112 protein-coding genes, 1 tRNA gene and 1 pseudogene (2 of these 114 only partly in view) are annotated in these 111,937 nt (G+C 67.9%); 40 read left to right on the top strand and 74 right to left on the bottom strand.

Features of this window, described 5'->3' with window-relative positions; translation table 11 throughout:
* Positions 1–939 carry the 5' portion of an acyl-CoA dehydrogenase family protein gene (locus tag BJ988_RS01020; RefSeq protein ID WP_179656271.1) on the bottom strand. Its footprint begins 219 nt before the window's first position, so only the first 939 of its 1,158 coding nucleotides appear in the window; its start codon is at positions 937–939; its stop codon lies beyond the left edge, outside the window.
* 119 nt (positions 940–1,058) lie between these two features.
* Between BJ988_RS01020 and BJ988_RS01015 the strand changes: the two genes are divergently transcribed.
* Together BJ988_RS01015 and BJ988_RS01010 are read left to right on the top strand one after the other, a co-directional pair.
* Positions 1,059–2,120 carry an acyl-CoA dehydrogenase family protein gene (locus BJ988_RS01015; protein ID WP_179656270.1) on the top strand — a complete coding sequence of 354 codons (1,062 nt, stop codon included), beginning with the start codon at positions 1,059–1,061 and terminating at the stop codon, positions 2,118–2,120.
* A 105-nt stretch (positions 2,121–2,225) separates the two neighbouring features.
* Entirely contained in the window at positions 2,226–3,008 is a 783-nt protein-coding gene (locus tag BJ988_RS01010; protein WP_179656269.1) for an SDR family NAD(P)-dependent oxidoreductase, read from the top strand.
* Between the two features lie 175 nt (positions 3,009–3,183).
* Here the strand turns inward: BJ988_RS01010 and BJ988_RS01005 are convergent, their stop codons facing one another.
* The 10 genes from BJ988_RS01005 to BJ988_RS00960 form a co-directional block, all read right to left on the bottom strand.
* Positions 3,184–4,698 (bottom strand): AMP-binding protein, encoded by a 1,515-nt coding sequence (locus BJ988_RS01005; protein WP_179656268.1) that lies wholly within the window; start codon positions 4,696–4,698, stop codon positions 3,184–3,186.
* Positions 4,699–4,702: 4 nt separating this feature from the next.
* Complete coding sequence (locus BJ988_RS01000) at positions 4,703–5,476, bottom strand: enoyl-CoA hydratase/isomerase family protein (RefSeq protein ID WP_179656267.1); 774 nt, start codon at positions 5,474–5,476, stop codon at positions 4,703–4,705.
* Positions 5,477–5,485: 9 nt separating this feature from the next.
* Entirely contained in the window at positions 5,486–6,985 is a 1,500-nt protein-coding gene (locus BJ988_RS00995) for a class I adenylate-forming enzyme family protein (RefSeq protein ID WP_179656266.1), read from the bottom strand.
* Between the two features lie 116 nt (positions 6,986–7,101).
* Positions 7,102–8,076 carry a zinc-binding dehydrogenase gene (locus BJ988_RS00990; protein WP_179656265.1) on the bottom strand — a complete coding sequence of 325 codons (975 nt, stop codon included), beginning with the start codon at positions 8,074–8,076 and terminating at the stop codon, positions 7,102–7,104.
* Positions 8,073–8,495 carry a MaoC/PaaZ C-terminal domain-containing protein gene (locus BJ988_RS00985; RefSeq protein ID WP_179656264.1) on the bottom strand — a complete coding sequence of 141 codons (423 nt, stop codon included), beginning with the start codon at positions 8,493–8,495 and terminating at the stop codon, positions 8,073–8,075. Before BJ988_RS00985 ends, BJ988_RS00990 begins: the two co-directional genes overlap by 4 nt.
* 1 nt (position 8,496) lies before the next feature.
* On the bottom strand, positions 8,497–8,922 hold the full coding sequence (locus BJ988_RS00980; RefSeq protein ID WP_179656263.1) for a hotdog family protein: 426 nt from the start codon (positions 8,920–8,922) through the stop codon (positions 8,497–8,499).
* Between the two features lie 54 nt (positions 8,923–8,976).
* Positions 8,977–9,282, bottom strand: a complete 306-nt coding sequence (locus tag BJ988_RS00975; RefSeq protein WP_179656262.1) for a hypothetical protein — start codon at positions 9,280–9,282, stop codon at positions 8,977–8,979.
* 38 nt (positions 9,283–9,320) lie between these two features.
* The gene (locus BJ988_RS00970; RefSeq protein ID WP_218860492.1) at positions 9,321–10,874 is read right to left on the bottom strand and encodes an AMP-binding protein; all 1,554 of its coding nucleotides are present in this window, start codon (positions 10,872–10,874) and stop codon (positions 9,321–9,323) included.
* Positions 10,871–12,364 carry a class I adenylate-forming enzyme family protein gene (locus tag BJ988_RS00965; RefSeq protein WP_179656261.1) on the bottom strand — a complete coding sequence of 498 codons (1,494 nt, stop codon included), beginning with the start codon at positions 12,362–12,364 and terminating at the stop codon, positions 10,871–10,873. The genes BJ988_RS00970 and BJ988_RS00965 overlap by 4 nt, the downstream gene beginning before the upstream one ends.
* A 1-nt stretch (position 12,365) precedes the next feature.
* Complete coding sequence (locus BJ988_RS00960; protein ID WP_179656260.1) at positions 12,366–13,130, bottom strand: crotonase/enoyl-CoA hydratase family protein; 765 nt, start codon at positions 13,128–13,130, stop codon at positions 12,366–12,368.
* 241 nt (positions 13,131–13,371) lie between these two features.
* Here BJ988_RS00960 and BJ988_RS00955 point away from each other — a divergent pair, with 241 nt between their 5' ends.
* Complete coding sequence (locus BJ988_RS00955) at positions 13,372–13,983, top strand: TetR/AcrR family transcriptional regulator (RefSeq protein WP_179656259.1); 612 nt, start codon at positions 13,372–13,374, stop codon at positions 13,981–13,983.
* Here the strand turns inward: BJ988_RS00955 and BJ988_RS00950 are convergent.
* The 5 genes and pseudogenes from BJ988_RS00950 to BJ988_RS31530 form a co-directional block, all read right to left on the bottom strand.
* On the bottom strand, positions 13,961–15,091 hold the full coding sequence (locus BJ988_RS00950) for a nitronate monooxygenase (protein WP_179656258.1): 1,131 nt from the start codon (positions 15,089–15,091) through the stop codon (positions 13,961–13,963). The genes BJ988_RS00955 and BJ988_RS00950 overlap by 23 nt on opposite strands.
* A 3-nt stretch (positions 15,092–15,094) precedes the next feature.
* On the bottom strand, positions 15,095–17,458 hold the full coding sequence (locus BJ988_RS00945) for an acetyl-CoA acetyltransferase (RefSeq protein ID WP_179656257.1): 2,364 nt from the start codon (positions 17,456–17,458) through the stop codon (positions 15,095–15,097).
* The gene (locus BJ988_RS00940) at positions 17,455–19,581 is read right to left on the bottom strand and encodes an acetate--CoA ligase family protein (RefSeq protein ID WP_179656256.1); all 2,127 of its coding nucleotides are present in this window, start codon (positions 19,579–19,581) and stop codon (positions 17,455–17,457) included. Before BJ988_RS00940 ends, BJ988_RS00945 begins: the two co-directional genes overlap by 4 nt.
* Before the next feature lie 28 nt (positions 19,582–19,609).
* On the bottom strand, positions 19,610–19,969 hold the full coding sequence (locus BJ988_RS31535) for an acyl-CoA dehydrogenase family protein (protein WP_425490910.1): 360 nt from the start codon (positions 19,967–19,969) through the stop codon (positions 19,610–19,612).
* Positions 19,970–20,138: 169 nt separating this feature from the next.
* Positions 20,139–21,236, bottom strand: a pseudogene (locus BJ988_RS31530) (acyl-CoA dehydrogenase family protein); the annotation flags it as partial.
* Between the two features lie 559 nt (positions 21,237–21,795).
* On the opposite strand from BJ988_RS31530, the gene BJ988_RS00930 reads away from it, so the two are divergent.
* Entirely contained in the window at positions 21,796–22,404 is a 609-nt protein-coding gene (locus BJ988_RS00930) for a TetR family transcriptional regulator (protein WP_179656254.1), read from the top strand.
* 51 nt (positions 22,405–22,455) lie between these two features.
* On the opposite strand, the gene BJ988_RS00925 is transcribed toward BJ988_RS00930, so the two are convergent.
* Positions 22,456–23,460 carry a phosphotransferase family protein gene (locus BJ988_RS00925; RefSeq protein WP_179656253.1) on the bottom strand — a complete coding sequence of 335 codons (1,005 nt, stop codon included), beginning with the start codon at positions 23,458–23,460 and terminating at the stop codon, positions 22,456–22,458.
* An 87-nt stretch (positions 23,461–23,547) separates the two neighbouring features.
* Between BJ988_RS00925 and BJ988_RS00920 the strand changes: the two genes are divergently transcribed.
* Genes BJ988_RS00920 through BJ988_RS00910 form a run of 3 tightly spaced genes read left to right on the top strand, consistent with a single transcriptional unit; the run spans position 23,548 to position 26,518 of the window.
* Positions 23,548–24,849, top strand: a complete 1,302-nt coding sequence (locus BJ988_RS00920; RefSeq protein ID WP_179656252.1) for an acyl-CoA dehydrogenase family protein — start codon at positions 23,548–23,550, stop codon at positions 24,847–24,849.
* Positions 24,846–25,604, top strand: a complete 759-nt coding sequence (locus BJ988_RS00915) for a glucose 1-dehydrogenase (protein ID WP_179656251.1) — start codon at positions 24,846–24,848, stop codon at positions 25,602–25,604. The genes BJ988_RS00920 and BJ988_RS00915 overlap by 4 nt, the downstream gene beginning before the upstream one ends.
* A 41-nt stretch (positions 25,605–25,645) precedes the next feature.
* A complete protein-coding gene (locus BJ988_RS00910) occupies positions 25,646–26,518 on the top strand; it encodes an acyl-CoA thioesterase (protein ID WP_179656250.1) in 873 nt (290 codons plus the stop codon).
* A gap of 67 nt (positions 26,519–26,585) precedes the next feature.
* Here the strand turns inward: BJ988_RS00910 and npdG are convergent, their stop codons facing one another.
* The 8 genes from npdG to BJ988_RS00870 all read right to left on the bottom strand — a co-directional run bounded on the left by npdG (position 26,586) and on the right by BJ988_RS00870 (position 32,812).
* Positions 26,586–27,251: an NADPH-dependent F420 reductase gene (gene npdG / locus BJ988_RS00905; RefSeq protein ID WP_179656249.1), complete on the bottom strand. Its 666-nt coding sequence runs from the start codon at positions 27,249–27,251 to the stop codon at positions 26,586–26,588.
* A complete protein-coding gene (locus tag BJ988_RS00900) occupies positions 27,248–28,300 on the bottom strand; it encodes an LLM class F420-dependent oxidoreductase (RefSeq protein ID WP_179656248.1) in 1,053 nt (350 codons plus the stop codon). The genes npdG and BJ988_RS00900 overlap by 4 nt, the downstream gene beginning before the upstream one ends.
* 120 nt (positions 28,301–28,420) lie before the next feature.
* Complete coding sequence (locus tag BJ988_RS00895; RefSeq protein WP_179656247.1) at positions 28,421–29,086, bottom strand: PaaI family thioesterase; 666 nt, start codon at positions 29,084–29,086, stop codon at positions 28,421–28,423.
* 38 nt (positions 29,087–29,124) lie between these two features.
* Positions 29,125–29,805, bottom strand: coding sequence for a PaaI family thioesterase (locus tag BJ988_RS31215; protein ID WP_343051376.1), 681 nt, complete (start codon positions 29,803–29,805; stop codon positions 29,125–29,127).
* Positions 29,802–30,023, bottom strand: a complete 222-nt coding sequence (locus BJ988_RS00885) for a hypothetical protein (RefSeq protein WP_179656246.1) — start codon at positions 30,021–30,023, stop codon at positions 29,802–29,804. The genes BJ988_RS31215 and BJ988_RS00885 overlap by 4 nt, the downstream gene beginning before the upstream one ends.
* 5 nt (positions 30,024–30,028) lie before the next feature.
* Entirely contained in the window at positions 30,029–30,466 is a 438-nt protein-coding gene (locus BJ988_RS00880; RefSeq protein WP_179656245.1) for a Zn-ribbon domain-containing OB-fold protein, read from the bottom strand.
* Entirely contained in the window at positions 30,463–31,671 is a 1,209-nt protein-coding gene (locus tag BJ988_RS00875; protein WP_179656244.1) for a thiolase C-terminal domain-containing protein, read from the bottom strand. Before BJ988_RS00875 ends, BJ988_RS00880 begins: the two co-directional genes overlap by 4 nt.
* Positions 31,672–31,675: 4 nt before the next feature.
* Positions 31,676–32,812: an amidohydrolase family protein gene (locus BJ988_RS00870; RefSeq protein WP_179656243.1), complete on the bottom strand. Its 1,137-nt coding sequence runs from the start codon at positions 32,810–32,812 to the stop codon at positions 31,676–31,678.
* 123 nt (positions 32,813–32,935) lie between these two features.
* Here BJ988_RS00870 and BJ988_RS00865 point away from each other — a divergent pair, with 123 nt between their 5' ends.
* Positions 32,936–33,580, top strand: coding sequence for a TetR/AcrR family transcriptional regulator (locus BJ988_RS00865; RefSeq protein WP_179656242.1), 645 nt, complete (start codon positions 32,936–32,938; stop codon positions 33,578–33,580).
* Between the two features lie 92 nt (positions 33,581–33,672).
* Here BJ988_RS00865 and BJ988_RS00860 read toward each other — a convergent pair whose 3' ends face one another.
* Positions 33,673–34,839, bottom strand: a complete 1,167-nt coding sequence (locus tag BJ988_RS00860) for a thiolase family protein (protein ID WP_179656241.1) — start codon at positions 34,837–34,839, stop codon at positions 33,673–33,675.
* Positions 34,840–34,866: 27 nt separating this feature from the next.
* Positions 34,867–35,874 (bottom strand): DUF2889 domain-containing protein, encoded by a 1,008-nt coding sequence (locus BJ988_RS00855; protein WP_343051375.1) that lies wholly within the window; start codon positions 35,872–35,874, stop codon positions 34,867–34,869.
* A 188-nt stretch (positions 35,875–36,062) separates the two neighbouring features.
* On the opposite strand from BJ988_RS00855, the gene BJ988_RS00850 reads away from it, so the two are divergent.
* Positions 36,063–36,890 carry a FadR/GntR family transcriptional regulator gene (locus tag BJ988_RS00850; protein WP_179656240.1) on the top strand — a complete coding sequence of 276 codons (828 nt, stop codon included), beginning with the start codon at positions 36,063–36,065 and terminating at the stop codon, positions 36,888–36,890.
* A gap of 100 nt (positions 36,891–36,990) precedes the next feature.
* Here BJ988_RS00850 and BJ988_RS00845 read toward each other — a convergent pair whose 3' ends face one another.
* The 3 genes from BJ988_RS00845 to BJ988_RS00835 all read right to left on the bottom strand — a co-directional run bounded on the left by BJ988_RS00845 (position 36,991) and on the right by BJ988_RS00835 (position 41,591).
* Positions 36,991–39,447 (bottom strand): CaiB/BaiF CoA-transferase family protein, encoded by a 2,457-nt coding sequence (locus BJ988_RS00845; protein ID WP_179656239.1) that lies wholly within the window; start codon positions 39,445–39,447, stop codon positions 36,991–36,993.
* Between the two features lie 155 nt (positions 39,448–39,602).
* On the bottom strand, positions 39,603–40,370 hold the full coding sequence (locus BJ988_RS00840; RefSeq protein ID WP_179656238.1) for a 3-hydroxyacyl-CoA dehydrogenase: 768 nt from the start codon (positions 40,368–40,370) through the stop codon (positions 39,603–39,605).
* Between the two features lie 42 nt (positions 40,371–40,412).
* The gene (locus BJ988_RS00835; RefSeq protein ID WP_179656237.1) at positions 40,413–41,591 is read right to left on the bottom strand and encodes a thiolase family protein; all 1,179 of its coding nucleotides are present in this window, start codon (positions 41,589–41,591) and stop codon (positions 40,413–40,415) included.
* Positions 41,592–41,761: 170 nt separating this feature from the next.
* On the opposite strand from BJ988_RS00835, the gene BJ988_RS00830 reads away from it, so the two are divergent.
* From BJ988_RS00830 to BJ988_RS00820, 3 genes are read left to right on the top strand one after another with little or no spacing between them, the layout of a single operon-like run.
* Complete coding sequence (locus BJ988_RS00830) at positions 41,762–42,799, top strand: enoyl-CoA hydratase-related protein (RefSeq protein WP_218860490.1); 1,038 nt, start codon at positions 41,762–41,764, stop codon at positions 42,797–42,799.
* Entirely contained in the window at positions 42,786–44,066 is a 1,281-nt protein-coding gene (locus BJ988_RS00825) for a CoA transferase (RefSeq protein ID WP_218860489.1), read from the top strand. The genes BJ988_RS00830 and BJ988_RS00825 overlap by 14 nt, the downstream gene beginning before the upstream one ends.
* Complete coding sequence (locus tag BJ988_RS00820) at positions 44,063–45,448, top strand: amidohydrolase family protein (RefSeq protein WP_179656235.1); 1,386 nt, start codon at positions 44,063–44,065, stop codon at positions 45,446–45,448. The genes BJ988_RS00825 and BJ988_RS00820 overlap by 4 nt, the downstream gene beginning before the upstream one ends.
* Positions 45,449–45,536: 88 nt before the next feature.
* On the opposite strand, the gene BJ988_RS00815 is transcribed toward BJ988_RS00820, so the two are convergent.
* From BJ988_RS00815 to BJ988_RS00795, 5 genes are read right to left on the bottom strand one after another with little or no spacing between them, the layout of a single operon-like run.
* Positions 45,537–46,310, bottom strand: a complete 774-nt coding sequence (locus tag BJ988_RS00815) for an enoyl-CoA hydratase/isomerase family protein (RefSeq protein WP_179656234.1) — start codon at positions 46,308–46,310, stop codon at positions 45,537–45,539.
* Between the two features lie 8 nt (positions 46,311–46,318).
* Positions 46,319–47,473, bottom strand: coding sequence for an acyl-CoA dehydrogenase family protein (locus BJ988_RS00810; protein ID WP_179656233.1), 1,155 nt, complete (start codon positions 47,471–47,473; stop codon positions 46,319–46,321).
* A gap of 19 nt (positions 47,474–47,492) precedes the next feature.
* Entirely contained in the window at positions 47,493–48,557 is a 1,065-nt protein-coding gene (locus BJ988_RS00805) for a phosphotransferase family protein (protein ID WP_218860487.1), read from the bottom strand.
* A complete protein-coding gene (locus BJ988_RS00800; RefSeq protein ID WP_179656232.1) occupies positions 48,554–49,744 on the bottom strand; it encodes an acyl-CoA dehydrogenase family protein in 1,191 nt (396 codons plus the stop codon). Before BJ988_RS00800 ends, BJ988_RS00805 begins: the two co-directional genes overlap by 4 nt.
* Before the next feature lie 11 nt (positions 49,745–49,755).
* Positions 49,756–50,865: an acyl-CoA dehydrogenase family protein gene (locus BJ988_RS00795; RefSeq protein ID WP_179656231.1), complete on the bottom strand. Its 1,110-nt coding sequence runs from the start codon at positions 50,863–50,865 to the stop codon at positions 49,756–49,758.
* A gap of 123 nt (positions 50,866–50,988) precedes the next feature.
* Between BJ988_RS00795 and BJ988_RS00790 the strand changes: the two genes are divergently transcribed.
* From BJ988_RS00790 to BJ988_RS00775, 4 genes are all read left to right on the top strand, one after another.
* Positions 50,989–52,131: an acyl-CoA dehydrogenase family protein gene (locus BJ988_RS00790; protein ID WP_179656230.1), complete on the top strand. Its 1,143-nt coding sequence runs from the start codon at positions 50,989–50,991 to the stop codon at positions 52,129–52,131.
* Between the two features lie 39 nt (positions 52,132–52,170).
* Positions 52,171–52,932, top strand: a complete 762-nt coding sequence (locus tag BJ988_RS00785; protein WP_179656229.1) for an SDR family NAD(P)-dependent oxidoreductase — start codon at positions 52,171–52,173, stop codon at positions 52,930–52,932.
* Positions 52,933–52,972: 40 nt separating this feature from the next.
* Positions 52,973–54,127 (top strand): acyl-CoA dehydrogenase family protein, encoded by a 1,155-nt coding sequence (locus BJ988_RS00780; protein ID WP_179656228.1) that lies wholly within the window; start codon positions 52,973–52,975, stop codon positions 54,125–54,127.
* Positions 54,128–54,196: 69 nt separating this feature from the next.
* On the top strand, positions 54,197–55,000 hold the full coding sequence (locus tag BJ988_RS00775; RefSeq protein WP_179656227.1) for a FadR/GntR family transcriptional regulator: 804 nt from the start codon (positions 54,197–54,199) through the stop codon (positions 54,998–55,000).
* 38 nt (positions 55,001–55,038) lie between these two features.
* Here BJ988_RS00775 and BJ988_RS31525 read toward each other — a convergent pair whose 3' ends face one another.
* The 16 genes from BJ988_RS31525 to BJ988_RS00700 all read right to left on the bottom strand — a co-directional run bounded on the left by BJ988_RS31525 (position 55,039) and on the right by BJ988_RS00700 (position 70,584).
* Positions 55,039–55,155 (bottom strand): DUF7156 family protein, encoded by a 117-nt coding sequence (locus BJ988_RS31525; RefSeq protein ID WP_425490778.1) that lies wholly within the window; start codon positions 55,153–55,155, stop codon positions 55,039–55,041.
* Between the two features lie 113 nt (positions 55,156–55,268).
* Entirely contained in the window at positions 55,269–55,787 is a 519-nt protein-coding gene (locus BJ988_RS00770; RefSeq protein ID WP_179656226.1) for a hypothetical protein, read from the bottom strand.
* Positions 55,784–56,407, bottom strand: coding sequence for a hypothetical protein (locus BJ988_RS00765; RefSeq protein ID WP_179656225.1), 624 nt, complete (start codon positions 56,405–56,407; stop codon positions 55,784–55,786). The genes BJ988_RS00770 and BJ988_RS00765 overlap by 4 nt, the downstream gene beginning before the upstream one ends.
* Entirely contained in the window at positions 56,404–57,747 is a 1,344-nt protein-coding gene (locus tag BJ988_RS00760) for an MCE family protein (protein WP_179656224.1), read from the bottom strand. The genes BJ988_RS00765 and BJ988_RS00760 overlap by 4 nt, the downstream gene beginning before the upstream one ends.
* Positions 57,744–59,024: an MCE family protein gene (locus tag BJ988_RS00755; RefSeq protein ID WP_179656223.1), complete on the bottom strand. Its 1,281-nt coding sequence runs from the start codon at positions 59,022–59,024 to the stop codon at positions 57,744–57,746. Before BJ988_RS00755 ends, BJ988_RS00760 begins: the two co-directional genes overlap by 4 nt.
* Positions 59,021–60,175, bottom strand: a complete 1,155-nt coding sequence (locus BJ988_RS00750; RefSeq protein WP_179656222.1) for an MCE family protein — start codon at positions 60,173–60,175, stop codon at positions 59,021–59,023. The genes BJ988_RS00755 and BJ988_RS00750 overlap by 4 nt, the downstream gene beginning before the upstream one ends.
* Positions 60,172–61,173, bottom strand: coding sequence for an MCE family protein (locus tag BJ988_RS00745; protein WP_179656221.1), 1,002 nt, complete (start codon positions 61,171–61,173; stop codon positions 60,172–60,174). The genes BJ988_RS00750 and BJ988_RS00745 overlap by 4 nt, the downstream gene beginning before the upstream one ends.
* Positions 61,161–62,186 (bottom strand): MCE family protein, encoded by a 1,026-nt coding sequence (locus BJ988_RS00740; protein ID WP_179656220.1) that lies wholly within the window; start codon positions 62,184–62,186, stop codon positions 61,161–61,163. The genes BJ988_RS00745 and BJ988_RS00740 overlap by 13 nt, the downstream gene beginning before the upstream one ends.
* On the bottom strand, positions 62,183–63,415 hold the full coding sequence (locus BJ988_RS00735) for an MCE family protein (RefSeq protein WP_179656219.1): 1,233 nt from the start codon (positions 63,413–63,415) through the stop codon (positions 62,183–62,185). The genes BJ988_RS00740 and BJ988_RS00735 overlap by 4 nt, the downstream gene beginning before the upstream one ends.
* A 3-nt stretch (positions 63,416–63,418) precedes the next feature.
* Positions 63,419–64,300 carry an MlaE family ABC transporter permease gene (locus BJ988_RS00730; RefSeq protein WP_179656218.1) on the bottom strand — a complete coding sequence of 294 codons (882 nt, stop codon included), beginning with the start codon at positions 64,298–64,300 and terminating at the stop codon, positions 63,419–63,421.
* A gap of 3 nt (positions 64,301–64,303) precedes the next feature.
* Positions 64,304–65,062: an MlaE family ABC transporter permease gene (locus BJ988_RS00725; protein ID WP_179656217.1), complete on the bottom strand. Its 759-nt coding sequence runs from the start codon at positions 65,060–65,062 to the stop codon at positions 64,304–64,306.
* Between the two features lie 153 nt (positions 65,063–65,215).
* A complete protein-coding gene (locus BJ988_RS00720) occupies positions 65,216–65,407 on the bottom strand; it encodes a ferredoxin (protein ID WP_179656216.1) in 192 nt (63 codons plus the stop codon).
* A gap of 4 nt (positions 65,408–65,411) precedes the next feature.
* Positions 65,412–66,605, bottom strand: a complete 1,194-nt coding sequence (locus BJ988_RS00715) for a cytochrome P450 (RefSeq protein ID WP_179656215.1) — start codon at positions 66,603–66,605, stop codon at positions 65,412–65,414.
* A gap of 15 nt (positions 66,606–66,620) precedes the next feature.
* On the bottom strand, positions 66,621–67,439 hold the full coding sequence (locus BJ988_RS00710) for a mycofactocin-coupled SDR family oxidoreductase (protein ID WP_179656214.1): 819 nt from the start codon (positions 67,437–67,439) through the stop codon (positions 66,621–66,623).
* A gap of 32 nt (positions 67,440–67,471) precedes the next feature.
* Complete coding sequence (locus BJ988_RS00705) at positions 67,472–68,923, bottom strand: aldehyde dehydrogenase family protein (protein ID WP_179656213.1); 1,452 nt, start codon at positions 68,921–68,923, stop codon at positions 67,472–67,474.
* A 113-nt stretch (positions 68,924–69,036) separates the two neighbouring features.
* Positions 69,037–70,584 (bottom strand): FAD-dependent oxidoreductase, encoded by a 1,548-nt coding sequence (locus BJ988_RS00700; protein WP_179656212.1) that lies wholly within the window; start codon positions 70,582–70,584, stop codon positions 69,037–69,039.
* A 91-nt stretch (positions 70,585–70,675) separates the two neighbouring features.
* On the opposite strand from BJ988_RS00700, the gene BJ988_RS00695 reads away from it, so the two are divergent.
* Together BJ988_RS00695 and mobF are read left to right on the top strand one after the other, a co-directional pair.
* Positions 70,676–71,290, top strand: coding sequence for a TetR/AcrR family transcriptional regulator (locus BJ988_RS00695; RefSeq protein WP_179656211.1), 615 nt, complete (start codon positions 70,676–70,678; stop codon positions 71,288–71,290).
* Between the two features lie 687 nt (positions 71,291–71,977).
* Positions 71,978–75,538 (top strand): MobF family relaxase, encoded by a 3,561-nt coding sequence (gene mobF, locus BJ988_RS00690; protein ID WP_218860485.1) that lies wholly within the window; start codon positions 71,978–71,980, stop codon positions 75,536–75,538.
* Between the two features lie 31 nt (positions 75,539–75,569).
* On the opposite strand, the gene BJ988_RS00685 is transcribed toward mobF, so the two are convergent.
* On the bottom strand, positions 75,570–76,487 hold the full coding sequence (locus BJ988_RS00685) for a hypothetical protein (RefSeq protein ID WP_179656209.1): 918 nt from the start codon (positions 76,485–76,487) through the stop codon (positions 75,570–75,572).
* 110 nt (positions 76,488–76,597) lie between these two features.
* On the opposite strand from BJ988_RS00685, the gene BJ988_RS00680 reads away from it, so the two are divergent.
* From BJ988_RS00680 to BJ988_RS00665, 4 genes are all read left to right on the top strand, one after another.
* On the top strand, positions 76,598–77,263 hold the full coding sequence (locus BJ988_RS00680; protein ID WP_179656208.1) for a helix-turn-helix domain-containing protein: 666 nt from the start codon (positions 76,598–76,600) through the stop codon (positions 77,261–77,263).
* 152 nt (positions 77,264–77,415) lie between these two features.
* Positions 77,416–77,748: a helix-turn-helix domain-containing protein gene (locus BJ988_RS00675; protein ID WP_218860483.1), complete on the top strand. Its 333-nt coding sequence runs from the start codon at positions 77,416–77,418 to the stop codon at positions 77,746–77,748.
* Between the two features lie 117 nt (positions 77,749–77,865).
* Complete coding sequence (locus tag BJ988_RS00670; RefSeq protein WP_179656207.1) at positions 77,866–78,117, top strand: type II toxin-antitoxin system Phd/YefM family antitoxin; 252 nt, start codon at positions 77,866–77,868, stop codon at positions 78,115–78,117.
* Positions 78,114–78,488, top strand: a complete 375-nt coding sequence (locus BJ988_RS00665) for a PIN domain-containing protein (RefSeq protein WP_179656206.1) — start codon at positions 78,114–78,116, stop codon at positions 78,486–78,488. The genes BJ988_RS00670 and BJ988_RS00665 overlap by 4 nt, the downstream gene beginning before the upstream one ends.
* A 48-nt stretch (positions 78,489–78,536) precedes the next feature.
* On the opposite strand, the gene BJ988_RS00660 is transcribed toward BJ988_RS00665, so the two are convergent.
* The 5 genes from BJ988_RS00660 to BJ988_RS00640 form a co-directional block, all read right to left on the bottom strand.
* A complete protein-coding gene (locus tag BJ988_RS00660; protein ID WP_179656205.1) occupies positions 78,537–79,745 on the bottom strand; it encodes a tyrosine-type recombinase/integrase in 1,209 nt (402 codons plus the stop codon).
* Between the two features lie 356 nt (positions 79,746–80,101).
* Positions 80,102–80,479, bottom strand: a complete 378-nt coding sequence (locus BJ988_RS00655) for a hypothetical protein (RefSeq protein WP_179656204.1) — start codon at positions 80,477–80,479, stop codon at positions 80,102–80,104.
* Between the two features lie 1,604 nt (positions 80,480–82,083).
* Positions 82,084–82,503 (bottom strand): hypothetical protein, encoded by a 420-nt coding sequence (locus tag BJ988_RS00650; RefSeq protein ID WP_179656203.1) that lies wholly within the window; start codon positions 82,501–82,503, stop codon positions 82,084–82,086.
* A gap of 29 nt (positions 82,504–82,532) precedes the next feature.
* Positions 82,533–82,928 carry a hypothetical protein gene (locus tag BJ988_RS00645; protein WP_179656202.1) on the bottom strand — a complete coding sequence of 132 codons (396 nt, stop codon included), beginning with the start codon at positions 82,926–82,928 and terminating at the stop codon, positions 82,533–82,535.
* Between the two features lie 130 nt (positions 82,929–83,058).
* Positions 83,059–84,045 carry an RHS repeat-associated core domain-containing protein gene (locus BJ988_RS00640; RefSeq protein WP_179656201.1) on the bottom strand — a complete coding sequence of 329 codons (987 nt, stop codon included), beginning with the start codon at positions 84,043–84,045 and terminating at the stop codon, positions 83,059–83,061.
* Between the two features lie 12 nt (positions 84,046–84,057).
* Between BJ988_RS00640 and BJ988_RS00635 the strand changes: the two genes are divergently transcribed.
* The 3 genes from BJ988_RS00635 to BJ988_RS00625 all read left to right on the top strand — a co-directional run bounded on the left by BJ988_RS00635 (position 84,058) and on the right by BJ988_RS00625 (position 85,577).
* Positions 84,058–84,792 carry a L,D-transpeptidase family protein gene (locus tag BJ988_RS00635; protein ID WP_179656200.1) on the top strand — a complete coding sequence of 245 codons (735 nt, stop codon included), beginning with the start codon at positions 84,058–84,060 and terminating at the stop codon, positions 84,790–84,792.
* A 162-nt stretch (positions 84,793–84,954) separates the two neighbouring features.
* The gene (locus BJ988_RS00630) at positions 84,955–85,206 is read left to right on the top strand and encodes a type II toxin-antitoxin system Phd/YefM family antitoxin (protein WP_179656199.1); all 252 of its coding nucleotides are present in this window, start codon (positions 84,955–84,957) and stop codon (positions 85,204–85,206) included.
* Complete coding sequence (locus BJ988_RS00625; RefSeq protein WP_179656198.1) at positions 85,203–85,577, top strand: PIN domain-containing protein; 375 nt, start codon at positions 85,203–85,205, stop codon at positions 85,575–85,577. The genes BJ988_RS00630 and BJ988_RS00625 overlap by 4 nt, the downstream gene beginning before the upstream one ends.
* Positions 85,578–85,696: 119 nt before the next feature.
* On the opposite strand, the gene BJ988_RS00620 is transcribed toward BJ988_RS00625, so the two are convergent.
* On the bottom strand, positions 85,697–86,908 hold the full coding sequence (locus tag BJ988_RS00620; protein ID WP_218860481.1) for an MFS transporter: 1,212 nt from the start codon (positions 86,906–86,908) through the stop codon (positions 85,697–85,699).
* Between BJ988_RS00620 and BJ988_RS30815 the strand changes: the two genes are divergently transcribed.
* Both BJ988_RS30815 and BJ988_RS00615 read left to right on the top strand, forming a co-directional pair.
* Entirely contained in the window at positions 86,898–87,029 is a 132-nt protein-coding gene (locus tag BJ988_RS30815; protein ID WP_281365680.1) for a hypothetical protein, read from the top strand. The genes BJ988_RS00620 and BJ988_RS30815 overlap by 11 nt on opposite strands.
* A 117-nt stretch (positions 87,030–87,146) precedes the next feature.
* Positions 87,147–87,878: a L,D-transpeptidase family protein gene (locus tag BJ988_RS00615; protein ID WP_343051373.1), complete on the top strand. Its 732-nt coding sequence runs from the start codon at positions 87,147–87,149 to the stop codon at positions 87,876–87,878.
* Between the two features lie 95 nt (positions 87,879–87,973).
* On the opposite strand, the gene BJ988_RS00610 is transcribed toward BJ988_RS00615, so the two are convergent.
* Entirely contained in the window at positions 87,974–88,555 is a 582-nt protein-coding gene (locus BJ988_RS00610) for a TetR family transcriptional regulator (RefSeq protein ID WP_179656196.1), read from the bottom strand.
* 16 nt (positions 88,556–88,571) lie between these two features.
* On the bottom strand, positions 88,572–89,243 hold the full coding sequence (locus BJ988_RS00605) for a biliverdin-producing heme oxygenase (protein WP_179656195.1): 672 nt from the start codon (positions 89,241–89,243) through the stop codon (positions 88,572–88,574).
* Between the two features lie 490 nt (positions 89,244–89,733).
* Here BJ988_RS00605 and BJ988_RS00600 point away from each other — a divergent pair, with 490 nt between their 5' ends.
* The 4 genes from BJ988_RS00600 to BJ988_RS00585 all read left to right on the top strand — a co-directional run bounded on the left by BJ988_RS00600 (position 89,734) and on the right by BJ988_RS00585 (position 94,019).
* Positions 89,734–90,996: a hypothetical protein gene (locus tag BJ988_RS00600; protein ID WP_179656194.1), complete on the top strand. Its 1,263-nt coding sequence runs from the start codon at positions 89,734–89,736 to the stop codon at positions 90,994–90,996.
* A 214-nt stretch (positions 90,997–91,210) separates the two neighbouring features.
* On the top strand, positions 91,211–92,074 hold the full coding sequence (locus tag BJ988_RS00595; RefSeq protein ID WP_179656193.1) for a GmrSD restriction endonuclease domain-containing protein: 864 nt from the start codon (positions 91,211–91,213) through the stop codon (positions 92,072–92,074).
* Between the two features lie 102 nt (positions 92,075–92,176).
* Positions 92,177–93,421 carry a hypothetical protein gene (locus BJ988_RS00590; protein ID WP_179656192.1) on the top strand — a complete coding sequence of 415 codons (1,245 nt, stop codon included), beginning with the start codon at positions 92,177–92,179 and terminating at the stop codon, positions 93,419–93,421.
* A complete protein-coding gene (locus BJ988_RS00585; protein WP_179656191.1) occupies positions 93,414–94,019 on the top strand; it encodes a sortase domain-containing protein in 606 nt (201 codons plus the stop codon). Before BJ988_RS00590 ends, BJ988_RS00585 begins: the two co-directional genes overlap by 8 nt.
* Here the strand turns inward: BJ988_RS00585 and BJ988_RS00580 are convergent.
* Together BJ988_RS00580 and BJ988_RS00575 are read right to left on the bottom strand one after the other, a co-directional pair.
* On the bottom strand, positions 94,016–94,342 hold the full coding sequence (locus BJ988_RS00580) for a GroES family chaperonin (RefSeq protein WP_425490775.1): 327 nt from the start codon (positions 94,340–94,342) through the stop codon (positions 94,016–94,018). The genes BJ988_RS00585 and BJ988_RS00580 overlap by 4 nt on opposite strands.
* A 26-nt stretch (positions 94,343–94,368) precedes the next feature.
* Positions 94,369–94,626, bottom strand: a complete 258-nt coding sequence (locus tag BJ988_RS00575) for a DUF3618 domain-containing protein (RefSeq protein ID WP_179656190.1) — start codon at positions 94,624–94,626, stop codon at positions 94,369–94,371.
* 93 nt (positions 94,627–94,719) lie between these two features.
* On the opposite strand from BJ988_RS00575, the gene bcp reads away from it, so the two are divergent.
* Positions 94,720–95,190, top strand: coding sequence for a thioredoxin-dependent thiol peroxidase (gene bcp / locus BJ988_RS00570; protein WP_179656189.1), 471 nt, complete (start codon positions 94,720–94,722; stop codon positions 95,188–95,190).
* Between the two features lie 9 nt (positions 95,191–95,199).
* Here the strand turns inward: bcp and BJ988_RS00565 are convergent, their stop codons facing one another.
* From BJ988_RS00565 to BJ988_RS00555, 3 genes are all read right to left on the bottom strand, one after another.
* Positions 95,200–95,601: a hypothetical protein gene (locus tag BJ988_RS00565; RefSeq protein WP_179656188.1), complete on the bottom strand. Its 402-nt coding sequence runs from the start codon at positions 95,599–95,601 to the stop codon at positions 95,200–95,202.
* A 112-nt stretch (positions 95,602–95,713) separates the two neighbouring features.
* Positions 95,714–95,795: transfer RNA gene (locus BJ988_RS00560), tRNA-Leu, on the bottom strand.
* A 50-nt stretch (positions 95,796–95,845) separates the two neighbouring features.
* Positions 95,846–96,280, bottom strand: a complete 435-nt coding sequence (locus BJ988_RS00555) for a DUF805 domain-containing protein (protein ID WP_343051372.1) — start codon at positions 96,278–96,280, stop codon at positions 95,846–95,848.
* A gap of 92 nt (positions 96,281–96,372) precedes the next feature.
* Between BJ988_RS00555 and BJ988_RS00550 the strand changes: the two genes are divergently transcribed.
* Positions 96,373–96,972: a Maf family protein gene (locus BJ988_RS00550; RefSeq protein WP_179656187.1), complete on the top strand. Its 600-nt coding sequence runs from the start codon at positions 96,373–96,375 to the stop codon at positions 96,970–96,972.
* Here BJ988_RS00550 and BJ988_RS00545 read toward each other — a convergent pair.
* The 6 genes from BJ988_RS00545 to BJ988_RS00520 form a co-directional block, all read right to left on the bottom strand.
* Positions 96,929–97,537 (bottom strand): GtrA family protein, encoded by a 609-nt coding sequence (locus BJ988_RS00545; RefSeq protein WP_179656186.1) that lies wholly within the window; start codon positions 97,535–97,537, stop codon positions 96,929–96,931. The two genes, BJ988_RS00550 and BJ988_RS00545, sit on opposite strands and share 44 nt — an antisense overlap.
* 80 nt (positions 97,538–97,617) lie before the next feature.
* Positions 97,618–98,796 carry an acyl-CoA dehydrogenase family protein gene (locus BJ988_RS00540; RefSeq protein WP_179656185.1) on the bottom strand — a complete coding sequence of 393 codons (1,179 nt, stop codon included), beginning with the start codon at positions 98,794–98,796 and terminating at the stop codon, positions 97,618–97,620.
* A gap of 55 nt (positions 98,797–98,851) precedes the next feature.
* Positions 98,852–99,742, bottom strand: a complete 891-nt coding sequence (locus BJ988_RS00535; protein WP_179656184.1) for a carbohydrate ABC transporter permease — start codon at positions 99,740–99,742, stop codon at positions 98,852–98,854.
* On the bottom strand, positions 99,739–100,761 hold the full coding sequence (locus BJ988_RS00530) for a carbohydrate ABC transporter permease (RefSeq protein ID WP_179656183.1): 1,023 nt from the start codon (positions 100,759–100,761) through the stop codon (positions 99,739–99,741). Before BJ988_RS00530 ends, BJ988_RS00535 begins: the two co-directional genes overlap by 4 nt.
* A gap of 26 nt (positions 100,762–100,787) precedes the next feature.
* Positions 100,788–102,200 (bottom strand): N-acetylglucosamine/diacetylchitobiose ABC transporter substrate-binding protein, encoded by a 1,413-nt coding sequence (gene ngcE / locus BJ988_RS00525; protein WP_179656182.1) that lies wholly within the window; start codon positions 102,198–102,200, stop codon positions 100,788–100,790.
* A 51-nt stretch (positions 102,201–102,251) separates the two neighbouring features.
* Complete coding sequence (locus BJ988_RS00520) at positions 102,252–103,046, bottom strand: sugar isomerase domain-containing protein (protein ID WP_218860479.1); 795 nt, start codon at positions 103,044–103,046, stop codon at positions 102,252–102,254.
* A gap of 112 nt (positions 103,047–103,158) precedes the next feature.
* On the opposite strand from BJ988_RS00520, the gene BJ988_RS00515 reads away from it, so the two are divergent.
* The 4 genes from BJ988_RS00515 (at position 103,159) to BJ988_RS00500 (ending at position 106,780) form a co-directional block, all read left to right on the top strand.
* A complete protein-coding gene (locus BJ988_RS00515) occupies positions 103,159–104,121 on the top strand; it encodes an N-acetylglucosamine kinase (RefSeq protein WP_179656181.1) in 963 nt (320 codons plus the stop codon).
* Positions 104,122–104,188: 67 nt separating this feature from the next.
* Positions 104,189–105,976: an acetyl/propionyl/methylcrotonyl-CoA carboxylase subunit alpha gene (locus BJ988_RS00510; RefSeq protein ID WP_179656180.1), complete on the top strand. Its 1,788-nt coding sequence runs from the start codon at positions 104,189–104,191 to the stop codon at positions 105,974–105,976.
* A gap of 145 nt (positions 105,977–106,121) precedes the next feature.
* On the top strand, positions 106,122–106,451 hold the full coding sequence (locus tag BJ988_RS00505) for a nucleotidyltransferase domain-containing protein (RefSeq protein WP_179656179.1): 330 nt from the start codon (positions 106,122–106,124) through the stop codon (positions 106,449–106,451).
* A complete protein-coding gene (locus tag BJ988_RS00500) occupies positions 106,448–106,780 on the top strand; it encodes a HepT-like ribonuclease domain-containing protein (protein WP_179656178.1) in 333 nt (110 codons plus the stop codon). The genes BJ988_RS00505 and BJ988_RS00500 overlap by 4 nt, the downstream gene beginning before the upstream one ends.
* 13 nt (positions 106,781–106,793) lie before the next feature.
* Here BJ988_RS00500 and BJ988_RS00495 read toward each other — a convergent pair whose 3' ends face one another.
* Positions 106,794–107,501: a TetR/AcrR family transcriptional regulator gene (locus BJ988_RS00495; RefSeq protein ID WP_179656177.1), complete on the bottom strand. Its 708-nt coding sequence runs from the start codon at positions 107,499–107,501 to the stop codon at positions 106,794–106,796.
* Positions 107,502–107,648: 147 nt separating this feature from the next.
* Between BJ988_RS00495 and BJ988_RS00490 the strand changes: the two genes are divergently transcribed.
* Positions 107,649–108,578 carry an NAD-dependent epimerase/dehydratase family protein gene (locus BJ988_RS00490; RefSeq protein WP_179656176.1) on the top strand — a complete coding sequence of 310 codons (930 nt, stop codon included), beginning with the start codon at positions 107,649–107,651 and terminating at the stop codon, positions 108,576–108,578.
* A 12-nt stretch (positions 108,579–108,590) separates the two neighbouring features.
* Here BJ988_RS00490 and BJ988_RS00485 read toward each other — a convergent pair whose 3' ends face one another.
* Positions 108,591–109,379, bottom strand: coding sequence for a 3-hydroxybutyrate dehydrogenase (locus tag BJ988_RS00485; RefSeq protein WP_343051370.1), 789 nt, complete (start codon positions 109,377–109,379; stop codon positions 108,591–108,593).
* Positions 109,376–110,764, bottom strand: a complete 1,389-nt coding sequence (locus tag BJ988_RS00480; RefSeq protein WP_179656175.1) for an MFS transporter — start codon at positions 110,762–110,764, stop codon at positions 109,376–109,378. Before BJ988_RS00480 ends, BJ988_RS00485 begins: the two co-directional genes overlap by 4 nt.
* A gap of 94 nt (positions 110,765–110,858) precedes the next feature.
* Between BJ988_RS00480 and BJ988_RS00475 the strand changes: the two genes are divergently transcribed.
* Together BJ988_RS00475 and BJ988_RS00470 are read left to right on the top strand one after the other, a co-directional pair.
* The gene (locus BJ988_RS00475) at positions 110,859–111,767 is read left to right on the top strand and encodes a LysR family transcriptional regulator (RefSeq protein ID WP_179656174.1); all 909 of its coding nucleotides are present in this window, start codon (positions 110,859–110,861) and stop codon (positions 111,765–111,767) included.
* A gap of 109 nt (positions 111,768–111,876) precedes the next feature.
* Positions 111,877–111,937, top strand: the 5' portion of a protein-coding gene (locus tag BJ988_RS00470; RefSeq protein WP_179656173.1) for a sensor histidine kinase. Its footprint extends 1,106 nt past the window's final position; the window shows 61 of its 1,167 coding nt (coding positions 1–61); it begins with the start codon at positions 111,877–111,879; the stop codon falls past the right edge of the window.

Below are 111,937 nucleotides of genomic sequence, written 5' to 3'. Positions count from 1 at the left end.
CAGCGGTGCATCAGAGGCGTCATCGGTGCCGGCGAGCATGTGAGACTGGACCGCCTTGCTCATCGCGTCGGTGACGTGCACGTGGACCGCGAGGCGACCCAGGCGATCCCGAGCTGCTTCTCCGGCGTCGCCGCTGGCCAGCTCAACGAGGTTCTGCAGCTGGGCCACGAGCTCTACCGATCCGGAGGCGACGCCACTGCGTTCGTGAGCGAGGGAGGAGTTGGCGATCCGCCAGCCGTTGTTGACCTCGCCGATCACCCTGTCCACCGGGATCCGGACGGAGTCGAGGAAGACCTCGTTGAAGTCCGACGAGCCGGTTATCTCCCGCAGTGGCCGCACGTCGACACCGGGAGTGCGCATGTCGAGCGCGAAGGCGGTGATGCCCTTGTGCTTCGGCGCGTCCGGGTCGGTGCGTGCCAGCAGGTAGCCGACATCTGCGAGCTGGCCGTTGGTGGTCCACACCTTCTGCCCGTCGATGACCCAATGGTCGCCGGCGAGGCGTGCTCTGGTCTTCAGCGAGGCCAGGTCGCTGCCGGCACCGGGTTCACTGAAGAGCTGGCACCAGATGTCCTCCGCGTTCCGGATGCGGGGCAGGAAGTGAGCCCTCTGCTCATCGGTCCCGAAGTCGATCAAGGCCGGCGCGGCGAGCTGGAAGGCACCGATCGGGGCCCAGGTGCGGGCCAGGGCGATCTCCTCGGCGACGACGAAGGCCTCTCGGGAGTCGTACGCTGCACCGCGGCCGCCGTGTTCCTCGGGCCAGTCGGCACCGAGGTAGCCCGCATCGAAAAGCGCGGCGGTGAAGCTCCGAATGGCCGGGACCAGATCGTCGGCCGGGGCGCGGACACCGGTGTGATGCTTGGTCCCGGGGCTGTGCTGCGCGATGAACGCGCGCAGCTCGGTCCGGAATGCCTCGAGGTGCTCGGCGGTCTCGATCCGCATCCTGGTCTCTCCTTGGTCACGCATGCCGCATCGGCGACGAAGTAGTTAGATCATTTGGCTAGTTCATTGATACCATACCCGAAGACGCGCCACCCCGGCCGGACGAAAGGCGATCCCTCGTGGACTTCGAGCTCACCGAGGAGCAGACCATGCTCCGCGACGTCACCCGCAGCATGCTGGCGGCAAACTGCCCCGCTGAGCTGGTGCGCACCCTTGCGGATGCCGGCCAGGACGTGGCCGACAAGCTCTGGCACCGGGGTGTGGAGCTCGGCTGGATGGGCCTCGCTGTCCCGGAGGACCAGGATGGCGCCGGCCAGGGCGTCGTCGAGCTGGCACTGGTGGCAGAGGAGCTCGGTGCCACGGTCGCACCCGGCCCCTTCATGGAGACCGCCGTGGTCGCGGCCGCCGTGGCCGCAGCCGACTTCGATGCCCGCGACGCGGTCGTAGCGTCTCTCCAGGAGGGCACCGCCCGTGCCGCCGTCGCCACCGGCGCCTTCACTGCCACCACCGAGGGCGATGAACTCGTCGTGGACGGTCGCGCCACCACCGTGCACTCCGCGGGTTCGGTCGACTGGCTGCTCGTAACCGCAGACCTAGACGGTTCGCCGGTCGCCGTACTCGTCGAGTCGGCGGCGGCCACCACGACTCGTCGTACGACTCTGGACCAGTCGCGCGGCTGGTACGACGTGCACTGCGACTCGGTCCGCATCCCCGCCTCACAGGTCGTGCTGCGGGGCGAGTCCGCTGTGCAGCACCTCCTCGACCAGATGTCCGTGCTGGTCGCGGCAGACGCCCTGGGTGTCGGCGAGCGGTTGCTCCGGATGACCATCGACTACACCGCCGCCCGCGAACAGTTCGGCGTCGCAATCGGCTCCTTCCAGGCCGTCAAGCACACGGTGGCCGATATGGCCAAGCTGCTCAAGGGCGTCCACGCTGCCACATATCTCGCCGCCATGGCGCTCGATGCCGACATCCCGCAGGCCTCACTCCACGCGTCCGTTGCCAAGGCGTTCGCCTCCGAGCAGGTCAGTGCGGTGGCCGGCGAAGCCCTGCAGCTGCACGGGGGCATCGGCTTCACCTGGGAGCACGACCTGCACCTCTACCTGCGCCGCGCCAAGGTCGACGAGGCGATCTTCGGCAACGCCGCCGCACACCACGAACGGGTGCTCGCGCTTTCCTGACTGTCTGTCCCGCAGCGACGCGTCGCTGGAACCTTCAAGCCAGACAAGGGCGTGGTGTCCGCGGCCCGTCACTTTGAATTCTTCACCTACCCACCTGGAGATCCGATGTCAGCGTCCGCAGCCAAACCAACGCAGGCCCCTCAGTTCGATGTCAGCGGCCGCGTAGCCATCGTCACCGGCGCCTCCAGTGGCCTCGGTCGCCAGTTCGCGCGGGTCCTGCACGCTGCCGGTGCTCGGGTCATAGCAGTGGCCCGCCGCGAGGATCGCCTCGCCGAGCTGGCCGCGGAGTGCCCCGGCGTGGTCCCGCACGTCCTCGATGTCACCGACGAGGACGGATGCAAGTCGCTGACCGACCGGGTCGTGGCCGACCACGGTAGCATCGACGTGCTGGTCAACAACGCTGGACTCGGCAGCAACGACACGGCCCTGGACGAGGATCTGGACAACTTCCGGTATGTGCTGGAGGTCAATTTGGTCTCCGTCTACAACCTGGCCCGCTTAGCCGCCCGGCCGATGGTCGAGGCAGGCCGGGGGTCGATCATCAACACCGCATCGATCTTCGGACTCCGCTCGTCCTACCCGCTGCCGAATGCGAACTACGCCGCATCCAAGGCCGGTGTCGTCAACCTGACCCGCGACCTTGCCGGGCAGTGGGGCCGCCACGGGGTGCGGGTCAACGCGATCGCACCGGGCTACTTCTCCTCGGAGATGGCCGATCCGCTCTTCGCCGACGAGCGGGGCCTGCAGCGCGTACTGCGCGGCACCCCCATGCGTCGCATCGGCGAGGAGCACGAGCTCGATGGGGCGCTGGTCTTCCTGGCCAGTGACGCCTCATCCTTCGTCACTGGCCACACCTTGGTCGTCGACGGCGGATGGTCGACGCACTGACGGCGCCCAGGGAGCTGCGCACTCCCTGCGTCGCCGTTGCCCCGATCAGCGGCGGCGCAGGGCGAGATGGCGCAGGGCCTGCGGCTCGAAGGCGTAGTCCGCCCCGTCGACGGTCGTCCCCGGCGCTACGGCTGTGTCGATCCGTTCGAGGACATCAGCCGACAGGCGGAGTGGATCAGACCTCGAATCGTGTGATGAGCTCCCGACGCAGGATCTTGCCGCTCGGAAGACGCGGGACGGCGCCGAACGTGAACGACCGCGGGACCTTGTAGCCGGCAATTCGCTCACGCAGGTATGCCTTGAGCAACTGCTCGAGCTCTGGCCCAGCCTGGACGCCGCCGGCGGGATCGACGACCGCGTGTACGGATTGGCCGAACTCTGCGTCCGGGATGCCCAGGACCGCGATATCGGCCACAGCTGGGTGCAGGGCAAGAACGTCCTCGATCTCCCGGGGATAGATGTTCACACCACCGGAGAGGATCAGGTCGGTGCGGCGGTCCGAGAGATAGAGGTAGCCCTCATCGTCGAGTCGACCCAGGTCGCCGAGGGTGTTCCAACCACGGTCGTTGAACGCAGAGGCGGTCTTGTCCTCGTCGTGGTGGTATGCGAACGGCCTGATGTCCGCGAACCAGACCGTGCCGATCTCCCCCGCGGGGAGCTCGTTTCCATCATCGTCGAGGACGTGTGGGGTCCCGAGCACCGCCTTGCCGACCGAACCCTTGTGGTCGAGCCAGTCGGACGAGCCGATCATGAAGAACCCGGTGCCCTCGCTCCCGGCATAGAACTCGACGAGCTTGGGCCCGAGCCATTCGATCATCTGTTCTTTGACGTCGACGGGGCAGGGCGCCGCTGCGTGGATCACCAGCCGCAGGGAGGAGACGTCGTACGCCGTCCGCACGGCCCCGGGCAGCTTCAGCATGCGCACGAACATGGTCGGGACGAACTGCCCGTGGGTTACTCCGTGTCGCGCGATCAGCTGCAGACAGAGCTCGGCGTCGAACTTGCCCATCATCACCACGGTTCCGCCGTTGCGGGTGGTGCCGAGGCTCCAGCCCAGCGGGGCGGCGTGGTAGAGCGGTCCGGGGCTCAGGTAGACCGTGCTGTCGTCGAACCCGAAGTTGTCGGCCATCATGTGGTCGATCTGGATCCCCGTCCCGAACGGCTCGTCGGGGAGGGACGGGAGGATGCCCTTGGGCCGGCCGGTCGTCCCGGATGAATACAGCATGTAGTAGCCCTCGGACTCGTTCTCCCTGGGCTCGGTGGACAACCCGTCGGTCAGGTCCAGCAGAGACTCGCCGCCCGCAGCCCGGCCGTCGATCGTGATCCGGTGCTCCAACGACACGGCCGCGGCGATGACACCGGCCAGCTCGGCCAAGTGCTCGGTGTGCAGCAGGACCCGGGCCCCACAGTTCTCGACGATGTACGCCGCCTCGTCCGCGGCGAGGTGCCAGTTGACCGGTGTGTAGAGCAGGCCGCTGCGCTGGGCCGCCCAGACCACGGGGAACAGGTCGAGCGTGTTCTCGGCGAGGATGGCCACATGATCGCCATGCCGCAGGCCGAGGCCTTCGAAGGCCCGGGCAATCCGGTTCGACGCCGCCTCCAGCTCCGTGAAGCTGAGCGTCTCGCCGGTGGAGCCGTCGATCACGGCCGGCTTGGCGCCATGGGTCCCGGCCAGGTCCGACAGGTGCATCAGGTCAGTCCTTCTCACGCTGGAAGCGGGCTGCGGCGTCGCTGAACGGTCGCAGGACCAGGCCGGTCAGAGCCGGCGCCCGGTCGGCGAGAGCCAGGGCTTCCGCACGGGAGCGCCCGTCTTGGAGGGCGAGGTACTCCATCGTGGTGCGGACGCCCCGCCGCGGCAGCGCGGCGATCCTCACGGCCCACTCCAGGCCGGCGGAGTCGAGCTCGCCGGTCGGGACGACCCGATTGACCAGGCCGATCCTCTCGGCCCGCTCGCCGTCCAGCTCGGTGCCGAGCAGGATCAGTTCGCGGGCACGGTCGGTGCCGACCAGTCGGGCGAGGCGGGCGGCCATCCCCCACTGCCCGATGCCGAGCCCGGTACGCAGCAGGTGCCAGTCGGAGAGTCGCGCGGTGTCGGCGGCGATTCGGAGGTGGCAGGCGAGGGCCAGTTCCAGACCACCCGTCGTGCAGACGCCGTCTATGAGGGCGATCGACGGCTTCGGCAGGTCCTCGATCGCGGTGACCAGCGCCGCAGCTCGGGCGTAGGGACCTGCCTTCGGATCGAGCGCCTCCTTGAGGTCCGCCCCGGCGCTGAAGCAGGGGCGGCCGTCCTGGCGGGGCGCACCGGTGAGCAGCCACACGTGCACCTCATCGTCATCTGCGATCCGCGCCACGGCGTCGTCGAGCTCCGCGAGCAGGGCCGCGCTGAGCGCATTGGCAGCTGTCGGCCGGTTCAGTCGGACGCGCACGACGTGCGCCGCGACGTCGTCGTACTCGAGGTGGCGGTACATCCCGGTCCGTCAGTGGGCGGGCTGCGCGGTATGGGTCTGGAACTGCCGCACGACGTTCCGGCGGACGAGCTTGCCCGTCTCGGTGCGGGGCAGCTCGGGCCAGAAGACGAACTCGTCGGGAGTCTTGCTGCTGCGCAGCGCGCTGCGCACGAACTCCCTGAGCTCATCTGATGTGGCGTTCATCCCGTCACGGAGCACGGCAGCCGCGACGATGCGCTGGCCCCACTCCTCATCAGGGACGCCGACCACGGCCACGTCCACGATCGCGGGGTGCCGCTGCAGGACCGACTCGATCTCAGCAGGTGCGATGTTCTCGGCGCCACGGATGATGGTGTCGTCGCTGCGCCCCCCGATGAAGAGGTAACCCTCATCATCGAGAAAGCCCTCGTCACGGGTGTCGAAGAAGCCGCGCTCGTCCAGCTGCTTCCCGATGCCGGCGTACTCTGCCGAGACCTGGTCCCCACGGAGGAAGATCCGACCCTTGTGGCCGGCCTGCTGGACGTCGCCCAGAGGGCCCCGGATCTCCAGTTCGATCCCAGGCAGTGCCCTGCCGACCGAACCGAGGCGAGCGCGCTCGAACGGATCCTGGCTGCGGTACGCCGCGCGATGGTCATCCGGACCGAGGACTGCGACGGTGGAACTAGTCTCGGTGAGACCGTAGGCGTTGACGAAGTCGAGCGTGGGCCACGTGTCCATGGCCCGCTCGATGACGGCGCCCGGCATGGGCGCGCCCCCGTAGGCGAGGCTCTGCAGCGAGGGGACCGACTTCTCCGCCTCGCTCTCCAGGATCCGCAGGAGCATCGTGGGCACGACGAGCGCGTTGGTGATCGCCTGGTCACGGACCAGCTCGAGCCACTCCACGGGGGTGAACTGCTCGAGGACGATGAACCGTCTGCCGGCGTAGAGGTTGGTGATCACGTTGGCGACGGCCGCGATGTGGTAGGGCGGGACGCTCATCAGGGCAGCGGAGGTCGCCTCGGCCGATGCGAACTCGACGCTGCCGAAGACGTACGAGACGAGGTTCTCGTGGCGGAGCAGGACGCCCTTGGGAGCAGAAGTCGTGCCACTGGTGTAGATGACCACGGCGGCGTCATCGCTGATGATGGGCTCGGACCCTGCGGCCGTAGGAGCGTCTGTGTCCGCGAGCCACGACTCCGGAGTCGTGACCGTGCGGCCCGCCGGGATGATCGAGTGGGCTCCCTCATGGGCGATCACGAACGCCTTGGGGTGGTTGGCGAGCAACTGGTCGAGCTGCTCCACCCCGAGGCGATAGTTGAGCGGGACGAGGGGGATCCCGGCGTAGGCCGCGGCGAACATGGCGACGGGGAAGGCCGGGCCGTTCACGGCCAGGTAGATGATCGAGTCGGCTTCGGCCTCCTGCGCCAGCTCAGCACCCCGAGCAGCTCGGTTCCGCAGCTGTGCTGCGGTGAGACCACTCTCGCGCCGGCCGACGACGACCCGGTCACCAAAGCCGTCGCAGGCCATGTCGAGCAGCATCGTCAGGTTCATCGGTTCCTCCTCGGGTGGCCACGTCTTCATGTGGCCGCTGTCACAAGGTTATCCCCAGTGGTTCGAATAGTACAATGATTGAACTCAAACGGTAGGCTGGCTCGAAACCCGCCGGGTCAGCCTCGGACGTCGATGACGGTCTTGCCGAGCGCCTTGCGCCTAGCGACGTCGGCGAGCGCCTTTGCTGTCTCCGTGAGGGGGCGGGTCCGCGAGACCTCCGGACGCATGCCCTCAGCAACCAGCCGCGCCAACTCCGCGTCGGCCGCTGCGAACGCCTCGGGCATCTGCTGGGACCAGGACCGCAGCTCCATGCCTCGCACCGTGACGTTCTTCAGCAGCACGAGGTTCAGTGGGATGCGCGGTACGTCCCCCGCGGCGAAACCGACGCTCACGAACCGGCCTCCCCATCGGATGGCCCGCAGCGCCTGCTCCGCGTACGCGCCCCCGACCGGGTCGACCACCAGGTCGGAGCCGCCGTCGGTGATCTCCTTGATGCGTCCCTTGAGGTCCTCGGTGGCGTAGTCGATGGACGCATCCGCCCCCAGGCGGACAGCGAGTTCAAGACGACGTGGGTCTGAGGCAGCTGCGAGCACCCGTGCCCCGAGTCGGTGCGCGATGTCGACCGTTGCCGATCCAACCCCTCCCGAGGCACCGAGCACGACGACCCACTCACCGACCCGCAGCCCTCCGGCAGTGACGAGGGAGTGGTACGCCGTGGAGTACGTCACCTGAAACACTGCTGCGTGCACGAGGTCCAGACCTTCCGGCACCACTCTCAGATCCGCGGGGGCCGCGGCGATCTGCTCGGCGAAGGCGCCGACCGCGCGGGTGCCCATGACCCGGTCGCCGGGCGACCAGTCGGTGACGCCGTCACCGACCTCGCGGACCACTCCGGCGAACTCGCTACCTGGGGTGAAGGGCACTGGCGTCGAGACCTGGTAGCGGTCGGCCACGGTCAGGACGTCAGGGAAGTTGAGCGCAGCGGCGTGAATGTCGACGACGACCTGGCCCGGCCGTGCCGTCAGGTCCGGCAGATCACGGAGCACGAGCGTCTCGGGCGCGCCGTGAGCCTCGCATCGGACGGCCCTCACAGAGCGGCCTGCCCGTCGGCCGTGAGGACGAACTCAGCATCCCCGTCGACCACGACATCTCCGTGTGCGTTGGTGAGCGCGAGGGTGAGCTCGGCGCGTGCCTCGCCCTCCTCCTCGAAGAGACGGGTGACCACCGCAGTCCCGGTCAGGACCTCACCGCGCTGAACAACCTTTCGAAACCTTGTCCGGAAGCGGCGGACCGACTCTTCACCCAGGTGCTCGCTGCAGAGTGCAGCGAGATAGCCCGCACCCAGCATCCCGACACTGAACGCAGCGGGATAGCCGGCCGATCGGGCGAGATCGTCATCGTAGTGCATCGGATTGAGGTCGCCGCTGGCGCCCTGGTAGGCCACGATGTCGGTCATCGTGATCGGGCCGAAGATACGGGCCGGCAGCTCAGTGCCCGGGGCCAGGCTCATGTCATGCCTCCGTGCCGATCGATGTCGGGTGCGTGGACGTGGTGACGCCGGCGAAGACACCCGACGTGTAGCGGCACTCTGCGCGGAGGATGCCGTCCGGGTCCCTGAACTCGACCGCGAAGCAGACTCGAGCCATCCGTCCGCGCCGGGTGGGCGTCTGCGTCACCTCTCGAAGGACCAAGCAGGTGTGCAGCTCGTCGCCGGCGCGCGGCAGCGGACCGTGGAAGATGTATTCCTGCTCCAGCGAGAGGAGGCTCTGCACATCGAAGACGATCCCGAGCCGGGACAGCTCCTCGGCGAGACGGGGATCCGCGAAGACACTGGCCAGGTCCTCCCAGAAGACCACGGTCGCCAGGAACGTGGGCGGCACCGGGGGGGCGCAGTGCGTCGACGTACGCCGGCCGATCAGCTGCGGTCGCCCGGGCATACTCCCGGATCTTGCCGCGCTCGATCGGCATCACGGCCATTGTCGGCCGGGCCGTCAGTCGGAGGAGGGCAGGGCCTTGGCCCCGGCCTGCTCGAGGAGTACGCCGTCGAGGGCTAGCGACGCGTCGCCGCCCTTGGTGACGAGGACTTCGATGACCTCGTCGGGGTCGACGTAGCGCTTGCCGAGCAGGCTCCCCTTCATATGCTCCGGGTCGGCCTCGACCGCCGGCGCGGTGCTGCCCTTGGCAATCAATGGGACGCCACCACAGGTCAGTGCGATGTCACCCGCGGGTGCCTTGGTGACGATGACGTTCGTGCTGTCCACCGCGCTGGCCAGGGCCAGTCCGACTCGCAGTTCCATGGTCAGGTCTCCTCTGTTCTCGTGCTGGTGTGGGTCGATCATGCGGTGAGCTCGCTGCGGAGCGCGAACTTCTGCACCTTGCCCGACGCTGTCCGTGGCAGGTCGGTGACAACCTTGACCACCTCGGGCGTCTTGTGCCGGGCGACGCCGGCCTCCCTGAAGTGTGCGTCTATCTCGTCAAGGTCGAGGGTCGTTCCCTCGCGCAGAACCACGAAGACGGCCACTCGCTCGCCGAAGCGATCGTCCGGGCTGCCGACCGCGGCGACTTCGCCGACCCTCGGATGCCGGGCCAGGGTGTCCTCGACCTCCTTCGACGAGATGTTCTCGCCGCCTCGGAGGATGATGTCCTTGAGCCGGTCCGTGACCGTCAGGTAGCCGTCGGCGTCGAGCCGGCCGATGTCACCCGTCCTGTACCAGCCGTCGGCAGTGAACGCCGCTGCGTCCAGCGTCGAGTCACGGTAGCCCCGGAAAACCTCCGCGCCACGGGTGACGATCTCGCCGTCGACTCCGGGGGGCACGTCGAGGCCGTCCCCGTCCAGGATGCGCACCTCGTTGCCCTCCACGACAAGCCCGTCGGTGAAGGCCCGCTTCTGCAGCGGCGTTCCGACGCCGCCGCTCGAGATCGTCGGGTGCTCGGTGGAGCCGTAGGCCCGGTAGGCCACCACACCGGCAGCATCGGCCCGCTCAACCAGGGAGGCCGGCACGCTCGCGCCACCGACGAGAAACTCGGTCAGGTGGGACAGGTCGGCGTCGCCGCGATCGCGAGCGTCGAGGAACGCGGCAAGGTGCACTGGCGCGCCGGAGGTGGCGGTGACGGCGTACTGGTCAGCGAGCTCGATCGCCCGCTCACCGTTCCAGACGTCCATGGTGACCGTTGGCGTGCCGTGCAGGAGCGCGCGCAGCAGTCCGATCAGGCCAGCAACGTGGCCCGACGGGAAGACCGCCAGGTGCGAGGTGCCGGGTCCGGCCCCCGCCAGCACGTTGGGGGCGTGGAGCTCGACCATGATCGACCGGTGCGTGTGCTGTACGCCCTTCGGATCTGCGGTGGTGCCGGAGGTGTAGACCATGGTGGCGAGCTGGTCGGGGTCGACGTCGGGACTGCGGTAGTCGACCGGGTCGCCGAGTACCTCGGCCCACGTGCTCGCTCCTCGGGGAGCCCGGTCCCCCACCACCACGACATTCTCGAGCGCCGGGGTGGCCCCGAGCGCAGGGTCACCGAGGAGGTCGTCGGCCGAGCGGGCGCGCCAGCTCTCGGGCAGGGCGAGCACCTTGGCGCCGGAGTCGCGAAGGATGAACCCGACCTCGCGGGCGCCGTACGTCGAGACGATCGGCAGCGAAGCGGCGCCGACCAGGGCTGCTGCTGCCTGCAGCACCGCGCCCTCGCGCCAGTTGGGCAGCTGGAGAGCTATGACATCGCCGGGCCCGACCCCACGTGCGTGCAGGCCGACGGCCAGTGCCTGCGCCTCGGCCAGGAGCTCGCCGAGTGTGCCCTCCCACGGACGGACGTCACTGATCACGGTGAACCGACAGTCGGCGAACGTCTTCGCCGAGGCGCGAAGCGCCTCGCCGAGGGTTGCCGGAACGGCGTTCACACCGCCGCACCCTTTCGCTGTGCCTCGATCAGCGCCAGCGTCTCGACCCGGCTCACCTTGGACGACGGCGTGCGGGGCAGGGCGTCCAGCACGGCGACGTAGACCGGGATCTCGTAGGGGGTGAGGATCGTGCGACAGTGGTTCCGCAGATCCTCGGAGCCGACTGGACCCGACGAGGCCTCGAGCTCGACAGCTGCCACGGGGACTGCGCCGAGGCGATCGTCGGGGAGCGGGGCCACCGTGGCCTCGCGGACGGATGGGTGCTGCTCGAGCGCGGCCTTGACCTGTTCGGGGTGAACCTTGAATCCGCCCCGGATGATGGCGTCATCAGCTCGGCCGTGGATCCACAGGAAGCCCTCGGAGTCGACCGACGCCAGGTCGGAGGTCCGCTGCCAGGCGTTGGGCCCGACAGGGGACTGGGCCGTTCTGATCTGCAGCAGGCCGGGCTCTCCGGAGGCTGCCTCGTTGCCGTCGTCGTCAGTCACCTTGAGCTCGACCCCGGGCATGGCCCTACCGGCGCTCCCGGCCTTGCGCGACCACCATTTCATATGGAGGTCACGGGACCACGTCGCGACTGCGCCAGCGAACTCTGTTGCGCCGTACGTCGGCAGCACACGCACCTGGTAGCGATCGATGAACGCGTCGATCAGCTCGGGCGGGCAGTAGGTCGTCCCGCTGGTGACCACCTCGAGACTGTCGAGACGCTCGGGGGGTACGCCTGCGTCAAGGATTGCCCGAAGGGAGGCAGGGACCAGGCCGGCCGCGCGCGGCCGGTGCTTCTCGATCGCGCGCACCCAAGTCTCAAGATCGAACTTCGGCATGATGACGATCCGGCGTCCGGCATAGAGAGGTGCCAACGCGCCCCAGAATCCGCCGATGTGCACCAATGGGGTGCAGACCACCGTGACACCACTGCGAAAGAGCCGCTCCTGTGAGGGAGATGGGACGCTCGTGCCCAGCGCAGTGTCGAACTGGCTCTCGCGGAGCTGCACCCGCTTGGGCGGACCTGTCGTACCGGACGTGAGCATCTCGATGACCACGCCGTGATTGCGGTCCTCCTCCCGCGTCGCGACGCGCCCACCCCCGTGGACCACGGTGACACCCGACGAGGAGAGTGCGAGCACCAGTGCGTCACCGGCGGCGGCGAGCACGCCTTCGCGGGCAAGCGCCTCCGGAGAGCCGACAAGGACCGGCACCCGGCTCGCGGCGAGGTCCGCCGACAGTCGCTGGGGTGGCTGGAGTCCACTCAGGGTGACGATGCAGTGGTCCCTGGCGATCAGGCCTATGAGAGACGCCACGTGCTCGGGGCGGTTCTCAAGAATCACGCCGACCCGGAGGGCGTCTCCGCCGAGGCGTTCGAGTAAGGCCTGAAGACTGTCGGCGACGTCGCGGAGCTGGCTCCAGGTGAACCACTGGAGGTCGTGCTCGATGGCCTGCGTCGCTGCCGGAGCCTCGGTGAGGAGCTGACGGAATCGTTCTCGACTGCCCATATCAGCGTCCGGTCCAGACTGGCGGACGCTTCTCGGCGAATGCGGTTGCACCCTCGCGGGCGTCGTCGGAGTCGAAGACCGGGGTCATCAGCTCCTCCTGGCGCTTCCAGCCTTCCTCGAGGGTCCAGTCGCCGGCCGAGCGGGCGATCTGCTTGGTCACCGCGACCGCGAGCGGGCCGTTCGCGGCGATGGTGCGAGCAAGGTCGATGGCCGCATCGAGCGCGCCGCCCTCGCCGACGACCCGGTTGACCAGGCCCAGCTCCGCCGCCCGCGCAGCGGTGATCGGGTCCCCCGTCAACAAGAGCTCCAAGGCGATCGGGAGCGGGACGCGTCCGGGCAACAGCATGGCCGCACCGGCGCCGGCGACCAGCGCGCGCTTCACCTCGGGAACACCGAACTTCGCCGTCTCGGCGGCCACGACCATGTCGCACGCGAGCAGGATCTCGAAGCCCCCGGCGAGAGCCCAGCCCTCGACCGCGGCGATGAATGGCTTGCGGGGCGGACGCAACGTCAGGCCTGCGAGTCCACGCCCCTCGACGACGGGAGTCTCGCCTCGCAGGAAGCCCTTGAGGTCCATGCCGGCACAGAAACTGCCGCCTGCGCCGGTGAGGACACCGACCCGCAGGTCGTCACTGCCGTCGAGCTCGTCGACCGCCTCCGCAATGGCCTTGGCGACGGTCTCGGTGACGGCGTTCTTCGCTTCGGGCCGGTTCATCGTGATGATGAGCACTCCGTCACGACGCTCGAGAAGGACCTCGCCTGTCATCTGTGCCTCCGTGGTTCCAGCTGCCAACGGCCTGGCCGTCGCAGAAGTCGATTCAACGGGTGACCATGGGTACCCGAGGTTCTGTGGTGGCAATGCTAACACAGATATAGATAACTGATTGAACTAAGAGAGCGAATCCGGGTGCGAATGGACATGCGTCCCTCTCCCCTTGGGCCGCCCTCGGACGTCCTTCCTGAACCACGTTCTGATTCATCAGCACCCCGTTCTGTACACTCCGGCTATGACCGAGGATCTCGTGAGCTCTGCCGTCGATCGCAGCCTTCGCAACCGCAGGAGCGCCGCAGAGGTCGAGGTGGCAAGGCTTCTCGAGACTGGCCGCGACCTGCTGGGCGCCGGCACGAACCCCAAGGTCGGTGAGATCGTCAAGGCAGCGAAGGTGTCCAACGAGGCCTTCTATCGCTACTTCGGCAGCAAGGACCGCTTCGTGGCCGCCGTGGTCGAGGACGGCTGCCGGCGCATGGTGGCCCACGTCGAGCACAAGCTCTCCGGCCACGCGGACCCGGCACAACAGCTCCACGTCGTCATCGACACGATGCTCAAGCAGGCAGGACCGCGGGTGGGTAGATCGACGCGCAACATCCTTGCACTCTCCCGCGCGAGCAACGGTGCGCGGGAGCAGGTCACCTTCGAGGAGACACTCGCCTCAGTCTTCGAGCCGGTCCTGGTCGATCTCGGCTCGTCCGATCCCCGCCGGGACGCCCGGGCGTCCGCGAGCGCCGTGATAGGCGTCCTCCAGGACCTGCTCTGGAACGAGCAGGCACCCACGACTGGCGACACAGACCACCTGGCGCGGTTTCTGCTTGCAGCAGTCAGCCGTCCAGCGACGTCTTGAGCCGTTCCACGGCGTCGAGGTAGTCCTCGGCCATCTCGAGTACGACGTCGCGTGAGGACTTCTGCCGGTTCATCAGACCGACGCCCTGGCCGACCCAGTAGGTGGCCAGCGCCTGCGCCCCCTCGTCACCGCGCTCGGCGAGCGCATCGATGCGTCGCAGGCTCGGCTCACTGATGTAGGACTGCATCGGCATCGGCAGGGGCGACGGGGCACCTTCGGCAGCCCAGGCCTCGGTCCAGGCAGACTTCAATTGGCGGGAGAGTTTCCCGGTGCGGCCCTTCGACCGGACCGTGTCTCGAGACGATGCCGCGAGCATCTTCTGGACCGTGTGGGGCGCTGTCTCCGCCTCCGGGGTTGTCAACCAGACCGATCCGGTCCAGGCGCCGGCCGCACCGAGCGCGACAGCGGCGGCCATCTGCCGACCGGTGACGATTCCTCCGGCCGCAAGGACCGGAACGCTCGATCCTTCGGCGCGCAACGCATCGGCGACCTCGGGCACCAGCACCATGGTGCTCACCTCCCCGCAGTGCCCACCGGCCTCGGTGCCCTGGGCAATGATCACGTCGACGCCTGCACGAACCTGCTTGAGGGCGTGCTCCTTGGCGCCGACGAGGGCCGCGATCGGCACCCCCTCGGACTTGGCGCGGTCGATCATGTATTGCGGGGGAACCCCCAGCGCGTTGGCGATCAGCTTGATCGGATGCCTGAAGCACACGTCGAGCAGCTGTTCGCCCTTGTCGTCGCTCAGGGCTTGTCCCAGGATCCCGGCCACTTCGTCATGCGCCGCCTCGATCCCGTGCTCGGTGAGCACCCCAGCCACGAATGTCTTGTGCTGTTCCGGGATCCGGGCAAGCAGCTGGTCACCGCTCAGGCGCTCGCCCTTGCCCTCAAACTTGTCGGCCACGACGATGTCGGCGCCGTACGGCCTGCCATGAACCTGATCGTCGATCCAGGCGAGCTCGGCCTCGAGCTCGTCGGCCGTGTGCGAGGAAGCACCGAGGACGCCGAAGCCACCAGCGTTGGTGACTGCTGCGACGACGTCGCGGCAGTGGCTGAACGCAAGCAGCGGGATCTCGATGCCGAGCAGCTCGCAGATGTCGGTCTTCATGTGCTACCTGTTCTTCCATTGGGGAGCGCGCTTCTGGGCGAAGGCAGTGATGCCCTCGATGGAGTCCTCGCTCATCAGCAGGTCGTCGACCGCCGCGGACCTGCGGTTCACCGCATCGACGACGTCGGAGATGCCCGAGGTCTCGGCCATCAGCGCGATCGACGTACGCACGGACGTGGGCGAGCTCTCCAGGATCTCCGCTGCGAGCTCACGAGCAGCAGGAAGCGCCCCACCTGCCGGGGCCACCCTGTTCACCAGCCCGACCCGGTGTGCCTCGTCGGCACCCATCCGCCGGCCGGTGAGGATCAGTTCGTTGGCCAGCTTCGGCGCGATGGCGCGTGGCAGCCGCACCGCACCTCCGGCCCCGGCGACCAGTCCCACCTTGACCTCGGTGAGGGCGAACTGAGCAGCCTCGTCAGCAACGACGAGATGGCAGGCCAACGCGATCTCGAAGCCCCCGCCCATGGCGAAGCCGTTCACGGCGGCGATGACCGGTTTGGGAAGGTCCGCGCGGTGAGTCAGTCCACCGAAGCCGTTCTTCGGCATGTAGCGGGGCTTCCCCGACGCCGAGTAGGACAAGTCGTTGCCGGTGCTGAACGCGCGCTCTCCGGCGCCGGTGATGATCGCGACCCAGAGATCGGGATCCGCGAAATAGGCATCAAAGACCTCGTCCAGCTCATCGTTGGCAGGTGGGGTCAACGAGTTTCGCTTCTCAGGCCGGTTGATGGTGATCTCGAGAAGATGTCCATCACGGCGCACGAGGACCGACTCATAGTCGTCTCGGAACGCGGTGGGCCGGATAGGCAGGATCTCCTCGAGACGCTCCTTGGAGACGCTCACCCGATTCCCGGGCCCCGTTGACCTGACGAACACCGGCTGGCCCACCGGCTGTTCGGTGGCCAGCAGGTCGAGAAAGGCGTGGTCACCATCGACACCCATCGCCACGAACCGCTCGCCGGTCGCATCGAGGCGTCCGATGACGATGCCGGCGCGAGAGTCCTTACCGTGGCGCACGGTGAAGCTTTCGATCGTGGCCGGGCCGTCTGCCTGCTCGACCACGGGCACGGAGGGCACGGCGTCAAGCTCGCGCTGCAGCGCCGCACTCCGGCCGGATCGCCAGGCCACCGGAGTTGTCGAGTAGACCCCGACGGAGTATTTGCTGAGTGATCCGCCGTTCGCGCCGACGAATCCGAAGGTCCCGGCATCGTCCCGCAACCTTTGCACGGTCTCGGCGATGGCATGCATCGCGTAGTTGTTGCCGGCTCCTCCGAAGAAGGGCAGCCCGCCGGTCACGGTGAATCCGCGCGGGTCGTCGTGCGCCAGGCCGAGGCCCTCGACCACATTGGAGACCGCGATGGGGAAGCAGCTGTAGAGATCGAAGCACGCGACATCCTCGGCGTAGATGCCGGCCATCTCCAGGGCGGCTGACGCGGCACGGACGGCGCTGGGGCTGACGCCAAGGTCTGGGCGTTCCATGATCTCGCGCTCGAAGGCGTCGGCATGCCCGTGCAGGAAGACCCACTTCTCCTGGGGGATGCCGAGGCGTTCCGCTGTGGCGACAGAGGTGACCAGCGCGGCAGCGCCTTGGTTGACCTGGTCGCGGGAGACCACGAACCGAGGATAGGGATCGGCGATCATCCGGTTCCGCTCGGTGACCGTCACCAATTCCTCCGCCGAGCGCTCGACCGGCGCGGCAGCGTACGGATTCTTGGCTGCCACCCGGGTGAACGGTTCGAAGAGTCGGCCCATCGAGGCGGAGTACTCCGACCGGCTCTGACCCAGGCGAGCCCGGCGCGCATTCTCCAGCACCGCGTACGTGCTGGGTGCGTCGACCATGCCGTGCTGGGCGCGGTGCCGGCTGGAGACACCCTTGAGCCCCAGCCCACGGTCTTCGAGCTGACCGCCGACGGCCTCGGTGAAGTCCGGCTTCTCCTCGGCGCGTGCATGGTGGCGAACGGTGGAGATCGCCTCCGAGCCGAACAGGAGCGCGGCTTCGCTGCGGCCGGCGGCAATCTCGCCGGCGAGCTCGGTCAGCAGGTGTTGAGGCCCCTGTCCACCGGCGACCTCGAGGATTGCTCGGCGCGGTTCGGCGCCGATCTGTCCGGCGACGGACCGTGGATAGTTGTCGGAGCGACCGAGCGGTGCTTGGGCTCCGGGGGAGGAGATCTCGAACTGGCGGATCCCGCCCACCGTATCGATGACGTCCGCGACGATGGACGCGTCGACCCCGGTGTCGGCCAAGGCAGCGCGCGCGGCCTTCACCGCGAGGCCGACCCCGGAGAGCGCCTCGTAGCCGGGGGCATCGATTCGCTCCGCGGCCTGGCCGACGCCGACGAGCACGGGGGTGTCAGGGGGCAGCGTGCTCATTTGGTCCTCCACTCGACGACGGCGTCGAGGGCCTCGATGAGGTCTCCTTCAACCCGAAGGGGGTTGATCTCCAGCGACGTGAGGTCGTCACCGAGGGCAAGCGCCAGATCGCCGATCCGGCTGATCACGGTCGCCAACACGTCGAGGTCGGCAGGCACGCCACCGCGTACGCCGTCCAGCACGGCCGAAGCCCGCAGGCCGCGCAGCATCCGCTTCGCCTTGTCCGGTGTGACCGGCAACGGGGAGAGCGCGGAGTCGTCGAGGACCTCGACCAGGACTCCCCCGATCGCGACGGCGAGGATCGGACCCCACTGCGGATCGCGCACGACTCCGACGAGCAGCTCTGGAGCCGGCCTGCGCATCGGTGAGACCAGCACGCCGTCCACCTTGGCGTCGGGCACGGACTCCGCCGCCGCGATGACCGCGTCGTACGCCTCTCGCACAGCGTCGTGTCCGCTGACACCGAGCCGAACGCCACCGATGTCACTCTTGTGGAGGATGTCGGGAGAGACGATCTTGAGCGCCACGGCCCCCCCGAGCTCCTCGGCCGCGGTCGTGGCCCGGTCTGCAGTGGTCGCCAGTACGGCAGGCACGACGGGGATCCCGGCCGACTCGAGCAGCCTCCTGGCCTCCGCCTCGGACCAGTTGCCGGTCCGGGACTCTGTCGCTGCCAACGCGAGCGGGGCGTTCTCGTGCTCCTCGGACGCAGCCAGCTCTCGCAGTCGTTCGGACCATCGACCGATCGCGCCGAGCGCGATCATGGACTGGCTCAGTCCCGGGATCACGTAGGGAACCCCGACCTCCTCCATCACGGTGCGGACCGTCGCGTTGCTCGGCACCATGACCTGGTTGACCCAGACCACCGGACACTCGGCGAGCTCGACGCCCGCCCCGATGGCGCGGGCCATCGGCATGCCACGCCATGGGAGCGTGTCCGTTGCGGTCGGCAGGGGGCAGACGACCGCGACGACGCCGATGTCGGGATCCTTGGACATCGACACGATGGCGGTGGTGAACATGTCCGGCTTGATCACGGCCGCGCCGGTGACGTCGAGCGGGTTCTGGACCAGCCCGAAGGCCGAGGCGATCTCGCCGATGGACTCCATGGCCGCGTCGCCGAGAGGAGGGATGGAGACGCCGTGGTCCGCGGCCCGGTCGGCCAGGATGTCGCAGGCGCCGCCGGAGAAGGACACGATGCCGACTCCGGACGTCGGGAGGGGACCGAGGTGGGCCGCTGCACCGGCGGTGATCATCATGTCCTCGATGGTGTCGACCCGAATGATGCCGAGCTTCTCGAAGATGGCATCCACGACCTTGTCGTCACCCACGAGGGCGCCGGTGTGGGCGGCCGCGCTCCTCGCGGACAGGTCGCTGGCGCCGACCTTCAGGACGATGATCGCCTTGCCGGCGCGGGCCGCCCGCAATGCTGCGCGACGGAAGGTCTCGGGGTCGCGAACGGCCTCCAGGAAAAGCGCGATCGCCTTCGTGGTCTCATCGTCGACGAGGAAGTCGATGACGTGGGCGGCGTTGATCATCGCCTCGTTGCCGAGCGTGACCATGTAGGAGAGTCCGACGCCCGAGGTCGTCGCGAACTCGGACATCGCCGCCGCACTCGCACCGCTCTGCGACAGCAGGGCGACAGGACCCGCCGGCTGCACAGGAACGGGCCCGGGCATCACGGAGACGCCGTCGACGAAGTTCACGAAGCCGAGCATGTTCGGCCCGAGGAGGGCCACGTCCAACGACTCCGCGTGCGCGACGAGCTCGGCCTGGGCAGCCGTTCCCTCCTCACCCGTCTCGCCATAGCCGGAGGAGAGGACTACGGAATTGCGTACGCCGGCGGCCGCAGATTCGGTGAGCGCGTCGAGCGTTGCCGCCTGAGGCACCATCATGTGCGCCAGGTCCACCGGCTCCCCGATGGCCTGGCAGGACGTGTAGGTCGCTTGCCCGTGCGTCTCAGCGCCGCGGGCATTGACCAGGAAGGTCCGGTCCCCGAAACCGAAGTTGGTCAGGTTCGTGTAGGTGCCCAACGAGAAGTTCGACTTGTTGGAAGCGCCCACCAGCGCGACATTGCGCGGGCGGAACAGAGAGCGCAGCCGCTCCGGTGTGATCTCGACGTTCATGGTCTCTCCTGGGAGTTCGGTGGTGGCTTCACTTGGGAAGGCCGAGCGCGCGGGCGATGAGCCCCCGTTGGATGTCGTTGGTGCCGCCACCGACGACGTACATGATCGAGGTACGCAGCAGCCGCTCGACGTCCCCTGCGCCCGGCACCCCGGGGTTGGAGCCGTCGAACAGGGCGATCGGGCCCAGCAGGTCGAGCAGCGACTCGCTCCAGGTCTCGGCGAGCTCGCCGCCGAAGACCCCGGCCATCGGGCCGGCCAGGGGGTTTGCCCGCGCGTTCGCCCCCGAACCGATCGCGGAGGCCACCAGCGCACGGGGCAGCCTGCAGGTTGGCGACCATGCTCCGCAACGACGTCCGGCCCGCGGAGCCCCGAGGGCCGACGAGGCCATCAAGGTCGGCGCGCAGCGAGACCAACAGGTCGTCGAGCTGCCGGTGCAACTGGGTGGCGATGCCGCCCATCGAGATCCGTTCGCCGACAAGGGCGTTGGTGATCACCTTCCAGCCACCGTTCTCGTCTCCGACGCGTGCCGAGTCCGGAACGCGTACGTCATCGAGCAAGACGGCGCACGAGACCTCACCGGAGAGCGAGGTCATCTGTTGCACCGTGATGCCGGGTGTGTCCATCGGAACCAGGAACATCGTGATCCCGGCGTGACGGGGCTTCGCCTCGGGGTCGGTGCGGGTGGCCAGCCAGATGTACTTGGCGGTGTGTGCGTTCGTGGTCCAGATCTTCTGACCGTTGATCACCCAGTCGTCCCCGGACCGGACGGCACGGGTGGCCACCGAAGCCAGGTCCGAACCAACCTCGGGCTCGCTGTAGCCGAGGCAGTACTTCAGCTTGTCGGCTCGGATGATCGGGAAGAACCGCTCCTTCTGCTCCTCGGTGCCATGCAGCAGGATCGAGTTGCCCAAGAGCATCACCGAGGAGAGTGTCCACTTGACCGGCACCCGGTTGTAGGCGATCTCGTCGTGCAGCACCACCTGCTCGGTCAAGGACGCACTGCGGCCGCCGTACGCCTCCGGCCACCCCACGCCGAACCAGCCCCGACCAGCGAAGTCGGCGATCGCCTCCGTTTCGTCGAAGTCGTCACGCCCACGCGGCCCGCGCAGGTCGTCGATGGCCCGGGTGACCTCGGCGCGGAAGCTCTCGCCCACCTCGTCGAGGGTGAAGTCGGGCAGGCCTGCCCCTCCCTCGAGCAGACGGTCGACGGTGGTGCCGGAACCAGGTTCGAAGGCCGGGATCCTGGCGATGTCGGCGTGCACTCGGCGGAACAGCCACGGTCCTTCGTGCTCCTCGAAGTAGCCGACGGCGGCCAAAGTGTGGTGGGCACCGAACTGGATGCGCCGTGCAGCAGCCGTGGTGAAGTCGGTGGCCAGCTCGGTACTGAGCGTCCAGTCCGCGGTGCCCGCGAGGCACGCTTCGCCCGCCCTCTCGATCAGCAGCTCCGCCGCCGTCACGTCGATGTGGCAGCTCGCGGTGCGCTGCTGGACGGCCTGGAAGCTGCCGATCTGCTTGCCGAACTGGACCCTGTTCTTCGAGTGCTCGATGGCCAGCTCATGGGTGCGCCGTGCCGCAGCGAGGGCGCGCGTCGCGAGGCCGAGGCGGACCAGGACCAGTGCCGCCTCGATCTCCTCGGGTCCGACGGTCGAGGACATCTCCACCGGTCCTAGGGCGACCGCGGACCACGTCGGCCTGGCCAGCCCCGGCGTCGGCGCGCTGGAGGTCACCGGCCTGAGGTCGACGCTGCCGTCGGCGGCATCGACCACGAGCACATGGGTCAGCGCGTCGGCGAACTCGACGTGCGACGCCTGGTCGCCGACGCCAGCAGGCGCCACGGCGACTCGCAGGTCACCCGACGCCACCCCCGGGCCCAGATCAGGGACCAACCTGGCCGCGACGAATCCATCACCCACCGGCAACGGACAAGCGACCCGACCGAGCTGGCGCTGCAAAGCCAGGACAGCGTCCACCGAACCGTCCAGGTCGAACCAGCCCTGGGCCGCTGCTTCTTTCCAGAGCTGTCGAGCGTCCGGCGTCTTCGCGGTTCCCGGGGTGGTCGCGTCACCCCACAACTTGGCGAGCAACCCGGCGACGCCGGTCTCGAAGGCGACAAGGTCCTGCTTGTCCACGGTGAACCTCCATATCAACGAATAAGTTCACTATATGCTCGCATTGAGACTGAGTGTCAAGGGAGAAATCGAGTATCATCTACCCATGGAGACAGCGACGACCCGCAGCACCAACATCCGAGAGCGCGCAAAGGACGCTGCCCGGCAGGAGATCGCACGGGTGGCCCTCCGGCTCTTCACCGACCACGGGTTCGAGGGCACCACCGCGGACCAGATCGCCGCAGCTGCGGGCATCTCACGCAGCACCTTCTTCCGCTACTTTGCGACCAAGGACGAAGTCATCCTCGGCCAGTTCGAACAGAAGGGCCACGAGTTGGTCGCGGAGGTCCGCGCCCGCCCCTCCTCCGAATCTGCGTGGCAGGCGCTGCACCAGGGCTTCCTCGAGGTTGTCCGGCGAGGCTCGTCCGACATCGGCTCCGACGGCACCACATTCCGACTGGCACAGCTGCAGGTCTACAACGGCGCCCTGCGGGCGGCCGGCCTCAATCAGCGCGCCCAGTGGCGGTCACTGCTCGCTCCCGAGATCGCCAGCCGGCTCGGAGCCTCCTTCGATGACGACCCGCGACCGGCAGCTCTCGCCGCAGCCGCGATCGGCTGCCTGGAGACGGCAGTCGTCATGTGGGGCAGGTCCGGGGGGCGGGCCGACCTCGAGCACCTGCTCGACATGGCCATGTCCGAGCTGGGCCGGCCCTGACGAGGCTCGACCGCCCCGGCGGACCGCCGCAGTCCAGACTCCGGAGTGGCGTCAGGAGATTGCCGCGATCGACTCGGTGACGAGACGAGGAACCGCCTCGACCATCCGGGCCATGGGCGGCGGAAGCTCGCCGGCGGGTATCGCACGCTTGAGTAGGAGAGCCGTTGCGGCAGCCTCCTTGTACTTCGTGAGCGCGTCGAACCAGTCCATGTCGGGCAGCCGATGGCCAGCGTGCGCCTCGTAGGCGGCTATCAGGTCCTTCTTGCCCGGCATGCCTGCGGGCGGTCCAGGCTCCGCCGCCGGGTGCGCTCCTTCGTCGGTGAAGAAGGTGAGCCAGGTGACGTCGGTTCTCGGATCGCCGAGCGCCCAGATCTCCCAGTCGATGATCGCAGTGACCCGGCCCTCGAGGCAGAGCACGTTGCCGAGCCGGTAGTCACCGTGCACGATCACCGGCGCGAGCCCCGCAGGCGCGGTGTCGTAGAGAAGTTGGGCCCCGCGCTCGAACTCCCCCTGGAACTCCGCGGGCACGGTGGTGAATGCCTTGTGCCAGCGCTGGATCTCATCGGCGATGGTGATCGCGACCTCGCCGCCCAGGCCCACGGCCGATGGCTCGACCGTGTGCAGAGCGGCCAGGGCGCGGGCCGCGTCGTACGCACGCGCTTCGACGATTTTCGGTGACGGACGGGTGGCGTGCCGCTCCAGGGTGGGTTCGACACACTCCCCCGGCACCAGGTCCATGGCGAAGAACGGCGGAGCCTCGAGCGAGTCCGCCTCGACCTCGACGAGCGAGCGGGTGATCAGGACCTGTGGCGCGGACTCGAGCGCGCGCATCAAACGGGACTGCCGCAGGACGTCACGATTGCGCACGGGAGGAAGGCCCGGCGGGGCCATCTTCACCACCACCCGCTCGTGCTCCGCACCGGCCAACTCGGCAATGAACGTCAGGCTCGACGAGCCGCCGGTCAGAGGCTCGAGGCCCACCACTGATGCGGTCGGCGACCAGCCCGCGACTGCCTTCTCCAGTCGCAGTCGCAGTCCAGCAAGCAACTCGTCCATGGGCACCTCTTCAGAATCATGTATTGAAATATGCAGAATTTCGTTCTAGATTGCAGGAATCCGATCCGCCCTGTCAAGGAGTGCAAGATGTGGGACTTCTCCACCGAAACGGATTTCCAGGCCAAGCTCGACTGGATGGAGCGATTCGTACGCGAGGAGTGCGAGCCGCTCGACCTGCTCTTCCCGCACGGCGGCGATCCGTACGATGTGAACAACAAAGCCTCTCGTGCGATCCTCGCGCCACTCCAGGAGCAGGTGAAGGCGCAGGGGCTCTGGGCCTGCCACCTCGGCCCGGAGCTCGGCGGCCCCGGATACGGACAGCTCGCCCTCGGCCTGATGAACGAGATCATCGGCCGCTCCTATTGGGCCCCCACCGTCTTCGGGACCGCCGCGCCCGACACGGGAAACGCCGAGATCCTGGCGATGTACGGGACCGACGAACAGAAGCAGCGCTACCTCCAGCCCCTGCTCGACGGCACGATCGTTTCCTGCTTCTCCATGACTGAGCCCCAGGCCGGCTCGGACCCGAAGGAGTTCATCTGTAGCGCCCGGCGCGACGGCGACTCCTGGGTGATCGACGGCGAGAAGTGGTTCTCCTCCAACGCCCGCTACGCGTCGTTCTTCATAGTCATGGCCGTCACCGACCCCAACGCAGCTCCCTACGAGCGGATGTCGATGATCGTCGTGCCGGCTGAGACGCCAGGAATCGAGATCATCCGCAACGTGTCCGTGCTGGGCGAGCGCGACGACCTGGACGAGGGCATCCACGGCTACGTCCGCTACCACCAGGTCCGGGTCCCGTTCGACGCAATGCTGGGCGGCCCCGGCGAGGGCTTCAAGGTCGCCCAGTCCCGCCTCGGCGGCGGGCGGGTGCACCATGCGATGCGCACCGTCGGGGTCTGCCGACGGGCCTTCGACATGATGAACGAGCGCGCCCTGTCGCGAACCACCCAGGGCGAGACGCTGGCGAAGAAGCAGTCCGTGCAGCAGGTCATCGCCGACTCGTGGATCCAGCTCGAACAGTTCCGCCTGCTCGTGCTCCAGACCGCTTGGAAGATCGACCACCTGCCGCACGGTGCCGCGCGCACCGACATCGCCATGTGCAAGGTCCAGATGAGCCGGGTGATGCACGACATCATCCAGCGCACGCTCCACATGCACGGGTCGCTGGGCACCACGCTCGAGACGCCCTTGGCGCACTGGTGGGCCTCGGTCCCCCAGCTCGCACTGGCCGACGGCCCGACCGAGGTGCACCAGATGACGGTCGCCAAGCAGGTGCTTCGCGGCTACAAGCCTGCCGAGGGTCTGTTTCCCAGCGAGCACGTCCCCACCCGACTCTCGGCAGCTCGCGAGAAGCACTCCGCCGCCCTGCAGGAGTTCGGTCTGTGAGCACCACGGAGCCAGCACACCCATTCGACCTCACCGGCAAGGTCGCCCTGGTCACTGGCGGCTCGCGCGGCCTGGGCCGGGAGATGGCCCTTGCGTTCGCACGGGCCGGGGCCGACGTAGTCATCACGAGCCGGAAGGTCGGGGCCTGCGAGGCTGTCGCCGAAGAGGTCGAAGGGATCGGTCGCCGCGCTCTGGCGGTCGGTTGTCACGTCGGCCACTGGGCCGGCATCGACGCCCTGGTGGAGACGGCGTACGCCGCATTCGGCCAGATCGACGTGCTCGTGAACAACGCCGGGATGTCACCCCTCGCGCCCTCGTCGGCAGAGACCTCCGAGGAGCTGTTCGACAAGGTCGTCGGGGTCAACTTCAAGGGCCCCTTCCGGCTCTCCGCGCTGGTCGGTCAGCGCATCGTTGCCGGCAACGGTGGTTCGATCATCAACGTGTCGTCGTCCGGCGCGCTCCACCCCGACCCGCTCTTCGGCACGTACGCCGCGTCCAAGGCCGCACTGAACGCGTTGACCACGGCGTTCTCCAAGGAGTTTGGCCCGACGGTGCGTGTGAACACCATCTCCGCCGGACCGTTCCTCACCGACATCGCGGACGCCTGGCCCGCCGAGGCCCGAGAGCGGACCAACAGCTCCATCGGCCGACCCGGTCAACCCGAGGAGGTCGTCACGACAGCGCTCTACCTGGCCAGTCCGGCCTCGTCCTACACCACCGACGCCCTGATCCGGGTCGACGGCGGGCTGCACTGATGAACATTGCCAATACAGTTAACTGTTAATACTGTTTACCCATGACCCTCGACGACACCCTGCCGCGGCTGACCGTGGCCCAGCGGATCAGCCCCGAACGACTTGGGGAGCGCGAGTTCCGGGGTCCTGCGCATCCGGGTCCCAGCACCCGATCCTTCGGTGGCGAGGTCGCCGCCCAGGCCATCCATGCGGCCGCGCTCACCGTCCCCGAGGACCGGAGCATCCATACGGCGCACACGTGGTTCCTCCTCCCCGGCGACACCTCCCTTCCGGTCGACTACAGGGTTAGGGACGTGAGGGACGGCGGGTCGTTCACGACACGCTCGGTCGATGCGGCCCAGGGCGATCGCGTCATCTTCACCATGACCGCCTCGTTCCAGAAGCCGGAGGCGGGGCTGGAGCACCAGGTCGGAGAGGTTCGCTCACCAGCACCTGAGGAGCTCTCACTGCCGGCGGAGATGCTCCCTCCCGGGGAGAACCTGGCCTGGATCCAGAACCTGGAAGAGATGTCCGGCTTCGAGTTCCGATTTCCCGAGCTCCCGACGAGGAGCCGCGCCGCCGGAGGCGTCGTGGGCGACCCGCGACAACGAGCCTGGTTACGGAGCAGAGAGGCGATCCCCGACGACGACCTGTCCCAGGTCGCCGGGCTCGCCTTCGCCTCCGACATGCTCCTGCTCTCGACGTCCCTCGGGCCACACCGGAGGACCCTCCAGAAGGGCATGCAGTTCGCCACGGTGAACCACATCATCTGGTTCCACCGGCCGATGCGAGTGGACGAATGGTTCCTCTACGACATGACCAGCCGCTGGGCCGGCTCGGCGCGTGCGCTCTGCTACGGCGAGATCTTCGACCGCTCCGGTCGACTCTGCGCATCCACAGCACAGGAGGGCCTGCTGCGCCTCCGTCGCACCTGAGCCAGCCACGCATGCCGACGCGCACCTGGTCCGGGAGGAACCGGCCAGGTGCGCGACTGCGTGTCGCTCAGATGTCGGCTACCCGCACTCCTGCGTGCGCCTTGTAGCGGCGGTTCATGCTGATCAGGTTCGCAGTCAGCGCCTCGACCTGATGGGCATTGCGACGACGCCCGGCGTATACACCGCGAACGCCCGGGATCGTATCGGCGAGCGCCTGGACCAGGTCGGTCGCCTCACGTTCGTCCCCGAGCACGAGAACGTCGGTGTCGACACTCTCTTCATCGGGCGCGTCGAGCAGGACGGCACTGACGGTGTGGAATGCGCCCACGACCGTGCTCTCCGGCAATAGCTCTGCCGCCTGCTGGGTCGCCGACCCCTCCTCGACGTGGAGCGGATAGGCGCCCTGCTTGTCGAAGCCGAGGGGATTCACGCAGTCGACGACGACCTTTCCGGCCAGGTCCGGCGCCAACTCCTTGAGCATCTCGGCATGCCCACCCCAGGGCACGACGACCAGCACGACGTCACCCGCCGCGGCCGCGCGAGCATTGTCCGTACCCGTGACGGCTCCTCCGGTGACCGAGGCAAGCTTCGCCGCCGCAGCCTGCGCCTTGTCAGCCGTGCGGCTGCCGATCACGACTCGCAGCCCTGCCGCGGCGAAGCGCCTGGCCAGACCACCGCCCTGCGGGCCGGTGCCGCCGAGAACGGTGATGGTGAGTCCGGTGAGAGTGCTCATGACGCGAACTCCTTGAGGAGAGCGACGTCCTTCACGCGGCCCTCGTGGGTCGCAGCGAGAGGCGTGGCATTGAGCGTCGTCGCACCGCTCTCGGCGAACGCCGCGACACGCTCAGCGACGTGACCCGGCGCTCCGATGAGGGCTACGCCGTGCACCAGTTCAGGAGGCACCGCACCGGCAGCCTCGGCCCTCTTGCCCGACAGGAAGAGGTCTTGGATCGTCGCGGCCGCATCGCCGAACCCGTAACGCGCGGCCAGGTCGTTGTAGAAGTTCTTTCCCTTCGCGCCCATGCCGCCGATATAGAGGGCAAGGTGGTCCCGCACCTGCTGCTCTCCGGCAGCGATGACGTCGGCGTCCTCACTGATCAGGACCTTGGTGTCGACCAGGATCTGCAGCGGCGGAAGGTCGGCGGGCCGCTTCGCGGCACCCGCTGCGAGAGCCTCTCCGAACGCGGCCCCGGCAGCTTCCGGTAGATAGAATATGGGTTCCCATCCCTCACAGATCTCGGCCGCGAGCTCGACGTTCTTGGGGCCGAGTGCGGCGAGCACGATCGGGATGCTCGAGCGCACCGGAAGGTTGATCAGCTTCAGCGGCTTGCCCAGACCGGTGCCGCCCTGCTCCTTGGTCAACGGCAGGTCGTAGTGCTTGCCGTGGTGCTCGACCTTCTCGCGGCGCCACACCTGTCGGCAGATGTCGACGACCTCGCGGGTGCGACCGAGCGGGGCGTCGTACTTGACGCCGTGGAAACCCTCCACGACCTGGGGGCCGGAGGCACCGATGCCCAGGACGAAGCGGCCGTCCGAGACATAGTCGATGCCGGCTGCGGTCATCGCTAGGAGGGAGGGCGTGCGTGAGTAGATGTTGAGGATGCTGGTGGCGATCTCGAGGGTCGAGGTCCTCGCAGCCACGAAGCCGAGCTGACTCACCGAGTCGAAGGTGTAGGCCTCGGGGAGGAGCACGATGTCGAGCCCTACGGCCTCGAACTCACGTAGCTCCTCGACTGTCTCGTTGAATCCTCCGGAGTATGCCATCGGCATGCCGATCTTCATGGTCCGTCCTTCCCTGCCACGGCCTCCCGCAGCGATTCGATTCCATGAAGTTAATCATATAGACAATTGAACTGTTTCTGGTGAGAGTGAGAGTTGCCTCACGCGACTGTACGAACAGGCTCAGGCCTGGCCGGGGCGCAGCTCGATGACCAGTTCCTCCGCCTCCACACAGACCCGGTCGCCATCCCGGAGCTCGGCCCGAAGGACCCGCTTGCGGCCCTCCTCGGAGACGAACCATCCCCGGAGCTCCAGCTCGACTCCAACCGGAGTTACGGATCGATAGTCGACATGGGTGTAGGCAGCGCGAGCGAAGGTGCGGCCACCCAGGATCGCCAACTGGCCCATGAAGTCCTCGAAGACCAGGGCCAAGGATCCGCCGTGCACGGCACCGTTGCGACCGAGGTGATAGCGCCCGAAGGTGATGGCGGCACGCGCAGTGTCCGCCGTCGCCTCATGAACGACGTACGTCGGGCAGAGGGTCTGCCCACGAGACGGCAGGTCGCTGCGTCGGGCGAAGACCTGGTCGTCTTCGGAGACCGAGTGGTTCGCGAGCTGCCCACTCAGCGAATCCAGGTCGGCGGCGAGCGTGCGGTTGCCCGCTTCGTCGAGCCGGGCCGCGGCGAGCAGGTCGAGGAAGCGGTTCACGGAGCCCAGCAGCTCGCGATATCCATCGCGGGCTCCGTCCGGCTCGATCCATCCGGGGACCGGGTTCGGCACCGGAGGCGACGGGACCAGACCGAGCGTGTGATCGGTGTGCGGGGCAGGGCGGACCACATCGAGGGTCATGACGGGAATCTCCGTGGATCTGTCGGGCCAGTCGAGAATCAGGGCTGGCCGGGGTTGAGTGCGACGAAGAGGCCCTCGGCCTCCGCGCAGAGGGTGTCGCCGTCCTTCAGCTCGGCGCGCACGACGCGCTTGCGGCCCTCCTCGGAGACGAACCAGCCGCGCACCGACAGTTGCCGGCCGACGGGCGTGATGGCACGGAAATCGGTGTGGAGATACGCCGTACGGCACGGGCTGCGCCCCGCGGAGTTGGCCAAGCGGCCGAGCACCTCGTCGAAGAGCAGCGGGATGGCACCGCCGTGGACGGCACCGTTGCCACCGAGGTAATAGCGGCCGTACGTGACGGTGCCCCAGACCCCGTCTCGGTCGCCGCCCTCGATGGCGAAGTTGGGCGACATAGTCTGCCCGCGCCCTGGCAGGTCGGTCCGGTGGGCGAAGACCTGTTCCCGCTCGGAGACGCTCATCGGCGCCAGGCGTGCGCGCCACGCGGCGAGGTCCCCGGCCAGCTCGGCGACGGTCGCGTTATCCGGCTTGGCCGCGGCGACGTGGTCCAGGAACGAGCGGAGGTTGGCCACCATGTCGCCGTAGGGATCGTCCTCGGGTGCGGCCGGCAGGGTCCAAGAGTCCACCTGCGGAAACCCACCCGGCTCCGCCGAGCCCAGCCCGAGGGTCGGGTCATCGATCGGAGACGGGACGGGATGCTTCTCGTTCACAGATGTCACGCAGGCACGCTGCCGGTGTGAATCCGAGCCGCATGCAGGCCTTCCTCGGTCGAGGAGGCCTCGATGTCCCACTGACCGCAGGAGCACCAGCAGCGGTAGACGCCATGCTCATCAGGGATGATCGCCTGTCCGTCGCAGTAGCCACCGGTGTTCGCAATCGACTGCAGGAACTCCAGCGGCTTCTCGTGCAGCGAGTTGTCCTCGTCATGGTCGGACATGTCGGTCACTCCTTTCCAGATGCCCGGAAGACGGGCAGCAGCCAGTCGTCGGAGATGGGGTGGAAGTCCACGGTGAGGGACATTCCGATCTCCACCTCGTCCGGGTCGATGTCGATGATGTTGCTGATCAGTCGTGCCCCTGGCGCGTCAGGCAGGTCCACGACCGCCGACACCAGGGTGATGTCCGGGAGGCCCGGGAACCCGTGGACTACCGCGAAGCTGTAGAGCGTCGCAGCGCCGGAGAGCTCCGGCCAGGCGATCGAGTCCGACTGGCACTCGGGGCAGAACGGAGTCGGTGGCATCCGGAAGGCGCCACAGACCGCGCACTGGGCGGCCGTGAGTCGCCGCTCCTTGGCCGCCTGCCAGAACGGCTCGGTGACCGGGTTGGTGGTGATATGGACTGTCTCGGACGGCAGCGCCGTGGCGAGGGTCTTCGTGCTCATGAGTCACGCCCCAGGATCAGTGCGCTGACGGGAAGGCTGGCCGGGCCGCCGGTGACGAGCGCGAGCTCGGCGTCGTTGACCTGGTTGATCGCGGTGCCGCGCATCTGCTCGACTCCCTCGAGGATGTGGGTCATTCCGATGATGTAGGCCTCGGAGAGCTGGCCACCATGGGTGTTGACCGGAATGTTTCCGGCCTTGCGGTCTGCCGAGTAGCGAATGGCTCCACTCTCCACGAACCCGCCACCCTCGCCCTTCTCGCAGAACCCGTAGTCCTCGATCTGCATGAGGACCATCGGGGTGAAGTGGTCATAGAGCAGGGCCACGTCGATGTCCTGGGCCGTCACGCCGGCCTGCTTGTAGAGGCGGTCCGCGATCGGCTTGTTGCCCGAGGATGCAAAGGTCTCGTCCGGCATCCCGAACCAGGCGAAGGCTCGACCCCAGTCACGGGTGCCACCGTGGGACACCGCGACAACCGGAACCGGCTTCTGCTTCAGGTCCCTGGCCCGGTCCATGCTGGTGGTGATCACCGCGACCGCACCGTCGGTCTCCTGGCAGAAGTCGTAGAGACACAGTGGCTCGGCGATCATCCGCGCGTTGAAGTAGTCCTCGAGGGTCAACGGCTTCTTCATCCGGGCCTTGGGCCGGTTCAGCGCGTTGTTCCGGCTGGAGATCGCGATCTCCGCGAATGCCTCGCGCCGGGTGCCGTACTGGTGCATGTGACGACGCGCGAGCACCGACATCAGGTGTCCCGGTCCGGCCAGCCCGGAGGGTTGGAGGAACGAGTTGATCGGGTCCGGCGCCACAGCCGAGAAGACCGTGCCCAGACGCTGCTTGGCCTGCTGCAGCGCCATCACGGACACCACCACGGTGGCGTCACCGGCCACGATGGCCGCACGGGCGAGACCGATCGACCCCGCAGAGCCGCCGCCACCGGAGGTGAGCGACGCGGTGAAGGTGACCTCGGGGATGCCGAGCGTCTCCATGAAGTCTGCGGTGTCCATCTTGTCGCCGTAGCCGGCGCCCGCGCCGGAGTAGTAGGCGAAGCCGTCGATCTCCTTGACGTTGATGCCGGCGTCCTCGCAGGCCGCGAGGATTGCCTCGCACGCGAGCTGGGTGGTCGTCTTGGGGACCGACTCACCCCGTTTGTAATAGGGAGTGGCGCCGACGCCGACGATGGCGACGTCGCGCAGGCCGTTGGATGCCACGCGCTCAGCCCTGGATCGCGTCGGTGGACTCGGGAACCGGCGGCACGTGCGGGAAGAGCTCGTAGAAGGCGCCCTGGGTGATGCGGTGCGTGGTCTCCGGCGAGGCGCCGGCGAAGAGGCCCTCGAGGGTCTTCTGGGTGTGCCCGAAGGTGCCCTCCATGTGGGGGTAGTCCGAGCCGAACATGACGTTCTTGTAGCCCATCGCGTCGTGCGCCGCAACGGCGGTCTCGTCATGCTGGAAGGAGGCATAGACCTGGGACATCAGGATCTCCTTCGGGTCCCGCTTGAGCTTGGGGCGCACGGCCATGTGGTGCTGGCGGTAGCCCTCGAGCAGGCGGTCACCGAGGAACGGGATCCAGGTGGCGCCGCCCTCGGAGATGAGGATGTTCAGGTCCGGGTGGCGGTCGAGCGCGCCTCCGCCGACCAGCTTCATCGCGGCACGCTGCCCGGAGAACGTGGTCTCTGTGTAGTTCATGACGGCGCCGCCGGGGCCGCGGTAGACCACGCCGGCCCCACCCGAGGTCATGTCAACGGGGTCGGTCCCGATGTGGAAGGCGGGGATGATCTTGGCCTTGTCGCAGATGTCCCAGAACGGCTCCCAGTCGTCGCGGTGCCAGTCCGGTGCCGACGGGTGCGGTGTGGTCGGCAGGAAGACGGTCTTGAATCCGTTCTCGGCCAGCCACTCGATCTCGGAGACGGCGTCCTCCACGCGAAGAGTAGAGACCTGGCCGGTGACGATGTAGCGGTCGGAGACGGGCACGAGCTCCTCGAGCGCGTACTCGTTGCTGGCCCGCATGCAGGCCTTGAGCAGCTCAGGCGTGCGGAACGTCGAGGCCCACATGCCCAGGCTCGGGAAGATGACCTCGCCCCAGACGCCTTCCTTATCGAGGTCCGCCAGCCGGGCGCGCGGGTCGCGGACGCCTTGCGGCTTGTGGCTCTCTTCGACGAACTGGACCGCGGCCGACGAGGGCAGCTTGCGGCGGAAGGTCTGGCCATCGACGCTGACCGTCTCCCACTCGCCGTCAGGGTCCTTCTGCGAGATCGGGGTCAGGTCGGCGAGCTTCTTGGGAAGCCGGGAGCTCCACACGTCCTCGGGCTCGAGGAAGTGCGAGTCACCGGAGTTGGTCCACATCTTGGTCATGGTCGTCTCCAACAGATCGGGGCTGCTGTGCGGCAGGTCGGTGGTCGCCCAGCGATATAGATGATTCCACTAACTGATTCAGATGTCTAGGATTTTTAATGGGGATCCATTATCTTTCTATTCATGGCCAGTACCCCAGCACCCACCAAGCGTCGACACTCTGCCGGCGAGGCCACCCGGGTCCTCCTCATCGAGGTTGCAGAGAGGCTGTTCGCGACTCGCGGGCTCGAGGGCGTCACGATCGCGCAGATCCAGCTGGCGGCCGGTCAGTCCAACTCCTCGGTGATCGGCTATCACTTCGGCTCCAGGGACGGGCTGATCCAAGCGATCCTGGAGCACCGCCAGCCTGGGCTGGCGGCCCAGCGAGAACGCCTTCTTGCCGAGCTCCTGCCTGAGGGTGGCGAGCTCGACGTCCGCGGGGCGGTGTGGCTCATGGTCCGCCCTTTCGCAACCAGCATCCGGGAGGGCGAGATGTTCGTGCCCCTCCTTGCCCGGCTCAGCGACGACCCTGACCAGCGCCAGCGCCTCGGCAAGGCCGGACCGAGCGGCATCTCCTCGCTGGACGGCGTCGAGCAGTACGTCGAGTCCGCACTCAGCGATCTTCCCGACCGGGTCCGCCGCGGGCGCGTCTTCATGCTCTACAACAGTGTCCTCAACCTGCTCGGTGAGCGTGCCCGCAGCTTCCACGACGTGACCGAGGCACAGCTCGAGATCTACGTCGACGGCTGGGTGGGGCTGCTCGAGGCCCCGGTCAGCAGCATCGACTGATGGGCCCGGCCCGGGACGCCCGGCCGCGATGAGTGATGCCCGGGCACCCGCCTGTTCGTACGACGGGTCCCGGGCATCCAGGTGCAGGAGGGTCAGACGGCCTCGATGACCACGGCGCCACCCTGACCGGCGGCGGCACACATCGACGCCACGGCGATGCCGCCGCCCCGGCGGTGAAGCTCATGGGCCAAGGTGGCCAGCATCCGACCGCCGGACGCGGCGATGGGGTGACCGAGCGAGCAGCCGCTGCCCCACGGGTTGACCTTGGCCTCATCGATGCCGAGCTGCTTCACGGCCGCGACCGGGACCGAGGCGAACGCCTCGTTGATCTCCCACAGGTCGACATCTGCGACGTCGATGCCGGCTCGCTTGAGCACCAGCGGGATGGCGTCGACGCCACCAAGGCCGGTGAGGTGGGGCTGCACTCCGACCGCGCCCCAGGCGCGGATACGCGCGAGCGGGGTCAGTCCGCGCTCGCGGGCTCGCTCGTCGCTGACGATGGCCAGCGCGGATGCCGCATCGTTGACACCGGACGCGTTGCCGGCGGTGATGGAGAAACCGTCGATCTCGGGGTGCAGCGGGCCAAGGCCGGCAAGCTTCTCGGGCGTGGAGCTGCGGCGCGGGTGCTCGTCGACCGAGAAGTCGAACGAGTTGCCGTCGAGGGTGACCGGGACAGGGACGATCTCATCTACGAACTGGCCGGCATCGATCGCGGCCACTGCCCGCTGGTGGGAGCGGAACGCCCACGCGTCCATCTCCTCGCGGGTGATGTCGACCTCGTTGGCGACGTTCCAACCGACTGAGAGGGTCACATCGTCATTGGCCCCGTCGTAGTAGGGGAAGGACGGACGCATGCCCACGACCGGCTCCTCCTGGCCCGGGACCCGTGACGTGACTGTCGGATTCATCGAGTAGGAGTGCGTACCGCCGGCGATGACCGCGGAGTCCATGCCCGCTCGGATCGAGGCCGCGGCATTGCCGACCGCGGTCAGGCTGCCGGCACAGTGTCGGTTGACCGACTGCCCGGGCACGCGGGGCATTCCACTGGCCAGCGCGGCCCAGCGGGCGATGTCTCCGCCTCCGGCGAGCGACTCCGCGAGAATCACGTCATCGAAGGCGTCCGACTCGAGTCCCGAGCGCGCCGCGGCCTCGCGGACCACGATCGCGGCGAGCTCCTCGGGTGAAGTATCGCGCAGGCTGCCCTTGTAGGACGTGGCGATCGGTGTGCGTACTGCACTGACGATGAGTGCTTCTGTCATAACTTCTCTCCGTTGGTGTGGTCGTGCTCAGTTGCTGATGGCTTCGAGGCTGTCGACAAGGACGCGCACGTCGGCCAGGGCGCGAAGCGCGTCGTTGAGATGAGTGCACCCAGCGGTTCCCTTGAGCAGGTCGAGGACCGCTGGACGGAGCTCACGTAGCGGAAGCCCGATGAGGACATCGACATTGCGCACTGCGAGCGGGCACTCGAGGTACGGCAGGACCTGCGCCACAGGGGTGACCGCCCGGAGCGTCCGTGTAGCCAGGTCGATCTCGGCCGTGAGGGTGTACTCGTGGACCGCTTGCCGACCGCCCTCGGGAAGGGTGCTCGAGTCCTGGAAGAAGGAGTCGACGAGGACGGTGCCAGCCTCGACGGTGACGTCGATCCGGCGCGAGCGGCGCATCGACACCTCGGTCTGCTCGGTCACCTCATGCCAACCGAGTGGATCGTCGATGGAGTCGATCTCCGCGACCCCACGGGTTCGGTGGGTCCATCGGGAAGTGCCGTCCGGCGCCAACCCGCTCGAACCCGGCTGGAATCCGGTGCAGATTCCGGTCATCACCCTCAGGTTGCGTCGCCCTGGCGGCCCGAGCAGCTTGTCGATCGGCACCCACTTGGAGAAGGCGAAGCCGGAGACCAGGACGGCCCCTGGGATGTCGTCGAGGAGCAGGTGCAGCGGAGTTGCCGCGTCCACCTCGTCGGGCTCCGTCTCGGCCAGCACAGCCCGGTATCCACTGCCCGTCGGAGCTCCGACCAACCCGAGGAGATCCGGCTTCCGAGGCGGCCCCGCGATCTCGGCAATCCGACGGTCGGGCCCCACGAGGAGTCGCATGGACTCCTCTGCAAGCACGGTGGCCGCGCCATCGGCATCCGTGAGAAGGTCACGAGCCCGGCCGTGCTGGACTAGGTCGCCGCCCAAGCCTCCCGACCAGGTGCTGTCGATCGTGCTGGTACGCCGGATCGAGCCCGGGCGACGTGGCGGAGCCGAGAGCGCCGGCCCCCTGGCCGCCAGCTCATCCGGGACTTCGATGGTCACAGGACTACCCCGTCGGCCAGGGCAGGCCGACAGCTCGTCGCCAGCAGACCCATTGCCACCACCTTCACCCGCATTGATTCAGTTTAATGATCTTACTCTTGGTTGCCAAAATGCGCACCATGACACACTTCACACTCCCGGCACGCGGCACAAGCGCTTGAAACAGTTAACGCGGTAACATGATTTGCATGTCTGAACCGAAGGCCTCGACCAATGGCACCGTGGCTGCGCCCATCGCCCGCGTCGGCACCGTCATGCGTGCCCCCAAGACGGCAGAACTGATCGCGACCCATCTGCGCAACCGCATCGTCAAGGGTGAGCTCAAGCCGGGCCAGACACTGCCGGCCGAGGTGCATCTGATGGAGCAGTTCGGCGTCTCCCGTCCGACGCTGCGCGAAGCCTTCCGCATTCTGGAGGCGGAATCCCTCATCGGCGTACGCCGTGGTTCCCGCGGCGGCGCCCAGGTCCTCGAGCCAGACCCGGGCATCGCCGCCCGCCACGTCGGTCTCCTCCTGCAGCTGCAGGGAGCGACCATCAAGGACGTCTACGACGCGCGGATGGCGACCGAGCCGGTGTGCGCCGGCCTCCTAGCCAAGTCCCGGACCAAGCAAGACCTCGCCGACCTGCGTGCGGCCGTCGACCACGTGAACCAGATCGTCGAGGCCGGCCCAGAGGCTTTCCCGGACGCTTCGCGCTGGTCCCAGGCGACCTACCACTTCCATGAGCTGATCCTGCAGCGGTGCGGCAACGTCACCTTGGGCATCCAGGGCGCGGTGCTCGCCGACATCGCCGCCACGCACTTCAGGATCAACATCGCCGCGGACCTGACCAGCCGTTCCTGGGAGAAGGCGCGATTCCAGAAGACCGCCCGCTCCTACTCCAAGCTCGTCGATCTGGTCGAGGCGAAGGACGCCGACGGGGCAGCCGCCCACTGGCGCACACACATGGAGGTGGCCGCGAAGTACCTCTTCATGTACGACGGCCATGACAAGAAGGTCGTCGAGCTCTTCGAGTGAGCGGTCGGCGGACCGACCACAGAGGCCACCTGAAGTGAGGGGCGCCGGGACTCGCACGATACGAGCCCCGGCGCCCCTCACGGCGTACGGACGGAGCGGATCAGACTCCGACCACCTTGCGCTCGATCAGGTCGACCACGCGCTCCTCGGCATAGCCGATCTCGGCCAGGATCGCCTTGGTGTGCTGACCGATGGTGCAGCCCGCCAGCGCCTGGACCTGGGAACGTGAGAAGGCAGTCAACGGGGCCGTACGGCGGTGCTCGTCGAAGATCGGGCTGACCGCCTCGACGGAGTAGCCGGCCTCGAAGAACTCGTCGTCCTGGATGACCCACTCACAGTTCTCCTCGGCAACGAGGACGCAGCCGACATCGGCCGCAGTGAGGTCGGTCTCCCAGTCCCGTTTCGCGCCCTTGGCGAAGACGCCGGCCAGCACTTCGGCCAGGTCCGAGTCGTTCTCCACACGCAGCTCAGGCGTGGAGAAGCGCTCGTCGGCACCGAGGTCGACATGGGAAGCGAGCCCCTTGACCAGGTCGTCCCACTCGTCGGCCTCAGGGGCGGCAAGGAACACCCAGCCGTCGTTGGACTGGTAGAGGCGGTAGAGCGCGTTCAGACCGTAGAAGTCAGGATCCGGGTGTGGCGTCTCGCCCTTGCCCTCGTAGTCGGCGTTGTAGGTGATCAACGCCTGGTGCGCGGTTCCGAGCATGGTCGCCACCATGCCGTCCATAGCTACGCCGCGGGCCCGAGCCAGGATGCCGAGCAGAAGCGACGTGCCGACACCGAGCGCCGCAGCACCGTCGGCCTGGACGGCGGGGCAAGCACCCGCCGCGTGCAGCATCCGGCCACTCCTGTGCAGGTCGTCGATGTCCGTGGGGCTGTGCGGGAGGCCACCAGCGTCGGTCGCCGAGATGCCTGACGCGGCGCCGATGGACGGCGCATAGGCAGCCCGGGTCGAGTAGGGACCCTCGACGCCATAGCCCGGTGCGCTGAGGTAGACCAGATCGGGGTTGAGCTGCTTGAGGGTGGCCTCGTCGACCTTGTTCCGCTCTGCCGCGCCGGCACGGAAGCACTGGAGGACCACATCGGCACTCTTGACCACCTCGTGCACGATCGCGAGTCCGTCCTCGCTGCCGAGGTCGACAGCGAGGGACTCCTTGCCCTGCAGCACCCTGGCTCCGCCCGCCTCAGGGAAGGCGACGAGGTTGCGGATCTGGTCGCCCTGGAGGGTCTCGATCTTGATCACACGCGCGCCGAGATCGGTGAGCAGGGTCGCACCGAACGGCCCGGCGAACATCACGCCGAACTCCACAATGGTGATGCCCTCGAGCGGCAGGCCGTCGGGCCTCGCCCCGGCCGGACTCACGGCGTCCACGATCTTCGCGGCCAGCGCGGTGAGCTCGTCGGCGTGCTCGCCGACCCGCGGAGCGGGCAGGAACCGAGCAAGGGGTCCGTCGGCCGTGTGGAGCAGGCTGGAGGGCTGGCGCACCGGTCCGAGCTCCGGGTCCTCGACCACGACCACACGCTTGTCGTGCACGACCTGCGGGTGGTCGAACGAACCGGTGGGGCTGCGGTAGGTCTCGGCGCTCACGTCTCCGTTGGTCTCGAACGTGTGCTGCCACTCCTCGAGCGTGCGCTCGGACACCTTGGCGAGCATCTTGTCCCACCACTCGGTGCGCAGCTCCTTGGTGGGCAGCATCGGGAAGCCTTCCCACTTCGGGTCGGCCAGGTCGGCGGCTACACCCAGCTCGACGAGCCAGGCCTGCATCAGACGAGGCGCGGTCTGGGCGAACTGCAGCCAGGTGCCGTCCTTGGTGGCGGCGATCAGGAGTGCATAGATGAGGTACGCCTGCGGATAGCCCTCGTCGTCGTAGGCGGTGTCCATCGGCTGGTAGGCACCCGGGTAGCGGTGCAGTACCAGCTCGTAGAACTGGTTGTAGGTGTCGTACGCCGCCACTCCGCGGACCAGGTTCGACTCGACAGCCTGGCCGAGGCCACTGCTCTCGCGCTCGAGGAGTGCGGCGAGGATCCCCTGGATTGCTCCCTGGGACGCGCCGAAGGAGGCGTACGGGGTGGTGACGTAGGCCGGGCCGGGTCGCAGCTTGAGCTGACGCTTGGAGTGCATGAGCCCGGACCGCGCGTTGATCAGAGCCTCGTAGCCCTTGTAGTGGCGGAAAGGGCCCTCCATCCCCCATCCGGTGACCATCGCGGCCACGAGGCGGGGGAACTTCTCGGCGAGCGCATCAGGGGTGAAGCCGATCCGTTCGGCCGTCGTGGGGCGCATGGTGCTGACCAGCACGTCTGCCTGCGCCAGGAGGCCGCGGAGGGTGTTCAGGTCGCCCTCGTCGTTCTCGATGTCGAGGGTGATGCTGCGTCGGGTGCGAAGCAGTGCCGGCCAGCCCGGGTCGCGCCGCATCGGGTTGCCACCGGGTGGCTCGACCATGATCACGTCGGCGCCGGCATCAGCGAGGAACTGACTGGTCTGGCACCCCGGCAGGGTGGTCGAGACGTCGACTACGACGAGCCCGGCGAGCGGGCCCCTGCCTACGGACTGGCTGGTCATCGGGGTTCCTTCCAAACACTGGTGGATGTCGGTACGCATGGTGTGGCGTGCATCACAATAATAGAATCATATAACTTATTAAGGCAATGACTCTTCCGAAAAACCGAGGCCGGGCGGCCATCGCGAGCGGCCGCCCGGCCGTCACGCACGGTGGATCAGCGCGGAGCCATGCGGATGGCACCGTCGAGGCGGATCACCTCGCCGTTGATCATCGGGTTTTCCGCGATGTGGCCGACCAGGGCGCCGAACTCGTCCGGGCTGCCCAGCCTCGCCGGGTGCGGCACCTGGGCGCCGAGCGAGTCGATGTACTCCTGCGAGAGAGTCTCGAACAGTGGCGTCAGGAAGAGGCCCGGAGCCACGGTGACCACGCGAATCTTGTGCTGGGCCAGGTCGCGCGCGATCGGCAGGGTCATGCCGACGACTCCACCCTTGGAGGCGGAGTACGCCGTCTGACCGACCTGCCCCTCGTAGGCCGCGACGGATGCCGTGTTGACGATGACACCGCGCTCCTCACCGTCGGCGTCCGTGTGGGCGACCATCGCCGCAGCGGCGAGTCGGATCACATTGAACGTGCCGACCAGGTTCACGTCGATGATCTTGCGGAAGTCCGCCAGCGGGAAGGGACTGCCGTCCTTGCCGACCACGCGGATCGCGTTGCCGATCCCGGCACAGTTCACGGTGACGGCGAGCTGGCCGAGGCCGGTGGCAACGTCGAGCGCGGCCTGCACCTGCGCCTCGTCCTGAACGTCGGCCGGCGCGAAGGTGGCCCTGGAGCCGAGGTCGGCCACGACCTTCTCCCCTGCTGACGAGGGCAGGTCGACGATGACCACGGAGGCGCCGGCATCGTGCAGCCGTTTGACGGTGGCCAGACCGAGTCCAGAGGCACCGCCAGTGACGAGGGCTACCTTGCCGTTGAGGTTCATGATGTTCCTTTTCTGTAGAGGGTGAGGTCGGGTCACGCGTGGTCAGAGGCGCTCGATGATCGTGGCGTTGGCCATGCCACCGCCCTCGCACATCGTCTGGAGGCCGTAGCGGCCACCGGTGTCCTCGAGGTGGTTGAGCAGGGTGGCCATCAGGCGCAGGCCCGAGCCGCCGAGCGGATGGCCCAGGGCGATCGCCCCGCCGCGGGGGTTCAGCTTCTCCGGATCGGCGTTGAACTCTGCCTGCCAAGCGAGGGGAACGGGCGCAAATGCCTCATTCACCTCGTAGGCGTCGATCTGGTCGATGTTCAGGCCTGAGCGCCGCAATGCCTTCTGCGTCGCCGGAATGACACCGGTCAGCATCAGCAGTGGATCACTGCCGCTCACCGAGAACGTGTGGAACCGGGCTCGGGGAGTCAGACCCAGCTCGGCTGCCTTCTCCTCACTCATGATCAGTGCGGCCGAGGCACCATCGGTCAGCGGCGAGGAGTTGCCCGGAGTGATCATCCAGTCGATCTCGGGGAAGCGCGCTGTGAACGCCGGGTCCACGAAGGAGGGGTTCAGTCCAGCCAGACCCTCGGGCGTCGTGGCCGCCCGGACGGTCTCGTCGCTGATGTGGCTGCGCCCGTCGCCGAGGTCGACCGGGATGATCTCCCGGGCGAAGCCACCCGCAGCCGCGGTGGCGGCGGCGCGCTGGTGAGACCGTGCGGAGTACTCGTCGAGCGTCTCGCGACCCAGCTTCCACCGACTGGCGATCAGCTCGGCGCCCACCCCCTGGTGGGCCAGCCCCTCGGGATAGCGGTCGGCCAGCGGCGCATAGCCGTCGCCGCCGACGGCGCTGGCGCCCATCGGGACCCGGCTCATCGACTCGACGCCGCAAGCGACCGCAATGTCGTAGGCGCCGGCAATCACGCCCTGGGCCGCGAAGTGCGCCGCCTGCTGGCTCGAACCGCACTGCCGGTCGACCGTGGTGCCGGGGACGCTCTCGGGGAAACCAGCGGTGAGAAGAGCGGTGCGGGCGATATTGAACGCCTGGTCGCCGACCTGGCCGACACACCCCGCGATCACGTCGTCGACGATCGCCGGGTCGAGGTCGTTGCGCTCGACGAGGGCGGACAATGTCCGCGCGAGCAGACCCCCGGGATGGACTCCCGACAGCGCCCCGCCCGGCTTCCCCTTGCCTGATCCGGTGCGGACGATGTCGACGATCACGGCGTTGGTCATGTGCTTCCCCTGTCAGGACGGGCGGGTGACATATCGGTGTATCAGTTATCTGATTATGCGCTTACTATGACATGGTGCACGAGCCCGGACAAGAGGAGCCATGCCAGAGCATCGGGCGCGATCTACGGGACGTCATCGAGGAACGCGCCTTCGCTGCTACGTTGCGGAGCGTGGAGACGTTCGGACTCGAAGAGCTGCTCGACGGCGCCGGCGATCTCGAGCTCGACCCCGCAGGGCGCCCGGTGCGGCCGCTCGTCGTCGTGGATCTCGACGGCGCCGACTGGTCGCTTGCGAGACGCGTGGCGGAGCGACTGACGGCCGCGCGTACGCCGGTCCTGCTCGGTCACGCGACGGCGCCCCTGCCCGTCGCAGCAGCGCCGGTCCTCGATGCCCTCACCACGACTCTCGCCCCCGACGCGCCCGGTCGGTCCTGGCACGCGGGCTCGCCGGGCGATCTGGACCGGATGGCGGAGACTGTTGCCTCGGCTCCGTTGGCCGCGATCACCTTTGCCGGCGTGCTTGGCGCGACCTCCCGGGCCGAGGTGGCGGACGGGCTCGTGGTCGAGTCGCTGGCCTACTCCACCCTGCTTGCGGGCCCCGAGTTCCGGACCTGGCGGGCGACGACGCCGGTCGGCGCCTTACCACCGGACGGCGACGAGCCGGTGCTGGTCTCCCGCACCGACGATCACCTCTCAGTGGTCCTGAACCGGCCGCAGCGCCACAACGCATTCGGCCGCGGCGTACGCGACGCACTGCTCGATGCCCTCGCGATCGCGGCGCACGATGAGTCGTTGCACGAGGTCGTGCTGACCGGGAACGGGCCGTCGTTCTGCAGTGGAGGCGACCTCGCCGAGTTCGGCTCGACCCCCGACGTTGCAGCAGCCCACCTGGTCCGGCTGCAGCAGAGCGCGGGCCTGACCATTCACAGGCTGCGAGCACGACTGGGCACCCGGATGCGGGTCGAGCTGCACGGTGCCTGTATCGGCGCCGGGATAGAGGTGCCTGCCTTCGCCGGCAGGATCGAGGCACTTGACGGGACATGGTTCCAGCTCCCCGAGCTCGGCATGGGACTGATCCCGGGGGCCGGTGGAACCGTGTCGATCACCCGTCGGGTCGGGCGCTGGCGCACGGCCCACATGGCACTGACGAACCGGCCGCTCGACCTCGACACCGCCCTGGCCTGGGGGCTCGTCGATGCCCGCGCCTGAGGCACCGCGCGACGACGCCCGGCCCGCGACCGCCGAGCCGACCGCAGCCGCGCGGGCCGAAGCCCTGCGCGACTGGGCGGCCTCCGGTGCGATGGCGTTGACAGGTAGTACCGACGGTCCACCGACGGCGGCGCCGGGGCGCGCGGCGTCGTTCGTCCGGGAGTCACTGGGCCGCGTGGCAGAGCTCGCCGAGTCACGCTCGGGCGGGCGACCCACGCTCCCCGACGTACGCCTGCTCGGGGAGCGTGCCGCGATCGCAGGGTTCACCCGCAACGCTCCGTGGTCCTGCGGCGGGGCCTTCCGGACGATGCGAACGACTGACGGCTGGCTGGGGCTCTCCTTGGCGCGCACCGACGACCTGTCACTGGTGCCGGCACTCGTCGAGGGTGACGTCGCCGGGGATCCGTGGCTCGCGCTCACCGCCTGGGCAAGCCTGCTTCCGACCGAGCAGGCCGCTGATCGCGCACAGCTCCTCGGTTTGGCCACCGCCTCGTCGTTGCCCGGGCCCACGCGTGAACCGGTGCTCGTCACCGAGGGCGGGTCACGGCGTAAGCCGTCGGATCGTCCGCGCATCCTCGACCTGACCTCGCTGTGGGCCGGCCCGCTGTGTGCGCATCTGCTGGCGGCCGGCGGCGCCGAGATGGTCAAGGTGGAGAGCACGCGCCGGCCCGAAGGGGCTCGCCGCGGGCCGCCCCGGTTCTTCGACCTGCTGCACGCCGGGCACCGGATGGTCGCCCTCGACTTCGGTGACCCGGCAGATGTGGCCCGGCTGCGGGAGCTGGTGCGCTCTGCTGACCTGGTCGTCGAGGCATCCCGTCCCCGCGCTCTGCGCCAGCTCGGAATCGATGCCGCCGAGGTGGTCGCGGACGGAACATCATGGCTCTCGATCACCGCCCACGGACGGCACGCCGAGCTGATCGGCTTCGGCGACGATGTAGCGGTCGGCGCAGGCTTGGCGGTCCGCGTCGATGACGCCGTCGTACCGTGTGGCGACGCGCTCGCGGATCCGCTGGCCGGCGTCGCTGCCGCAGTGGCTGCCGAGGAGGCCCTCGCCTCCCCCACGGCCCGTCTCGTCGACGTCTCCATGCACCATGTGGCCGCCTCGGTCGCCGACGGGGAGCCGGCGCCTCACGTCGTACGCCGTGAGGGTGCGATGTGGTGGGTCGACTGTGATGCCGGATCGTTTCCTGTGGCGGAGCCCGTGGCCCGGGTATCGGTGGATGCCGCTGGCGTGCTCGGCGCCGACAACGTCGAGGTCCTCCGATGAGCCTTCTGCTGCGTGACGTCGAGGTCGCGGGCAAGCGGGTCGACGTACGCACTCTTGATGGCCGGATAGATGCCATAGGGCCAGTCCTCGACGACCGCGGAGCCGAGATCGTGGACGGCTGCGGCGGCGCCCTTCTGCCGGGTCTCACTGATCACCATCTCCACCTGCTGGCGATGGCCGCCGACCTTGGATCCGTACGGTGCACACCGTCCGCGGTGAGGGATGAAGACGGCCTCGCGGAGGCACTGGGCGCTGCTCACGGCGACGCGCACGGATGGGTACGCGGTGTCGGCTATCACGAGGATGTGGCAGGGCCGCTCGACGCCGAGGTGCTCGACCAGGTCCATGCTGATCGTCCGGTGCGGATCCAGCATGCGAGCGGTGCGGTGTGGTTCCTCAACTCGGCTGCGCTCAGCTCCCTCGACCTTGCCTCGGCTGATCACCCGGGCATCGAGCGCGGTCCCACAGGAGACCCGATCGGTCGACTGTGGCGTGCTGACGACTGGCTGCGTAGCCGCCTCCCCGCTTCGCCGCCCGTGTCGCTGCGCGAGACCGGTCGCCGTCTGGCCACTCTCGGGATCACCTCGGTCACCGACGCCACCCCACGCCTCGACCGAAGCCACCTCGACCTGATCCGGACCGCGCTGTCCTCGGGTGACCTCTCGCAGCACGTGACCCTGCTGGGGGCACCGCTGGACACGGATCTGCGGGAGTCTCGTCTGGCCGCCGGCCCGTGGAAGATCGTCCTCGCCGACTCCGGGTTGCCCGAGCTCGACCAGCTGGTCGCCGAGATCCGTGCCGCCCACGTCGCTTCCCGCCCGGTCGCCGCGCACAGTGTCACGACAGCCTCGCTGCTCCTGTTCTTGGCCGCGCTGGACGAGGCCGGACGCCTCCCCGGTGACCGGGTCGAGCACGCGGCCGTCGTGCCTCCCGAGGTCGTGCCGATGCTCGCCGAGCGCGGCCTGCGCGTGGTGACGCAGCCCGGGTTCCTGGCCGACCGTGGCGACCGGTTCGCAGCCGGGACACCTGCCGACGAGCACGGCGATCTCTACCGTTGCCACTCCCTGCTCGACGTCGGCATCCCCGTCGCGCTCTCCAGCGATGCACCCTACGGACCGGTGGATCCGTGGCAGGTGATCGCCGCGGCAGCCCATCGACGTACTCCGGACGGGGAGGCCCTCGGCCCTGACGAGACGATCACGCCCGCCGCCGCGCTCGCGGCTTACCTTGCCCCGGCCGACGATCCGGGCGGTACGCCGCAGCAGATCGAGGTCGGCGGTGCCGCCGACCTGGTGCTCTTGGACCGTCCGCTCGCGACGGCGCTGCAGAGCCCTAGCGCTGAACACGTACGCGCGGTGTTCATCGCGGGTCGCCGGATCTGACAGACGCGCTCGAGCCAGCCGGCAACACGGAAGGCTCTCCCCGCCTCTCCAATGGTTCACTCAACGCTCGATCAGAGCGGCGCCAAGGTCAGTCGTGAACGAAGCTCGGTCTACGCCTGTCGAGGAACGCCGTGACACCCTCCCGGGCGTCCTTGGTCCCGGCGCGGATGCGGATGCTGCGCGCCTCGCGTCGCAGGGCCCACTCCGGAGCCGGCCCCGCGGCCTCACGGACGAGCTGCTTGGTCGCGGCCTGGGAGCCGGCGGGGAGCGACAGCAGCCGGGTGACGACCCTGTCGACACCGCCGCTGAGCTCGGTGTCGGCGACCACCCGCGTCACCAGCCCGGCCTCGTAGGCCTCCTGCGCGGTGAGTGAGTCGCCCAGCAAGGAGATGCGCAGCGTGGTGTGCAGCCCCAGCGTGTTGACCAAGAGGCTGCTGCCGCCGTCCACGCTCAGTCCGACATTGCCGTATCCAAGGCTGAACCGCGCCGACTCGACCGCCACGACGACGTCAGCGGCGGCGGCGAGTGGGAACCCGGCTCCGGCGGCAGGGCCCTGCACCGCGCACACGACCACGGCCTCTGAACGCTGCAGCGCGCTGATCACGCGGTGCAGGGAATTGGCGAGCCTTTCGATGTATGCCGCCATGTCATTTGCGCCGGCGAACCCAGCCAAGTCCCCGCCGACGGAGAAGAACCGCCCCTCGGCAGCGAGCAGGATGACCCGTGCGCGATCGCTCTCGGCGCGGTGTACGGCCTCGAGGAGCTCGGCGACCGCCTCGGGGTGGATGCAGTTGCCGTGGTCGGGGTCGGCGAGCGTGATCCGAGCCAGACCAGCGTCGTACGCATATGTCACGAAGGTCATCGGGCGGCTCAGCTCAGGATCCTACGGGCGATGGCGAACTTGTGAACCTCGGTCGGGCCGTCGTAGAGGCGGAAGGCGCGCAGGTCGCGGAAGATCATCCCGACCGGGGTCTCATCGGAGATGCCGATGCCGCCGAGCACCTGGACACATCTGTCGGCGACCTTGTAGAGCTCCTCGGAGACCGAGGATTTCACCATGGAGGACTCGTGGCGGCCTCGCTCACCGCGGTCGAGGGTCCAGCAGGCCCACCAGATCATCAGTCGGGCTTGCTGCAGAGCGATCTCGTTGTCGGCGAGCATGAAGCCGACACCCTGGTGCTCGCCGATCGGCTTGCCGAATGCCGTACGCCGCTTGGCGTAGTCCACCGCGATCGACTGGGCCCGCGAGGCAGCGCCCAGCCACCTCATGCAGTGGGTCAACCGGGCCGGGGCCAGCCGTAGCTGGGCATAGCGCATCGCCTGGCCCGGCTCCCCGAGAACAGCGGAGGCCGGGAGGCGCAGGTCCTCGAAGAGCACGACGCTGTGGCCACCGACATAATTGCGGTCCATGGTGTCCATGACCCGCTCGATCACGATGCCGGGGGTGTCACCCGTGCACAGGAACAGCGTCGGGCCGACGTCGACGAGGTCGGCCATGATGATCCACGTCTGGGCGCCCTCAGCGCCGGTGATCAGCCACTTGCGGCCGTTGATCACGTAGTCGACCCCGTCGAGGACCGCGGTGGTGGAGAGCAGCGCGGGGTCCGAGCCGGCCCCGTCGGGCTCGGACATCGCGAACGCCGAGCGGGTGTGGCCCTCGATCATCGGCACCAGGTGCTGCTCGATCTGCTCGGGAGTGCAGATCTTGGAGAGCAGAAAGATGTTGCCCTCATCAGGCGCGTTGCAGTTCATCGCCACCGGGCCGAGCGTCGACCAGCCGGCGGCCTCGAAGATCACCGCCTGCTCCAGGTGGGTGAAACCATGCCCGCCATACTCGACCGGGGCCTGCGGGGTGAGCAGACCCTCCTTGCGGGCCAGTTCGACCAGCTCGTCCCGCAGGTCCTCGGTCGGGCCGTGCACGGTCAGCCGCGGGTCCTTCTCATAAGGCACGATCTTCTCGGTCACGAATGCCCGGACCCGCTCTGCCAGCTCGGCGGTCTCCTTGGGGATCTCGAAGTCGATCACTATTTCCTCTCCTAGGCCCTCAGGCGTTGATGATGTGCTGTGCCCGCTCGAAGAGGCGGACAGCGGCGTGGTGAAGTCGGTCGCCGGTCTCGACGGGCGCCAGCCCGGCGCAGGCGCGGGCGTGCGTGCCCTCCAGGATGATCCCTGCCTTGAAGCAGGCCAGCACGATGTACCAGTCGATCCGGGACAGGTCGCGGTCGGCGCGGCCCCCCTTCGCGGTCTCGGCATATGCCGCGATCAGCTCCTGGTGCGTGGCGATGTCTCCCGCCTCCATCAGGCAGCCACCGAAGTCGCGGCTGGCATCGCCCAGATCCCAGGTCGCCAGTAGCCAGCCGAGGTCGAGTAGGGGGTCGCCGATGGTCGACATCTCCCAGTCGACGACGGCGACGACCTCGGGCCCGGCGCGCGAGAACATCACGTTGGATGCGTGCAGGTCGCCGTGCAGGATTCCCGGGGTCCAGGTGACGGGTCGATACTCGTCGAGCCAGCCCGCGACGCCGTCGACGTCACCAATGGCAGGACCGGGGTAGCCGTCGAGAGCGTCGAAGGAGGCTAGCTCGGAGCGCCACCGGGGCACCTGCCGCTCCAGGAAACTGTCGGGCCTACCGTAGTCCGCCAGACCGACCGCGACGTGGTCGACGGCGGCCAAGGTCGCGGCGGCCCGGGCGAGCTCGAGGCCCATCTGGTGGCGTACGCCCGCACCGTTCGCGTGCAGCTCGGGCAGCCCCTGGCCCGCGCAGAAGCCGTCGATCGGCTCCATCAGGTAGAAGACGGCGTCGCCGAGCACGCCAGGGTCCTCGCAGGCCGCGATCAAGCGGGGGTGCGGGACGTCGGTGCCGGCCATGGCGCGCAGGGCACGGGTCTCACGGGTGATCACCTTGTTGCTGGCCGGCCGCAGGCGCAGCGGGCCACGGCGCAGCACGTAGCCCGCGCCGTCTCGGGTGAACCGGACCATCACGTTCTGAGTGCCTCCGCTGATGGCGACGATGTCGGCGATCGGACCTGAGCCGATCCCTGCACCGTCCATCCAGCGCGCGACCGCCGCCAGATCGACGCCCTCGACGGGCGATGTCACGGCGCTCATCGCGGCGGCATCGCCGGGTCGTACGGCATCTTCAGCACCTGCTCGGCGACGGTGTTGCGCTGGATCTCCGCAGTGCCTGCGCCGATCGTCGAGGCGCGGGTCATCAGGAATCCCTGCAGCCACCGGCCGCGTTGGACGGCCTGGTCCGATGCCTTCAAGACAATCCCGTCGGGGCCGAGCATGTCGACGGCGAACTCGTGCAGATCCTGCTCGAAGGCGGTGATCATCAGCCGGGAGACCGAGGAGGTGGCGCCCGGCTCGCCCTTGGTGAGGATGCCGGAGATGATCCGCTCGGCGTTGTAGCGGATCAGCCGGACCCGGATCTCGAAGTCGGTCAGCCGATCGCGCACCAGCGGGTCGACGGTGAGGCCGCGTTCACGGGCGAGGTCGACGAGCTCGGACAGGATCCGGCGGTAGGTGGCGGCCTGATTCATCGCGCCGGCGGCGCGTTCATGACCCAGCGAGGTCCGCACCAGCGGCCAGCCCTCGTTCTCCTCGCCGATCCGGTCGGTGACCGGGACGCGTACGTCATCGAAGAACATCTCGGCGAAGACCGCGCCCCCGGCCAGGTCCTTGAGCGGGCGAACGGTCACGCCAGGGGCGTGCCGGTCGATGATCAGGTACGTGATGCCCTTCTGTCGCGACTTCGGGGTGCCGGTTCGTACGAGGGTGAAGAAAACGTCGGCGATCACGCCGGCCGAGCACCACACCTTCTGTCCGTTGACGACGTACTCCTCGCCCTCGCGACGGGCGGTGGTACGCAGCGCCGGCAGGTCTGAGCCGGCCTCCGGCTCGGAGTAACCCTGGCACCAGACCAGGTCCCCGCGGAGCATCGGGCGCAGCCAGCGCTCCTTCTGCTCAGGGGTGCCGTACTTGATGATGGTCGGCGCGACGATGCCCAGGCCGGTGCCGAGCGGGCCGGGGACCCTGGCGCGGGCGATCTCCTCCTGGTAGATCACCTGGCGCGCGAAGGGCAGGTCCATGCCGCCGTACTCGCGGGGCCAGGACGGGCCGGCGTAGCCGTGGTCGACCAGGGTGGCGTGCCAGGCCTTCGTCCAGGCGACCTTCTCGCCCGGGTCCTTCGGTCGCGGGCCTGGTGAGCTGTCGGCGAGGAAGTCGCGCAGCCGGGCGCGGAACTCCTCGTCGGTCTCGGCGTCGAGCGCGTGCTTCTCGGAGGTGACGGTCATCGTGTCCTTCCTCAGATCCCGGCCAGGTCCGCGACGCGGGCACGGTGTCGGGCGGGGGTGCCGAGCAGCAGCTCGGAGGTCTTGGCGCGCTTGAGATGGAAGTGCGCGTCGTGCTCCCAGGTGAAGCCGATGCCGCCGTGGAGCTGGATGTTCTCCTTGGCGGCGTGGGTGTAGGTGGTCGCACACCAGGCGGCGGCCAGAGCTGCCGCAACCGGGCCCTCCGGGTCGTCCTGGGTGAGGAGCGAGGCCGCGGAGAAGGCGGCATTGCGGGCGGACTCGACCTCGGTGAGCAGGTCGGCACAGCGGTGCTTGATCGCCTGGAAGGAGCCGATCGGGCGGCCGAACTGAACCCGGATCTTCGTGTACTCCACCGCCATGTCCAAGGTGGCGGCCGCTCCCCCGGTCTGCTCGGCGGCCAGAGCCACGGCGACGAGGTCGGCGACGCGGGCCAGGACGGCGGTGGCGTCGTCCTCGATGCGTACGGCCAGGGCGTTGTCGAGGTTCACAGTGGCGACCTGGCGGGTCGGGTCGAGCTGGGCGAGCGGCTCACGGCGTACGCCCTCGGCATCGCCCTTGACGGTGAAGAGGGCGAGCTCCTCGCCCGCCCTGGCAGCGACGATGATCATGTCGGCGCCCACGCCATCGATGACGAAGCGCTTGGTGCCGGTGATCTTCCAGTCCTCGCCGGCCGAGGTCGCCACCGAGGTGACTCCGGCCGGGTCGATCTCGCCGGTCTCGTCAGCGACAGCAAGAGTCGCGATGACGGCACCTTCGGCGATGCCGGGAAGCCATGCGCTGCGGGCCTCGTTGTCGCTGCACGTGGTCAGCGTCTGGCCGGCCAGGGCGACCGTGGCGAGATAGGGCGCCACCGTGAGCGCACGACCCAACTCCTCCAGCACGATACCGAGCTCGACCGGTCCGTACCCGGCCCCGCCGTACTCCTCCGGGATCGCGATGCCCTGCAGCATCAGCTGGTCGGCCATCTGGTGCCACACCGCGTCGTCACGGTTGGCACCGGATTCGGCCAGCTTCCGCACCTGGGTCAGTGACGACTTCTCCGCGAGGAACCTGCGGGTGATCTCCCGCAGTTCCTCATGCTCCTCGGTCAGCCCGGTGATCATCGGGACTCCTTTCCTGCTGGGCGCAGCGCATCCTGGCAAAGGACACACTACCGCATAATCGGTTAACTGATTACACTGAAAGTCCTGGTATGCTCGGCTCACCCGCTAGGAAGTAGGCAGTAGATGGCACGCACGGTGTTCACCGAGGAGCACGAAGAGTTCCGGTCCCTCGTCAAGGAGTTCCTCGCCCGCGAGGTCGAACCCCACGCCGAGGACTGGGAGGCGGCCGGGATCGTCGACAAGTCGGTCTATAAAGCTGCCGCCCAAGCGGGCGTGCTCGGCTTCTCGGTCCCCGAGGCGTACGGCGGGATGGGCATCGACGACTTCCGCTACAACGCGATCGTGGCCGAGGAGCTCGCCCGCGGACGCGGCGGCGGGGTCGCGCTGACGCTGCTCAACGACATCGTCGCGCCCTATCTGCTGCGCTTGACCACCGAGGGTCAGCGTCAGCGCTGGCTGACCGCGCTGGCTGCTGGCGACATGACCTTTGCGATCGCGATGAGCGAGCCCGGAGCGGGCTCGGACCTGGCCGGCATCCGTACCTCGGCGGTACGCGAGGGCGATGAGTGGGTCATCAGCGGCCAGAAGACCTTCATCTCCAACGGGATCCTCTCCGATGCCGTGATCGTGGTCTGTCGCACCGATCCTGAGGCCGGGCACAAGGGCTTCAGCCTGATCGTGGTCGAGGACGGCACCCCCGGTTTCGAGCGCGGCCGCAAGCTGAAGAAGATGGGCCACCATGCCCAGGACACCGCCGAGCTGTTCTTCTCCGAGTGTCGCGTGCCGGCCGGGAACCTGCTCGGCACGGAGGGCCGTGGCTTCTTCCACCTGATGGAGAACCTGCCCTCCGAGCGGCTCTCGATCGCGGTCTCCGCCATCGCCGCAGCCGAGAAGACGTTCGCCGAGACGATGACGTACGCCAAGGAGCGTGAGGCCTTCGGGCAGCCGATCGGCTCCTTCCAGGCCAACCGGTTCACGATTGCCGAGATGGCCACCGAGCTCGACATCGCCCGGATCTACGTCGACTCCTGCATCGACCGCGTCGTCGATGGGACGTTGACCGCGGTCGACGCCGCGAAGGCCAAGTGGTGGTGCACCGAGCTGCACAAGAAGGTCGTCGACCAGTGCCTGCAGCTGCACGGCGGCTACGGCTACATGCTCGAGTACCCCGTCGCCCGCGCATACCAGGACGTCCGGATCTCCACGATCCTCGGTGGCACCACCGAGATCATGAAGGAGATCATCGGCCGAGACCTGGGCTTCTGACCTTTCCCCACCCCCGATAGACAGAGACGAGACAGACATATGGAGATCCAGGGCAAGTACGCCGTCGTGGTCGGTGGCGCCTCCGGCATGGGGCGCGCCAGCGCCGAGATGCTCGCCGCGCATGGCGCGAAGGTCGCGATCCTCGACCGTCCCGGCGGTGAGGGCGAGAAGGTCGCAGCAGAGATCGGCGGGTCGTTCTTCGAGGGCGACATCACCGACCACACCGGCATCGAGGAGACCCTCGCCGCGGCGGTGTCCGAACTGGGCGGGCTGCACATCGCGGTCAACACCGCCGGTGGCGGTATCGCCAAGCGCACCCTGTCCAAGAGCGGCCCGCACGACCTGGCCGCCTTCACTGACGTGGTCAACCTCAACCTGATCTCCACCTTCAACCTCAACCGGCTGCAGGCCTGGCACATGAGCCAGGGAGAAGCCGACGAGGACGGCGAGCGCGGCGTGCTCGTCAACACCGCCTCGATCGCCGCCTTCGAAGGCCAGATCGGGCAGGTGGCGTACTCTGCCGCGAAGGCCGGCATCGCCGGAATGGCGCTGACCATGGCCCGCGACCTGGGCTCGGTCGGCGTGCGCGTACTGGCGATCGCACCCTCGCTCTTCGAGACCGGTGCGGTCAAGGGGCTCCCTGCGGACATGATCCCGCCGCTGGTGGAGGGCAACGCCTTCCCCAAGCGAATGGGGAGGCCCGAGGAGTACGCCAAGCTCGCGTGCTCGATCGTCGAGAACGGCATGCTCAACGGCCAGTGCCTGCGTCTGGACGCCGGCATGCGCTTCGCCCCTCGCTGAGCCTCACCCTCCCCATCAGTCACGAGCACAAGGAGCGATCATGGAGCGCGGCCTGTACACCGAGGACCACGAGCAGTACCGCGCGATGGTGCGCGAGTTCGTCGCCCGGGAGGTCACCCCGCACCTCGATGAGTGGGACGAGCAGCAGTCGACGGGCCGCGAGGTCTGGCTCGCAGCGGGCAAGCAGGGAGTCATCGGCCTCACGACCCCCGAGCAGTACGGCGGCCCAGGGCTCGACGACTGGCGCTATCGCAACGTCGTCTACGAGGAGCTCTTCCGTGCCGGAGCCGCATCCCTGGCCTCCAGCTTCAGCCTGCAGGACGACATCCTCATCCCGTACGTCACCGCGATGGGCGACGACGAACAGAAGCAACGCTGGCTGCCGGGCATGGCGTCCGGCGAGACCATCATGGCCGTCGCGATGACCGAGCCGGGCACCGGGAGCGACCTCAAGGGCGTACGCACCCACGCCCAGAAGGTGCCGGGTGGCTGGCGGCTCAACGGCGCCAAGACGTTCATCTCCAGCGGACAGCAGGCCGATCTGGTGTGCGTGGTGACCAGAACGGACGCGGCTGGCGGCACCGACGCCTTCTCGCTCCTGGTGGTAGAGGCGGGCATGAGCGGGTTCGAGCGCGGCCGCAATCTGAAGAAAGTCGGGCTGTGGGCACAGGACACCTCCGAGCTCTCGTTCACCGACGTGTTCGTCCCCGACGAGAACCTGCTCGGCACCGAAGGCGGCGGGTTTCGCCACCTGATGGGGCACCTCCCCCTCGAGCGGCTCTCGATCGCCGCCGGCGCCGTCGCCTCGACCACCGCCGCGCTCGACTGGACGATCACCTATGTCAAGGAGCGGCACGCGTTCGGCCAGCCACTCGCGGGCTTCCAGAACACCCAGTTCGTGCTGGCCGACATGGCCACCGAGCTCGAGGCCGCCGAGTCGCTGCTCGACCGCTGCATCCTGGCCTACAACAGCGGCAGCTTCACCGCCGTCGACGCCGCCAAGGTCAAGCTGTTCACGACCGAGGTGCAGGCGCGGGTGGTCGACAAGTGTGTCCAGCTCCACGGCGGATACGGCTACATGATCGAGTACCCGATCGCCAAGGCCTACCTCGACGCGCGCGTCCAGCGGATCTACGGGGGCACCAACGAGATCCAGCGCCAGATCATCGGCCGCGCGCTCACCGGGATGCGGTGACCCTCGGAGGAGGCCCTTGCGCGGCCGGCGGCCGCGCCGGCAGCAGGCCAGAGGAATAGGATGGGTGACATGAGCGAACTGGTTCGTGGCGTGGCTCAGGTCGGCACCGTGCTCCGGGCTCCGAAGACGGCCGAGCTGATCGCGACCCATCTGCGCCGTCAGATCGTCAAGGGTGACTTGAAGCCTGGCGAGACGCTCCCGTCCGAGGTCAACCTGATGGAGCAGTTCGGCGTCTCTCGGCCGACGCTGCGTGAGGCGTTCCGCATCCTTGAGGTGGAGTCGCTCATCGGGGTCCGACGGGGGTCGCGCGGAGGAGCCCAGGTGCTCGAGCCGGACCCGATGGTGGCGGCTCGGCACGTGGGGTTTCTGCTGCAGATCCAGGGCACCACCGTCCAGGACGTGTACGAGGCCAGGACTCTGACCGAGCCGCTGTGCGCCGCGATGCTCGCCCGGGTGCGGACCGACGATGACCTCGACGCCCTCCGGGCAGTGGTCGATGCGCTCCGCAACCTTGTCGCCGCGGGATTCGAGAAGGTTCCGGACATCGCCGAGTGGTCGCGCACGACCTACCGTTTCCACGAGGCGATCCTGCAGCGCTGCGGCAACAAGACCCTCGCCGTCCAAGGCTCGGTCCTGGCCGACATCGTCGACGCGCATCTGCAGCAGGCGCTCGCCAAGGGCCTCGGCGAGCGCGACAACGTGCCGGAGCGCTACCAGAAGACGCTGCGCTCCTACGCCAGGCTGATCGACCTTGTCGATGCCCGGGACAGCGACGGCGCCGAGAAGCACTGGCGCAAGCACATGGAGGTCGCCGCAGGGTATCTCTTCCTCCACGACAAGAAGAACACCCCCATCGTCGACCTCTTCGGCTGACCCGATCTGCTCGACGAGGTGCTGCAGGGACTGCGCGACTACCTGAACAGATAGACAACGGTGCCGCGGCCCACGATGAAGGCGACGCGCAGCGCCAGCAGCCACACCGACTCACGGACCAGTCCCTCGCGGTCCTCCGGAGGCAGCGCGCTCACGGGACGAACACGCTCTCGGAGCCGGTGAGCATTCGCATCGCGAGCAGCGGCACGACGAGAAGGAGGGCGGTCCTGGAGCGCGGGCGTGACTGGCGGCTCGCAATGGAGCAGGCTCATACCGCGTCCAACCCGGAGATCTTCCAGTCGTCCCCGACCTGCTTCATTGTGACCTTCAGGCGGCTGCCTGACAGGCGTGGGTCGGTGGCCTCGGTGCTGGTGGTGGTGAGGTTGACGAAGACCAGCAGCGTGACCGAGTCGTCGCGCAGTCGGTCGACGCCGATCCCGGTCACATCGGCCTTCGTGGTCACCTTGCCCTTGGTCGCGGCCGGACCGACCACGTCGTTGACCAGCCGCCGGTAGTCATACGCGAACGTGCCGGTGACCAGGTTCTTCTCGGTCTCCAGGTCGGAGACGACGGTGTCGGGCTTGTACGACAGCAGGGCGGGCACAGTCTTGCGAGCCGCCGTCGTCGCGGCCTCGGTGGACTCGGTGCGGTTCGCGGCTCGATGGTCGCGCACGAGCAGCACCGCGAGCCCGACGGCGAGGACCAAGGCGAGAAGGAGGAGTACGCCACGGACCAGCCGAGCGGAGATGCGGAACCTGGGCAGGGTGAGTGCCTCCGGGGTGCTCATGCGACGAACTCCATCCCCGAGGTGAGCCAGTCCCCGTCGACCAGGCTCAGGTTGACCCGGATCCGGTAGGTCCTGGGCACTGGCTTCTTCGAGTCGGCGTTGGTGACTTCCGCCACCGACGCGACCAGGACGGTCGCCCGGCGGCCGTCGAGCCGCTCCAGACCCGAGCCGCCGATCGAGCCGGTGGCCTGGATCTTCTGCTCCTTCACCACGGTGGCGAAGGTGTTCAGGATTCCCTCGAACTGCCGCCGGAACTCGCCTGTGGTGTGCGAGCGCAGCGTCGCCAGCTGGTCGTCGATCCGGCGCTGGTCCAGCGTGGTCAGCTCGAGCACCTGGGCCTCGGCCGCCGTCACCGCGGCGCGACCCGCAGCGGCCTCGTCCTCGCGCTGTTCGGTCGTACGCCAGGTCAGCGCCGCCGCCATCGCCAGGGCGAGGACCAGCGCCACCAGCCCGATGTCGAGCAGCCGTCGGCGCCAGCCACGAGGTTCATCGGTGGCATCCTCGGCTGTCTCCTCAACCGGCTCCTCGAACCGGTCGTTCGAGCCGTCGTCGGACGGGGCGGGGTTGGTTTCCTCGTGCGTCTCGTTCTCATCCTGGTCGGTGGTGATCTTGGTGGTCATGGCGCTCCTGCCAGTTGGGTGAGCAGTTCCTGCCAGCTCGCCGGGACCAGCCCGGCGGCCAGGTCGTCGACGAGGAAGAAGTCGCCGCTGGGCGCGAGCAGCTGCCCGCTCTCGGGGTCGTAGGAGGCGGCGCCCTCCCCCGCGACCGGTTCGGCCCTCCGCTGGAAGACCAGGCCGCAGCCGGCGGCGGTCGCGGAGTAGCGGTTCGGATCGTTCGGGCACGGGTTGTTCCGGGCGCCCCTGACTACCCGTTGGTCATCGTGCGGCACCTTGCAGTAGCCGTCTCTCAGCGGTGCGGGCGAGGTGTCCTTGGGGGAGCGGTGCTTCCCCGCGTCGGCAAACCCGGTCGTACAGACCGGAGGGCTGTTCACCCCGGTCTTGAAGCTCAGGTTGGCCTCGGGAAGCTCGTCGTCGAGTCTGTCGGCCGGGCCGTTGGAGTAGTGCGCCTCGATGGCGCCCGGCAGCACGATAAGCAGGTGTCGGATGCCGGGCAGGTACGTCTTCAGCACCGGCGCGGTCAGGCTCAGGTCGGTGAGCAGCTGGGGCAGCGGCAGCCTCAGGTCTCTGGCCAGCGCGTCGACCTGCTGAGCCGCCGGAGCGCCGTGCGTGATCACGCCGGAGAGCTCCTTGTCGTGCTCGGCCAGGGTCCCGCTGACCTTGTCGAGGTCACCGGCGTACGACCGGATCTGACCCTCGACCTGCTTCTGGGTGCCGAGTACCTGCTGCAGGGACTCCAGCAGGCCGGTCGTGGCCGCGAGATCGTCACCGGCCGCGGCCTGCAACTCCATCCCCGAGTCCAGCAGCCGGCCGAGATCGTCTCCCCTGCCGGAGAAGGCCGTCCCGGCCTCGTCCACGGTCGTGCGCAGCGAGTCCTGTGGCACCGACTGCAGCGTGGCGTTCACGCTCTCCAGCAGGTTGGCGGTCGTCACCGGCACCGTTGCCCGCTCGGCGGGCACGATGTCCCCCTCGCCCCACGCGGCTGTCGCGTCGGCACCGCGACTCGGGACGAAGTCCACATACTGCTCCCCGATCGCGGACGCGCTCCGCACCTCGACCGAGACCTTGCGCGGGATGGTGACGTCGTCGTCGATCGAGAGGTACGCGACCACCCCTCCGTCACGCAGCGAGAGCGACCTGACGGTGCCGACCTCCTGGCCGCGGTAGGTGACCGCGGCCTTCGGGTAGAGACCGCCGCTGCCGGGCAGCTCGACCCCGAGCTCGTAGCGTCCCCAGCCGAGCTGTTGTGGAAGCCGGATGTACTGCCCGGCCATCACCCCGACGCCCAGGATGGAGACGATGAGGAAGGCGACTATCTGTCGCCGGGTGAACCGCGAGATCATGAGGTGCCCCCTCCCAGCAACCCGTCCAGCAGCCCGCCCCCACCGGTCTTCGGTGAAGGAGACGGCGACGAGCCGCTGCCAGACTTCTTGGGAGGCTTCGTTCCGGACCCGAGGTCGACGCCCGAGCCGGATCCCAGCTTCTCGAGCAGGTCCTGGAGGTCCTCCACCGCCGGGTCGAGTGCGGGCGGCGGATTCGGATCGACCGGGCCGGTGAGCGGGTCCTCTGCCTGCGCGGATGTGCCCGCCGGGAGCGAGCCGAGGACGGCGGAGTAGAGGCCGTCCAGCGGCGTACCACCGAGCCAGTCGCGCTCGATGGTGTCCAAGGTGAGGTCGACGGTGGCGAAGAAGTTGATGTAGTCGCCACGGAAGACGATCTGCGAGGCGTCGATCGGGAACGGAAAGCTGATATCGCCCAGCGCCTGGGTGAGGTTCTTGCCCGAGTCGGCCAGCCGACCCAGGGTCGGGCGCAGGTCGGCGAGGTTGGCCTCCAGGTCGCTGTGGGTGCGGTCGATCACCTCGGTCGCCGTGGCGCTGAAGGAGGCGACCGCTTCCAGCGCCCGGGTCAGGTCGTCGCGCTCGCGGCGGAGCACCTCGACCCCCTTCGGGAGCGTCGTCAGCGCCTGGTCGACCTTCGCGGTCTGGTCGTTGAAGGTCGCGGCAAGCCTGTCGAGAGCCGCCACGGCCGCCACGATGTCCTGCTTCTGGTCCTCCAGGGTCCCGACGAAGGTGTCGAGCCGTTCGACGAGCGAGCGTACGTCGCCCTCCCGGCCGCCCAGCGCTGCGTTCAGCTCGCGGGTGATCGTGTGGATCTGCTCCAGGCCACCGCCGGTGAGCACCGCACCGAGCGCTGAGAGCACTTCCTCGGTCTCCGGATAGCGGCCGGTCCGCCCGAGCGGGATCACGTCACCGTCGGCGAGCAGCCGGCTCTTGGGAAGGCCGGCCGTGTCGAGCTGGAGATACTCGGCTCCGAGCAGGCTCTTCTGGCCGATCCGTGCGGTGGTGGCGGCCGGGAGCCGTACGTCCTTCTCCAGCCCGAGGGTCAGCTTGGCGTGCCAATGGTCGAGCTCGATGCGCCGCACCGAGCCGACGGTGACGTCGTCGACCTTGACCTCGGAGTTGGGCACCAGGTTGGTCGCGTTGGCCAGGTGGACGCTGATCTCGTACGAGCCGTCCCCCGACCCCTTGGTGAGCGGCAGCGGCAGGTCGTTGATGCCGGTGAACCCGCACCCGGCGGTCAGCAGCACCACCGTCAGCATCACCGGCAGTCTGGTCCTCATGGCGTATCCCCCTGCTTCCCAGGAGCCTGCGGTCCGGGGACCTGGCCGCCAGGTCGGTTGTTCTCCAGGACGCTGAGCCCGACCGGCGGCTGCTCGACGCGGAGATACTTCGCGACCGGCGCCAGCAGGTTCGCGCACGTCTCCGGCGAATGCCCCAGCGAGTAGACCGCCGAGCACAGGAACATCGCCGGCGAGTCCATGTTCTGGGCGACCAGTGACCCGGTCACCGCAGGCACGACGGGGTCGTAGATGTTGTAGAAGTTCGACACGGTGGTCGGCGCGACCTGGAGGATGTCGGCCAGGTTCTGCCGGTTGTCGGCCAGCAGCTTGGTGGTCTTGCGTAGCCCGGTGACCGTCGAGGTCAGGTCGGTGCGATGGGCCTCGACGAAGCGGGTGAGGTCCTTGAAGACCGCCTCGATCGAGGCCAGCGCGGTGGCGAGCTCGCTGCGGTTGTCGGCGAGCAGGTCGGCAGCACCGGCGAGCTGGTCGTTGAAGGCGCGCACCTGGTCGTCGCTGGATTCGAGGGCCGCGACGAAGGTGTTCAGGTTGCGAACCGTCGCGAAGATGTCGCCCTTGGAGTCGGCCAGGGTGCTCAGTGCCTCGGAGAGCTGCTCCAAGGTCTGCCCGATCTCAGCGCCCTGACCCTTCAGGCTGCCTGCCGAAGAGTCCAGGAACCGCGAGAGCGAGCCGTCCTTGTTGGCGCCCTCAGGCCCCAGCGCGTCGCTGAGCCGGACCAGCTGCTCCTTGATCTCGTCCCACTCCACCGGAACGGCGGTACGCGAGAGCGGGATCGTCGCGCCGTCCGCCAGCTTCGGCCCGCCGCCGTAGACCGGAGCGAGCGCAACGTGCCGCACCGAGACCAGTGACGGTGCGACCAGGACCGCCTTCGCGTCGGCCGGAATCGGCCGGTCGCCGGAGACCTCCACCTCCACGCGTACGCGCTCGGGGCCGGCGTCGATCTCGGTCACCCGGCCGACGCTCACCCCGAGCACGTCGACGCTGTCGCCGACGTAGAGGCCTTTGACCTCGGCGAAGTGGAGGGTGAAGCGCTGGGTGTCTGGCGAGGCGACGCTGATCCCGGCGAAGACGGCAGCACCCAATGCCAGTGCTGCCAGGACCACGTAGACCGCGTTTCGCGACAGGCGGGTCATGGCTTCTCCCCCTTCGCCGAGACCAGCTCGGGGATGACAGGTGCCAGGTCGGCGGGGACCAGGTTCTGCAGATAGGCGTAGAAGAACGGTCCGCCGCCCACCGCCTCGCCCAGGGAACGGATGAAGCCGCCCAGATGCTTCAGGCCGTACTCGAGGCTCGCCTTGTTGCGCTCCAGCAGCTTGATCACTCCGTCCAGCTCGCGCAGCGTGGACCCGAGGGTGTCCTCGTTGTCCTTGATCAGGCCCCGGATCTGCGTGGCTGCCGCAGTGGTGTTGACCAGCAGCTGGTGCACCTGGTGGCGGCGCGCCTGCAGCTCGGCGAAGAAGGCCGCGCTGTCAGACATCAGCGCCGTGATCTCGGCGTTGCGCTCGGCCAGCACGTCGGAGACGTTCGCCGCGCGGGCGAAGAGCTCTTGGAGCTGCTGGTCGCGTTCGGCGATGGAGGCCGAGAGGCGTCCGACCCCGTTGACGGTGGAGCGCAGGCTCCGAGGTGTCGCCTCGAGCACGGACGAGACCGAGTCGAGGGAGGCGGCGAGCTGGTCGACGTCGATCTCGCCCGTGGTCTCGGTCAGGTCGGAGAGGGCGTCGGTGACGCCGTACGGCGAGGTCGTGCGGGCCAGCGGGATCACGTCGGCGTTGCCCGCCCCGGCAGGTGTCACCGCCAGGTACCTACGGCCCAGTGCGTTGTCGCTCTTGATCGCCGCCTTCGACCGGGAGCCGACCTCGACCTCGTCCAGCGTGAAGGCGATCTCCACGTGCTCGGCCACGATCTCGACCTTGTCGACGCTGCCGACCGTCAGTCCGGACACGCGTACGTCATCACCGGGCCGCAGCCCTCCGGACTCGGCGAACTGGGCGGTGTGGTCGGCTCCCAGCAGCGCCGAGCGCAGGGTGCCGATGTTGAGCGCGAAGGTGGTGAGCAGGATGACGGCGACAGCGCCGACCAGGCCGACCTGAACCTGGTTGCGCTCGCGGAAGTGCTGGCTCAGAAAACGCATCGGTCCTCCTTGCTCATCAGGTAGGGCGAGTAGACAGGCGCGTCCGAGGTGCCGGTCTTGACCCGGATCCCGCAGAGGTAGAAGTTGAAGAACGAGCCGTACGTCCCGCCACGACCGAGCCTGTGCACGACGTCGGGATACTGCTTCAGGATGCGGTCGACGTAGTCGGCATCGGCATTGACGTTCGCGGCCACCCTCCCGGTCTCGTCGAGGGAGGCGGCCAGGTCGGGCCGGATCGCCTTCAGCAGCGACCGGGTCCTCCCGGTGAAGGTGCCGATGGTGCCGACCGACGCGCCGATACTCTTCCGATCGGCGGCCAGACCGTGGGTGAGGTCGGCCAGGCCGAGCAGGAGCCGGTCGACCTCGTCGCGGCGACGGTCGATGGTGCTCAGCACCCGGGTGAGGTTGTCGATGACGCTTCCGATCAGCTCGTCGCGGTCTGCCAGCGTCTGGGTCAACGAGCCGATGTCGGTCAGCAACGCGTCGATGGCACCGGCCTGTCCCTGGGTGATCGCGATGATGCTCTCGGTGAGCTGGTTGACGTCCTTGGGCGACAGCGCGCGGAAGAGCGGCTTGAAGCCGTTGAAGACGGTGTCGAGGTCGAGCGCGGGTGACGTACGCGAGGAGGGGATGGCGGTGCCCGGAGGGAGCGCGGCTGCGCCGGTGTCCTTGCCCGGTCCGACCTCCAGGTAGCGGTCACCGGTCAGGTTGGCCCACCGGATGGCAGCCGTGGACGACTCGGTCAGCGGCAGGTCGGCCGGCACCTCGAAGGTCACCTCGACCTGGTGGTCCTCGCGTAGGCGCAGATCGCCGACGGTGCCGACGGTGACCCCCGAGGCGCGTACGTCGACGCCCTCGCGGAGACCGGAGGCGTCCTGGAACATGGCCTGGTAGCTGACGGTCTCCTCGATCCGCATCCGGCCGAGGGTGACCGCGACGATCGCCGAGAGCAGGCTGGTGGTCACGATGAAGACCAGGACCAGGACGAGGCTGCGTGGGTCGCGGATCTTCACCTGACCGCCCCCGTTCGGGCGAGCTCATCGATCAGAGCGTTGAGACCGGTGGTGCCGAACCAGCCCTCGAGCAGGTCGAGGTAGACCTTGACCGGGTCCTTGCCGACGCTGAGCTCGTCGCTGCCCTCGTCGTAGGTGCCGACCCCGTCGTCGAAGTCGCGATGTGGCGGGTTGGCCAGCTTCATCTCGGGCAGGGAGAGGCAGTCCGGCCCCGAGTCCGGGACCAGCTTGGGCAGGTCCCGAGGATACTTGTAGCCCTGTTGCGCAGGCAGCAGCGAGACCAGGCCCTGGATGCCCGGCAGGTCTGCGCCGAGGAACTCCATGACCGAGTCGCGGTGCTTGACCAGCCCCTCCAGCAGGCAGGGCAGCTCGGGTGAGTAGCGAGCCAGCGTGTCCGTGACGGGGCGCAGCAGCGCCAGCGAGGTCACCATCGGCTCGGCCGAGGCCACCAGGAGGTCATCGGCGGTTCCAGCGGCGCTGGTGAAGCTGGTCAGCATCGCCTGCAGGCCCGCCGACTGCTTGTCGAGGGTGCGACTGGTGACCGTGAGGTGGCCGGCGGTGCTGATCAGCTCGGGGGCGACGTCGGCATAGGTGTCCAGCACGTCGTCGGCCCGGTCCAGGTCGGTCGCGAGCGCGGGCATCGAGCCGTTGAGGTGGCCGAGGTAGGAGTTGACCTCGCTCAGGTACGCCCCCAGGTCGCTGCCCCTTCCGTCCAGGGCCGTCGCCATCGCGGTCAGGGTGGCGTTGAGCCGGTCGGGCTCGACGGTCGTCAGCACCTCCTGGAGCTGTCCGAAGATGTCGTTGGCCTCGATGGTCACGTCCACCGTGCGGATCACGCTGCCAGCGGTGACCGGATCGGCGACCGTGGCGCCAGAGGTGAGCAGGTCGACGTACTTCGCCCCGAAGACGGTCGTTGGCGTGATGTCGGCGGCGACGTCGCGTGGGATCAGAGGTACGTGGTCAGGCTCGAGCGCCACGGAGAGGACGGCGCCGCCTCCCGCGCCGGCCTCGACGTCGCGTACCTCTCCGACCGGGAGGCCATGCAGTCGCACCTGCGCGCCCCTGTCCATGAGCAGCCCGGCGCGGGGGGCGTCGATACTGACCATCGTGGCCGGCTTGAACGCTTTGGTGTAGATGCCGAGCGTGGTCGCCACGGCGAGCGTGAGCACCGCCAGCGCGGCGAGGCCGGCAAGCCGCTTTCGGGCTGAGGAGGGGGCGCGTGCGGTCATGGATCAGCCTGAGATGTTGAGGGTGTCGGTCGCGCCGTAGAGCGCAAAGCTGAGCAGCATGTCGGTGAAGAGGACGAGGACCAGGGAGAGGCGCACCGCCCGGCCAACGGCCCGGCCGACGCCCGCCGGGCCGCCGCTGGCGAAGTAGCCGTAGTAGCAGTGCACTGACATGATCACCACGGACATGATCAGCACCTTCACGAACGAGGCGAGGATGTCCGACGGGATCAGGAAGGTGCTGAAGTAGTGTCCGTACGCCCCCGAAGACTGTCCGAACAGGACTGTGACGATCAGTCGGGTGCAGGCGTAGGAGGCCAGCAGGGCAACCGCGTAGAGCGGGATGACCGCGATCATCCCGGCGATCACCCGTGTGCTGACCAGGTAGGTCACCGACGGCACCGACATCACCTCCAGCGCGTCGATCTCCTCGCTGACCCGCATTGCGCCCAGCTGGGCAGTGAACCCGGCGCCGACGGTCGCGACCAAGGCGATCCCGGCGATGATCGGCGCGGCCAGCCGCGTATTGATGTATGCGGAGATGAAGCCGGTCAGCGCTTCCACACCGATGTCGCTGAGCTGGGAGTAGCCCTGGATGCCCAGCTCGATCCCGGCGAACGAGGTCAGGAACCCGACGGTGACCACCGTGCCACCGATCAGGGCGAGTGCACCGCTGCCGAAGCTGACCTCGCCGAGCAGGCGCAGGATCTCGCGCCGGTGCCGGACCAGTGCCGTGGGAATGTTGGCGACCACCTTGACGTAGAAGAGCACCTGGTCGCCGAGGCCGTCCAGGGGCGCCCACGGCGAGGGCAGCTTCTTGCGCGGGCGGGGTGGCGCCGCGTACTTCTTGCGGGGTCGGATGACGTCTCGAGGCTCGGTCGCGGTCATCGCTCAGCCCTCGATCTGCAGGTAGACGCTGGTGATCAGCGTGTTGAGGACCACGAGCACCATGAGCGTGTAGACGACCGTCTGGTTGACCGCCTCGCCGACGCCCTTGGGCCCGCCCTTGGCGTTGAGCCCGAGGTAGGAGGCGACCAGCGCGGCAGCCAGGCCGAAGACGGCGGTCTTGATCAGGCTGGTGATGAAGTTGCCCAGGTCGGTGAGCAGCGTCAGGTTGGCGACGAAGAGGCCGGCACTCGACCCTTGGACCAGCACCGAGAAGGCGTACGTCCCCACCAGGCCGACCACCGAGACGATCCCGAAGAGTCCGACCGAGACGATGACGAAGGCGATGATCCGCGGGACCACGAGCCGGTGCACCGGGTCGATACCGAGAGTCTCCATGGCGTCGAGCTCCTCGCGGATCTTGCGCGCGCCCAGATCGGCACAGACGGCAGTTGCCCCGGCGCCGGCGACGACCAGGACGCTGCAGAACGGCCCCAGTTCCTGGATCACCGCCAGGCCTGCACCTGCACCGGCGAGGTCGTTCGCTCCGATCTCGGTAAGCAGCTGGCCGACGAAGAACTGCACGACCACGGTGAACGGGATGGTCACGAAGATCACCGGGACGACCGAGACGCTGGCGATGAAGACCGTCTGGTCGAGGACCTCCTGCAGCTGGAAGGGCCGGCGGAAGACCGCGACGGCGCTGTCACCGCAGAGAGAGAAGAAGCCGCCGAGCCGCGTCAGCGCGGTGCGTGCCACGAGCATCTGGATCCCTCCCGCCTGTAATCAGTCATCTGATTGACCTGGTTCGAACGAATAACGGTCAATGCCGTCCGTAGTTACGTTCATCACACTTCTTTTGACAGAGATTCCGCGCCGCCGACGTAGCCGACAGGCGTGCCGGCAGCACGGACAGCCTCATTCCAGGAGGCTGAGCGCACGCTCCGGGCAGGCGTCGGCACCGCGGCGCGCTGGGCCCTCCTGGCCGGCCGGGATCTCCGCCGTGTCGAACTCGACGTATCCCAGGTCATCGAGCGGGAAGAGGTCCTCATCCACCGCGTTGCACCGGGCATGCCCCGAGCACAGCGCCTTGTCCACGGCGACCTTCATCGGCTCACTCCTCCCCGAACCCGGCGAGGTGGAGGCCGAACATCCCGTGCACGTTGCCCCAATAGGCGCGCGGCTCAGCACCTGGCGCCAGACCGTAATCCGGGATGAGCTCGTGCCAGCCCTGGAGAGCAATCTTCATCTCCAGCCGGGCCAGGTGCGACCCGATGCACCGGTGAGGACCACCACCGAAGCCCAGATGCGGGGCGGGGCCGCGGTTGAAGTCCACGTGGTCCGCCCCCGGCGATAGGGCGTCGTCACGGTTGCCTGAGACGAGCGGGAACAGGATCAGGTCACCGGCCACCAGCTGGTTGCCGTCGATCTCGGTGTCCTGCGCCAGCTTGCGACCGATCTCCGGCACGGCATAGAAGCGCAGCAGCTCCTCGACGATGTCGTCCATGGACTCCCCCGCCTCCACAGTGGCTGCGACGTGCTTGCGGTCGGCCTCGTGGGTGGCCAGGTGGTGCATGGAGTAGGACAGGCTCATCGCGACCGTGTCCAGGCCCGCTAGGAAGAGCAGCAGGCAGCAGTTGATCAGCTCGTCATCGGTGGGTGCGACGCCGTCGATCTCCCACTCGAGCATCTGCGAAAGCAGGTTGTCGCCACGCTCGCCGGTCTCGCGCATCCGGGCGAGCTCGCCTTGGAAGTAGCCGATGACCGAGAAGATCCCGCCCACCTGAAGGTCGGCATCGAAGGTGCCGTCCGGGGATGGCGCCAGGGCGAGTGCCTCCCACTCGAGGAACTTGGGCAGCTCCTCGACCGGGAGACCCATCACCTCCAGGAACACCACGGTCGGCACCTGGAGCGCAAACTCTGCCAGGTAGTCGCAGGAGCCCTTCTCCTTGATCTCCGTGACCAGCTCGCGGGTGCGCTCCTCGATCCGGGGACGCAGCTTCGCCATCTGCTTCGGGGAGAAGTAGCGGGCCAGGTGCTGACGCCACGGAGTGTGCCCGGGCGGGTCGAGCTGGATTGGGATCATCTTGAAGGGAGGGTCCGGGTTGAGCGGGGTGACGACCTCGCTCGAGAAGACTGCCGGGTTCTGCAGGCACTCCCGCATCAGGTCGTGGTCGAGCACCATCCAGTAGGTCCGGTCCGGCTCGGTGACCTTCACGATGCGCTGCTTTGCGCGCAGGGCCTCGAAGCGGTCCCCCGCCTCCTCGACCGTGCCGGTCCCGACGATTCTGTGGTCGGTGAGAGTCATCTGATGTCTCCGTTCTCAGCGCACCGAGAAGCCGGCGTCGAGCGCCCACTGGGTGCCGGTGACGAACTTCGCCTCGTCGCTGACCAGGTAGGCCACGGCGTTGGCGATGTCCTCGGGCTGGAGGATCTGGATCGGCAGCAGGTTCTGCATCGCCGAGATGTTGGTGTTCGGGTCGGCGGCCATCTTCATCATGGCCTCGTTGGTCGTCATGCCGGAGATGACGCCGGTGGGGTGAATGCTGTTGACACGGATCATCTGCGGCGCGTACTGCTGCGCCAGCACCTGCATGTAGCCGGCCAGGCCGCGCTTGGCGGCGGTGTACGCCTGGGCCGCGGGCAGATCGCTGCCAGTGCCCTTGAGGCCGGCGCTGGAACTGACCAGCACGATCGAGCCACCGTTGCCGCCATCGATGAGCTTGCCGATCGAGGCCTGGACGGTGTTGAAAGCGCCAGTGAGGATGACGTCGAGGGTGTCTTGCCACTCCTGGAGCGGGTTCTCGGGCGCGCCGTAGCGGATCATCCCAGCGTTGGCGATCACGATATCGACCCGGCCGAGCTGGGCGATGCCGTCGTCGAAGACCTGCTTGACGGCCGCAGGGTCGCGTACATCGGCTTTGCCGATCACCATCGTCCGACCCTCCTTCCCGACCAGGTCCGCGGTCTCTTGCAGCTCCTCCCAGGTGGCGCAGGAGTAGTCGAAGCTGGCAATGTCCTCGCAGATGTCGAGCCCGATGATGTCGGCGCCCTCTCGGGCCAAGCGGATCGCGTGCGCACGACCCTGACCGCGGGCAGCACCGGTGATGAAGGCCACGCGGCCTTCGAGGCTTCCAGTCATGATGGGGATCTCTCTTCTCGGTTTCAGAGTGGTCAGAGCTTGATGCCGACGGCGCGGGTTCGGAGGAACTCCTCGATGCCCTGGCGGCCGCCTTCCTTGCCCATGCCGGAGAGCCCAAAGCCACCGAAGGGCCGGCCGACCTGGAGGTTCATGGCGCCGTTGACGAGGGTCTCGCCGGCGTCGAGCTCGGCGGCGACGCGTACGGCCCGATCGAGGTCCTTGGTCTGGACGTAGGACGACAGCGCGTAACGTGTGCCGTTGGCCAGCTCGATCGCCTCCTCCTCGGTGGAGAACTTGAAGATCGCGAGCACCGGGCCGAACACCTCGTTCTGGGCGAGCTCGGAGTCGGGGTCGACGTCAGTGAAGACGGTGGGCTCGATGAAGAACCCCTCGCGTGCGATCCGGTTGCCGCCGGCCAGCAGGGTGGATCCCTGCTCCTTGGCCCGCTCGATCATGCTGAGGATGCGGTCCACGGCGGCCTCGTTGATGACCGGGCCCGAGACGACCGCCGGGTCGAACGGGTCGCCCACCGGGATGTTCTCCGCGACCATTTTCACCCGGGCCACCACGTCGTCGTAGACGTCCTCGTGCACGATCATCCGAGTCGCGAAGGCGCAGCCCTGGCCCGATAGCGCCATCAACGAGTACGTCGTGCCGATCTCGCACGCGGAGTCGAGATCGGCGTCGGGGAAGACGATGTTGGCCGACTTCCCGCCGAGCTCCAGCACGGCCGGCTTCATGTCGGCGGCGCAGGCGGCCAGGATCTTCGAAGCGGTCGCCGGGCCGCCGGTGAAGGTGATCTTCTTGACCAGCGGGTGGCCGACCAGCTGGGCACCGGCCTCGGCCGTGCCCGGGAGGAGGTTGATGACACCCGGCGGGAAGCCCGCTTCCTCGACCAGATCCATGAAGAGCTCGCCGCTGAACGGGGTGAGCTCGGAGGGCTTGACCACCACCGTGTTGCCCGCGGCGACGGCGGCCGGGATCTTCATGGCCAGTGAGATGAGCGGGCCGTTCCAGGTGATGATGATGCCGACCACGCCGTACGGCTGAGCCAGGGTGTAGCCGAGCTCACCGTCCTGGACCGGGTTGCCGGTCAGGTCACCCTGGATCTTGTCGGCCCAGCCCGCGTAGTAGCGGGTCCATTCGGCCGAGAGGGACGGAAAGGCCGAGCCGACGGTCATCGGGGTGCCGTTGTCGAGTACCCCGAGCCGGCCGAACTCCGAGGCGTTCGCCTCGATCAGGCCGGCGAGCTTGACGAGCAGCTCGCGGCGCACCGCCGGCGGCGTGCGCTTCCAGCTCTGGAACGCGTTGTGGGCCGCGGTGACCGCGAGGTCGATCTCGTTCTTGTCAGCGAGCGGGATGGTCGCGTCGACCTGGCCGGTGGCGGGGCTGATGTGGTCGTACGTGCCGCCGGACCCGGCGTCGAGTCGCTCGCCATTGATTCGCAGGTGCACCTTCGGCGGGTTGCGGTCGAGGTCTGACATGGGGCGCCCTCCTCGGGGCTAATGCGTTAGATAATTAACCCCATCAAACTGTGACCCCGAACACATGTCAAGGTTTCGGACGATTTTGTCCGATTAAAGACGAGCGACCCTCCTCAGCCGAGCAGCCCACGCTGCTCAGCCACCTCCACAACCTTGATCCTGGGCCTCCCCGCTGCCCGTCCGAGCGCACGCTCGTGCCGGTCGATCCGCTCCCAGGCGATCAGGTCGGCGCCGGTGATCCGTTCGTCGCCGGCAGGCGCGGTCAGCATGCCGGCGTCGAAATCGGCGAGCAGTGCCTCGACGGTCTCGCGGGCGCACCATCGGTTGGCGCCGATCCCACCCGACGGGCCGCGCTTGACCCAACCGGAGACGTAGACGCCATTCGCCCCCGAGACCCGGCCGCCCCGGCTAGGAATCACACCGCGAGCCTCGTCGAACGGCAACCCTGGCATCGGTCGGGAGCGGTAGCCGATCGCTGCCACGACCAGCTCGGTCTCGATCACCTCACCGCTCTCGAACCTCACGCCGCGCACAACGTCCTCGCCCAGGATCTCGGTCGGGCGTAGCCCGAACCGCAGCTCCAGACGGCGCTCACCGGAGGAGTTGCCGAAGGAGCGAAGCACGTCGAGCTTGTACGCGAGGACCGGGTCGCCCTCGCCCACCTCGGGCGCCAGGTCCTCGACGCGGGCGGCGAGGGAGAGCCCACGCACGGAGGCGAGGCCGATCAGCTCGCTGGCAGTGAAGGCGGCATGCTCGGGGCCGCGACGGCCCACGACGACAACCTCCCGGACATTGCTCACATCCAGCGCCGCCAGGGCGTGCTCGGCGATGTCGGTTCGGCGCAGCTCCGCCGGGTCGGTGAGCAGCACTCGGGCAACATCGAGGGCAACATTTCCGTTGCCGATGACTACGGCCCGCTCGACGCCCAGGTCAGGGGCGAGGTCGGCATGGTCGGGATGGCCGTTGTACCAGCCAACCAGGTCGGCCGCGGTCACGGAGCCGGGCAGGTCGGCGCCGGGCAGTCCGAGTGTGCGCCCTTCGGAGGCACCGGTCGCGAGGACCACCGCGTGGTGGGTCGCGCGCAGCTCCTCGATGCTGACGTCGACGCCCACCTCCACCCCGAGGCGGGCAGTGACCCCCTGACGCCGCAACGCCTTGATCACCGCGTCACCGGAGGACTTCGTGTGCGGATGGTCGGGCGCCACCCCGAAGCGGGCCAGCCCCCCAGGGGTGAGCAGCCTGTCGATCACGGTGACATCGACAGCCAGGTCGCGTACGCCACAGAGCGACTCGACGACGTACCCGGCACTCGGTCCAGTGCCGATGACGGCGACCCGAAGCGGTGCTGCCCGCTCGACAGTCAGCCCGGGTTGGCGCGGCGGCGTCGAGGGGTAGTCGGAGCGGCCCGGGGCCGCGAACCAGGCACCGTTGAGAGCAAGGAAGGGCTCGTCCTCCGGCTCGAGCTCGAAGTCGGGGGCAACCGCTTCGACCGGGCAGACGTCGACACACGCGCCGCAGTCGATGCAGGCGTCCGGATCGATGTAGAGCATCTCCGCGGTCGCAAAGGCTGGCTCGTCCGGTGTTGGGTGGATGCAGTTGACTGGGCAAGCCGCGACGCAGGAGGCGTCGTTGCAACAGCTGCCAGTGATCACATGTGTCATCGGGCATCATCTCGCTCTGAGCCGGTAGGTGTGGCGTAGGTTATACAGGGTCCGTTCATGATTCGGACAGTATCGTCTGAAAGGAACATCGATGGGCGAGTCTTCGACACAAGCGCGGCGCTCGCCGGGCAGGCCGCGCAATCCCGAGGCGGAGCGACGCATCCTTGATGCGGCCGTCGAGGAGTATCTCGAGCGCGGATCGGCCGGCTTCACGATGGACGGAGTGGCACGCCGGGCAGGGATCGGCAAGTCCGCGGTCTATCTGCGCTGGCCCGACCGCGACGCTCTGCTGGTGGAGAGCGTGATGGCCCGTTCCTCCTCGATCGAGGATGTTGACACCGGCAACCTGCGCGACGACCTTGTGCAGCTCGCCGCCAACCTGCTGCGGTTCCTGACGAACCCGCTCGGTTTCGCAACCTTCCGGATCGCCGTAGACGCTGTCGCCAACGAAGCCTACCGACAGGTGTCCCAGGAGCTCGCCGGCCGCCACCGGAATGCCACGACGCGGGTCTTTGAACGCGCCCATGCCCGGGGTGACGCCATCAACGACGGCGTCGTCGCGACCGTGGTGGAGTGCCTGTTCGGCGCCGTCTCCATGCAGGTCCTCACTGCGGGCCTCGACCCGGCCCTGAGAACCGACGAGGAGATCCTCGAAGCCTGCGAGCGGATCGTCGACCTGCTCTACCCCGCTCTGCACAGGCCTTGACCTCCATCGGTACGGTCCCGAACCTCGGCGCCCATGTGCAGAATCTCGACGGCGACACCAGCGAGACTGGCATGGCTCCAACCAAGCTGCCCACTGACCCGCGGAGGCAAGCGCCTGCCCGCCGAGGTCCGCGACGGCTACGTACTGCTGCACGCGGAGGTGGAGGCGTTGATCGATCGTCCCGCTCGCGGACGGCCACACGTGGGAGGAAACATCAGCCGAGGTAGACGCGCAGTGCCTTGTCGACTTCCCAGTCCTCGACTGGTGACGTTCGCACGGCGAATGCAAGCCTCCACGTTGGCCGGTGCCTGAAGCCCGGGCCACGTCAGGCAGATGGCCGCGGAGTCCCACTCACGCAGCGCGTTGGCGGCCGGCGCCACCACCGAACGTGATCTCGGCCGTTGCCGCCCTCGAGACCGCCTCCTCGGCCACAAGTAGACAGTAGTGACCGACGTCACTCGCCACGTCGGCCTTCCGGAGGAAACGTCACCCGCTGGGATCAACCCGCACGCTCGCTGGCGTGTCCGTCCGTGGCCCTTGCCGCAAGGTGTGTGCCACCGCTTCGACCGCGCCGAATGCCCTCCCGCCTGTCCCTAACGGAACCACAAAGGCCAAACACACCTCTTTCATTCGAGATACCCCCTGGTGGCCACTCGGTCGTCCTTTCTGGCCTTGGGGACCGTGACGATGACGATCCACAAACTGGCTGCCGGGTCGGGATATGAGTACCTGACCCGGCAGGTGGCGGCTGCGGACTCGACCGAGCTGGGTAGTACTCCGCTGGCCGACTACTACGAGGCCAAGGGCGAGGCACCGGGACGCTGGCTGGGCTCGGGACTGGCCGACCTGAGCGGGATCGAGCCAGGCCAGGTGGTGACCGCCGAGCAGATGGGACACCTGTTCGGGGAGGGCACGCATCCGGTGACTGGAGCGGCGTTGGGGCGGCCTCAGCGGAAGGGTGGGGTGGCTGGGTTCGATCTGACGTTCAGCCCGGTGAAGTCGGTCTCGGCGCTGTGGGCGGTTGCTCCTCCGCCGGTCGCGCGGGCGATCGAGGAAGCCCACGAGGCCGCGGTCGCGGACGCGTTGGCGTACGTGGAGCGGGAGGTGCTGTTCACCCGGGAGGGCACCGATGGTGCCCGCCAGGTCGAGACCCGCGGGCTGGTCGCGGCCGCGTTCCGGCACCGCGACACCCGGGCCGGCGACCCGGATCTGCATACACATGTGGCGGTGGCGAACAAGGTGCAGACGCTGGGCGGCAAGTGGCTCTCCATCTACGGGAGCGTGCTGTTCGCGCACACCGTGGCGATCTCAGAGACGTACAACACCGCGCTGGAGGCACGGCTGCGAGAGCGGCTAGGGGTGCGGTTCACCGAACGTGCCGGGCGTGCTCGGGAGAAGCGGACCGTGCGGGAGATCGTCGGGGTGGATCCGGGCCTGTGTGGGTTCTGGTCACGGCGGCGGCTCTCGATCGTGGACGCCGAGCGCGACCTGGCCGAGACGTTCGTCCGGGAGCACGGGCGGGCACCCACGGCGAAGGAGGAACGTGCTCTGGCCCAGCAGGCGAACCTGGCCACGCGCGACCGCAAGCACGACCCGGTCTCGGAGGCAGAGCAGCGCCGGATCTGGCGCCGTGAGGCCGCCCACGTACTGGGCTCGCCAGATGCTGTCGGCCAGATACTGCGGGATGCGGTTGCTCCCCGAGTTGCTCCTCCAACAGGTGCATCGCCGGGGTGGCATTCGCAGGCGTGGGTCGAGGAGGCCGCCGAGCGTGTGGTGCTCGCGTTGGAGGAGCACCGGGCGACCTGGCAGTCGTGGCACCTGCGCGCCGAGGCACAGCGGCAGGTACGCGCGGGTAGTGAGGTCCCTAGTCACGTGCTCCCTAGCGTGGTTGCGTCGGTCGAGGAGGTGGTGAGGTCGCGGCTGATCAACCTCACCCCCGAGCCTCCCGACCACCTCGCGGACGGCGTGCCGGTCCCGGCGTTGCTGCACCGCCGGGACGGGACCAGCGTCTACCGGCATTCCGGTAGCGACCGCTACACCAGCCTGCGCATCCTCGAGGCCGAGCAGCGACTGGTCGAGGCCGGTGCCCTGACGAGCGACTTCCGGTTCACCCATGAGGAGGTCGAGGTCAGCCTGCGGCGTGCCGAGATCGGTGGCGGGTTACGGCTCAACGCCGGGCAGCGGGCGTTGGTCAGGTCGATGGCCACCAGCGGCCACCGGCTCCGGGTGGCGCTGGCGCCGGCGGGGTCGGGCAAGACCACCGCGGTCCGTGCCCTCGCCCGGGTCTGGGCCGACCACGGCTATCCAGCCGTCGGCCTCGCCCCCTCGGCCGCGGCGGCGGCGGTGCTGCGCGAGGCGACCGGGATGCCGTGCGAGACCCTGGCCAAGCTCGATTACAACGTCACCACCGCGCTCCCTGGCCGGGACCCAGGCGGGTTCGCTGGAAGGATCCGGGCGGGGTCGCTGGTGGTCATCGACGAGGCCGGCATGGCCGATACTCCGGCCCTGGCCCGGGTAGTCGGGCATTGCCTCGACCGGGGCGCCACGGTGCGGCTGGTCGGTGATGACCAACAGCTCGCCGCCGTCGGCGCCGGCGGGGTCCTCCGCGACATCGTCACCCAGTACGGGGCGGACCGGTTGGAGGAGGTCGTCCGGTTCACCGACCCCGCGGAGGCCGCGGCCTCCCTCGACCTGCGGGCCGGTGACCCAGCCGCGTTGGGGTTCTACTTCGACAGCGAACGCATCCACACCGGCGACACCGAGACCGCCCTGGCCGAGGTCTTCGACCAGTGGGCCAGAGCGCACGCGGCGGAGGTGGACGCGTTGATGCTCGCCCCCACCCGCGACCTGGTCGCTGACCTCAACGCCCGGGCACGCGCGGCACGCCTCGCCGAAGCGTCCTCGCGCCAGTCTCGAGGCCATCGCGGGGCAGAGGTTGCTCTCGCCGACGGCAACCAGGCCTCGGTCGGGGACGTGGTCATCACCCGCCGCAACAACCGCCGCCTCGGCCTCAGCGGCACCGACTGGGTCAAGAACGGCGACCGGTGGACCATCACCAAAGTCCGCAGGGACGGCGGCCTGAAGGTCGTCAACCAGGCCTCCGGGCTCTCGGTCGTGCTGCCGCCGGACTATGTCGCCGACCATCTCGAGCTGGGGTACGCCTCCACGGTCCACACCGCCCAAGGACTCACCGCCGAGGCGATGTACGGGATCATCACCGGCACCGAGACCCGACAGCTGCTCTACACGATGCTGACCCGCGGCCGCACCGAGAACCACCTGCACGTGATCATCGACCCCGACAACGACACCTGCGGCCCCGACCGAGGTGCCCCAGGCGCTGGCACGACGAGCGACCCAGTCCTGCCCGGGATTCTCGAACAGCTCTCGGTCGGCCCCGTACTGGAGGAGATCATCGCCCGCGACGGCGCAGCGGTCTCGGCCACCACCGTCCGACTGCGCGGTGCCAGCACCAGCGAGCACCTGCGCGACGCCGTCACCCGGTACACCGACGCCGTCACCCTCGCCACCCAGCACACCTACCAAGGCAGCTGGGAGGACGCCCTCGAAGCCGCCGGCCAGGGCCCTCTCCCCTGGCTGCCCGCGGTCCCTGCCGATGTCACCACACACGAGACATGGGGTCCGTACCTGAGCGCCCTGGGCGACCTCGTGACCGCCCAGGCCACCACCTTCCGCTCGAACACAGACGACCAGGCACACGACACCGAGCCGCCCACTTGGGCGAAGCGCCACGCCGACGTGCTCGACAAGGACCGCGGCCTATACGACGAGATCCGGCTGTGGCGAGCCGCCACCGGCGTACCCGACGATGACCATCGCCTCACCGGCAAACCCACAAACACCCCCGGAGCAGCCGCCTACCAACGCAGCCTGCAGCGCCGGTACGAGGCCGCGCTGCCCGACAGCGTGCAGGCGTGGGCCGAGAAGGTCGCCACCTACGCTGGCGGCCGAGACGAGCACACCCTCGACCTCGCCCGGTTCCTGGACCGCCTCGACCACGACGGGCACAACGCAGCGGCCATGCTCCACCGCGCCGCAGCCATACGACCACTCCCTGCCAAGCGAGCGAGCGAGGCACTCGGATACCGCATCCAGCAACAGCTGCGGCCCGCGCTCTACCCTCCCGATCCCGCGTCAGGCCTCCGCCGCCCCGAACACGAGATCAGCCCGACGAGCGGACCGGGTCACCGCGATCCCTACCGCAACAACCCCGGCATCGGGATGTAGCTCCGCAGCGAAGGACGGCCGCATCGGGTGGTCAGGCCGAGGATCCGTACGTCTCGTCCACCCACGCCTCTTCTCGGGCGAGCTGCTGCCAGGTCGGCAGGACCTCGGGATGCTCCGACCGCCACCGCGCCAGCCGAGTCTCGTCGACCTGCGCAGCGGCGTACTCCGCCAACGCATCCAGGGCCTGGCACGCCCGGCGCCTGACGGTACGTTCCGACTTCCCACACAGCGCGGCCACCTTCGCCACCGCCGCCGGCGTGGTCAATCCGAACCGCCCACGATGCAACGGCGCCCCGATCTCGTCCGCCGCGACTGCCAGCTCATGCACCAGCCAGACGTCCCACCACCCCAGCGCCCGATCACAGCCCGCGGCCTTCAAGAACTCCACCACCTCCGCGGCCGAGTCCAGCACCGGTTCGGTGACCTCATCCGCCACCGGATCCTCGTGCAGGTCCGCCCTCGCGCCAAGGGCACCCTCGTCGAGATCGTCGAGGGTCCTGGTCTGCGACCAGGTCTTCTCAGCATGCGCCCCGACATCGAGACCACGCAGGACCGCGCGACGGGTCTCGTACAAGATCGTCTGCGCCAGCCCACGGGTCCCGAGCTGGTGGGCCTGGGCGGCTTGGATCCACAGCTCGCCCGCCACGACGTCATCGATGTCAGCCGTCAGATCCTGAAGCGACTGCGCCAACCGGCTAGCGCCAGGGATCAGCAGCCATACCAGCGCCGCCACCGCGGAGCGGTCCCGCTCCGTCAACGCCGCCACCGACGCCAGCACCCGGTCCTTGTCCTCTCGCGAGGCCCGCTTCGTCCACACCCGCAGGTCGCGCAGCTCGTCAACCACCGCGAGCTGCGGATCGAGGGCGCACCAGCGCCGCCACCCTTCGGCCGCCTCGACCAACAGCGGTGAGTCCGGATCATCGAGTCCGAACCGATCAGCAACACTCATCACGCGGCTCCTGCCCCTCGCCGTGCGCACCTGTCATCAGTCAGGTGCACCGGTAAAGGACAGCCATCGGACATGTCAGCGCCGATCGGCTATGAACTACCCTCGAAGATGTGGCCACCCGGCGGTCGCTGATCCACGAAGCCCGCGTCGCAGCACGACTGACGCAGGAAGCCCTCGCACGCCGCGCCGGCACCACCCAGTCCACGCTCTCGGCCTACGAACGCGGCGCCAAGTCACCCACCCTCGCCGTCACCGAACGCATCCTTCGCAGCATCGGGTACGACCTCGCGCTGACCCCACAAGTCACCTTCCGCGAAGTCGAGTACCGTGCCTTCACCTGGTATGTCCCCATCCGGCTCTGGCGGCTTGACCTGGTCGCCTGCTTCACCCCGGTCACCATCCGTGACCAGAGCGGCAAGAGCCAGGACCTCGACCTCGCCACCCGCCCCGGCCGGATCAACGCCTACCAGTGGCTCCTCGAGCACGGCACCCCCGAACAGATCTTCAACCATCTCGACGGCGCCCTCCTCGTCGACGCCTGGAACGACCTCACAGACCTACCGGCACCACTCCGCGTGGAATGGCAACCACTGGTCGAACACGCTTACACGGACATGGTCGATGCCCTCTTGATCCGAGGACTACGCGACAGGTACCGCCAGAAGACGCCAAGTCTCCGCGCCCAGACGCGTCACCTCAAACACCTCGTGCAACGGCTCGCCGACCGCGGCCTCAACCCCGACGAGATCCTCCAAGTCCTACGGACACGCCGCTGAGCGCGTGTCACAGAGGATCACGGTCAACCCCGGCCGAATCCTTGGCCGAGGATCTCTCGTCGAGGAGTTCGTGCATCTCACGCAGGTTCACGCTCATGGGCATCAGTTACGTTTCCGAGTCATCCCACCGTGGCAAGGAACAACTAAGACACATGGAATCGGCACTCAGCCCGGTGGCCACTCGCGGCCAGCTGCGGACCCTGGGGATCAGACCGACCACCACGGGGGACCCCACCATGAACGATCTCAACACGCACCAGCTCCTGTCCGTCAGCGACGCCGCCGACCTGCTCGCCGTGTCCACGAAGACGATCCGCCGCTACATCGCCGCGGGACAGCTCGAAGCCGTCCGCTTCGGCAGCAAGACGCTCCGGGTCAAGATGGCTTCGATCGAGCGGCTGATCCGCGCCGGATCGTTCGGAGGAAGGGCCGCCGCGTCGGTCACCACTTCGACGGCTTGGCGACCTTGGACAAACGGTCGGTGAGCTTGTCCGCTCGCCGACGGCCGAGAGGATCATGACAGTCCGCGAACCTGGCCTCTTCGCTTCACCGCATAGAACAAGTCTGGTCAGACCTGACCAAGGCGGCGTACGATTGAAGGCATGACGATCGTGAACATCTACGAGGCCAAGTCCTCACTGAGCAGGCTGATCAGCGCAGCCGAGGCCGGCGAGACGATCGTCATCGCCCGCAACGGACGCCCGGTCGCACAGCTGGGCCCGATGCCCAAGCGCGCGCCACGCTCACCCGGACGCATGAAGGGCCACATCCGGATCCACGAGGACTTCGACCAGTGGACCGAGGACGACGAAGCCGCCTGGTACGGCGACGACACGGATCCGCTCGCCTCGTGAAGCTCATCCTCGACACCCACATCCTCCTGTGGTGGTGGGACGACTCTCCGAAGTTGCCGCAGGCCGCACGCGACCTCATCGCCGACCTCGACAACCAGGTCTTCGTGTCCGCGGTCTCCATCACCGAGATCGCGGTCAAGAAGTCGATCGGACGGCTCGAGGTCGACGACGACTTCGCTCACGGCATCGAAGACGACGGCTTCATCGAGCTCCCGCTCACTGCCGCGCATGGCGGACGGCTCGCGCAGCTGCCGTTCATCCACCGCGACCCGTTCGACCGCATGCTCATCGTCCAGGCCCAGGCCGAGGATGCCGCGCTCGTCACCGTCGACGACAAGGTGCGACAGTACGACGTGAAGACACTTCCCTGAGCAGACTGATCCGCTCGGGATCGTTCGGTGGTAGTGCCACCGCGTCGGTCACCACTTCGACGCCTTGGCGACCTTGGACAAGCGGTCGGTGAGCTTGTCCATGCGTGACTGGGTGGCGCGTACGTAGCGCTGCGCCGCGCTCGGGGTCGAGTCGCGCAGGAACATCATCACCTCCGCCTCGGTCGCGCCCGCCTGAGCAAGGAGAGTGGCGCCCGTGGCTCGGAGGTCGTGGAAACGCAGGTCGTCAGCCTTTGCGGCGTCCCGGGCGTCGTACCAGCCGGCGATCGCGGTCTTGAACGTCTTCTGGTCCAGATGCACGCCACCAGTGGACGGGAACACCAGATCGTCGGGGTCAGCGACGTGGGTGTCGAGATGGTCGCGGATGGCGGGGACCACCGACTTCGGGATCCGGACATCGTCGGCTCCGGCTTCGGACTTCGGCCCCTTCACATACGGCTTGCCGTGCTCGTCCTTGGAGACCGCGCGTCGGATCCGGATCTTCCCGGCATCGAGGTCGACGTCGTAGCCACGCAGCTCGCAGAGCTCGCCGAAGCGGAGGCCGGCCCAGGTGGCGAGCAGGACCATGGCCCGCCAGTCCTCGCGGATCGTCGCCAGGATGATCTTCAGCTCCTCCCCGCTGGCGATCCGGTCGCGCTTCGGGCTGGTCCCGCTGCCGGCCCCGCGGATATCGAACGGGTTGGGACGACCGGGAATCGGGCCACGAGCCGACGTGGCGACCTTCATGATCGAGCGAGCCAGGGAGTAGCACTCGCGACGGGTCTTGATCTTGGTCGGGTCGAGAGCGTCGTACCACTTGTCGGCCATCTGCAGGGTGATCGCGTCAAGCGGAACCTTGGCGAAGGTCGGCAGGATGTGGGTCTTCAGGTACGAGCGGTGCACCCGGATCGTCGATGACTCCAGCGGGCAGCCCCGCACGCGCCGGTTGGCGAGGTAGACCTCGACGTACTCACCGAAGGTCGGAACCTCCTCCGCTACCGGGGCACGCAGAGCCTCCTCCAACCGGACCTTGGGCGGGCGCCAGGTCGCGACATCCTCGGTGCGCTTCTTCTCCTCGACCAGCCAGGCCTCGGCATCGATCCGGGCCGAGAACGTCCTGGGTGCGCTGACGAACGCGCCGGTGTGCGGGCTGCGGTAGCGTGCCCGATATGCCTTGCTTCCGTCCTTGCGGACGCGGGGCTCGATGCTGCCGAAGGCTCTCTTCTCGGGAACACTGTGGGAACGGGAACGGTAAGCCATGTAGGGACTCCCCTATCAGAATCGTCCGATTCCGCCTCACGGGAACACAGTGGGAACACGGACGGCTTTTTTCGTCCATTCCTGTCTAGCACGGATTTTGATGTTTCCGCAGGTCAGGTCGCATTTGTCCGCCACGGTCCGCACCTGTCCGGATCGTCAAACCCGCTTCAAGTCCTACATGGCGTACATCTAGACCGGCCCTCACCTGCACTTTCAGGTGAGGGCCGGTTCTTTGCTGGCTAACCCGGGCACACAGAGCCCCAATTAGCTCGCTTTCTGGTCGGGGGTGTCGTCCTGCTCCCCCGAGTTCTTTCGTGTCTTCGGAATCAGCCTGTCGAGCATCGCCGAAACCCGGCTCAGTCGTCGAGTCTCACTGTCCCGAACTTGTCGGGAAGGTCCTGCGGGGTGACCCCCGGCGCGAGGTACAGGACGTAGGCCGCAATCGGAGAAGCCACCGCGACGTCCGGATCGAGGCCAGGGGTCCGGTTCAGCATGATCGTGCGTGCGCACGATCCACAGCGCAGGGTTCCATCCCCGAGTTCGTTTCCGCTGACGACCTCTTCGGTTGTTGTCGCCTCCGTGTAGGTGACGCCGCCGACGTCGACCGTCCTCAGGCATGAATCGGGTGCCTGGCGCTGATGCCAGACGACCAGCGCTACGGCAACGACGCCCAGCATGACCAGTCCGCTCACCCATCGCCGCACGCGGCGAGGGTAGCGGGCGACGTTGGGCATCCGCTGCCGATCCCTGTCAAACGTCACGTCACCAGCATCGGCACATCCGCTGGTCCCATTGAGCCTCGGTGACCTGCCCGGCGGCCAGTCTCCCTACGCGCCGCGCCAAACGAAAGAAGCGCCTCAGTCCGTAGATCAAGACGCACTCGACCAAGACGCACGAACTGCGGACAAACAGCAGCGGCATCAAACCTGGGGCGGTTCACGATCGCCCCCGACCCTGATCAGTGCCTTCAAGACTCATACGGGCCACCGCGAAAGTACATACTCCTGTGCGCCCGGGCGCGGTCGCCGCGCTCGTGGGCAGCAGCGGAACGGTCAGCAGGCGCTGTCCTCCTCGCCAGCTCCCGCAGACTCTCAAGGCCAGCTAGTACCTCCGAACGATTGCTTGACGCCTTCATCCACACTGGCAGCCGAGCGAACATCGACCTCGTCGGCCGCGCGCCGCCACGCTCTCGCAATCGCGCTCCGACATAGGCAGACAGCTCGTTGACGTGCTCCTCGTTATAGGCCCACAAGATGTGCCCGGCGCAACGAGTCTGCAACCACAGAGGCTGCCGAAAGAACGGATCCTCGCTGCCGCCCAGCACCGCACCGACCAGCCCGGCTCCCTGCACCTCGGGCTTCCAGTCGGCGGCAGCACCACACCCCCCACAAGCCAAACGACGCGGCTGGAACAGGAGCTCGCTTGAATACCTGGGATCAGGAATGCCCGGCCGGGGGACTACAAGAGCACGGCCCCCGCATCGTGGACAGACCACAAGGATCCGACTCGCGAACCGAGCCAACCAGCCCCCGGGGTCGTAGTGCCGATCGAGATCAGTCTGCGGCTCCGTATTCATGAAGGACACCATCGCAGGTCGGCGATACGTGCACCTACGGGATTCTTGTGTTCACTGCCAGGCACTTCGACTCACGACCCTGCGCAGAGCCGCATCAAGACTCATGCCCGATCTCCACTCGGAGACCCGCTGGCAGCTCGCGGGCGTCAGAGACCTCGAGCTCGATGAGCGCGCCGGAGCTGGATTGGCTCGCGGAACGGCTCGGGGGGAATCTTCCCCGCAACGGCAGTACTAAACGCGAAGAAACCCGCCTGGCTATCTGCGTTTCCGCAGGTCAGACGGGGTTCTTGCTTGTGGAGCTGAAGGGATTCGAACCCCTGGCCTTCTCGTGGTGCCTGGCGCCTTTCTTCAAGCGCTGATTTCCTCGAGATTTCTCGGCCCGCTTCTGATAACCACCGTTTGAACTGGGCGAACATCCATCATCGATATCGCTGACGAGTTCCACGTTACCTGATCACCTCGGCCGATCTCGGGGCCCCTCGACGGGGTTTCGCGGAGTATTCGCGGAGTGGATTGAGCTTGGGACTCGAGAAAACGTCGTGGTCGCCGACACGCCTCCACCGCACCCGCAACTCCCCCTCAACCGTGACCAACTCGAAGGTCGCTCGCCCGTCAGGGCTGGCGAACGACCAGGTCACCTCAAGGACTCCGGCTGACGATCGAACCGACTTGACTCGCAACGACGCTGGCCACGGCGCCGACGGGTTCACTGCGTACGCATCGCATGCCCTGCACGGAGCGAGTGGGCGGTCGCGCGGCCTGTCAGCCCGGCGACGCGGGCGCGGTGTTTGACGATGCTTGTGATGGCATAGCCGGAGATGACCTGCAGCGGCGGTGCGCTTGCGGAGGCTGGTAAATACCCGGCCCGGGTGCTCGCCCACACAGAGCGAGCCAGTCATCGAGCGCAACGATCGGGTCAGTGTCGCGGCAGCGGCCCGGCGCGATCCCAACGACCTGGCCGCGGGCTTCAGGATCGGTCTTCGAGCGACGCATATCCAGCAGCAGGCCGGCGGACTTGGCCTCGAGGTCAGCGAGGGCGAAGGCGGCAATCTCGGAGCGGCGCATGGGACCGCGGACCTCGACCAGATTGCCGACGCTGTCGTAGTCGTATTCGATCCGGTCGCCGTTGGCGTTCTCGACAGCGTTCTGGTGATAGACCGCGTCGTAGACGTACGAGGCCATGACGACCATCCAAAGAAGGCCGCACGTTGCTACGCGTTTCGATAGTACCCCGACTGCGTATCAACAATCTCTCTCAGCCGTTCGCCCGCATACGGTCGAAACCTAGTCCATCTGTCAGGGTAGCCGAGGAGATTGTCAACAATTCGCAACACGACGATGTCTGTTATGGAATCGACGCCAGGTTGCAGTAGTAACTCGATGAACCTGCTAGCCTCCTCGAGCAATTTTACCGGTGGATCTTTGGCATCGAGGACTCGCGGAATAAAAACCTGACTTACCAGAAGCCATTCATTACCAGAGTCGTCATACTCCAAGCCTAAAGAATCAGCCTCATCACGCCACTTTGCCTCCTTGAAAGCAACAGCATCCAAACCCCATTCAAACGAATCGATCATGCAGGTCTTCACATATAGGTAATCACTCATCGTTCGTCCACTCGCAAAATTCGAGGAAAATAATGTCAATGATTCACATGGCGGGCTAAACGAAGTAATCGGCGCAACGATAAACATGACTGACGCAAGGTTCATCCTGCCATCACAATCGCCTTGAAGCCTACGCCACAGGAGGAGGTTCTGAACAGAAACCCATCGACTGGAAGGCGTCTCCCCACATTCCACCACATGCGTGGCCCCTCGTCCGAGGACTGTCAGTTGCGATCTCACCACTCAACATAGCACCATCGACAAGCATGAACGCATCTCCAACGAACCCTAGCGCCCCCATGATCTTGGGCAGTTTCTGCGCTCCACTTAGACGTGGACCCTTGTGAGGAACATCAACAAAGAAGTTGCCAGTGATTCCCTTTACTGCCGATCTCGCCGTTGCCTTTTTCATTGTCCCCTTTAGCGCTGCAACCCGGCCCGGACTGTCTTTGAGGTCATCAATAGCTTTAGTGCTCGAACCTTCGTAATTTAGGGCATCCCAAAGTTCAGCCGCTTCCGCCGTTGCAATCTTCACCTCTGCATCCGTGAGGATGCCATTCCCCTTGACGCGTGCCTTTCTATCGTCTTCGAGCATCTCCGAATAGCGATTGAACAGTTCCGCGACGTCGAGAATGTGATACTTGCCCTTTGTCTTGTCCCCAGTATCGAGTTCGTTGATCAATGCTTCTGCCGCTTTCCCGGATCCAACTTCAGGCACTGAACCCGGCTTTCCATAAGTATCGTTAATGATGTTCTGAAGGTCCCCGTTCGTGACCGTTGGCGGCTCCACCGCCACTGCCCGAGGTCCTTCATCGGCGTACATGTGACCGTCAAGTTCGACACGCGAGATCGGGTTACCGGCCGCGTACGCGTACCGGTTCCCGGTGTATGGGTCAGACCCGAGTCCGAGGTCGGCGAGGGCGCCGTTGTACATGTCGCGGGTGGTGAACGTGTTCAGCCCGGGGTTGTAGTCGCGGAACCCCATGTCATAGGTGCCCGAGCCTACGTCCCAGCGCTTGCCGTTGAAGCGGTACGCGTTGAACGATTCATCCTCAGGCTGCTCGGGGTTCGTAGCGTCGGGTTTATCGACGCCGGTGAATTCAGCCAGATCTCCCACGAAAGAAAGTCGATGTCTCTCTCGTTCAGCCCGTCAAAGAAGACGATGCTGGGATCGATCATCGCGTTCGTCGCCGCGTCAGCGGCCGCGGTTGCGATGTTCGTCACCAACGCCGATGCGTCCACCAGGGTCGTTCTCGACGGCGTCACCGTCACCGTCCCCTACGGCGGCACCCAGGTCGTCACCGTCAACACCAGGTACAAGACCCACGCCAACGTCCGCTACTGGACCAAGTCCAACGGCAAGTGGAATCAGCAGTTCATGACCGTCAAGGGCCGAATCGGCGCCGGCGGCGTCGTGCCACGCGACCAGCGCAAGCAAGGCACCAGCACCACCCCGCTCGGCACCTTCAGCCTGATGTCGACCTTCGGCAGGCACGCGAAGGCCAGCACGCAGAAGTTGTCCCACCGCCGCATCACCAGCGACCTCTACTGGGTCCAGGACAACAACTCGCGCTACTACAACCGCTACCGCCTCAAGTCCAACGGCGGCTTCCGCCACTGGCTCCCCGCCAGCGACGTCAACAGCTCCGAGCGACTGGCCTCCTACCCGACCCAGTACGAGTACAGCGTCGTCGTCAAGTACAACTACACCAAGCCCGTCCGCTACCGCGGTGCCGGCATCTTCCTGCACGTCAACGGCTCCGGCGCGACCGGCGGCTGCGTCAGCGTCCCGCGCTGGATGATGAAGGAGATCTTCACCAAGCTCGACCCCGCCAAGAAGCCCGTCATCGCCATCGGCGCCTGAGGGTTCGTCGGCAAACGTGTGCGTGGCCCACTGCTCCATTGGCGGGCCACACACACGTTTGTACCAGCGGGACGTCACCCGTTCCCGTACACATTGGCGGTTCTGCCTCCGTCGCATCATCAGGTCTGGTCAGACCTGACCAGACCGGCGTATCATCGAGGTATGACGATCGTGAACATCTACGAGGCCAAGACCTCGCTGAGCAGGCTGATCAGTGCAGCCGAGGCCGGCGAGACGATCGTCATCGCCCGCAACGGGCGCCCGGTCGCGCAGCTCGGCCCGATGCCCAAACGCGCGCCACGTTCACCTGGCCGGATGAAGGGCCACGTCCGGATCCACGAGGACTTCGACCAGTGGACCGAGGACGACGAAGCCGCCTGGTACGGCGACGACTCGGACCCGCTGGCCTCGTGAAGCTCATCCTCGACACCCACATCCTCCTGTGGTGGTGGGACGACTCACCGAAGCTGCCGCAAGAAGCTCGCGACCTCATCGCCGACCTCGACAACGAGGTCTTCGTATCCGCAGTCTCCATCACCGAGATCGCGGTCAAGAAGTCCATCGGGCGACTCGAAGTCGAAGACGACTTCGCCCAAGGCATCGAGGACGACGGATTCACCGAGCTCCCGCTCACCGCAGCACACGGCGGACGGCTCGCACAGCTTCCACTCATCCACCGCGACCCGTTCGACCGCATGCTCATCGTCCAGGCACAGGCCGAAGACGCCACACTCGTCACCGTTGACGACAAAGTGCGGCAGTACGACGTCAAGACACTTCCCTGAGCCGGTCGCTCAGGACTGGCCACTCGCGGCCAGGCGTGGACCTTGGGGAAGTGAACCACCCACGACCGCTTCTAACTACTACGACGCCGAATCCTCCTCGGCCGAGGCCACCGCAGGCTTCACCGGATCCGCGCCGGACCCGAAATTCGGACAGTCCCCAGCTGCACCGTCCGCAGTGCCGCTGCCGCCACAGCAAGCCCGGCGAGGACGAGCAAGGGTGCGGTGGTGCCCACCGGAGAGCGCAGGCCTTCCAGCAGGACCGGGAGACCGAACCCCAGGTAGGTGCAGACGTAGTAGACGCCGATCGTGATGCCCCGGTGCTCCGGCGGCGTCAGGGCCTCGACGTCCATCAGGCCCACGCGCAGGCACAGTCCGTACGCCGAACCGAGCACCACGGATGCGACGACGAAGAGAGCCACCCCCTGATGGGTGTCGACGACCGCCGACACCGCGAAGCCGACTGCGGCCAGACCGGCGCCCACGATCCCGGCCCGGGGCCCCCACTCCGCGCGCCGGGCCACGATCTGGACGGCGACCCCGGTGCCCAACGCGAGGGCGCAGGCCACGCCGGGCAGCCAGGGCCCGTTGTGCTCCCCGCCGACCCGACTCGCCAGCACCAGCACCGGGACGGTGACGCTTGCGAACACCCACACCGCCATCGGTACGGAACGGGCCAGTGCGCGACCGACCGTGCGCTCGCGGGCGCCGCCCCGGGGGCCGGCCCTGACCGGCGCCGGCGGAGCCCCGGCGCGCGAGCGACCCACGGTGACGGGTTCCGCGGTGGTGGCCCGCCATCCGACCAGGACGGAGACGAGGGAGAGCGTGATCGTGAGCACGAAGGGGACGACCAGTGCCGCACCGCTCGGCAGGAACTGGGCAACCAGGCCCGAGACGAGCGGCCCGCAGGCGAAACCCGCGGTCAGTGTCGTGCCGGCGACCGTCGTGCCGTGCCGACCTGCGAGGTCTCCTGCCCATGCCGTACCCGCGCTCATTGCCAGGCCGACCCCGGCCCCGACGACCAGACGGCCCGCGAAGATCCCTGCTCCGTCGTGCCAGACCAGCATCAGCAGGTTGCCGCCCGCGGCGATCGCGCACCCGGTCAGCACGACCCGGCGCCGACCGACCCGGTCTGAGAGTCCGCCGCCGCCCAGCAGTCCAGGCAACAAGCCCAGCGCATAGACGCCGAAGGCGCCCGCCAGCACGGTGGCCGACAGGCCCTCGCGGTCGCGCAGGACGGGGATCATCGCTGCGAAGTGGTTGGTGGCCCATCCCGCGACGAAGAGCAGTGAGGCGACGACCGTGAGGGTACCTCTCTGCCGTGTGGGGGCCACCCACCTGACCTTACGACCCGCGGACATCCTGCAGGGCCTCCACCACCAGATCGACCTGCCGGTGGTCGTGCGCGGTGCGCAGCTCACTCAGGTTGCCGGGCCTGCGGTGGGCGCGACCTGAGCGATTTGTTCCGGACTCGTTACCGCTACTTGCAGGTATGCCATCGCATACCCCAGTAGGCTCCCGCGGTTCGATCACTCGGATCGAGCCGATCCCCCATGCACTAGGAGAAGTCTCGTGAGACTCTCGATCGACCGAAGAACAGGTCTGGTCGGCGGTGTCGTCGCTGTCGTTGCGACCGCCGCCGCCATGTTCTCCCTTCTACCCTCGAACGCAGGCGCCGCGACGACAGTCGTCCTCGACGGCGTCTCGGTCGCCGTCCCTTACGGCGGCACGCAGGTCGTCACCGTGAACCGCAGCTCAGGGACGTATGCCAACGTCCGTTTCTGGCAGAAGGCGGACGGCAGGTGGACCCAGAAGTTCATGACCACCAAGGGCCGGATCGGCGCCGGCGGGCTCGTGGCGCGCGACCGGCGCAAGCAGGGCACCAGCACGACCCCGATGGGCACCTTCAGCCTGATGTCGACCTTTGGCAGGTACGCGAAGGCGAGCACTCAGAAGCTGTCCCACACCAAGATCACCAGCGAGTCCTACTGGGTCCAGGACAACAACTCGGCCTACTACAACCGCTACCGCCTCAAGTCCCAGGGCGGCTTCCGCCACTGGCTCCCGGCCAGCGACGTCAACAGCTCCGAGCGTCTGGCGGCCTACCCGACGCAGTACGAGTACGCGGTCGTCGTCAAGTACAACTACGACAAGCCGGTCCGCTACCGGGGCGCCGGGATCTTCCTGCACGTCAACGGTTCGGGTGCGACCGGCGGCTGCGTCAGCGTCCCGCGTTGGATGATGAAGGAGTACTTCAGCCTTCTCGACCCCTCTAAGAAGCCGGTCATCGCCATCGGCGCCTGAGGATCGGCGCCGACGGCTGTCGGATCCCGTCGCGTCGGCGGAGACGCCCGTGTCGGTGAAAGAAATGTTTCTTTCACCGACACGGGCGTCTTGCGTCAGGGAGCACCGACGGCGTGAAGAACGAACTCCTCGACGCTCTCGGCGGGGACCTGGCGGGTGCCGAGGACGGCGTGGATCAGGGAGAGGGTGGCGTCGATGTCGGTGACAGCGAAGGTGCCTTGCTCGACGCCCTGCTCGAGGATCTCGGCGAGGACCTCCTCGACGGCGACGACGTGCTCTCGGATCTCCTGACGAGCCCCTTCGGGGAGAGCGCCGTAGACCTGGGGGCCGAAACCCATGTGACCGCGCCGTTTGTGGAGCGGGGTCTCGCCGAGGGTGAGGTGGTTGCGTACGTAGATCCGCAACCGCTCCGCCGGCTGCTCGCTCGCGGCGAGCTGAGCCCGCAGGGACGCGACGTACTCCGAGGTCTCGTGAGTCGCGAACGCGACCATCACCGCGTCGCGGTCCTTGAAGTGGTGGTAGATCGCGGTGCGCCCGATCTCGGCGCGCTGAGCCAGCTTCGACATGCTGACGGCGTCATAGCTGCCTTCGACCATCAGCTCCGCGAACGCGGCGAAGATCCGCTCGCGCACCAGCCTGCGGTGCTCGGGGACGTTCTCGGCGGCGATCCGGGGCACGACGGCGGACCTCAGCTCACTTGCGATAGTCGTCGAGGCGGGCGCCGAGCTCCTCGAAGAGAGCCTGGTTGAGTTCGAAGGCGACCTGGACCTCCTCGACGACCCGGAGCTTCTCGGCGGGGCCGAGATCCAGCGCGTCGAGGCGGGCGCGGTAGCCGTCCTTGTAGGGCTTCGGCTTGGGGATCTCGGCGAACTCGTAGAACGCCACGCCCTCCCCGCCGAGCTCGAAGAACCGGTCGAGCAGCCGGCCGATCGCCTGGCCGCCCGAGAGATCACCGAGGTAACGGGTGTAGTGGTGAGCGGCGTAGAGCCCACCCCAGGCGCGGGTGGCCTCGATCCGAGCAACGTACGCATCGGCAGCCGCCGACTCCACGGAACCGCCGTCGGCACCTGGCGCCCACACGCCCAGGTCGGCATCGATCGCGGCCAAGCGCTCCAGGGTCACGTCATGGACGGCCGCGGCGACGGCGTCCGTGGCTGCCAGGTCGCGACCCACCGCTTCGAGCGCGGCATAGACCTTGCGCAGGCGCAGCAGATAGTCGGCGTACCCCTGCTCGTTGACCCGCCCGGCCAGCAGCTCCTCCATGAACGAGGAGCTCTCGGCTGCGGTGTGCTGGGCTCGGGAGCCCTCACGCATCAGCGCGGAGAGCGGTGCGCCGGAGATCTCGTCGACGAGTTGGGCAGACATAGGTGCTCCAGTGAGGTCGGGGCGTCAAGCGAAACGGCGTTCCGAGAAAGATACTGACACATTGTCAGAAAGCCCTCAAGCCTCTACTTAGGTCAGCCTAACTGGTGATTCATCATGATTGAGGCCGACTTTTTGCCATCTGGCCCCAGTGGAACATTCCAGGCACAGGATCCATACGACAGATCCATATCGAGGACCGCGATATGGCCCATGGTCATTTCCACGTCGAGATCGACCTCCAGCACGACCTGTTACCGGCGAAGTTACGGGGAGATTCTGTGACCTCAGGCATGAGGTCGGCGCTGGTCGGCGGCAAATCGACGTGGCTAGACTCCCCGCTTTGTCACGGTGAGTCACAGCCAACCGGGGGGCTGCAGAGGCTGACTTCCACTCGTCGTGCCCTGTCATCGACAGTTATCAACACCATTGGAGAAGTCACTTGCGCTCCCCACTCTCGGTCCGCGGAGCCGCCCTTTTTGCGGCGACCGCGATGATCGGTCTTTCCGTGACCGCGGCCCCGGCGACTGCTGCGTCGGCGGAGAAGCCCCAGGCCAAGGCCTCGTCGGTCGCACTGACCGTCGACGTGTCTGACAAGGTCAAGGTCGACACCGGTCGCTACACCGCCACCTACAACGGCAAGAAGACCGTCAACTCAGGCACCAACAAGCCGGCTCTGCCGCTCTTCAAGGGCGACCAGAAGCTGCTCTCGGTCGGCGTCTTCGCCCAGGACGCGGCCGCCGCCCTCCAGAACGGCACCGCCTACTCCGGCGCCTGCTCGGCCCTCGCCGGCAAGGGCGCGACCCTGGTCGCGATCGGCGACGGCTCGAGCTGCGTCAAGCCGGGCGAGGCCGTCACGGTGAACCTCGCCGAGCTCGACCTCCAGAAGCTGGGCGCGACCACCGACTACCTGCTCACCGACCAGAGCAAGTCGGTCCACGTGAAGCTCGGCCCGGTCAACGACCTGGTCCAGGCCGTCGTCTCCGGTGTGCTCGCCAAGGTCGGCGGTCTCTCGGTCGGCGTCGACCTCGACGCCGCGGAGAGCAACTGCATGGCGCAGGGCAACTCGTTCAAGGGCAAGACCCAGCTCAAGAACGCCGCCGTCACCGTCAACGTCCCCGGCAAGGGCGACATCAAGGTGGCCGACCTGCCGGCGAACCCGAAGAAGAACACGACGGTCGTCCCCGACCTCTCGCCCGTGACCGACGCCGTCCTCGGCCGCGTCGACACGCTGCTCCAGTCGGGCCTGAAGAGCAAGATCGCGCCGGGCGTCATGGACATCTCCATCCGCGTCGACCTGATCGAGCACATCAAGGAGCAGCTCGCCGTGCTCCTCAAGGGCCTCGAGACCGACCTGGTCAAGCTCACCATGAACAAGCAAGACAAGACCGCGAAGTCGCTCGAGGTGTCCGCCCTGGACATCAAGGTCCTCGACGCCGTGAAGAAGGTCGGCGCCCCGACGGCTGCCGACGTCGCCATCGGCACCAGCACCTGCGGCACCAACGGCCTCAGCGTCTCCGAGGAGAAGGCCGCGGCCAGCGGTGAGAAGAAGAACGTCGACGTCGTCGTCTCCGGCGACAAGTCCGACCCGGACACGAGCCTCGAGGTCAAGCCGGACAACGCCCCGGCCAACGCCGAGCTCAGCCTGCTCTCCTCCCCGGCCGCCAAGGGCGGGTTCGCCGCCGGCGCGCTCGCTCTGCTCGTCGCCGCAGCCGCCGCCACCCGGTGGTTCCTGCTGCGCCGTGCACAGGCCTGATCCGCTGATCAGCCCTCACCTGTAGGTCCGTTGCAGGACCTGCAGCACCCGGAATCCCGGGCCAGGCAACAAGCCCTGGCCCGGGATTCTCTTTTACGTGAGAGGAGGCGGCCCCTGAGCGGCGCGCCTGCGTGCTGCCCGCCATGGGGTCCGACAAAGTTGAGCCGCCCCGACGCTCCCTCGGGCTCTTCCCCCATCTCTCTGGAGTCACCCCATGCTGCGCCCGTTGGCGACCCTGTTCGCCGTCGCACTCCTCTGCTCCGGCTGCGCCGAGATCTCCGAGCCCGACGCCGCCGTCCAAGCCGGATACGGCGCCGGCAGCGGCGAGAAGGTCAGTCTTCCGCTGACCGAAGCCATCGCGAAGCTCCCGGTCGCCGAGGAGGTCACCTCCGGCTACGAGCGGGAGAAGTTCAAACACTGGGTCGATGCCGACGGCGATTGTCAGGACGCCCGCGACGAGGTGCTCCTCGAGGAGTCGAAGAAGAAGGCGCGCGGTAGGTGCGAGGTGACCAGGGGCGAGTGGTTCTCCACGTACGACGGTGTCACCCTCAAGCGCCCCGGCGGCCTCGACATCGACCACATGATCGCGCTCAAGGAGGGCTGGGAGTCCGGCGCCGACGCGTGGAGCGACGAGGAGCGGGAGGCGTACGCCAACGACCTCGGAGACCCGCGCGCGCTCATCGCGGTCACCGCCGCAACCAACCGCAGCAAGGGCGACCAGGATCCGGCCGACTGGATGCCCGACGACGCGGCGTACCACTGCACGTACGCCGCCGACTGGGTCGCCGTGAAGATCCGCTGGAGCCTCTTCGCCGACCGTGCGGAGAAGGCCGCGCTCGAGGACATCGCCGCCGGCTGCGACGACCCCGAGATCACCGTGCGGCTGGCCCAGGTCAACCCGCCCGCGAGCGGCTCACCGAGCACCGAGCCAAGCAGTGAGCCGAGCAGCGACGACCCGCGCTTCGACACCTGCGCCAAGGCGATCTCGGAGGGGTATGGGCCGTACCGGAAGGGTCGTGACCCGGAGTACGACTGGTATCGCGACGGCGACAAGGACGGATCTGTCTGCGACAGTTGATCCAGATACCAGGATTCCGCAGGTCAAGGGATACCCCAGGCCGTAACGTACGGGGCTACTCGTCCGTTGTGTGTGACGAAGGTCAAAGGGAGGGAGATTTACGTGCGCACGAAAATCATCGCGCGGGGAGCCGCAGTGGCAGCCGCTGCCGCCATGGTCGCGTTGTCAGCAGCGCCTGCGAGCGCCGCCACGGTGTCACAGGCGTCCGCAACCGCGCTGAGCGTCACGCCCGCCGGCGCCGCGGCGACCGACTCAGGCACCTATGCCGTCACCAACGACGGCTCGACCCAGTCCCCCGAAGGCACCAACAAGCCGGTCATCAACCTGCTCGCCGGTCAGGACGCGATCCACGTGGGTACGTTGGCCCAGGATGCGGTCGCCAAAAGCAACGCCACCTCCGCCGCCTGCTCCGGCGTCGCCGGTGACGGTGCGACCCTGGTCGCCGCGGGCTCCGGCAACTGCCTCAGCGGGGGCAACAACATCAAGCTCGACGCGGCCAGCCTCGACTTCAGTGAGCTGCAGGTGATCCAGTCGGACCTGTTCCAGGGCATGGATGCCGAGGTCCAGAAAGCGCTGAAGCCGTTCCAGACCCAGATCACCGGCGCACTTGACCAGCTCCTCGCCCCCGTGGTCGACGGATTGGACGGCGCAGGTCTCTTCGTGGACCTCGGCGCCGTGCAGAGCCACTGCACGGCCAACGACGACACCGCGCGAGGCGACAGCACCATCGCCACCTCCTCCGTCTACGTGGTCCTGCCCGGCGGCAAACGGGAGACCGTCGTCGACCTGCCGGTCGACCCCGCGGTGAACCAGAAGGTCGTCACCGACCTCTCCGGCGTGGTCGATGTCGTCATCAAGGGCCTGCGCACCCAGCTGGCCAACGGCCTCGGCGGTGCGCTCCAGCCGATCGATCCCGTCGTCGTCGAACTGCAGAAGCAGGTCCTCAACACGCTGCTGACCTCGATCGAAGACCAGCTCGCGCCGTTGGAGGACAACCTCCTCGACATCACCCTCAACGCCCAGGACACCTCCCCCGGCGCGATCACGGTGACCGCACTCGACGCGAAGATCCTGCCCGCGGCCGAGCCGTTCGTCGGTGGCCCGCTGACGCACTTGACCATCGGCACGAGCAGCTGCGGCCCGAACAGCCCAGCTCCGAAGACGGTCGTCAACAACCCGCCGCCGAAGGCGGCCAACCCGCCGGCCACCGTCCCGACCGTGGTGACCGCCGGCGTGGAGAGCTACGACGACGGCAGCGCCGGACGCATCGCCCTCGTCACCCTGCTGCTCCTCGCGGCCGCGGGCGCCGGTGCGGCGACGTACGTCCGCATGTTGCGGCGTGGCTGAAAACCCTCCTGACTCGCCGTCGCGGTTCGCCGCGGCGGCGAGCGGCCTCTGGACCGCGTTGGTCGTGCTCTCCATCGCGATGGTTCTGGCCGGGCTGGTGTGGCCGAGCGGCAGCGCCGCGACGGAGGTCCCTCCCGGCGCCCCGCAGCGCCTGGAGCTGCCCGGGCTGAACACCAAGGCCAGGGTCGTCCCGATCCGGCTCGACGGCGAGGTGCTCGACCCGCCGCGCAACCCGCGCGAGATCGGCTGGTGGGTCGGCAGCGCGAAGCCGGGATCGGCGCAGGGCCAGACGGTCGTCACCGGCCACACCGTGCACACCGGCGGCGGCAGCCTCAACAAGCTCGACCACATCGAGGAGGGGCAGGAGGTCGACATCGTCACCAAGGACGGGACCTTCCAGCACCAGGTCGACTCTGTCGAGGTGCTCAGCCGCAAGGAGCTGGCCGAGCAGGCGCAGCGCATCTTCGGGCAGGACCACGGCGACGGCCGACTGGTGGTCATCACCTGCACCGACTGGAACGGCTCGAGCTATGACAGCAACATCGTCGTCTTCGCGCACCGCTTCAACGCACTGCCCAAGCCCGAGAAGAAGAGCTAGAGGTACAGGCCCGTCGACTCGTCGGCGATCCGCTCAGCGGCGACAGCGTGCACATCGCGCTCGCGCATCAGGACGTAGACCTCCCCGGCGACCTCGACCTCGGGCTTGTCGTCGGCGTCGAAGAGCACCCGGTCGCCGATCTCGACGGCACGCGCGTGCGGGCCGACCGCGACCACGCGTGACCAGGTGAGCCGCCTGGCCGCCCCCATGGCTGCCGTTGCCGGGATGACGATGCCGCCCGACGAACGGCGCTCACCGGCGTCGGCCCCGACATCGACCAGCACCCGGTCGTGAAGCATCTTGATGGGGGTCTTGTCGGTCACGTCCGTCGTTGCCTTGCTGGTGGGGGTCAGTTGACCTTGGTGATCTTACGCAGCGTCGCCATGAGCACGAAGGTGCCCACCACTCCGCCGACGGTCTTCGCGATGTTGCCCATCTTCGGCTCACCGGAGATCGGGTCGACGTAGACCGCCTTGACGGCCGCCACCTGGCGCTGGACGATCGTCTTCGGGCTGCCCCGGTAGATCAGCTCATCGATGGTGCCTGCGAGCCGCTCACGGATCTCTTCGATCTCGGACTCGAGCGAGGAAGTCTGGTCCTTGGACATGCGCAGACCTTAGCAACCGACGTACGTCCGCAGCGTGCTCCACCGCTGCGGTTCGCCTGGGAATGTTCTCCAGGCATGCCCTAGGTTGGCTCCATGACGCGTCTCGAGCCGGGCGATGTGGCCCCTGACTTCACCCTCCCCGACGACACCGGCGCGGAGGTCTCGCTCAGCAGCCTCCGCGGTCGCAAGGTGATCGTCTACTTCTACCCCGCCGCGATGACCCCCGGCTGCACCAAGCAGGCCTGCGACTTCACCGACTCGATCGACTCGCTGAAGGCCGCCGGCTACGAGGTCGTCGGCGTATCGAAGGACAAGCCCGCCAAGCTCGCGAAGTTCCGCGAGCGTGACGGGCTCACCATCACCTTGGCCTCCGACGAGGACCTCTCGGTGCACAAGGCGTACGCCGCGTACGGCGAGAAGAAGCTCTACGGCAAGGTCGTCGAGGGCGTGATCCGCTCGACGTTCGTCCTCGATGAGGAAGGCAAGATCGAGGTCGCGCAGTACAACGTCAAGGCGACCGGACACGTGGCCAAGCTTCGCCGCGACCTCGGGCTCGCTTCCTAGGGCTCGGTCCTACTGCTGGTCGCCGGGCCTCTGGAAGTCCGGCGGCGGAGGTACGTCGCCCGGGATCTCCTTGGGCGGCTCGACCACCACGGGGCCGGCGCCCCACTTGGTGCCGGTCTCCTTCAGCCACTCGCCCGCGTGGGCGGCGGCGTCGGTCGCGGCGACGCCGACCTGGAGCAGACCCGACAGCGCCTGGTTGCGCGGCGAGTCGGCGTCGGCTGCGGAGCCGATCTCGACCCGCTTGGCCTCGATCTGCGCCTTGAACTCGCCGGCCTTCTCGACGGTCTTCTCGCCGCCGGTGACAAGGTGAGGTGCCGACTTCACCTTGGCGTCCTCAACAGCGGGCTTGGCGCCTTCGACGCCCTTCTGGACGCCATCGCGCCAGCTGGACGCGTTGTCCTTGAACGACATGAGTTCATCCCTCTCCATGGATGGGGTGTTGTTCTTCCATCCTTGGGGGTCAGGGGCCTGTTGTCCATCAGGATCGTCCCTGGGACGCCCCGGGTCGGACCCGGACTCTGTGTGCCGAAGGCGGGACTTGAACCCGCACGCCCTAGAGCACAGCATCCTAAGTGCTGCGTGTCTGCCAATTCCACCACTTCGGCCGAGCGGCGATCAGTCTAGAGACTGATCGCCGCTCGTGGTTAGCCGCCGGTCAGGCGACGTTGTACTTGTCGCCCTCGGCCTTCTCCGGGAGAGCCCAGAAGATGATCAGCACGATGATGCCGACGCAGGTCAGGTAGAGCAGCTGCCACCAGCCGGAGCGGCCGGTGTCGTGCAGGCGCCGGGCGCCGACGGCGAGGGACGGGACCAGGATGGCGAGCGAGAAGAGCCCGCCGACGATGGAGCCGGCCATCGAGTCGGAGCCGAGGATCAGGGTGATCGCGGTGTTGACGACCCAGGCGAACAGCCACGGCCACCAGAACTCGGACCGGCTGGCGCGGCCCTCGAAGGTGGCGTACTTCTTGAAGAAGCGCATGATGGCGTCGCGGGGCGACGCACCGCGGAGCGGCTGGCTCAGCGGCAGCTCCCCCACGGGACCAGCGCCGTACGGCTGCTGCGGGGGCGGGGGCGGCGGGTAATCCGTCACTTCGGATTTCTCCTCATTGAGATGGGTTGGATGTGCGAAACCTAGCCTTGACGGGCACCGCGGTAAAGAACTACACCCCCTAGGGTTGAGCCATGACCACGCTCGTCCTCGCTTCCCAGTCCCCCGCCCGGCTGCAGACGCTGCGCAGCGCAGGTGTCGAGCCGGTCGTGATCGTCTCCGGAGTCGACGAGAGCAGGCTCGACGGACTGCCGCCTGCGGAGCTGGCGCTCGGGCTGGCCGAGCTCAAGAGGGACGCGGTCGCCGGCCGGCCGGACGTCCCCGCAGGAGCGCTCGTGCTGGGCTGTGACAGTGTCCTCGAGCTGGACGGGAAGCCGCTGGGGAAGCCCAGCGACCCCGAGGAGGCGACTCAGCGCTGGCGGGAGATGCGGGGCTGCAGCGGCGTCCTCGTCTCAGGGCATGCGCTCATCGACACCGCGACCGGCCAGCAGGTGTCGCAGACCGCGGCCACGACTGTGCACTTCGCCGAGGTGAGCGACGAGGAGATCGCGGCGTACGTCGCGACCGGTGAGCCGCTCCACGTCGCCGGGGCGTTCACGATCGACGGGCTCGGCGGAGCGTTCGTGACCCGGATCGAGGGCGACCATCACAACGTGGTCGGACTGAGCCTGCCGCTGCTGCGCGATCTGCTCAGCCGGCTCGGTCATGCGTGGCCGGATCTGTGGAACCGCTGAACCGTTCGCGACCCTCCGAGGCGACGAGGATCGCCGCACCGTCCATGGCGCCGAGCTCGGCGGCAGCCTTCTCCTCGACGCCGCCGTAGACCTGCGTGTAGCGGATCGGCTGACCGAAGACGAACTTCCGGAACAGGAAGAACCGGGCGATCTGGCCCAGGATCACCCCGACCACGTTGGCCGAGACGTTGTCGGCGATCGCGCTGTCCCAGCCGAGCACGCTGCGGGTGACGTACAGACACCCGATCGGGAGCAGCATCGTGACCGCGTTGATGACGACGTAGGCGGTGAAGCCACCGTCAGCATGGTCTGAGGTGCGGTGGCGGAAGGTCCAGCGGCGGCTCAGCTCGTAGCTGATCAGCATGCCGACCGTGTTGGCGATGATGTAGGCCGGGATCGGCTGCCCGTTCATCGGTCCGGCACCCGTGAAGAAGCCGTGGACCAGCCCGTTGAACAGCACGAAAGCGACTGCTGTCGCAACTCCGCCGACCATCATGAAGCGGACCGCCTCTCCCAAGAGGCGGGTGCGACGCAGCCGTCCCAGCAGCTGTCCCCCGAACACCATGGAGCCACAGTAAACGGTCAATGGTGAGATGGCCCTTGATTACTTTGTGGGTTTCGTTCAGCCCACAGGAAGAATCAAGCTCATTCGACCGGTAGGCCGAGACCTCTTGCGATCAGCATCCGCTGCACCTCGGAGGTGCCTTCGCCGATCTCCAGGATCTTCGCGTCGCGGTAGAAACGGGCCACCGGATACTCCTCCATGAACCCGTAGCCGCCGAAGACCTGGGTGGCGATACGGGTCGCGGTGACAGCCGACTCGGTGGCGTACAGCTTGGCAGCGGCGGCCGCCTGCTTGAACTCCTTCATCGTGACGGCACCCGAGTCGAGCCCGGACTTCATCGAAGCGGCCTCGTACGTCAGCAGGCGCGAGGCCCGCAGCATGACCTCGAGGTCGGCGATCTGGAAGGCGACACCCTGCTTGCGTCCGATCGGGCCACCGAAGGTCTGCCGCTCCCCCGCGTACTCGAGCGACATGTCGAGGCAGGCCTGGATGCAGCCGACGGCGAGGGCGGCGATCGCCACGCGGCCGTCGTCGAGGGTGGCCAGGAACTGGGCGTAGCCGCGGCCGCGCTCACCGAGGAGGTGGTCGGCCGGCACCCGGGCGCCGTCGAAGGAGAGCGGGTGGGTGTCGGAGGCGTGCCAGCCGAGCTTGTCGTAGCCCTTCTCGGCCGTGAACCCGGGCGTGCCTGAGGGGATCATGATGGTGCTGATCTCGGGCTTGCCGTTGTCGCGGGTGCCGGTGCGCGCGGTGACGGTCACGACGGAGGTGATCGAGGAACCGGAGTTGGTGATGAACTGCTTGGAGCCGTCGACGACCCACTCCTCGCCGTCCAGTACGGCCTTGGTGGCGGTCGCGCCTGCGTCGGAGCCGGCGCCCGGCTCGGTCAGCCCGAAGCCGGCCAGCTTCTTGCCCGCGACGAGGTCGGGGAGCCACCGCTCCTTCTGCTCGTCGATGCCGTAGGTGAGGATCGGGTTGATCCCGAGGCCGACGGCGGCCTCGAGCGTGATCCCGATCGACTGGTCGACGCGGCCGAGCTCCTCGATCGCGACACAGAGCGCGACGAGGTCACCCTCACCCCCGCCGTACGCCTCGGGGGCGGTCAGGCCGAAGAGGCCCAGCTCTCCCATCTTGTGGACCACATCGACGGGGAAGTGATGGTCGCGGTCCCATTGGGAGGCATGGGGCGCGATCTCTTTCTGGGCGAAGTCACGGACGACGGCACGCAGCTCTTCGTGCTCGGGCTGGAGAAAAGAGGTCACGCATCCCAGGTTAGCGCTTATTAACCTGGGATGCGAGACCCGCATCACATCCGGTTCAGCGGAAGGTGCCGGTCGAGACCGTCCCGGCGATCCGCCGCTGGAAGATCAGGTAGACCACCAGCACCGGAAGCACGGTCAGGACCACGCCGGCGAAGAGCGCGCCGAAGTCCACGTTGTAGCCCGCCTGCGACGAGAACGAGGCCATGCCCTGGGTGAGCACGTAGTTCTTTCGGTCGGTGTTGAGCGCCACCGGGAGCAGGAACTGGTTCCACAGCCCGAGGAAGTTGAAGATCGCCACGCCGGCCATCCCAGGTGCGGCCATGGGCAGCATGATCCGGAAGAACGTGCGCCACTCCCCCGCACCGTCCATCATCGCGGCCTCGTATACGTCGTCGGGCAACGTCTTGAAGAAGGCGTAGAGGAAGAAGACGGTGAACGGCAGCGCGTAGGCCACGTAGGTCAGGATCAGCCCGGGCAGCGTGTTGAGCAGCCCGAACCCCTGCAGCACGAAGAAGAGCGGCACGATGACCAGGAAGACCGGGAAGGTCAGCCCGCCGAGCATCGAGTAGTAGATGAAGTTGCGTCCGAAGAACTCGAACCGTGCCAGCACGTAGGCGCACATCGCCCCCAGCAGCATCACCAGCACCAAGGCGGTGCCGACGACGATGACGGTGTTGAAGAAGTACGTCCCGATGCCAGCCTTCGTCCAGGCGCTGACGTAATTGTCGAAGCTCCACTCCGCCGGCAGTGTGAACGGCGAGGACAGGATCTCCTTCGACGTCTTGAACGAGGAGAGCAGAACCCAGCAGAACGGCACGATCACGATCACCGACCAGATGATCAACATCGTGTGCGAGGTGCCCGCCACCAGGGCGTCACTGGGCGTACGCCTGCTGCGGTCGGCGCGCGCGGGGGCGGCTTGCTCGTCGAGAGTCACGGCGCTCATCGGGCCACCTCTCCCTTCTTGTCGCGGCCACCGGCGAAGTAGAAGATCGCGAAGATCAGAGCTGCGAAGAGCAGCGTGACCAGGGCGAGTACGACTCCCATCGAGGTGGCATAACCGAACTGGCCCTTCTTGAAGGCGGTGTTCATCAGGTGCTGGCTCATCGTCAGCGTCGAGTTCGCGGGCCCACCGCCCGGGTTGAGCGCCGCCATGAAGACGTAGGCGTCGAGGGTGAGGATCCCGAGGTAGATGTAGGCCGTCTGGACATTGTCACGGATCGACGGGAGCGTGATCGAGATCGCGGTGCGGAACCGACCGGCGCCGTCGATGCGGGCGGCCTCGTAGATCTCCGCGGGGATGCCCTTGATGGCAGCCACGAAGAGCACGGTGTAGAAGCCGATGCTGGCCCAGATCATCACGAACATCGAGGCAGGCATCGCCGCACGCACCTCCCCGAGCCAGGCGTAGTCCTTGAAACCGTCGAGTCCGAGGCCGGTGAGGATCCCGTTGAACAGGCCGGCCGCCGGGTCGTAGACCTGCGCCCAGAGCAGACCGATGACGATGGCCGGCACGGCATAGGGGAAGAACGAGACGACTCGGTAGAAGCCGGAGCCGTTCAGGCCGCGCACCTGGCCGGTGCTGGGGCCGGCGGTGGTCACGACCACCGCGATCGCCAGCGCCGCGGCAAGAGTGACCAGCGGCACCACGAGGGTGAGCAGCGCGTTGTTGCGCAGCGCCTTGAGGAAGGTCTCGTCGTTGAGCAGTTTGACGTAGTTGTCCAGGCCGACGACGTTCATGACCGGGGAGAACCCGGACCAGTCGGTCAGCGAGTAGAAGAGGGCCTGGCCGATCGGGATCACGACGAAGATGACGAAGACCGCGACCGGCAGGCCGAGGAAGACGGCCATGAACAGGGCCCGGTCGAAGGTGAGCTTACGGCGGCGACGGCGCGGTGGGGCTCCCCAGGGATTTGCCTCGGGGAGCCCGCCCGCCGTCGTCGCATCAGTGACTGATGCAGACATGGTAGTTCGCGATCTGTGAGAGGGGATCAGGTGATCTTGAGCTTCTCGATCGAGGAGTCGTCGGCGACCTTGTCGAAGATGCCCTGGACGGCCTTCGTCAGGCCCTTGACGTCCAGGTCACCGGAGAGGAACGAGTTCCAGACCACGAGCTCGTCGGCGTTGGTGCCGTAGTAGTCGTAGAACTGGAAGTTGAAGGTGTTGTCACCGGCGGCGTCGAGCATCGCGCTCTGCGACTTCAGCGCCGCGGAGCCGAAACCATCGGCCGGGATGGTGTCCTTGACGATGGTCGGCGCCAGCTTCGTCTTCGAGAAGTTGGTGGCGGCCTCCTTCGACAGCATCGCGCGGAGGATCTCCTTGCCGCCGGCCGGGTTCTTCGCCTTGCTCGGGACGATGAACGCCTCGCCGGCCGCCGCACGGATGGTCTCCGGGGGCAGCGCCGGGCTGTCGCTGAGCACGAACTCAGGGATGCCGGTCATCTCGAAGCCGTCCTTGGTGGCGTCCTTCATCTCGTTCTCGATCCAGCCACCGCTCGGGTAGAGGAGAGCCTGCTGGTCGTTGGACCACTTGGCCTGAGCGGCGGTGAACTGGGTGCCGGCTCCGCCGGGGACGAACATGTCCTGCTTCACCATCTCGCCGAGCTTCTCGAGGATGCCCTGGACGACCGGGTGGGACCAGGCGCCCTTCTCGAGGTTCTCCAGCGCGAGGCGCACCTCGTCGCCGCCCTCCTTCGCCGCCGAGTCGATCACCAGGGTGCGGTAGTAGGTCGCCGCCTCCTTGCCCCAGACCCAGAGGTACTTCTTCTTGGCCTTGGCCTTGGCACCGAGGTCGAGCGCCTCGTCCCAGGTCTTCGGCGCGGTCCAGCCGTTCTCGGCGAAGAGCGAGGCCGAGTACCACACGCCGTACAGGGTCATGACGTAGTTGATCGCCACGAACCGGTCGCTGTAGGTGCCGGGGGCCTTGACGTTGGGGTAGAGGGTGTCGGCGATCTTGACGCCCTCGTAGTTGTCGGCCTCGAAGACGTCGTCGAGCTCCTCCAGCTGGGTGGCGATGGTGTTGAAGCCGATCAGGTCGGCGCCGGAGTTGTCGATCAGGTCCGGCGGCGTGCCGCCGACGAAGCGCGGCTGGAGCTCGGTGGCGATCTTGGTGGTCGCGCTGACCTTGATGTTGGCGTCGGCGAACTCCTTGCCGGCCATGCCTGCGGCGAACTCGACGTAGTCGTAGCCGTAGCCACCGTCGAAGATCACCACGTCGACGGTGGAGTCCTCCGCCATGCCGAACGGGTTGGAGTCGGACTTGGTGCCGCCACCGGTGTTGTCAGAGTCGCTACCGGGCGCGCCACAGGCGGCGAGCGCACCGGAGAACGACAGGAGCGCCGCGCCGGCGAGGCTGCCGCGCAGGAGGGTCCGGCGATCGAGCCGGCCGTGAAGCTGCTGGGACATCGTGCTGCCTTCTTTCGGGTGGGATTCCTCTTTACTTCTTCTTACGGGTGTTCAGGCCATGCTTCCGATGCGCTCGCCGTAGCGAGCCTTCAGCGCATCGTTGTGCTCATCGCCACCCGGGATGTTGGCGGAGAGATACAGGGGTGGGGTCTCACCGGCGGCCTGAAGCGTGGCCGCGGTGCCGATCGTCAGGAGCTGAGCGATGTACGCCGCCGTGATGGAGGAGACCGCACCGCCCATCACTCCCTGGCCGTCGGGGTCATCGAGACCTTCGGCGCCGGAGGCGCCCATGGGCACCGTCGCGTCACCGAAGGGAGCCAGGTTGTCGATCACCACGTCGGCGATCTCGGCCAGGCGCTTGCCGCTGGGGTGCTTGGGGGTGACCGCGTTGGTGTGCTCCAGGCTGGTCACCGCGATCACCTTGTGGCCCTCCTCCTTCGCGCGCAGCGCGATGCCGACGATCGAACCGTTGACACCTGAGTTGGACGCGATCAGGAAGACGTCCTCGGAGTGGAACTCGTGGAGCTCCCAGAGCTCGTTCGCGATGTTGCTGTCACGCTCGAGGAGACCGCCCGCCAGGTCGCTGGCCGGACGCTCGCCCATGAGGACCGTGTCCCGCAGCGCGATGGCGTGGGTCGGAATCAGGCCACCGGCCCGTCCGGCGATCTCCATCGCGAACGCCTGCGAGTGGCCGGTGCCGAACGCCTGCAGCACCCCGCCGTTGCGGATGCTGCTGACCATCAGCTCGACCGCTTCGTCGAAGCCACCGGACTGCGCAATGGCCTGCAGCTCGGACAGGCGTGTGCGAACCTGCTCGTCGAAGGATCCGAACACGTCAGTGATCAATTAGTCCACCCACTTTGCAAACTCGGGCCGCGACCGTATGACGAGCCCTGCGCACGAAAACTATTTGGAGAGAGTACGCCTGGCAATGGTTTTCTGTTACGAAACGGTGTCAATGACTCATAACTATCTGGGACTCGACGCGGGAGGCACCAGCACTCGCGCCGTCGTCGTCTCCTCTGACGGACGATGCGGAGGCATCGGGAAGGCCGGCAGCGGCAACCCGACCTCCGCCGGAATCGACGCTGCCACCTCGGCGATCAGGGCCGCGGTCACACAGGCCATGGCCTCCGCGGGGGTCGATCAGGTCTCTGGTGCGGCGCTCGCGGTGGCCGGAGCAGGCGGCGCCGGCCACCGGGCCACCATCGCGGCCACGCTCTCCGACCTGGTCGCGCACGAGCCTGTCTTCGACTTCGACGTGCTGGCTGCGTACTTCTCGGGGACGGCGGCCCCGGACGGATATGTGCTGCTCTCCGGCACAGGGGCGTCGGCGGTGCGGGTCGAGAACGGCAAGCTGGCGGCGATCTCGGACGGGCTGGGCTGGCTGCTCGGGGATGTCGGCTCGGGCTTCTGGCTGGGCCGCGAGGCCGTACGCGCCGGGTTGGCCCCGCTCGACGGGCGCGGTGCCACGACCCTGCTGACCGGCCTGTTGCTGGACCGGCTCGGGACCCCGCCGGTCACTCATCGCGAAGGCGGCCGGACCGGGACGCTCGTCGCGGCCACAGCCGCTCTCTATGCGATGCCGCCGCTGCGCCTGGCCGACTTCGCCGCGCTCGTGTTCACCGCGGCGGACGCCGGCGACGAGTTCGCGGCGGAGATCCTCGACCGGGCGGCAGCCGGGCTGGCGGAGACGCTGGCGGCGGTGCGTACGCCTGATGTCGTCGGCCCGCTGGTCGCAGCCGGAAGCGTCCTGGCCCGGCAACCGGACTTCGCCGCCCGGGTCGCCCCCGGGGCCGTCGTCGCCGACGATGGCCTCGCTGGGGCGGCGGTGCTGGCGCTCCGGCATGCCGGGGTGCTCGTCGACGACGACGTGTACCGTCGAGTAACCTCCTCGCTCGCTCAGCTCACCGAGGTGTGACAATCGTTACTACGTACGCCTGGAGCCAGGGCCGGATGGCCTCCCCTAGCATGTCCTTGCATTCACGATGGAGGAGTTCTCGTTGAGCAAGCCACTGACAAAGGTCCTGATCGCCAACCGCGGTGAGATCGCCGTTCGAGTGATCCGCGCGTGCAAGGACGCCGGGATCGGCTCTGTAGCGATCTACGCGGACCCCGACCGTGACGCGCTCTTCGTGCGTCTGGCCGATGAGTCCTACTCGCTCGGCGGCGCGACGCCTGCGGAGTCCTACCTCTCCATCGAGAAGATCCTCGATGTCGCCCGCCAGTCCGGCGCGGACTCGGTCCACCCCGGCTACGGCTTCCTGGCCGAGAACGCCGACTTCGCCACGGCCGTGATCGAGGCCGGTCTGACCTGGATCGGCCCCTCCCCCGAGGCCATCGACGCGCTCGGTGACAAGGCCAAGGCCAAGCAGATCGCGCTCAAGGCCGGTGCGCCGCTGGCCCCGGGCCTCAAGGACCCGGTCAAGGACGCCTCCGAGATCGTCTCCTTCGCCACCGAGCACGGCCTCCCGGTCGCCATCAAGGCCGTCTTCGGTGGCGGCGGTCGCGGCCTGAAGGTCGCCCGCACCCTCGAGGAGATCCCCGAGCTCTACGAGTCCGCGGTCCGCGAAGCGATCAGCGCCTTCGGACGTGGCGAGTGCCTGGTCGAGAAGTTCCTCGACAAACCACGCCACGTCGAGACCCAGTGCCTGGCCGACACCCACGGCAACGTGGTCGTCATCTCCACCCGCGACTGCTCGCTGCAGCGCCGCCACCAAAAGCTGGTCGAGGAGGCCCCCGCGCCGTTCCTGACCGAGGAGCAGAACAAGCGCCTCTATGAGTCCTCCAAGGCGATCCTGCGCGAGGCCGGCTACGTCGGCGCCGGCACGTGTGAGTTCCTCGTCGCCGCCGACGGCACCATCTCCTTCCTCGAGGTCAACACCCGCCTCCAGGTCGAGCACTGCGTCTCCGAGGAGGTCACCGGCATCGACCTGGTCCGCGAGATGTTCCGCATCGCCGCCGGTGAGGAGCTGGGCTACGACGACCCCGAGATCCGCGGCCACTCCATCGAATACCGCATCAACGCCGAGGACGGCGGCAACAACTTCATGCCCGCCCCGGGCACCCTGACCGAGTGGGCGCCTCCGGCCGGCCCCGGCGTACGCCTGGACGGCGGTTATGAGAAGGGCGAGACCATCCCGGGCGCGTTCGACTCGCTCATCGCCAAGCTGATCATCACCGGCCGCGACCGCACCCAAGCACTCGAACGCTCACGCCGCGCGCTGGAGGAGTTCAAGGTCGACGGCATGCCCACCGCCATCGCGTTCCACCAGGCCGTCGTCAACGACCCCGCCTACACCGCCGCCAACGGCTCCTTCGAGGTCTACACCACCTGGATCGAGACCGACTTCGACAACCAGATCACCCCCTACACCGGCACCGCCGGTGAGCACGACGAAGACGGCACCGCCGGGCAGCGGCAGACCGTCGTGGTCGAAGTCGGCGGCAAACGCCTCTCGGTCTCCCTGCCCGCCGGACTCGGCGGGCTCGCGGCCGGCGGTGGCGCCGGTGCCGCGAAGAAGCCCAAGCGCGCTGCGAAGAAGACCGGCGCTGCCGCCTCCGGCGACTCCGTCGCCTCCCCGATGCAAGGCACCATCGTCAAGATCGCCGTCGAAGAAGGCCAGGAGGTCGCCGAGGGTGACGTCGTCGTGGTCATCGAGGCCATGAAGATGGAACAACCCCTCAAAGCCCACAAAGCCGGCACCATCACCGGCCTGACCGCCACCGTGGGCGAGACCGTCGCCAACGGCGCAGTCATCGCCGAGATCAAGTAGCTCGCCGAGAAGTCAGTTTCTGACTCCGAGTTGTCGACTCTGGACGGCGTGAGGTCACAGAAGTGACCTCACGCCGTCAATTTCGACCTCTCGATGCCAGGAACTGACTATTCGGCGAGGCCTCACCAGCGGCTAAAATTGTGGCGTGACACAACCCGCAGCACACCGAGAGGCAGCGCTCCACGGCCCAGTGGGTCGCGTCGTCGTGTCGAAGCGCGACGATCTGTTGGATGTGCTGAGCCGACATGGTGTCAGCAACGTACGCGGCTTCGGCAGCGTTGCCCGCGGTGACGACCGTCCTGACAGCGACGTCGACCTGCTTGTCGACTTCCCGCCCCACACCAGCCTCTTCACCATCCTTCGCATGCAGGATGAGCTCGAGGAGATCCTCGGCGCCAGCGTTGACCTCGTCCCTGACTCAGGCTTGCAGGCTCGAATCCGCGCCCGCGTCGAACGCGACCTGATCGCGCTGTGACCCGCTCAGGCCAAGAGCGTCTCGACGACATCGTCGATGCCGTCACTGCGATCAGAAGCCATCTGACGAAGGGCACCCTCGAGAACGATGTCGTTGTCGATGCCGTCAGAATGCGACTCCTCGAGATCGGCGAGGCGGTTACGTGTCTGGACGACTCCGTCCTCGCGACCGAGCCCGACATCCCGTGGAAGCAGATCGCCCGCATGCGTGATCATCTCGCGCATCGTTACTTCCTGAGCTCGACCGACATCATCGCCGAGACAGTCAAGACCGACTTGGGTCCGCTGCTCGCTGCCGTCCGAAGGTTGCGCGACAAGGTCGACGCCTAGAGCACGTACCGGTTCACGACCGCTCGTCCAACCCGAGCTCGTCGGCCAGCGCGGCCAGGTGGAGCTCGAAGAGGGCGGCGGGGTCGCCGAAGGCGTCTGGGCCGAACTGTCCGAAGACCTCGAAGCTGACGCGGCCGAAGAGGCTCGTCCAGACGAGTACGCCGCGGGTGAGGGCCTCGTCGGGCAGGTCGATGCCGAGCTGGTCGCGGATGCCCTGTAGGCCCTCCGCGAGCGCAGGCGAGATCTCCTCCGACTTATCAGGCAGAGTCAGCCGCCCCGCCGCGAGCGCGCCGGCGCACAGCCGCAACATCGCGGTCGGGACGCGGGTGCCGGGAACGCTGGTGCGCTCGTCCGGCGCGGCGTAGCCGGGGACGGGCGACCCGAAGAGCAGGGCGTACGTCGCCGGCTCGGCGAGCGCCCAGGTCCTGACCGCGCGGCCGAGCGCCAGGAACTGGGCCCGGGGGTCGTCCTCGGGGGCAGCGGCGACGGCGGCGTCGACGGCGTCGCCGATCTCGTCGTACCCCGAGACGAGGAGCAGCGTGAGCAGCTCGTCGCGGTTCTTCACGTAGCGGTAGACGGCTGAGGAGACCACCCCGAGGTCGCGGGCCACCGCCCGCAACGAGAGCGCGGCTGCGCCGTGGACCGCCAGGTGCTCGCGGCCGATCCGGACGATCTCGCCCATGGTCTGCGCCCGTGCGCGTTCACGTGGAGTCCCTGTCATGGCGCCATCGTGTCCCGCCGAAGAGAGCGATGTCAACAAAAGTGAGCACTGCTCTTGCTTTGTCATCGCGACCAGTGCACACTCATTCCGAGAGCACTGCTCTCCATTCCCGGGTCGACAGGCTCGCCCACCGAAGAAAGAGAAGCCATGAACAGCACCTACCTCGTCATCGGCGCCGGCCCAGTCGGCGCGACCATCGCCCAGCAGCTCGCCGACCGCGGGGATCGCGTGCGCCTCCTCACCCGCTCCGGCAGCGGCCCGGTGCACGCGAGCATCGAGCGTCTTCGCGGCGACGCCACGGATCTCGACACCATCACCCAGGCCGCCGCGGGCGTACGCGCCGTCTTCCACTGCATGCACGGCAGCGCCTACGCCGCCGCTGCCTGGCGCGCCGAGCTCCCGCGGGCGGAGAAGGTCGTGCTCGAGGCCGCCGGTCGCGTTGGCGCCGTGGTCGTCTTTCCCGAGAGCCTCTACGCCTACGGTCGCGTCACCGGGACGATGACCGAGCAGACACCGCGCACGGCCGACTTCGGCAAGCCCGCCGTGCGCGTCGAGCTGCTCCGTGCTCGCGACGCCTCCCCGACCCCGACTGTCAGCGTCGCGGCATCGGACTTCTACGGTCCGCTGGTGCGCACCTCCCACGCCGGCGAGCGCATGGTCCCGACGGTCCTCGCCGGCCGCACCATGCGCGTCCTCGGCGACCCGGATGCCCCGCACTCGTGGACGTACGTCCCCGACCTGGGCGCCGCGATGATCGAGGCCGCCGACGAGAAGAAGCTGTGGGGTTCGTTCCTGCACGCCCCCACAGCGCCCGCGATCTCCCAGCGCGCCCTGGTCCAGCTCTACGCCGAGGTCGCCGGGGTCCCGGCACCCCGGGTCGGCCGCATTCCCACCTGGGCGCTCAAGTCGATCGGCGCGGTGCACGCCGGGACCCGAGAGCTGGCCGAGATGGTCTTCCAGTTCGACAAGCCGTTCGTCATGGACTCCTCGGCCAGCGAGGCCCTGCTCGGCCTGTCCCCCACTCCGATCGAGACCGGAGCCAAGGCGACGGTGGACTGGTGGCGTACACAGGCCTGAGGGTGGTTGGAGCTATCGGGCGCTCCAACCACCGTCCATGGCCCACGAGGCACCGGAGACCATCGAGGCGTCGGGTCCGGTGAGCCAGCCGACCAGCGAGCCGACCTCCTCCGGCTCGACCAGCCGCTTCACCGCCACGTCCTGCAACAGCACCCGCTCGACGACCTCGGCAGCCGGGACATCGTGCACCTTGGCCTGGTCGGCGATCTGCTTCTCCACCAGCGGCGTACGCACGTAGCCGGGGTTGATGCAGACGCTGGTCACTCCGTGCGGGCCGCCCTCCAGGGCGGTCACCTTGGAGAGTCCCTCCAGACCGTGCTTGGCCGATACGTAGGCGCTCTTGAAGGGCGAGCCGACCAGTCCGTGCACGGACGAGATGTTGACGATGCGACCCCAGCCGTTGGCGTACATGTGCGGCAAGGCGGCTCTGACCAGCAGGAACGGCGCGACGAGCATGATCGAGTGGATCCGGCGGAAGTCGTCGGGGTCGAACTCCTCGATCGGGCTGACCCGCTGGATCCCGGCGTTGTTGACCAGGACGTCGACCTCCAGAGCGAGGTCGTCGAGCTCCTGGGTGGCGGCCAGGTCGACCACCCATACCTCGCCGCCGATCTCCTCGGCCAGGGCATGGGCGGCGTCGCCGGCCAGGTCGGCGACGACGACCCGCGCGCCACGGGCGGCGAGCTCACGGGCCACCGCCGCGCCGATCCCCGACGCTCCTCCGGTCACCAGCGCACGTCGGCCCCGCAGCGTACGTCCGGAGGCATCCACCGAAGCCGGGGCCGTCGTCGCCGACGTCACGCCGGGCTCACCTCTCGCTCGGCGTCGGCGCGGTCCAGCGCCCGCAGCGAGGTGCCCCGGGTCTCCTTGAGCGTGAGCACGACGAGCCCGGTGATGATGCCGGCCACGGCGAGGTAGATCGCGGTGTTGGTCCAGGTGCCGGTGTCCTTGAGCCAGGCGATGGCCAGCAGCGGCGCGAGCGAGCCGGCGAAGATCGAGGTCACCTGGTAGGAGATCGAGATGCCGGAGTAGCGCATCCGGGTCGGGAACATCTCGGCCATGATCGCGGGCTGGGTGGAGTACATCAGGGCGTGGATCGCCAGACCGGCGATCAGCGCCGCCAGGATCGCAGCGTTGTTCTTCGTGTCGAGCATCGGGAACGCCCAGAAGCCCCAGGTCGCGCCGAGCACCGCACCGACGAGGTAGACCGGCTTGCGGCCCACGCTGTCGGCGAGCCGCCCGACCGCGAGGATGAAGAAGAAGTGGCAGGCGTGCGCGACCGCGATCAGGCCGAGCAGCGCGCCCTGGTCCATCTTCTGGTCCTCGACCAGGTAGACGATCGAGAACGACACCACCAGGTAGTACATGATGTTCTCCGCGAACCGCAGGCCCATCCCCTTGGCCACACCCAGCGGGTAGCGGCGGATCACCTCGAAGACGCCGTAGCCGGCCGAGGCGACCTCGCCCTGCTCGGCCTTCGCCTCCTCGAAGATCGGCGAGTCGGTGACCGAGCGGCGGATGTAGTAGCCGACGACGACCACGACGGCGGAGAGCCAGAACGCGACCCGCCAGCCCCACGCCAGGAACGCCGCGTCGGAGAGCGCAAGCGTCATCACGGTCAGCACCAGCGTGGCGAGCAGGTTGCCCACCGGCACCGCGGCCTGCGGCCACGCCGCCCAGGTCGCCCGGCGGTCGTCCGGTGCGTGCTCGGCGACCAGCAGGACGGCACCGCCCCACTCACCGCCCAGAGCGAGCCCCTGCACGAACCGCAGCACCACCAGGGCGATCGGCGCGGCGAGCCCGATCTGGTCGTACGTCGGCAGGCAGCCCATCAGCACGGTGGCGACACCGATCATCATGATCGTCACCTGCAGCGTGTACTTGCGGCCGAGTCGGTCGCCGATGTGGCCGAAGACGATCCCGCCCAGCGGCCTGGCGACGAACCCGATGGCGTAGGTGACGAACGCGGCGATGATCGCGTCGTAGGCGTTGCCGGTCGCCGGCATGATCACCTTGGCGAAGACGAGCGCCGAGGCGGTGGCGTAGAGGAAGAAGTCGTACCACTCCACGACCGTGCCGGCCATGGAGGCGGCCACGGTCCTGCGGAGCAGGCTCTGCCCTTCTTCTGAGGAATCTCCGGCTGGCGGGTCGGTGGGGGCGGTCGCGCCCGGCTGCTTCATGGACATGGCTGGGAGTGTGACAGCGCTCATAATGTGCTTGCAACGCGCATGTTGGCACACGGTGTGAACGAAAATGCACACTGAGCGATACGCTGCGCCGATGCCCACCTCCTCGTCCTCGGCCCCCTCCGCCGACCAGCTCTTGGTGCTCCTCGAGGTGGCGCGCAGCGGCCGCTTCACCACCGCTGCCCGTTCGCTGGGCCTGACCCACACGACGGTCAGCCGCAACATCTCCGCCCTCGAGCGCGCCCTCGGCGGCCGGATCCTGGTGCGCGGCTCCGACGGATGGGCGCTGACCGCTCTGGGCGAGCGCGCAGCGCGGGCCGCCGAGGGGGTCGCCGAGTCGCTGGCCCGGCTCGCTGCCGACGAGCCCGCCGACCCGGTGGCCGGGGTGGTCAGGATGTCGACGACCGACGGGTTCGCTGCGTACGTCGCCTCGCCGGCCGTCGCCGCGCTGCGACAGGACCATCCCGAGCTCGCCGTCGAGATCGTCACCGTGACCCGGCAGGCCGCCCAGCACCGCTCCGGCGTCGACATCGAGGTCGTCGTCGGCGAACCGGCGGTCAACCGCGGCCGTGCGCTGCACCTGGGCGGGTACGAGCTCGGCCTCTACGCCTCCCCCGACTATCTGGAGCGTCACAGCATCCCAGCCACGATCGAGGAAGCCGTACGCCACCGCCTCGTCTACTTCGTCGACTCGATGCTCCAGGTCGACGAGCTCGACGTCCCCCGACGGCTCCTGCCCGGCATCCGCGACGCGGTCACCTCGACGAACGTCTTCGTGCACGTCGAGGCGACCCGGGCCGGAGCCGGTCTGGGGCTGCTGCCCTGCTTCATGGCCGACCGTCATCCCGACCTCGTCCGGCTGCTCCGTGCGGAGATCCACCAGCGGCTGCCGTACTGGGCGGTCGTGCATCCTGAGTCATGGCGCCGGCCGGCCGTGGCCGCCGTCGTGGGCGGCCTGCGGCAGCAGATGACCGAACAGCAGGACGCCATGTACGGCCGGTGACGCCGCACCTCCCCTGGTTCGCGGATTCGTTGGTGTCGGCGGCGCGTAGCGTGCCTGGATCCTGGACCCATGCTCCGCAGCCACCCCGACCATCAGCGACAATTCGCGGGTGCCACATTCGACCCGGGCCGCCGCTGTCCGTCTGGTGGCCCTCTTCGTTGCCGGGATGC

It is taken from the genome of Nocardioides panzhihuensis (assembly GCF_013408335.1).
Taxonomy (GTDB): domain Bacteria; phylum Actinomycetota; class Actinomycetes; order Propionibacteriales; family Nocardioidaceae; genus Nocardioides; species Nocardioides panzhihuensis.
This window is presented reverse-complemented; position numbering and strand designations above follow the sequence as displayed.

Bases quoted from the DNA above. Each gene is read 5' to 3' on its own strand.
- BJ988_RS00790 (WP_179656230.1), top strand. From the start codon at position 50,989: ATGGCACGCACGGTGTTCACCGAGGAGCACGAAGAGTTCCGGTCCCTC.
- BJ988_RS00565 (WP_179656188.1), bottom strand. From the start codon at position 95,601: ATGTCGTTCAAGGACAACGCGTCCAGCTGGCGCGATGGCGTCCAGAAG.
- BJ988_RS00795 (WP_179656231.1), bottom strand. From the start codon at position 50,865: ATGATCACCGGGCTGACCGAGGAGCATGAGGAACTGCGGGAGATCACC.
- BJ988_RS00685 (WP_179656209.1), bottom strand. From the start codon at position 76,487: ATGAGTGTTGCTGATCGGTTCGGACTCGATGATCCGGACTCACCGCTG.
- BJ988_RS00600 (WP_179656194.1), top strand. From the start codon at position 89,734: ATGATCGGTCTTTCCGTGACCGCGGCCCCGGCGACTGCTGCGTCGGCG.
- BJ988_RS00705 (WP_179656213.1), bottom strand. From the start codon at position 68,923: ATGTCAGACCTCGACCGCAACCCGCCGAAGGTGCACCTGCGAATCAAT.
- BJ988_RS00630 (WP_179656199.1), top strand. From the start codon at position 84,955: ATGACGATCGTGAACATCTACGAGGCCAAGACCTCGCTGAGCAGGCTG.
- BJ988_RS00780 (WP_179656228.1), top strand. From the start codon at position 52,973: ATGGAGCGCGGCCTGTACACCGAGGACCACGAGCAGTACCGCGCGATG.
- BJ988_RS00575 (WP_179656190.1), bottom strand. From the start codon at position 94,626: ATGTCCAAGGACCAGACTTCCTCGCTCGAGTCCGAGATCGAAGAGATC.
- BJ988_RS00900 (WP_179656248.1), bottom strand. From the start codon at position 28,300: ATGAAGATCGGCATGCCGATGGCATACTCCGGAGGATTCAACGAGACA.
- BJ988_RS00840 (WP_179656238.1), bottom strand. From the start codon at position 40,370: ATGAACCTCAACGGCAAGGTAGCCCTCGTCACTGGCGGTGCCTCTGGA.
- BJ988_RS00530 (WP_179656183.1), bottom strand. From the start codon at position 100,761: ATGTCTGCATCAGTCACTGATGCGACGACGGCGGGCGGGCTCCCCGAG.
- mobF (WP_218860485.1), top strand. From the start codon at position 71,978: ATGACGATCCACAAACTGGCTGCCGGGTCGGGATATGAGTACCTGACC.
- BJ988_RS00480 (WP_179656175.1), bottom strand. From the start codon at position 110,764: ATGTCCATGAAGCAGCCGGGCGCGACCGCCCCCACCGACCCGCCAGCC.
- BJ988_RS00745 (WP_179656221.1), bottom strand. From the start codon at position 61,173: ATGCGTTTTCTGAGCCAGCACTTCCGCGAGCGCAACCAGGTTCAGGTC.
- BJ988_RS00995 (WP_179656266.1), bottom strand. From the start codon at position 6,985: ATGAACCTGACGATGCTGCTCGACATGGCCTGCGACGGCTTTGGTGAC.
- BJ988_RS00535 (WP_179656184.1), bottom strand. From the start codon at position 99,742: ATGAGCGCCGTGACTCTCGACGAGCAAGCCGCCCCCGCGCGCGCCGAC.
- BJ988_RS31535 (WP_425490910.1), bottom strand. From the start codon at position 19,969: ATGGCCTCGTCGGCCCTCGGGGCTCCGCGGGCCGGACGTCGTTGCGGA.
- BJ988_RS00885 (WP_179656246.1), bottom strand. From the start codon at position 30,023: ATGTCCGACCATGACGAGGACAACTCGCTGCACGAGAAGCCGCTGGAG.
- BJ988_RS00660 (WP_179656205.1), bottom strand. From the start codon at position 79,745: ATGGCTTACCGTTCCCGTTCCCACAGTGTTCCCGAGAAGAGAGCCTTC.
- BJ988_RS00655 (WP_179656204.1), bottom strand. From the start codon at position 80,479: ATGCCCAACGTCGCCCGCTACCCTCGCCGCGTGCGGCGATGGGTGAGC.
- BJ988_RS00770 (WP_179656226.1), bottom strand. From the start codon at position 55,787: ATGAGCACCCCGGAGGCACTCACCCTGCCCAGGTTCCGCATCTCCGCT.
- BJ988_RS00475 (WP_179656174.1), top strand. From the start codon at position 110,859: ATGCCCACCTCCTCGTCCTCGGCCCCCTCCGCCGACCAGCTCTTGGTG.
- BJ988_RS01010 (WP_179656269.1), top strand. From the start codon at position 2,226: ATGTCAGCGTCCGCAGCCAAACCAACGCAGGCCCCTCAGTTCGATGTC.
- BJ988_RS01000 (WP_179656267.1), bottom strand. From the start codon at position 5,476: ATGTACCGCCACCTCGAGTACGACGACGTCGCGGCGCACGTCGTGCGC.
- BJ988_RS00910 (WP_179656250.1), top strand. From the start codon at position 25,646: ATGACCCTCGACGACACCCTGCCGCGGCTGACCGTGGCCCAGCGGATC.
- BJ988_RS00700 (WP_179656212.1), bottom strand. From the start codon at position 70,584: ATGACACATGTGATCACTGGCAGCTGTTGCAACGACGCCTCCTGCGTC.
- BJ988_RS00670 (WP_179656207.1), top strand. From the start codon at position 77,866: ATGACGATCGTGAACATCTACGAGGCCAAGTCCTCACTGAGCAGGCTG.
- BJ988_RS00645 (WP_179656202.1), bottom strand. From the start codon at position 82,928: ATGAGTGATTACCTATATGTGAAGACCTGCATGATCGATTCGTTTGAA.
- BJ988_RS00820 (WP_179656235.1), top strand. From the start codon at position 44,063: ATGAGCCTTCTGCTGCGTGACGTCGAGGTCGCGGGCAAGCGGGTCGAC.
- bcp (WP_179656189.1), top strand. From the start codon at position 94,720: ATGACGCGTCTCGAGCCGGGCGATGTGGCCCCTGACTTCACCCTCCCC.
- BJ988_RS00605 (WP_179656195.1), bottom strand. From the start codon at position 89,243: ATGTCTGCCCAACTCGTCGACGAGATCTCCGGCGCACCGCTCTCCGCG.
- BJ988_RS00965 (WP_179656261.1), bottom strand. From the start codon at position 12,364: ATGGGCAGTCGAGAACGATTCCGTCAGCTCCTCACCGAGGCTCCGGCA.
- BJ988_RS00510 (WP_179656180.1), top strand. From the start codon at position 104,189: ATGGAGGAGTTCTCGTTGAGCAAGCCACTGACAAAGGTCCTGATCGCC.
- BJ988_RS00835 (WP_179656237.1), bottom strand. From the start codon at position 41,591: ATGACCAACGCCGTGATCGTCGACATCGTCCGCACCGGATCAGGCAAG.
- BJ988_RS00865 (WP_179656242.1), top strand. From the start codon at position 32,936: ATGGCCAGTACCCCAGCACCCACCAAGCGTCGACACTCTGCCGGCGAG.
- BJ988_RS00925 (WP_179656253.1), bottom strand. From the start codon at position 23,460: ATGGACGAGTTGCTTGCTGGACTGCGACTGCGACTGGAGAAGGCAGTC.
- BJ988_RS00805 (WP_218860487.1), bottom strand. From the start codon at position 48,557: ATGAGCGCCGTGACATCGCCCGTCGAGGGCGTCGATCTGGCGGCGGTC.
- BJ988_RS00735 (WP_179656219.1), bottom strand. From the start codon at position 63,415: ATGACCGCACGCGCCCCCTCCTCAGCCCGAAAGCGGCTTGCCGGCCTC.
- BJ988_RS00860 (WP_179656241.1), bottom strand. From the start codon at position 34,839: ATGACAGAAGCACTCATCGTCAGTGCAGTACGCACACCGATCGCCACG.
- BJ988_RS00825 (WP_218860489.1), top strand. From the start codon at position 42,786: ATGCCCGCGCCTGAGGCACCGCGCGACGACGCCCGGCCCGCGACCGCC.
- BJ988_RS00750 (WP_179656222.1), bottom strand. From the start codon at position 60,175: ATGACCCGCCTGTCGCGAAACGCGGTCTACGTGGTCCTGGCAGCACTG.
- BJ988_RS00850 (WP_179656240.1), top strand. From the start codon at position 36,063: ATGTCTGAACCGAAGGCCTCGACCAATGGCACCGTGGCTGCGCCCATC.
- BJ988_RS00695 (WP_179656211.1), top strand. From the start codon at position 70,676: ATGGGCGAGTCTTCGACACAAGCGCGGCGCTCGCCGGGCAGGCCGCGC.
- BJ988_RS00785 (WP_179656229.1), top strand. From the start codon at position 52,171: ATGGAGATCCAGGGCAAGTACGCCGTCGTGGTCGGTGGCGCCTCCGGC.
- BJ988_RS00960 (WP_179656260.1), bottom strand. From the start codon at position 13,130: ATGACAGGCGAGGTCCTTCTCGAGCGTCGTGACGGAGTGCTCATCATC.
- ngcE (WP_179656182.1), bottom strand. From the start codon at position 102,200: ATGTCCCAGCAGCTTCACGGCCGGCTCGATCGCCGGACCCTCCTGCGC.
- BJ988_RS00880 (WP_179656245.1), bottom strand. From the start codon at position 30,466: ATGAGCACGAAGACCCTCGCCACGGCGCTGCCGTCCGAGACAGTCCAT.
- BJ988_RS00870 (WP_179656243.1), bottom strand. From the start codon at position 32,812: ATGACCAAGATGTGGACCAACTCCGGTGACTCGCACTTCCTCGAGCCC.
- BJ988_RS00710 (WP_179656214.1), bottom strand. From the start codon at position 67,439: ATGACTGGAAGCCTCGAAGGCCGCGTGGCCTTCATCACCGGTGCTGCC.
- BJ988_RS00940 (WP_179656256.1), bottom strand. From the start codon at position 19,581: ATGAACGTCGAGATCACACCGGAGCGGCTGCGCTCTCTGTTCCGCCCG.
- BJ988_RS00945 (WP_179656257.1), bottom strand. From the start codon at position 17,458: ATGAGCACGCTGCCCCCTGACACCCCCGTGCTCGTCGGCGTCGGCCAG.
- BJ988_RS01005 (WP_179656268.1), bottom strand. From the start codon at position 4,698: ATGCACCTGTCGGACCTGGCCGGGACCCATGGCGCCAAGCCGGCCGTG.
- BJ988_RS00950 (WP_179656258.1), bottom strand. From the start codon at position 15,091: ATGAAGACCGACATCTGCGAGCTGCTCGGCATCGAGATCCCGCTGCTT.
- BJ988_RS00730 (WP_179656218.1), bottom strand. From the start codon at position 64,300: ATGACCGCGACCGAGCCTCGAGACGTCATCCGACCCCGCAAGAAGTAC.
- BJ988_RS00985 (WP_179656264.1), bottom strand. From the start codon at position 8,495: ATGAGCCTGGCCCCGGGCACTGAGCTGCCGGCCCGTATCTTCGGCCCG.
- BJ988_RS00800 (WP_179656232.1), bottom strand. From the start codon at position 49,744: ATGACCGTCACCTCCGAGAAGCACGCGCTCGACGCCGAGACCGACGAG.
- BJ988_RS00775 (WP_179656227.1), top strand. From the start codon at position 54,197: ATGAGCGAACTGGTTCGTGGCGTGGCTCAGGTCGGCACCGTGCTCCGG.
- BJ988_RS00725 (WP_179656217.1), bottom strand. From the start codon at position 65,062: ATGCTCGTGGCACGCACCGCGCTGACGCGGCTCGGCGGCTTCTTCTCT.
- BJ988_RS00980 (WP_179656263.1), bottom strand. From the start codon at position 8,922: ATGCCCGGGCGACCGCAGCTGATCGGCCGGCGTACGTCGACGCACTGC.
- BJ988_RS00720 (WP_179656216.1), bottom strand. From the start codon at position 65,407: ATGAAGGTCGCCGTGGACAAGGCGCTGTGCTCGGGGCATGCCCGGTGC.
- BJ988_RS00930 (WP_179656254.1), top strand. From the start codon at position 21,796: ATGGAGACAGCGACGACCCGCAGCACCAACATCCGAGAGCGCGCAAAG.
- BJ988_RS00755 (WP_179656223.1), bottom strand. From the start codon at position 59,024: ATGAGGACCAGACTGCCGGTGATGCTGACGGTGGTGCTGCTGACCGCC.
- BJ988_RS00715 (WP_179656215.1), bottom strand. From the start codon at position 66,605: ATGACTCTCACCGACCACAGAATCGTCGGGACCGGCACGGTCGAGGAG.
- BJ988_RS00955 (WP_179656259.1), top strand. From the start codon at position 13,372: ATGACCGAGGATCTCGTGAGCTCTGCCGTCGATCGCAGCCTTCGCAAC.
- BJ988_RS00675 (WP_218860483.1), top strand. From the start codon at position 77,416: ATGGAATCGGCACTCAGCCCGGTGGCCACTCGCGGCCAGCTGCGGACC.
- BJ988_RS00595 (WP_179656193.1), top strand. From the start codon at position 91,211: ATGCTGCGCCCGTTGGCGACCCTGTTCGCCGTCGCACTCCTCTGCTCC.
- BJ988_RS00760 (WP_179656224.1), bottom strand. From the start codon at position 57,747: ATGATCTCGCGGTTCACCCGGCGACAGATAGTCGCCTTCCTCATCGTC.
- BJ988_RS00895 (WP_179656247.1), bottom strand. From the start codon at position 29,086: ATGACCCTCGATGTGGTCCGCCCTGCCCCGCACACCGATCACACGCTC.
- npdG (WP_179656249.1), bottom strand. From the start codon at position 27,251: ATGAGCACTCTCACCGGACTCACCATCACCGTTCTCGGCGGCACCGGC.
- BJ988_RS00490 (WP_179656176.1), top strand. From the start codon at position 107,649: ATGAACAGCACCTACCTCGTCATCGGCGCCGGCCCAGTCGGCGCGACC.
- BJ988_RS00975 (WP_179656262.1), bottom strand. From the start codon at position 9,282: ATGGAACTGCGAGTCGGACTGGCCCTGGCCAGCGCGGTGGACAGCACG.
- BJ988_RS00545 (WP_179656186.1), bottom strand. From the start codon at position 97,537: ATGGTGTTCGGGGGACAGCTGCTGGGACGGCTGCGTCGCACCCGCCTC.
- BJ988_RS00815 (WP_179656234.1), bottom strand. From the start codon at position 46,310: ATGACCTTCGTGACATATGCGTACGACGCTGGTCTGGCTCGGATCACG.
- BJ988_RS00920 (WP_179656252.1), top strand. From the start codon at position 23,548: ATGTGGGACTTCTCCACCGAAACGGATTTCCAGGCCAAGCTCGACTGG.
- BJ988_RS00845 (WP_179656239.1), bottom strand. From the start codon at position 39,447: ATGACCAGCCAGTCCGTAGGCAGGGGCCCGCTCGCCGGGCTCGTCGTA.
- BJ988_RS00495 (WP_179656177.1), bottom strand. From the start codon at position 107,501: ATGACAGGGACTCCACGTGAACGCGCACGGGCGCAGACCATGGGCGAG.
- BJ988_RS00765 (WP_179656225.1), bottom strand. From the start codon at position 56,407: ATGACCACCAAGATCACCACCGACCAGGATGAGAACGAGACGCACGAG.
- BJ988_RS00650 (WP_179656203.1), bottom strand. From the start codon at position 82,503: ATGGCCTCGTACGTCTACGACGCGGTCTATCACCAGAACGCTGTCGAG.
- BJ988_RS00550 (WP_179656187.1), top strand. From the start codon at position 96,373: ATGACCACGCTCGTCCTCGCTTCCCAGTCCCCCGCCCGGCTGCAGACG.
- BJ988_RS00635 (WP_179656200.1), top strand. From the start codon at position 84,058: ATGTCTCTCTCGTTCAGCCCGTCAAAGAAGACGATGCTGGGATCGATC.
- BJ988_RS00515 (WP_179656181.1), top strand. From the start codon at position 103,159: ATGACTCATAACTATCTGGGACTCGACGCGGGAGGCACCAGCACTCGC.